This window comes from Actinoallomurus acanthiterrae (assembly GCF_054775715.1).
On record NZ_BAAHCO010000001.1, the window covers coordinates 7,253,973 to 7,367,338 of the forward strand.

104 protein-coding genes, 5 pseudogenes and 1 riboswitch (2 of these 110 cut by a window edge) are annotated in these 113,366 nt (G+C 71.2%); of the genes and pseudogenes, 49 read left to right on the plus strand and 60 right to left on the minus strand.

Going from position 1 to position 113,366, the window contains the following annotated elements; translation table 11 throughout:
• A protein-coding gene (locus tag ACYVF7_RS34200; RefSeq protein ID WP_460348855.1) for a hypothetical protein crosses the window boundary here: on the minus strand, positions 1-810 show its 5' end (the start). Its footprint begins 2,307 nt before the window's first position; the window shows 810 of its 3,117 coding nt (coding positions 1-810); it begins with the start codon at positions 808-810; its stop codon lies off the left edge, out of view.
• A 141-nt stretch (positions 811-951) separates the two neighbouring features.
• On the opposite strand from ACYVF7_RS34200, the gene ACYVF7_RS34205 reads away from it, so the two are divergent.
• Positions 952-1,239 carry a hypothetical protein gene (locus ACYVF7_RS34205; protein WP_460348857.1) on the plus strand — a complete coding sequence of 96 codons (288 nt, stop codon included), beginning with the start codon at positions 952-954 and terminating at the stop codon, positions 1,237-1,239.
• A 935-nt stretch (positions 1,240-2,174) separates the two neighbouring features.
• The gene (locus tag ACYVF7_RS34210; protein WP_460348859.1) at positions 2,175-3,428 is read left to right on the plus strand and encodes an MFS transporter; all 1,254 of its coding nucleotides are present in this window, start codon (positions 2,175-2,177) and stop codon (positions 3,426-3,428) included.
• Here the strand turns inward: ACYVF7_RS34210 and ACYVF7_RS34215 are convergent.
• The 5 genes from ACYVF7_RS34215 to ACYVF7_RS34235 form a co-directional block, all read right to left on the minus strand.
• Entirely contained in the window at positions 3,400-4,764 is a 1,365-nt protein-coding gene (locus tag ACYVF7_RS34215; RefSeq protein ID WP_460348861.1) for a TfuA-like protein, read from the minus strand. The two genes, ACYVF7_RS34210 and ACYVF7_RS34215, sit on opposite strands and share 29 nt — an antisense overlap.
• Positions 4,761-5,924, minus strand: a complete 1,164-nt coding sequence (locus tag ACYVF7_RS34220) for a YcaO-like family protein (RefSeq protein WP_460348863.1) — start codon at positions 5,922-5,924, stop codon at positions 4,761-4,763. The genes ACYVF7_RS34215 and ACYVF7_RS34220 overlap by 4 nt, the downstream gene beginning before the upstream one ends.
• A 120-nt stretch (positions 5,925-6,044) precedes the next feature.
• Positions 6,045-6,269, minus strand: coding sequence for a hypothetical protein (locus ACYVF7_RS34225; RefSeq protein ID WP_460348865.1), 225 nt, complete (start codon positions 6,267-6,269; stop codon positions 6,045-6,047).
• A gap of 40 nt (positions 6,270-6,309) precedes the next feature.
• A complete protein-coding gene (locus ACYVF7_RS34230; protein WP_460348867.1) occupies positions 6,310-6,915 on the minus strand; it encodes a hypothetical protein in 606 nt (201 codons plus the stop codon).
• 10 nt (positions 6,916-6,925) lie between these two features.
• Positions 6,926-7,639, minus strand: a complete 714-nt coding sequence (locus tag ACYVF7_RS34235) for a hypothetical protein (RefSeq protein WP_460348869.1) — start codon at positions 7,637-7,639, stop codon at positions 6,926-6,928.
• A 158-nt stretch (positions 7,640-7,797) separates the two neighbouring features.
• On the opposite strand from ACYVF7_RS34235, the gene ACYVF7_RS34240 reads away from it, so the two are divergent.
• Complete coding sequence (locus tag ACYVF7_RS34240) at positions 7,798-9,156, plus strand: hypothetical protein (RefSeq protein ID WP_460348871.1); 1,359 nt, start codon at positions 7,798-7,800, stop codon at positions 9,154-9,156.
• A 127-nt stretch (positions 9,157-9,283) separates the two neighbouring features.
• Here ACYVF7_RS34240 and ACYVF7_RS34245 read toward each other — a convergent pair.
• A pseudogene (locus ACYVF7_RS34245) lies at positions 9,284-9,355 on the minus strand (hypothetical protein); the annotation flags it as partial.
• A gap of 211 nt (positions 9,356-9,566) precedes the next feature.
• Between ACYVF7_RS34245 and ACYVF7_RS34250 the strand changes: the two are divergent.
• The 3 genes from ACYVF7_RS34250 (at position 9,567) to ACYVF7_RS34260 (ending at position 11,061) form a co-directional block, all read left to right on the plus strand.
• The gene (locus ACYVF7_RS34250; protein ID WP_460348873.1) at positions 9,567-9,695 is read left to right on the plus strand and encodes a hypothetical protein; all 129 of its coding nucleotides are present in this window, start codon (positions 9,567-9,569) and stop codon (positions 9,693-9,695) included.
• Positions 9,696-9,907: 212 nt separating this feature from the next.
• Positions 9,908-10,621 (plus strand): hypothetical protein, encoded by a 714-nt coding sequence (locus ACYVF7_RS34255; RefSeq protein WP_460348876.1) that lies wholly within the window; start codon positions 9,908-9,910, stop codon positions 10,619-10,621.
• A gap of 152 nt (positions 10,622-10,773) precedes the next feature.
• A complete protein-coding gene (locus ACYVF7_RS34260; RefSeq protein ID WP_460348878.1) occupies positions 10,774-11,061 on the plus strand; it encodes a hypothetical protein in 288 nt (95 codons plus the stop codon).
• Between the two features lie 9 nt (positions 11,062-11,070).
• Here ACYVF7_RS34260 and ACYVF7_RS34265 read toward each other — a convergent pair whose 3' ends face one another.
• The 3 genes from ACYVF7_RS34265 to ACYVF7_RS34275 form a co-directional block, all read right to left on the minus strand.
• Complete coding sequence (locus ACYVF7_RS34265; RefSeq protein ID WP_460348879.1) at positions 11,071-12,135, minus strand: hypothetical protein; 1,065 nt, start codon at positions 12,133-12,135, stop codon at positions 11,071-11,073.
• Between the two features lie 575 nt (positions 12,136-12,710).
• On the minus strand, positions 12,711-13,109 hold the full coding sequence (locus ACYVF7_RS34270) for a hypothetical protein (RefSeq protein WP_460348881.1): 399 nt from the start codon (positions 13,107-13,109) through the stop codon (positions 12,711-12,713).
• A gap of 39 nt (positions 13,110-13,148) precedes the next feature.
• Positions 13,149-13,367, minus strand: coding sequence for a helix-turn-helix domain-containing protein (locus ACYVF7_RS34275; protein ID WP_460348884.1), 219 nt, complete (start codon positions 13,365-13,367; stop codon positions 13,149-13,151).
• A gap of 1,064 nt (positions 13,368-14,431) precedes the next feature.
• Here ACYVF7_RS34275 and ACYVF7_RS34280 point away from each other — a divergent pair.
• Positions 14,432-14,776, plus strand: a complete 345-nt coding sequence (locus ACYVF7_RS34280; RefSeq protein ID WP_252783493.1) for an RNA polymerase-binding protein RbpA — start codon at positions 14,432-14,434, stop codon at positions 14,774-14,776.
• A gap of 63 nt (positions 14,777-14,839) precedes the next feature.
• On the opposite strand, the gene ACYVF7_RS34285 is transcribed toward ACYVF7_RS34280, so the two are convergent.
• On the minus strand, positions 14,840-15,355 hold the full coding sequence (locus ACYVF7_RS34285; protein ID WP_460348886.1) for an FxsA family protein: 516 nt from the start codon (positions 15,353-15,355) through the stop codon (positions 14,840-14,842).
• A 210-nt stretch (positions 15,356-15,565) separates the two neighbouring features.
• Here ACYVF7_RS34285 and ACYVF7_RS34290 point away from each other — a divergent pair, with 210 nt between their 5' ends.
• Positions 15,566-16,303, plus strand: a complete 738-nt coding sequence (locus tag ACYVF7_RS34290) for a GntR family transcriptional regulator (RefSeq protein ID WP_460348888.1) — start codon at positions 15,566-15,568, stop codon at positions 16,301-16,303.
• Positions 16,304-16,470: 167 nt separating this feature from the next.
• Here the strand turns inward: ACYVF7_RS34290 and ACYVF7_RS34295 are convergent, their stop codons facing one another.
• On the minus strand, positions 16,471-17,481 hold the full coding sequence (locus tag ACYVF7_RS34295; protein ID WP_460348890.1) for a hypothetical protein: 1,011 nt from the start codon (positions 17,479-17,481) through the stop codon (positions 16,471-16,473).
• Between ACYVF7_RS34295 and ACYVF7_RS34300 the strand changes: the two are divergent.
• The 7 genes and pseudogenes from ACYVF7_RS34300 to larA all read left to right on the plus strand — a co-directional run.
• Positions 17,480-17,788 (plus strand): annotated as a pseudogene (locus ACYVF7_RS34300) (L-lactate permease); the annotation flags it as partial. The gene ACYVF7_RS34295 and the pseudogene ACYVF7_RS34300 sit on opposite strands and share 2 nt — an antisense overlap.
• A gap of 200 nt (positions 17,789-17,988) precedes the next feature.
• A complete protein-coding gene (locus ACYVF7_RS34305; RefSeq protein ID WP_460348892.1) occupies positions 17,989-18,672 on the plus strand; it encodes an SDR family NAD(P)-dependent oxidoreductase in 684 nt (227 codons plus the stop codon).
• Between the two features lie 26 nt (positions 18,673-18,698).
• Positions 18,699-19,103 carry an SAM-dependent methyltransferase gene (locus tag ACYVF7_RS34310; RefSeq protein WP_460358259.1) on the plus strand — a complete coding sequence of 135 codons (405 nt, stop codon included), beginning with the start codon at positions 18,699-18,701 and terminating at the stop codon, positions 19,101-19,103.
• A 187-nt stretch (positions 19,104-19,290) separates the two neighbouring features.
• A complete protein-coding gene (locus ACYVF7_RS34315; RefSeq protein WP_460348894.1) occupies positions 19,291-19,563 on the plus strand; it encodes a hypothetical protein in 273 nt (90 codons plus the stop codon).
• 38 nt (positions 19,564-19,601) lie between these two features.
• Positions 19,602-20,564: a non-homologous end-joining DNA ligase gene (gene ligD / locus ACYVF7_RS34320; RefSeq protein ID WP_460348896.1), complete on the plus strand. Its 963-nt coding sequence runs from the start codon at positions 19,602-19,604 to the stop codon at positions 20,562-20,564.
• Positions 20,565-20,748: 184 nt separating this feature from the next.
• Complete coding sequence (locus tag ACYVF7_RS34325; RefSeq protein ID WP_460348898.1) at positions 20,749-21,189, plus strand: hypothetical protein; 441 nt, start codon at positions 20,749-20,751, stop codon at positions 21,187-21,189.
• A gap of 132 nt (positions 21,190-21,321) precedes the next feature.
• Positions 21,322-22,602, plus strand: coding sequence for a nickel-dependent lactate racemase (gene larA, locus ACYVF7_RS34330; protein WP_460348900.1), 1,281 nt, complete (start codon positions 21,322-21,324; stop codon positions 22,600-22,602).
• Between the two features lie 57 nt (positions 22,603-22,659).
• Here larA and ACYVF7_RS34335 read toward each other — a convergent pair whose 3' ends face one another.
• From ACYVF7_RS34335 to kdd, 6 genes are all read right to left on the minus strand, one after another.
• Positions 22,660-23,403 (minus strand): polyprenol monophosphomannose synthase, encoded by a 744-nt coding sequence (locus ACYVF7_RS34335; protein WP_460358262.1) that lies wholly within the window; start codon positions 23,401-23,403, stop codon positions 22,660-22,662.
• A 12-nt stretch (positions 23,404-23,415) separates the two neighbouring features.
• Positions 23,416-25,080 carry an apolipoprotein N-acyltransferase gene (gene lnt / locus ACYVF7_RS34340; protein WP_460348902.1) on the minus strand — a complete coding sequence of 555 codons (1,665 nt, stop codon included), beginning with the start codon at positions 25,078-25,080 and terminating at the stop codon, positions 23,416-23,418.
• 669 nt (positions 25,081-25,749) lie between these two features.
• Positions 25,750-26,151, minus strand: coding sequence for a 3-aminobutyryl-CoA ammonia lyase (kal, locus tag ACYVF7_RS34345; RefSeq protein ID WP_460348904.1), 402 nt, complete (start codon positions 26,149-26,151; stop codon positions 25,750-25,752).
• Positions 26,148-26,975, minus strand: a complete 828-nt coding sequence (kamE, locus tag ACYVF7_RS34350) for a lysine 5,6-aminomutase subunit beta (RefSeq protein WP_460348906.1) — start codon at positions 26,973-26,975, stop codon at positions 26,148-26,150. The genes kal and kamE overlap by 4 nt, the downstream gene beginning before the upstream one ends.
• The gene (gene kamD / locus ACYVF7_RS34355) at positions 26,972-28,567 is read right to left on the minus strand and encodes a lysine 5,6-aminomutase subunit alpha (protein WP_460348908.1); all 1,596 of its coding nucleotides are present in this window, start codon (positions 28,565-28,567) and stop codon (positions 26,972-26,974) included. The genes kamE and kamD overlap by 4 nt, the downstream gene beginning before the upstream one ends.
• Positions 28,564-29,589: an L-erythro-3,5-diaminohexanoate dehydrogenase gene (gene kdd / locus ACYVF7_RS34360; protein WP_460348910.1), complete on the minus strand. Its 1,026-nt coding sequence runs from the start codon at positions 29,587-29,589 to the stop codon at positions 28,564-28,566. The genes kamD and kdd overlap by 4 nt, the downstream gene beginning before the upstream one ends.
• Positions 29,590-29,689: 100 nt before the next feature.
• Between kdd and ACYVF7_RS34365 the strand changes: the two genes are divergently transcribed.
• Positions 29,690-31,126 (plus strand): KamA family radical SAM protein, encoded by a 1,437-nt coding sequence (locus ACYVF7_RS34365; RefSeq protein WP_460348912.1) that lies wholly within the window; start codon positions 29,690-29,692, stop codon positions 31,124-31,126.
• 25 nt (positions 31,127-31,151) lie between these two features.
• On the opposite strand, the gene ACYVF7_RS34370 is transcribed toward ACYVF7_RS34365, so the two are convergent.
• Positions 31,152-32,741, minus strand: a complete 1,590-nt coding sequence (locus ACYVF7_RS34370) for a serine/threonine-protein kinase (protein ID WP_460348914.1) — start codon at positions 32,739-32,741, stop codon at positions 31,152-31,154.
• 170 nt (positions 32,742-32,911) lie between these two features.
• On the opposite strand from ACYVF7_RS34370, the gene ACYVF7_RS34375 reads away from it, so the two are divergent.
• Positions 32,912-33,463 carry a hypothetical protein gene (locus ACYVF7_RS34375; RefSeq protein WP_460348917.1) on the plus strand — a complete coding sequence of 184 codons (552 nt, stop codon included), beginning with the start codon at positions 32,912-32,914 and terminating at the stop codon, positions 33,461-33,463.
• On the opposite strand, the gene ACYVF7_RS34380 is transcribed toward ACYVF7_RS34375, so the two are convergent.
• The gene (locus ACYVF7_RS34380; protein ID WP_460348919.1) at positions 33,445-34,269 is read right to left on the minus strand and encodes an alpha/beta hydrolase; all 825 of its coding nucleotides are present in this window, start codon (positions 34,267-34,269) and stop codon (positions 33,445-33,447) included. The genes ACYVF7_RS34375 and ACYVF7_RS34380 overlap by 19 nt on opposite strands.
• 24 nt (positions 34,270-34,293) lie before the next feature.
• Here ACYVF7_RS34380 and ACYVF7_RS34385 point away from each other — a divergent pair, with 24 nt between their 5' ends.
• Complete coding sequence (locus ACYVF7_RS34385) at positions 34,294-35,469, plus strand: cytochrome P450 (protein WP_460348921.1); 1,176 nt, start codon at positions 34,294-34,296, stop codon at positions 35,467-35,469.
• Between the two features lie 105 nt (positions 35,470-35,574).
• Positions 35,575-36,105: an FHA domain-containing protein gene (locus tag ACYVF7_RS34390; protein ID WP_460358264.1), complete on the plus strand. Its 531-nt coding sequence runs from the start codon at positions 35,575-35,577 to the stop codon at positions 36,103-36,105.
• A gap of 615 nt (positions 36,106-36,720) precedes the next feature.
• On the opposite strand, the pseudogene ACYVF7_RS34395 reads toward ACYVF7_RS34390, so the two are convergent.
• From ACYVF7_RS34395 to ACYVF7_RS34405, 3 genes and pseudogenes are all read right to left on the minus strand, one after another.
• Positions 36,721-37,980 (minus strand): annotated as a pseudogene (locus tag ACYVF7_RS34395) (DHA2 family efflux MFS transporter permease subunit); the annotation flags it as partial.
• A 2-nt stretch (positions 37,981-37,982) separates the two neighbouring features.
• Positions 37,983-38,327, minus strand: a complete 345-nt coding sequence (locus ACYVF7_RS34400) for a VOC family protein (protein WP_460348923.1) — start codon at positions 38,325-38,327, stop codon at positions 37,983-37,985.
• A gap of 1 nt (position 38,328) precedes the next feature.
• A complete protein-coding gene (locus ACYVF7_RS34405; RefSeq protein WP_460348925.1) occupies positions 38,329-38,508 on the minus strand; it encodes a ribbon-helix-helix domain-containing protein in 180 nt (59 codons plus the stop codon).
• A gap of 96 nt (positions 38,509-38,604) precedes the next feature.
• Here ACYVF7_RS34405 and ACYVF7_RS34410 point away from each other — a divergent pair, with 96 nt between their 5' ends.
• The 10 genes from ACYVF7_RS34410 (at position 38,605) to ACYVF7_RS34455 (ending at position 48,064) form a co-directional block, all read left to right on the plus strand.
• Entirely contained in the window at positions 38,605-39,231 is a 627-nt protein-coding gene (locus ACYVF7_RS34410) for a TetR/AcrR family transcriptional regulator (protein ID WP_460348927.1), read from the plus strand.
• Entirely contained in the window at positions 39,228-39,893 is a 666-nt protein-coding gene (locus ACYVF7_RS34415; protein WP_460348929.1) for an MFS transporter, read from the plus strand. Before ACYVF7_RS34410 ends, ACYVF7_RS34415 begins: the two co-directional genes overlap by 4 nt.
• On the plus strand, positions 39,893-40,699 hold the full coding sequence (locus ACYVF7_RS34420) for an MFS transporter (protein ID WP_460358267.1): 807 nt from the start codon (positions 39,893-39,895) through the stop codon (positions 40,697-40,699). The genes ACYVF7_RS34415 and ACYVF7_RS34420 overlap by 1 nt, the downstream gene beginning before the upstream one ends.
• A gap of 55 nt (positions 40,700-40,754) precedes the next feature.
• Positions 40,755-41,954 carry an ROK family transcriptional regulator gene (locus tag ACYVF7_RS34425; protein WP_460348931.1) on the plus strand — a complete coding sequence of 400 codons (1,200 nt, stop codon included), beginning with the start codon at positions 40,755-40,757 and terminating at the stop codon, positions 41,952-41,954.
• A gap of 42 nt (positions 41,955-41,996) precedes the next feature.
• Positions 41,997-43,319 (plus strand): ABC transporter substrate-binding protein, encoded by a 1,323-nt coding sequence (locus ACYVF7_RS34430; protein ID WP_460348933.1) that lies wholly within the window; start codon positions 41,997-41,999, stop codon positions 43,317-43,319.
• Positions 43,320-43,321: 2 nt separating this feature from the next.
• Entirely contained in the window at positions 43,322-44,272 is a 951-nt protein-coding gene (locus ACYVF7_RS34435; RefSeq protein ID WP_460348936.1) for a carbohydrate ABC transporter permease, read from the plus strand.
• Positions 44,273-44,285: 13 nt separating this feature from the next.
• Positions 44,286-45,182 carry a carbohydrate ABC transporter permease gene (locus ACYVF7_RS34440; protein ID WP_460348938.1) on the plus strand — a complete coding sequence of 299 codons (897 nt, stop codon included), beginning with the start codon at positions 44,286-44,288 and terminating at the stop codon, positions 45,180-45,182.
• Positions 45,179-46,441 (plus strand): 6-phospho-beta-glucosidase, encoded by a 1,263-nt coding sequence (locus tag ACYVF7_RS34445; protein ID WP_460348940.1) that lies wholly within the window; start codon positions 45,179-45,181, stop codon positions 46,439-46,441. Before ACYVF7_RS34440 ends, ACYVF7_RS34445 begins: the two co-directional genes overlap by 4 nt.
• Positions 46,438-47,394, plus strand: coding sequence for an N-acetylglucosamine kinase (locus tag ACYVF7_RS34450; RefSeq protein WP_460348942.1), 957 nt, complete (start codon positions 46,438-46,440; stop codon positions 47,392-47,394). Before ACYVF7_RS34445 ends, ACYVF7_RS34450 begins: the two co-directional genes overlap by 4 nt.
• A 349-nt stretch (positions 47,395-47,743) precedes the next feature.
• On the plus strand, positions 47,744-48,064 hold the full coding sequence (locus tag ACYVF7_RS34455; protein WP_460348944.1) for a hypothetical protein: 321 nt from the start codon (positions 47,744-47,746) through the stop codon (positions 48,062-48,064).
• A gap of 72 nt (positions 48,065-48,136) precedes the next feature.
• Here ACYVF7_RS34455 and ACYVF7_RS34460 read toward each other — a convergent pair whose 3' ends face one another.
• Together ACYVF7_RS34460 and ACYVF7_RS34465 are read right to left on the minus strand one after the other, a co-directional pair.
• Positions 48,137-48,691, minus strand: a complete 555-nt coding sequence (locus ACYVF7_RS34460; protein WP_460358270.1) for a M15 family metallopeptidase — start codon at positions 48,689-48,691, stop codon at positions 48,137-48,139.
• Between the two features lie 527 nt (positions 48,692-49,218).
• Complete coding sequence (locus ACYVF7_RS34465; protein ID WP_460348946.1) at positions 49,219-50,427, minus strand: RNA-guided endonuclease InsQ/TnpB family protein; 1,209 nt, start codon at positions 50,425-50,427, stop codon at positions 49,219-49,221.
• A 125-nt stretch (positions 50,428-50,552) separates the two neighbouring features.
• Between ACYVF7_RS34465 and ACYVF7_RS34470 the strand changes: the two are divergent.
• Positions 50,553-50,882, plus strand: a pseudogene (locus ACYVF7_RS34470) (PfkB family carbohydrate kinase); the annotation flags it as partial.
• A gap of 132 nt (positions 50,883-51,014) precedes the next feature.
• Here ACYVF7_RS34470 and ACYVF7_RS34475 read toward each other — a convergent pair.
• From ACYVF7_RS34475 to ACYVF7_RS34525, 11 genes and pseudogenes are all read right to left on the minus strand, one after another.
• Positions 51,015-52,583: a glycoside hydrolase family 18 protein gene (locus ACYVF7_RS34475; protein WP_460348948.1), complete on the minus strand. Its 1,569-nt coding sequence runs from the start codon at positions 52,581-52,583 to the stop codon at positions 51,015-51,017.
• Positions 52,584-52,775: 192 nt separating this feature from the next.
• Positions 52,776-54,215: an NAD-dependent succinate-semialdehyde dehydrogenase gene (locus ACYVF7_RS34480; protein WP_460348950.1), complete on the minus strand. Its 1,440-nt coding sequence runs from the start codon at positions 54,213-54,215 to the stop codon at positions 52,776-52,778.
• 6 nt (positions 54,216-54,221) lie between these two features.
• Complete coding sequence (locus ACYVF7_RS34485) at positions 54,222-55,373, minus strand: iron-containing alcohol dehydrogenase (RefSeq protein ID WP_460348952.1); 1,152 nt, start codon at positions 55,371-55,373, stop codon at positions 54,222-54,224.
• Positions 55,374-55,375: 2 nt separating this feature from the next.
• Positions 55,376-56,284, minus strand: a complete 909-nt coding sequence (locus ACYVF7_RS34490; protein ID WP_460348954.1) for an NAD(P)-dependent oxidoreductase — start codon at positions 56,282-56,284, stop codon at positions 55,376-55,378.
• Positions 56,281-57,776: pseudogene (locus ACYVF7_RS34495) on the minus strand (aldehyde dehydrogenase). Before ACYVF7_RS34495 ends, ACYVF7_RS34490 begins: the two are co-directional and overlap by 4 nt.
• A 1-nt stretch (position 57,777) precedes the next feature.
• Positions 57,778-58,887, minus strand: coding sequence for a mandelate racemase/muconate lactonizing enzyme family protein (locus tag ACYVF7_RS34500; RefSeq protein ID WP_460348956.1), 1,110 nt, complete (start codon positions 58,885-58,887; stop codon positions 57,778-57,780).
• Positions 58,884-59,417, minus strand: coding sequence for a formaldehyde-activating enzyme (gene fae / locus ACYVF7_RS34505; protein ID WP_460348958.1), 534 nt, complete (start codon positions 59,415-59,417; stop codon positions 58,884-58,886). Before fae ends, ACYVF7_RS34500 begins: the two co-directional genes overlap by 4 nt.
• The gene (locus ACYVF7_RS34510; protein ID WP_460348960.1) at positions 59,414-60,376 is read right to left on the minus strand and encodes a glycine betaine ABC transporter substrate-binding protein; all 963 of its coding nucleotides are present in this window, start codon (positions 60,374-60,376) and stop codon (positions 59,414-59,416) included. The genes fae and ACYVF7_RS34510 overlap by 4 nt, the downstream gene beginning before the upstream one ends.
• A 36-nt stretch (positions 60,377-60,412) precedes the next feature.
• Positions 60,413-61,189, minus strand: coding sequence for an ABC transporter permease (locus ACYVF7_RS34515; protein WP_460348962.1), 777 nt, complete (start codon positions 61,187-61,189; stop codon positions 60,413-60,415).
• On the minus strand, positions 61,179-62,168 hold the full coding sequence (locus ACYVF7_RS34520; RefSeq protein ID WP_460348964.1) for an ABC transporter ATP-binding protein: 990 nt from the start codon (positions 62,166-62,168) through the stop codon (positions 61,179-61,181). The genes ACYVF7_RS34515 and ACYVF7_RS34520 overlap by 11 nt, the downstream gene beginning before the upstream one ends.
• Positions 62,161-62,808: an ABC transporter permease gene (locus ACYVF7_RS34525; protein ID WP_460348967.1), complete on the minus strand. Its 648-nt coding sequence runs from the start codon at positions 62,806-62,808 to the stop codon at positions 62,161-62,163. The genes ACYVF7_RS34520 and ACYVF7_RS34525 overlap by 8 nt, the downstream gene beginning before the upstream one ends.
• Before the next feature lie 118 nt (positions 62,809-62,926).
• On the opposite strand from ACYVF7_RS34525, the gene ACYVF7_RS34530 reads away from it, so the two are divergent.
• Positions 62,927-63,760, plus strand: a complete 834-nt coding sequence (locus ACYVF7_RS34530) for an IclR family transcriptional regulator (RefSeq protein ID WP_460348969.1) — start codon at positions 62,927-62,929, stop codon at positions 63,758-63,760.
• A gap of 174 nt (positions 63,761-63,934) precedes the next feature.
• Complete coding sequence (locus tag ACYVF7_RS34535) at positions 63,935-66,028, plus strand: PQQ-dependent sugar dehydrogenase (protein ID WP_460348971.1); 2,094 nt, start codon at positions 63,935-63,937, stop codon at positions 66,026-66,028.
• A gap of 81 nt (positions 66,029-66,109) precedes the next feature.
• Here ACYVF7_RS34535 and ACYVF7_RS34540 read toward each other — a convergent pair whose 3' ends face one another.
• From ACYVF7_RS34540 to aroB, 3 genes are read right to left on the minus strand one after another with little or no spacing between them, the layout of a single operon-like run.
• Positions 66,110-67,219, minus strand: a complete 1,110-nt coding sequence (locus ACYVF7_RS34540) for a sugar phosphate nucleotidyltransferase (RefSeq protein ID WP_460348973.1) — start codon at positions 67,217-67,219, stop codon at positions 66,110-66,112.
• Between the two features lie 34 nt (positions 67,220-67,253).
• On the minus strand, positions 67,254-69,245 hold the full coding sequence (locus ACYVF7_RS34545; RefSeq protein ID WP_460348975.1) for a TIM barrel protein: 1,992 nt from the start codon (positions 69,243-69,245) through the stop codon (positions 67,254-67,256).
• Complete coding sequence (aroB, locus tag ACYVF7_RS34550) at positions 69,242-70,414, minus strand: 3-dehydroquinate synthase (RefSeq protein ID WP_460348977.1); 1,173 nt, start codon at positions 70,412-70,414, stop codon at positions 69,242-69,244. Before aroB ends, ACYVF7_RS34545 begins: the two co-directional genes overlap by 4 nt.
• Before the next feature lie 240 nt (positions 70,415-70,654).
• Here aroB and ACYVF7_RS34555 point away from each other — a divergent pair, with 240 nt between their 5' ends.
• Genes ACYVF7_RS34555 through ACYVF7_RS34570 form a run of 4 tightly spaced genes read left to right on the plus strand, consistent with a single transcriptional unit; the run spans position 70,655 to position 75,328 of the window.
• Complete coding sequence (locus tag ACYVF7_RS34555; protein WP_460348979.1) at positions 70,655-71,590, plus strand: SDR family oxidoreductase; 936 nt, start codon at positions 70,655-70,657, stop codon at positions 71,588-71,590.
• Between the two features lie 2 nt (positions 71,591-71,592).
• Complete coding sequence (locus ACYVF7_RS34560) at positions 71,593-73,017, plus strand: trehalose-6-phosphate synthase (RefSeq protein WP_460348981.1); 1,425 nt, start codon at positions 71,593-71,595, stop codon at positions 73,015-73,017.
• Positions 73,014-74,285 (plus strand): aspartate aminotransferase family protein, encoded by a 1,272-nt coding sequence (locus tag ACYVF7_RS34565; protein WP_460348983.1) that lies wholly within the window; start codon positions 73,014-73,016, stop codon positions 74,283-74,285. Before ACYVF7_RS34560 ends, ACYVF7_RS34565 begins: the two co-directional genes overlap by 4 nt.
• A complete protein-coding gene (locus ACYVF7_RS34570) occupies positions 74,282-75,328 on the plus strand; it encodes an alcohol dehydrogenase catalytic domain-containing protein (RefSeq protein ID WP_460348985.1) in 1,047 nt (348 codons plus the stop codon). The genes ACYVF7_RS34565 and ACYVF7_RS34570 overlap by 4 nt, the downstream gene beginning before the upstream one ends.
• A 22-nt stretch (positions 75,329-75,350) precedes the next feature.
• Here the strand turns inward: ACYVF7_RS34570 and ACYVF7_RS34575 are convergent, their stop codons facing one another.
• A complete protein-coding gene (locus ACYVF7_RS34575) occupies positions 75,351-76,040 on the minus strand; it encodes an HAD family hydrolase (RefSeq protein ID WP_460348987.1) in 690 nt (229 codons plus the stop codon).
• A 213-nt stretch (positions 76,041-76,253) separates the two neighbouring features.
• Between ACYVF7_RS34575 and ACYVF7_RS34580 the strand changes: the two genes are divergently transcribed.
• Complete coding sequence (locus ACYVF7_RS34580) at positions 76,254-76,451, plus strand: DUF5999 family protein (RefSeq protein ID WP_460348989.1); 198 nt, start codon at positions 76,254-76,256, stop codon at positions 76,449-76,451.
• Positions 76,452-76,670: 219 nt separating this feature from the next.
• Here the strand turns inward: ACYVF7_RS34580 and ACYVF7_RS34585 are convergent, their stop codons facing one another.
• Complete coding sequence (locus tag ACYVF7_RS34585; protein WP_460348991.1) at positions 76,671-77,909, minus strand: MFS transporter; 1,239 nt, start codon at positions 77,907-77,909, stop codon at positions 76,671-76,673.
• A gap of 127 nt (positions 77,910-78,036) precedes the next feature.
• Between ACYVF7_RS34585 and ACYVF7_RS34590 the strand changes: the two genes are divergently transcribed.
• Positions 78,037-78,372, plus strand: coding sequence for a hypothetical protein (locus ACYVF7_RS34590; RefSeq protein WP_460348993.1), 336 nt, complete (start codon positions 78,037-78,039; stop codon positions 78,370-78,372).
• Positions 78,373-78,411: 39 nt separating this feature from the next.
• Here the strand turns inward: ACYVF7_RS34590 and metH are convergent, their stop codons facing one another.
• The gene (gene metH / locus ACYVF7_RS34595; protein WP_460348995.1) at positions 78,412-82,053 is read right to left on the minus strand and encodes a methionine synthase; all 3,642 of its coding nucleotides are present in this window, start codon (positions 82,051-82,053) and stop codon (positions 78,412-78,414) included.
• A 14-nt stretch (positions 82,054-82,067) separates the two neighbouring features.
• A riboswitch (S-adenosyl-L-homocysteine riboswitch) is annotated at positions 82,068-82,145 on the minus strand.
• 197 nt (positions 82,146-82,342) lie between these two features.
• Between metH and ACYVF7_RS34600 the strand changes: the two genes are divergently transcribed.
• The gene (locus tag ACYVF7_RS34600) at positions 82,343-85,093 is read left to right on the plus strand and encodes a lectin (protein ID WP_460348997.1); all 2,751 of its coding nucleotides are present in this window, start codon (positions 82,343-82,345) and stop codon (positions 85,091-85,093) included.
• 97 nt (positions 85,094-85,190) lie between these two features.
• Here the strand turns inward: ACYVF7_RS34600 and ACYVF7_RS34605 are convergent, their stop codons facing one another.
• On the minus strand, positions 85,191-85,658 hold the full coding sequence (locus ACYVF7_RS34605; protein ID WP_460348999.1) for a MarR family winged helix-turn-helix transcriptional regulator: 468 nt from the start codon (positions 85,656-85,658) through the stop codon (positions 85,191-85,193).
• A gap of 120 nt (positions 85,659-85,778) precedes the next feature.
• On the opposite strand from ACYVF7_RS34605, the gene ACYVF7_RS34610 reads away from it, so the two are divergent.
• Both ACYVF7_RS34610 and ACYVF7_RS34615 read left to right on the plus strand, forming a co-directional pair.
• Complete coding sequence (locus ACYVF7_RS34610) at positions 85,779-87,194, plus strand: MFS transporter (RefSeq protein ID WP_460349001.1); 1,416 nt, start codon at positions 85,779-85,781, stop codon at positions 87,192-87,194.
• A gap of 15 nt (positions 87,195-87,209) precedes the next feature.
• Positions 87,210-88,031: an NAD(P)H-binding protein gene (locus tag ACYVF7_RS34615; RefSeq protein ID WP_460349003.1), complete on the plus strand. Its 822-nt coding sequence runs from the start codon at positions 87,210-87,212 to the stop codon at positions 88,029-88,031.
• A gap of 42 nt (positions 88,032-88,073) precedes the next feature.
• Here ACYVF7_RS34615 and ACYVF7_RS34620 read toward each other — a convergent pair whose 3' ends face one another.
• From ACYVF7_RS34620 to ACYVF7_RS34655, 8 genes are all read right to left on the minus strand, one after another.
• Positions 88,074-89,129: a ThiF family adenylyltransferase gene (locus ACYVF7_RS34620; protein WP_460349005.1), complete on the minus strand. Its 1,056-nt coding sequence runs from the start codon at positions 89,127-89,129 to the stop codon at positions 88,074-88,076.
• 128 nt (positions 89,130-89,257) lie between these two features.
• Positions 89,258-90,643 (minus strand): dihydrolipoyl dehydrogenase, encoded by a 1,386-nt coding sequence (gene lpdA / locus ACYVF7_RS34625; RefSeq protein WP_460349007.1) that lies wholly within the window; start codon positions 90,641-90,643, stop codon positions 89,258-89,260.
• A 67-nt stretch (positions 90,644-90,710) separates the two neighbouring features.
• Positions 90,711-91,385 carry a PAQR family membrane homeostasis protein TrhA gene (gene trhA, locus ACYVF7_RS34630; RefSeq protein ID WP_460349009.1) on the minus strand — a complete coding sequence of 225 codons (675 nt, stop codon included), beginning with the start codon at positions 91,383-91,385 and terminating at the stop codon, positions 90,711-90,713.
• 41 nt (positions 91,386-91,426) lie between these two features.
• Complete coding sequence (locus ACYVF7_RS34635) at positions 91,427-92,167, minus strand: hypothetical protein (protein ID WP_460349011.1); 741 nt, start codon at positions 92,165-92,167, stop codon at positions 91,427-91,429.
• Positions 92,167-92,373 carry a hypothetical protein gene (locus tag ACYVF7_RS34640; RefSeq protein WP_460349013.1) on the minus strand — a complete coding sequence of 69 codons (207 nt, stop codon included), beginning with the start codon at positions 92,371-92,373 and terminating at the stop codon, positions 92,167-92,169. The genes ACYVF7_RS34635 and ACYVF7_RS34640 overlap by 1 nt, the downstream gene beginning before the upstream one ends.
• Before the next feature lie 252 nt (positions 92,374-92,625).
• Positions 92,626-93,066, minus strand: a complete 441-nt coding sequence (locus ACYVF7_RS34645; protein ID WP_460349015.1) for an Lrp/AsnC family transcriptional regulator — start codon at positions 93,064-93,066, stop codon at positions 92,626-92,628.
• Between the two features lie 42 nt (positions 93,067-93,108).
• Positions 93,109-94,254 carry an acyl-CoA dehydrogenase family protein gene (locus tag ACYVF7_RS34650; protein WP_460358271.1) on the minus strand — a complete coding sequence of 382 codons (1,146 nt, stop codon included), beginning with the start codon at positions 94,252-94,254 and terminating at the stop codon, positions 93,109-93,111.
• 162 nt (positions 94,255-94,416) lie between these two features.
• Complete coding sequence (locus ACYVF7_RS34655; RefSeq protein WP_460349017.1) at positions 94,417-95,535, minus strand: M24 family metallopeptidase; 1,119 nt, start codon at positions 95,533-95,535, stop codon at positions 94,417-94,419.
• Between the two features lie 344 nt (positions 95,536-95,879).
• On the opposite strand from ACYVF7_RS34655, the gene ACYVF7_RS34660 reads away from it, so the two are divergent.
• The 6 genes from ACYVF7_RS34660 (at position 95,880) to ACYVF7_RS34685 (ending at position 103,400) form a co-directional block, all read left to right on the plus strand.
• Entirely contained in the window at positions 95,880-97,412 is a 1,533-nt protein-coding gene (locus ACYVF7_RS34660) for a PP2C family protein-serine/threonine phosphatase (RefSeq protein WP_460349019.1), read from the plus strand.
• A gap of 40 nt (positions 97,413-97,452) precedes the next feature.
• Positions 97,453-98,361, plus strand: a complete 909-nt coding sequence (locus tag ACYVF7_RS34665; RefSeq protein ID WP_460349021.1) for a 5'-3' exonuclease — start codon at positions 97,453-97,455, stop codon at positions 98,359-98,361.
• A gap of 206 nt (positions 98,362-98,567) precedes the next feature.
• Positions 98,568-99,068, plus strand: coding sequence for a hypothetical protein (locus ACYVF7_RS34670; protein ID WP_460349023.1), 501 nt, complete (start codon positions 98,568-98,570; stop codon positions 99,066-99,068).
• A gap of 158 nt (positions 99,069-99,226) precedes the next feature.
• Positions 99,227-99,922, plus strand: a complete 696-nt coding sequence (locus tag ACYVF7_RS34675; RefSeq protein WP_460349025.1) for a Crp/Fnr family transcriptional regulator — start codon at positions 99,227-99,229, stop codon at positions 99,920-99,922.
• A 158-nt stretch (positions 99,923-100,080) separates the two neighbouring features.
• Entirely contained in the window at positions 100,081-102,030 is a 1,950-nt protein-coding gene (locus ACYVF7_RS34680) for a vWA domain-containing protein (protein WP_460349027.1), read from the plus strand.
• A gap of 53 nt (positions 102,031-102,083) precedes the next feature.
• On the plus strand, positions 102,084-103,400 hold the full coding sequence (locus ACYVF7_RS34685; protein WP_460349029.1) for an extracellular solute-binding protein: 1,317 nt from the start codon (positions 102,084-102,086) through the stop codon (positions 103,398-103,400).
• Between the two features lie 39 nt (positions 103,401-103,439).
• On the opposite strand, the gene ACYVF7_RS34690 is transcribed toward ACYVF7_RS34685, so the two are convergent.
• From ACYVF7_RS34690 to ACYVF7_RS34715, 6 genes are all read right to left on the minus strand, one after another.
• Positions 103,440-106,163 (minus strand): DEAD/DEAH box helicase, encoded by a 2,724-nt coding sequence (locus tag ACYVF7_RS34690; protein ID WP_460349031.1) that lies wholly within the window; start codon positions 106,161-106,163, stop codon positions 103,440-103,442.
• A gap of 65 nt (positions 106,164-106,228) precedes the next feature.
• Positions 106,229-107,083 carry a twin-arginine translocase subunit TatC gene (tatC, locus tag ACYVF7_RS34695; protein WP_460349033.1) on the minus strand — a complete coding sequence of 285 codons (855 nt, stop codon included), beginning with the start codon at positions 107,081-107,083 and terminating at the stop codon, positions 106,229-106,231.
• Between the two features lie 22 nt (positions 107,084-107,105).
• Positions 107,106-107,438: a Sec-independent protein translocase subunit TatA gene (gene tatA, locus ACYVF7_RS34700; protein ID WP_460349035.1), complete on the minus strand. Its 333-nt coding sequence runs from the start codon at positions 107,436-107,438 to the stop codon at positions 107,106-107,108.
• A 60-nt stretch (positions 107,439-107,498) separates the two neighbouring features.
• Positions 107,499-107,678 carry a hypothetical protein gene (locus tag ACYVF7_RS34705; RefSeq protein WP_360879995.1) on the minus strand — a complete coding sequence of 60 codons (180 nt, stop codon included), beginning with the start codon at positions 107,676-107,678 and terminating at the stop codon, positions 107,499-107,501.
• 66 nt (positions 107,679-107,744) lie between these two features.
• Complete coding sequence (locus ACYVF7_RS34710) at positions 107,745-108,686, minus strand: helix-turn-helix transcriptional regulator (RefSeq protein ID WP_460349038.1); 942 nt, start codon at positions 108,684-108,686, stop codon at positions 107,745-107,747.
• Complete coding sequence (locus tag ACYVF7_RS34715; protein ID WP_460349040.1) at positions 108,683-109,627, minus strand: helix-turn-helix transcriptional regulator; 945 nt, start codon at positions 109,625-109,627, stop codon at positions 108,683-108,685. The genes ACYVF7_RS34710 and ACYVF7_RS34715 overlap by 4 nt, the downstream gene beginning before the upstream one ends.
• A 50-nt stretch (positions 109,628-109,677) precedes the next feature.
• On the opposite strand from ACYVF7_RS34715, the gene ACYVF7_RS34720 reads away from it, so the two are divergent.
• Both ACYVF7_RS34720 and ACYVF7_RS34725 read left to right on the plus strand, forming a co-directional pair.
• Positions 109,678-110,748 (plus strand): DUF3866 family protein, encoded by a 1,071-nt coding sequence (locus ACYVF7_RS34720; protein WP_460349042.1) that lies wholly within the window; start codon positions 109,678-109,680, stop codon positions 110,746-110,748.
• A gap of 182 nt (positions 110,749-110,930) precedes the next feature.
• On the plus strand, positions 110,931-111,413 hold the full coding sequence (locus ACYVF7_RS34725) for a hypothetical protein (RefSeq protein WP_460349044.1): 483 nt from the start codon (positions 110,931-110,933) through the stop codon (positions 111,411-111,413).
• Positions 111,414-111,484: 71 nt separating this feature from the next.
• Here the strand turns inward: ACYVF7_RS34725 and ACYVF7_RS34730 are convergent, their stop codons facing one another.
• The 3 genes from ACYVF7_RS34730 to ACYVF7_RS34740 form a co-directional block, all read right to left on the minus strand.
• Positions 111,485-111,949 carry a DUF3291 domain-containing protein gene (locus ACYVF7_RS34730; RefSeq protein ID WP_460349046.1) on the minus strand — a complete coding sequence of 155 codons (465 nt, stop codon included), beginning with the start codon at positions 111,947-111,949 and terminating at the stop codon, positions 111,485-111,487.
• Between the two features lie 33 nt (positions 111,950-111,982).
• Positions 111,983-112,780, minus strand: coding sequence for a helix-turn-helix transcriptional regulator (locus ACYVF7_RS34735; RefSeq protein WP_460349048.1), 798 nt, complete (start codon positions 112,778-112,780; stop codon positions 111,983-111,985).
• A 68-nt stretch (positions 112,781-112,848) separates the two neighbouring features.
• Positions 112,849-113,366, minus strand: the 3' portion of a protein-coding gene (locus tag ACYVF7_RS34740) for an FKBP-type peptidyl-prolyl cis-trans isomerase (RefSeq protein WP_460349050.1). The gene runs 391 nt beyond the window's last position; 518 of the gene's 909 nt are visible here — the last part of the coding sequence; the start codon falls outside the window, past its right edge; its stop codon occupies positions 112,849-112,851.

Sequence of the window (113,366 nt, forward strand, 5' to 3'; positions counted from 1 at the left end):
ATCCACGACATAGGCCGCCCAGTACTCCGGCCACACGCTCGTGATGACCACCAGGTGATCCCGGCCCATCAACACATCGGCCAGCCTCGCCAGTGTCCTCTGCCCGCCGGCGTCTTCGGCGTAATGCCGCAGCTCGTTCAACCACAGCACCGACCCGTTCAGCACACACCGATCCAGCAACGCCGCCAAGTCGGCGGCGGTCCGCGGGTACAGCACCGGCACGCGCGGCAGTCGCGCCCGCACCGCCTCATAGGCGGCACGAGACTTGCCCGTCGAGGACCCGCCACGCAGCACGACAAGGCGATTCGCGGCCACCTGCGGATTCAGCACCGCATACAGCAGGTGATCGTGTGCCCGCCGGACATACGCCGGTAGCAGGCCACCGCCGATTGCTCGATGCACGCCCAACCGCAGCGGCCCCCACCGCTCGACCGGCCACCCTTCGTCCACCACCTGGCCGGCTCCACCATCAGCGTCCGCTGTGGAAGCCGGCAGGCGACGAGGCATCCGGCGGCGTTCGACCTCGCTATCACGGGTCTGCTTGGCCTCGGCCAGCAACTCCAGCCACCCGTCCACGTCACCGCGCACACCACCGACGTCAAGGCCACGACCAGCCCGCTCAAGACACAGCTCCACCACATCCACCAACGGCTCGGTATCCGCCGGCAGATGGGCTCCTTTCATCCAGTCGTACAAGACGCTGCGCGACACCACCCCGGGCAGCGCACGGCGCACCCCGTCCGGGTTCAACCCGGCCGCGCGCAGCAGCGCCGTGAACGCCTTCCCGAAATCCCCCGGCCCCCGCGGCATCCAGCCCCTCTTCGTTGTCCGAACGGTTCGGATCCTCCCTCGCCCGGACACCGGCCGCCTCTGCCTGGCCGGAAACGGCATCAGTCCGACCGTGTCCTAACCGCCTACCGGACGCACCCGCGCCCGCAACAGCCTGCGGGCATGGCCGACACATCACACTCCCCCGCCTCCGGCACCGCGACCAAGACCGCCACCGCGATGGCCTGGACCACCGCAGGGCTTCTGCAAATCGGTCTGTGGCTGACCGCACCCGCCCTAGCAGCGCTCGTGACTGTGCTTGAAGCCGCTCTGACGATCACGGTCATCTTGACCGCGTTGTACGCACCCAAGCGGATCAGCGACCGTGCCTTCCGCATGCTCCCCTGGACCGCTTCGACCCCGACACGTCCGCGCTCCACCGGCCGGACCCCGCCGTCGAACCGGTCATGAACCGCCCATCGCTCGCGTTCGAAAGAGGGAACAGCCCGCAGCCTTTGTCGACCCAGCCATCCAGCCGCGATTCCCTTCCGCACGCTCTGGACGCGTCCACGGCGCAACGCAGCACGCAGCTGGATAGGCCGCGGCCGTCGAGATCGCGGACTTGCGGATCCGGCATGACCGTGTTCATCCCGCACTGGGCCGCATCGGCGCACCCCGCAACGCTCCTATGGCAGCCGATCGAGCGGAGATGGGGCGCACGCCTCAGACGGCTCACGAAGGACCGTGGATGGCACCTGCAGCTGATCTATCCGGTCTCACGGTCCTCATCGAACTGACCACAAGCTCGCCTTGTGGTCTCCCACAAGCCGAGCTTGTGGCTGCTCAAGCCGCCGACGCATACCCGACCCAAGCTGTCCGACCACCGCCGATCACCGTGTTCCGACGCTCTGAGGACCTCGAGCCGTTCAGGCCCCCGATGCCGACGACGGCTTCAAGAGGTCAGGGGCCAACTGTGGTGGGAATCCTTCGGGACAAGCGACGCACTCGCCCCTCAGCCAATAGTCGGGTAGGTGCCGTGACCGCCGCTTCCGACACACGCGAGGAGATAGCGGTCCCTCGCTCCGTCAGATCGGGGATGACAAATGGCACTGCTCCTCGCGCACGCGCGGAGCACGACGCGAGCGGGCGGGCACCCAGCGCGGCATCGTGGCGCTGGTCCGGCGTCGGCGCGCCGACGGGCGCAACGGGCGCAACGGGCGTGGCTGGGTCGGGCCGCGTCGCATCACCGACAAACCCGGATGCTCAATGACCGGGTGTGGTCAACCCCGAATCTGGCAATAGCGAGCGCTCCCCTGTGGCCGGTGGTGCAGGGTGGACCAGTGGTAGCTCAGAGTCCAGAACGAGACAACGGACTGGGGAAACGCCTCAGAGAAGCCCTCTTCCCTGTGACGGCCTGCCCCGCCTACCGCCGTTTCCTGGCCGCGCGGCTCGTGTCGCAGACCGGCTCGTCGATGGCGCCGATCGCGCTGGCGTGGGCTGTGCTGCAGATCGGCGGCGGAGCCGGCGCGCTGGGCAGTGTGCTCGCGATCAGCATGGTCCCGCAGATGCTGCTGATGCTGATCGGCGGCGCGGTCGCAGACCGGCATCCACGCGGCCGGATAATGATCATCGCGCACCTGGTCTCGGGAGCCACGCAAGCGATCGTCGCCGTGCTGCTGTTCACGGGGCACGCGGCGCTGTGGCAGCTGCTGACGGCGGGCGTCATCAGCGGCGCGGCCGGGGCATTCTTCGGCCCGGCCGCCCAGGGCACGGTACGGCAGTTGGTCCCCCGCGAGTCACTGCGGGAGGCGAACGCCCTCTTGCGGCTCGGCCAGAACGTCGTGAAGATCGCCGCTCCGGCGGTGGCCGGCGTGCTCATCGCGGCCGCCGGGGCTGAGACCGCGATCGGATACGACGCGGCCACGTTCGTCGCCGCGGCGTGGATGCTGTCGCGCCTTCGGGTACCGCTTACCCCTATGAAGGGCAAGCGAATGCTCGGCGCGTTGCGGGAAGGGTGGACCGACTTCTGGTCCCGTCGCTGGCTGTGGATCATGGTGGCTCAAGGCGCGGCATGCATCACGCCGTGGCTGATCGGCTATCAGGTCCTCGGTCCGCTGTACGCGCGCGACCACCTGGGTGGAGCGCCGGCGTGGGGCCTGATCGTTTCCGGGTTCGCCGCCGGGCTGATCACCGGGTCCGTGGTGGTGCTGCTGCTGCGCCCCCGCCGGGTCGGACTGGTGACCTGTACCGCGACCGCGTCGATGGCGTTGCCGCTGGTGGCGCTGGCCGCACATGCTCCGCTGCCGGTTTTGGTGGCGGCGACGTTCGTGACCGGTGTCGGCTTGGACGTCAGCATCAACACGTTCGGGACCTATCAGCAGGCCGAGGTGCCGGTGGAGATGCAGGCCCGGACGTCGTCCTACAGCCTGGTCGGCCAGCAGCTCCCGATCCCGCTGGGCTACCTGCTGGCCGGCCCGCTCGCTGCGGCTGCTGGTGTCGTCCCGGCGTTGGCGGGCTGCGCCGCGGTGATCGTGACGATCGCGTTCGTGCCGCTGCTCAGTCGTCAGGTCCGGGCGATGCGGCTGCCCGCCCGCGCGGCCGAGGAACTCCCGGCCGCTGGGGCGGTGCCGGTCACGGCTGGGACGTCGTCACGGTCCTGACCTGCCCGGTGCGGGCGGCGAGGTAGAACGGCCGCGCTGCCTCCACGGCGTCCGGCAGCGACAGGATGCCGCGATCGCGCGCAGCGGCGGTCAGCTCCGCCGCCTCGGACGGGTCGATTCCCCACTCGCCGGCCAGCTGCGCGCGGATGCGCTCGGGGTCGAGGTGGTCGGGCGTGCGGCCCGGCCCGGTCGCTGCCACCTGCTGGTTGGTGGTCCAGGCGGTCACGGCCGCCGCGGCGCTCGCGTCGACGTCCAAGAGTCCGGCGGCCTCGGCAGGGGTCTCCGGCCAAAGGCTCGCGGTCGGGTCCAGGCGCGCCGAGCGTACGAGGATCCGCAGCAGCAGTTCCCGTCGGCACAGGTCGGCGATCTCGGCCGGTGTCGCCCAGTAGCCGATCTGCGCGGGCGTGAGCGCGTTCGCGTCGAGTCCCCGAGCGTGGGCGGCGGCGAGCGCCTGGCCCTCGAGGTCGTCGGCGCCGGGCGGGTGGGAGGCGATCCAGGCGAGAACATGGCGGCGCCAGCGTTCGGCGAAGCCGGGGTCGTACAGCTGCGCGTGATTCAGGACCGCGATGAACGGCACGCTCGCCTGCTCGGTGAAGGCGGCTGGCCGGTGGATCGCGATCCAGCGCCGCAGATGGGAGGTCCGCCACTGCTCGGACCGCCACCCGCACACGGGGGCCGTAGGGAGCCGCCCGGCGGTGGCCTGTGTGACGGCGAGCTCGGCGTCGCGCGCCTTGACGTTGGTGACCGCCGGTCCCTGCGCATCGAGCCACGCCATCACCCGTGCATAGGACCCGGCAATGTCGCCGGTGGCGAGGTACTTCAGGGCCTTCCAGGTGCGCCGCTGGAACGGCATGCTCCGAGCCAGGTCGAAGAGCCGGTCGGCGTCCGGACGGGTGATGACGCCAGCGTCGGCAGCGACCGCCAAGGCGTGACGGATGCAGACCAGCGCGGTTGACAGCGGCCGGCCTTCGGGGGTGTGGGCGACGGCGACTTCGTCGTCGGCGTCGATCGCGCCGCTGGCGTACTGCTCGTAGACCCAGCCGATGCCGAGCATGCCGTAGGGGTTGAGCTCGGCGGCGCGCAGTGCGCCCATGCTGGCCGCGCCGACCATGGTGACGCCCTCGTCGAGGAGCAGCAGGATTTCCTTGTGCCGGACGGGTGGCACTTGGTGCCACAGGCCGTCGACGATCACCACGGTGTCGCCGGGCGAGAGGCGCAGGCGGAGCAGGTCGCCGTGCTGGATGGGCGGGTGGACGGTCGCGGCCGGGGCGAGCGACCGGACGCGTGCGGCCGTGATGGTGGGGCCGGCGAACACGTGCAGCGCGGGCGTGGTCATGCGGCGGCTCCGGCGGGTTCGGGGCGGGGGATGACGTGCCGGGCGGAGTAGATCAGGCCCGGTGCGGCGACCCGCACCACCGCGAACGGCCGGTTCGGGCCGGTGAGGTCGACGACGAGGGGTTCCCAGCCGGTGACCTGGGTGATGCGGGTGGCCAGCCACGCGGCGTCGGCGTCATCGGTCGCGTGCGCCGTGGTGTGCCGCGCGGCGATGTCCGGCCACGCCTGCGAAGCGGCGGGGGTGACCGGCGGGCGGTATTGGCCTGGCCGGTAGACGAGGGAGGTGATGTCGTCGCGGGCACCGGAGATGTGGGTCAGGCGGGATTGCACGGCTTCGGTGATCGCTCGGGACAGGGCCACGCCGGGGTCGCGGTGCGCTCCGGAGCCGGACACGATCGCGCTTCCGGCGTCCTCGTGCCACAGGTGGCACACCATCACGGGCACGCCGAACCGGTTGGGCAGGTGCACGAGCTCGACCCACGCCCCGGCGGCTTCGAGTAGTTCCAGGTGCCGGGCGCACCAGGTGTCCGTGACCGTGGCTGGGTCGATGTGCTCCTGGGCGTCGGTGGCCTGGCCGGTCAGGCGGCTGGTGGTGTCCCGCTCGATCACCTCGCACAGCCCGTGGATGATCGCCTCGGCGCGGGTGTTGCCGGAGGCGAGACCGTTGGTGGAGGCGGTGAGCATGTAGATCCGCCACTCGCTGCGGACGTGCCGGCCGATCCGCACCAGCGGGCGCGGCAGCAACACCGGTGCGCCGGTCACGGCCGAGACCGCGGTGATCCAGTCCATGCGGGTGCGGTCGGTGAGCAGGCTGCCCGCGTGCTGCTCCAGCTCCGTCACCGGGTACGGCAGGTCCAGGCCTGCGGCCGCGGCGTCGGTCACAGCTGGGGCCGGGATCGCGCGTTCGCCATGCCAGAACTCGATCGCCTCCATCGCCGCCGAGACGCGTGCCGCGTCCAGGGTCGCCCCCTTGCCTTGGGCGACCGCGAGCGTGGCCGCGAGGGGCCGTACAGCGATGACGACGGGGATGCCGATGTCGTCGAGGCCAGTGACGTCGGCCAAGCGGGTGATGCCGTAGGAGGCGAGCAGGGGGCTGATCGCGGCGAGCGTGTCAGCCGGGTGCCGGGTGCGGTGAGTGCCAGAGAAGAACGTCTTCTGCATAGTCGTCTCCGTGCCGTGTCTGCGGGGCGTCTTCCCAGAGGGCAGGGCAGGCCCGTTGCGGGGCCTGCCCTGTGTTTGCGTTCCTTCGGCCCGAATCAGTGTGTTGGGGCGCGGTCGGGACTAGTCGACGAAGTCAGGCAGACCGAGCTTTCGCTTGGCGTGGCCCATGTACTCGGCCGCCCAGCGGGCGGGGTCGCTGCCGAGGCTGTCGGGCACGGCCGGGTCACCGCCCGCCGTGATCGGGAACTGGCCCTCGTCGCGGAGCTCGGCGATGAAGTCGGCCGGGTCGAAGTCGACCGGCTCCGCCGCGGCGGACGGGGCCGCGGTCGTGGTGGAGGTGGACATGGGGGTGCTCCCTTCCTTGTGGGGGTGACGCGCGCAGGGTCTACACGCGTGAGGTGAAGCAGCAGGTGACCATGACGCCGAGCTGGTCCTCGTACGGCGGGCGCCAGTGCGGGACGCGCACACCGTCGAAGCCGGTCATGACCCGGTGCAGCACGGAGAAGTCGCCGTTGTCGTGGGGGAACTCGGTGCCGCAGAAGCGGTCGGCGATCTCAGGGCTGGGCAGCCACCGCAGGTTCGGCAGCCAGCCCATCGTGCCGAGGTCACCGATGAGGCCGGCGGAGAAGGTGATGGCGCATTTCCCCTCATCGCGGTGCACCTGCATGTGGTCGCCGGGCCGGTACCACTTGTAACCCCAGCGGATCGCGACCATGTCCGTGCTGCCGGTGGCCTCACACGCCAGCTCCATCAACGCCGAGTGCCGTACGAGAGTCTTGAGGGCTTCGCCGCCCGGGTGGACGTGGCAGCGCTGCGGCGAGGTGATACTGCCGTCCCGCAGCATCTGCAGGCCCGGCACGCCCCGCTCCCGCAGAATCGCCTCGCCTTCGAGTTTTTCGGCTTCGGTGGTCAGGTCGACCCACAACTGGTCGGGGATCGCGTCGGCCGGGAGCTGGACGCGACCTTCGGCCAGCCACTGTGCGCGCAGCATTCGCGCCCCCTCACAGGTCCAGGTAGGACAGCGTCGCCAGCACGGCGGAGCGGCTGTCGGTGTGCGGGGCCCGCCAATGGGGGATGTCGTATCCGGCCCAGCCCTGCAGCAGGCCGGGCCCGTGCGGGTGCTCCAGATGCTCGAAGCCCTCCCCCTCGGGGAAGATTCCATGCTCGGCGACGACCTTGCCGAGCACGTCCGGGTAGACGGCCCGCAGGCCCGGCGCCCAGCCCATCGGGGCGAGGTTGCCGGTGAGGGCGAGCCCGACCGTGAGCGTGGACTTCACATCATCGGTGTGCAGGCCCTGGAAGTCGCCCTCGTTGTAGGTGACGTAGACGCACCCGAACGGGACGAGCCGCCGCATGCCTGTCATCTCGCGCAGCACCAGCAGCAGCGCCTTGTCGGTCAGCAGGTCGTGAAGCACCGGGCCGCCGGCGGCCATGTGGCAGTGCGCCGGCGCCGCGAATGATCCGTCTCTGTGTCCGGAGGTCTCGGCCCGCTCGTACGGCTCGGACTGCCCAGCCTGCTGCGCGGCTTCGGCCTCAAGGGCCTCGAGCCGCTCGGCGGGCAGGAAGCCCGGCACGCGGACCAGGCCCTCCTCCTCCCATACGGCGCGTGGTGTCGTCGTCTCGGCCATCGCCACCGTCCCCTTTCCGTTGTCGTCGCGGAGTGGCTTCAGCAAGGAGCAGGGACCGAGCCGGGAGGAGACGCTGTTGATGTGCACGCACGCCTCACCCGAGATGTGCTGTCCGATGCCCTTACCGCGATGCTCAGCTGCGACGTTGGGGCGCTCAATTGGCAGTCACCCTCAACCCGCCGTTGTGGGAAGTCCGCAACCGCCGATCCGCCGAACGCAGTGCGGGCCCGTGTTAGGTTGCGCGCGTGGACTCCACGCGCCGGGAGGAAATCGCGGCCGAGCTCCGCGCCACGGCCGCCGCCCAGGGCTGGACGCCGTGGCAACTGGCGCAGGCCGTTCACGACAAGGCCCAGACGCCGACTCTGCTGATGGCCTGGCGACTGGCGATGGGCCAGGCCCAAGCGGGCGTGGTCGCCGGCCTGCGGGGCTTAGCCGCCGATGAAGAGATCAACTGCGGCCTGACGACGCAGCAGCTGTCCCGATGGGAGAACGGCCATGAGACCCCCGGCCCGACTTATCGGCCGCTGTTCGGCCTGTGGTACCGCACCACCTTGAATCGTCTGGGCCTGACGGATGACCATCCGATCGTTACTCTGATAAAGGACGCCGTCCCGGCCGAGGAGGTCCCAGTGAGACGCCGCGAATTCTTCCAAGCCGCGGCGGTCACGCCGATCCTGGCCCACCTCGAACGAATCCGCGCACAGATGGACTCCGGCCTGCGACACGTCCTGCCGACCGCCGACGTCGAACACTGGCACGAGGTCGCCACCGGCCACGTCGCCTCCTACGGGCAGTTCGCTCCCCGGGACCTGCTGAGCCGGCTCGTTCCCGACCTGGAGGAGGTCGCCGGCCTCGTCGAGCGCTACCCCCGCGAGAAGGAGCTGCTGCTCGTCGCGTCCCGGCTCGGTGGATTAACAGGCGCGCTGTGGACCGACCTGGAGGACGAGCGCCAGGCACGCGCGTGGCTGCACACCGCTGACAGATACGCCGCCCAGGCCGGCGACACCACCCAGCGGTACTGGATCGCGATGGCCCGCGCCATGACCGCCATGTACGGCCCACAACCCGCCGCTGTCCTTCCCATCGCCGCTCGCGCCCGCACCGAACTCGGCGACACGCCGTCCGCACCGGCCGCTCAGCTCGCTGGGCTCGCCGCCCGCGCGCATGCCAGTCTCGGCTCGCGTCACGCCGAGCAGGCCCGCACAGAGCTCGGCCGTGCCGAACACCTCGCCGGGCGACTCACACCAGCCCAGACCGGCGAGCAGTTCTTCGGCTTCCCCGAACGCGAACTCGCCGCCTACGCCTCCTGGGTGCTCACCGCGGTCGGAGACGCTGGCGCATGGGCAGCGCAGGAGCGCGCACTGGCCAGCTACCCCGCCGCCGACCCCATGGACCGGCCGCTCATCCTGCTCAGCCGCGCCCGCCTGCTAGTCGAACGTCGAGAAGCCGCCGAAGCCACCCGTGTTGCCGGTGACGCGATCACCACAATCCCCCCGCAACTGCGCGTACCACTGTTGATGACACAGGCAAACAGCATCGCCACCGACCTCGAAGCAGTCTCGCCCAGCCACGCACGACAGCTTCGCGAGCGCCTGACCGCATAGCCGCTGCCACCGACGTGATCGACGACAGGTCCGAGCCACGCGGGCCTGACCGCCTCGCTGGATCAGCAGGGACGGCGCCGGTGCCGCCCCGCGAATGACGCTGTGAACGTCACCTGTCTGCCACGGATCACTCCAGCGGTTGCCAGGCGATGCACCGGGGGCGGGCGCCAGCGGTATCCATGAACCCCTGTACCGCCCGCCGTCGATGTCGATCTCAGCGTTCGGCGGAAACGGGGAATCGTCGTACCAGAGCTTTCCTTCGTCCTCGACTGCGGGTGAGAAGCCGTTCCGGGAGGTGCTGTAGACGCCGTCGCTCCGTTCGCAGCCGCTGTAGCGCAGTACGCCGACATGACCCCCGGGATCTGGACGGATTCCCACGTCCAAGCCCTGGGACCAGGGTCGCCGGACAGGTGGACATCCACGATGATCCGTTTGCCCACTGGCAGGTCATTCCGGATGCGCTCGAACAGCGCATCCAGATCCTCAGCGCAGGTGGCCGTCACCGGCTCGTTCCCTCCGCCGTGCCACACGTCGAGTGAGGTCACCAGGTGGCTGCACCTCCCGCGTAGGAGCGTACGAAACCGTATGCACCATCGAGTTTTCCGAACCATCTCGATGTATGGGTCCTGAGGAACTGGGCTTTCCTCGTGGCGAACATGTTCGTGACATGAGCCGACAGCTTCGTGTGCGCCTGTGAAGCCCTGCGGTGAGATCCTCTTCCTCTGAGGCGATCATCAACATGGAGGTGTGCGTGGCAACGGCCGTGTTCGCACCGAGCTTGCAGGTCAGCGTCGACCGATTCGCTCGATCGTTGATCGTGCCGTCCCGGTTGCTAAAGCTGCATCCACGCAAGCGTGGAAACCCTGGAGATCACGGCGCCTTAGCGCCCGCGATCATGCTTGGAGTGGTGTCGGCGTTCGAGGGGTTCGCCGAGGACTTCCTGGCGACCGCCCTATATCTGCGGGGTCTCAGCTTCGCGCAAATCGTGAAGAAGGTGAACCTGACCAACCCCAGCTTGCTCGACCTCCAGAAGATCGTGGTCAACGAGTTCCCTGGCCTGGATGTCGCCACTGACTTCGAGGTAGAGGTCTGGAAACCGCCTTCGATCGGGCAGAAGGGGTGGTGGCAGCGCGAACTGATCGGCTGGGACGATGCCGTTCGCGATTCTCAGGGCTGGATCCAGGTCCGACACTGCTTGAGCCATGGGTTGACCAGCGGTTGGCGTAGCGAGGTGTGGCCTGGCCCGGCGACCAAGGGGAACAGCAACCATGTGCCGGCTGCGGCGGACGTGCTGCGAGCCATGCCCGCAGGGAAGCACTCACTAGTGGTCCATGGTGCGATCACGTGTACCCGGATTTATCGAGCCGGAGCCGAGCATGTCGCCAATCTGGTCGCGAAGAATCTTGGTGAGCGCTTGTCGTGGAGTCAGGTCCCCGAATTTCCGTTGGACGCCGCAATCGACTGAGTAGCTGGGCTGGCCATCCTCGCGGTGGCCCTCAGCTCCAGGATCTCGGCTTCGAGGCTAGCGATGCGGGTGTCGAGGAACCGACTGTTCTCGCAGGCGGCCTTGAGACGGCCGGTCAGCTGCTAATTGTCGGTAGTGAACCTCCGGGTCTCTTGCCGGAGCGTCCGATTCTCGGTAGTAATCCGCTCGATGGCGTCGGCGCGCAAGTCGAGTTCGAATTCGCGGATCTGCCCGAGAAGTTGGCCGATCTGGCTGCGCTGGTTGTTGATCCCTGCATAGGCGGCCTTGAGGGCGTGACGTCGTCCGGCATGGGCCGGGAACCCAACGTGATCCGCCGGGAGCCCGGATTCCGCTCTTCGGCCGCGTCGCGGGCGTACGGAGCGTTCGTCGCCGCGTCGGGCCGCCGAACGCCAGCCCGGTCCAGTCCGGCCCGGCTGTGACCGCCAGGTTCAATCATCCCACTCGATACGTTCGGCGGGTGGCTCGGTCTCGACGTAGGGATGCAGGGAGCGTGTCGCCGTCAGGTAGGGGAGGAACCAGGAGCCGACAGGGTCGTAGAACCATTCGAAGTCCAGATCCTCAAAGACGTGGTCTTGGAAGCCGACGTAGGCTTCTTCGACCGTCCGGCCGTCGAGCAGATCGAAGGTGTCGAGGGTTACCTTGGCCTCGTCGATGAGTAGACGCAGCGCGAGGGCCTCGGCCACGCATGACGGCTCGTGCCACTGTGGTTCGAGGAGGCGTCCAGTGATCGTGACGGCCGCGACCAGGAACTGCTTCGCGTGCAACGCCCTGAACTGGTGGGCGTACTTGGCCGGCAGACCGTCCATAACAACGAACCCGTCGCCTTCGGCGACGGTCGAGTGGTCTTTGCACAGAATTTCGATGTCTTGGAAGAGGTTTTCAACCATGATCCCGGCCGAATACAAGAGAGCTCCCGCGGCCAGGCGGGCATGGTCAGCACTGAGCCCGCGGTCGGGTTCGTCGGGAAAGTGGCCGAACGCCGTCAGATCGAACGCTCGAAGCTTCTCGGCGGCCTGAAGAATCTGTGCGCGGGCCTGCTCGCTCTCGTCCTGCAGATCTTGCACACCAGGCTCTGGTATATCGCTGTGCGGGGCAGTGAGGCGTTCGGCGGGGTCGTCGGGAGGTGCGTTGTCTCCTTCGGCGGCTCGGAGGCTTTCCAGCGCGAGCGCGTCGTTCAGGCTGACCTCGCACCTGGTCACCCGCCAGTCGGCGAGCAGCTCGGTGTGCTCCAGTACCCGTTCGATGATCTCGCGCATGGCCCGTTCAGCAAACTCCAACGCCGGGGCATCGGCCACGATCCCCACGGCAGCCCCTGCCGGATGGACACCGACCCGAAAGTCCTCCACCTCGACCCCGACACCATCGGGACCGGTGACCCCATCGACCCGAGCGAGCCCATCTACGAGGAGGTAAGCGACTCCCTCCCGCTGGAGAGGATCCAGCTTGGCCGCATCAGTTGATGTCTCGAGCTCAGCGCTGATCAGGTACTTCATTGCCTTCCCTCCGGAACATTCAAGAGACTCTCGGTGACCAGGCCTCCGTCCTGCGACGGCAGAATGCACGAGTCCCGAGGAGGCCGCCGTCGCCCCAACCTGACCCGCTGCGGCAGCTCCCGTATCTGGCGCACATCGCGGTAACGACGGCCGAGCGTGGATCACACGCGATTCTGTTCGGCGTCATGTCGTCCACGGTGTGGTTCGTGGTCGTGTGCTGGCCGGCATGCACGCCGTCACTCCTCGTCATAGATTTGGGCACGGAATGCTTTTAAACGCGAGCCCGCCTCCGGCTAGGGACCAGACCGCCCTGACCCACGGCGCGCCAGCCCCAAACGACCAATAATGCTAATTGCCGTGCCGCCGCACCAGGTGAGCAGGTAAATCGAGTTGCAGGGCGGAGACTGCACCAGCAAGCACGTCACTGCCTCCTGGGCCCCTCCTGTTTCGTAGCGATTTGGGTAAGGAACCGGTCGATCTCACGGTTGTACCGCGCGTCATGCAACGCGTGGTGCACCGGACCCGTCTGGTCGGGTAGGCACGGGTTACCCAACCGTACGGCCTCCGTCTTAAGGTCACCGGTCCACATCGGAATGCGGTCGGGCGTACGATTCACAGGTCCGTACAACCATGCCAGGTTGACATGATCGAAGGCGCTGAACCATGCCATAGCTCGGGGGGTCTGGCGTCGCGCAGACAAAGTCAAGAATCTCCGCAGCGATGACGCTCGGGTCCTTAACGAACGCGAAGTCGGGATGCTGGCGGTCCCGCCATGCGACGCCCGACGCCGGCATGTCCACCGGCAGGTGCGGCAAGACGTTGGCGCGCAGCCACGGATGCGCTGCAGCCGCGTCAATCGGACCGTTTCCGAAGATCGCATAGTATTCACGGTCATCAGCTGCGACCATGCCGACACTAATCGAGCGGATGCTGCGCCCGTCCTCGATGAACTCCCAGTCATGCCAGATCTTCACTTGCCCTCCCACTGTCGACATTAACGTTCACCGCGAAGGTCACTCAGCCACGTCATTAAGGAAGGCTGCCTCGATACGGTCCAGGTCCTTGATTCGATACACGATGCGGTTAGAGACACGCATGAAGGGAATCCGCTTTTGTCGGCGTAGCTCATACAACTGATCACGATTACAGCCGAAACGTTCAGCGAGACGAAGCTCGGTAATATAGACGGCAGGATCCGGCTCAGAAAGTCGCCGAGGATATTTCGAACTCAACAGAAATCACCCTCTCGCGACGATCAGAATATCTAGCCGCCCCAAAAGCAAGGAGACTGCACCGACGGAATCTCAACATCTACAGTAGGCCCGCATGATCAGCTGACGATAAGCGCTGCGTCAGCAAGGCGACACGTGCATGAATACGTGCTGTATCTGACACCGCCAAACGGAACCACAACCGAGGCTTGCGAGGCGCGACACGGCCCCCATATCAGATACAAGCCCACTCAATTGACTGGTTCACGGCCGAGGATCACACTGCCACCGACCCCGCCGGCTTTTGGACCCAACAAGCACACACCCGACCATGACAGCGACACGCGCATCCCATGGGCCACCGGCGCCTACGGCGTCAAAGACGCCGACGGCCAGGTGATCCCCCGCGCCAGCGATCCTGCGTCAGCATCGCCGTCATCACACCCGACCTGGCAATATGCCCCAGACGCCGGGATTGCCTTGATCATCTTTGTGTGCGGGCCATCGGTCACTTCACTTAGCCCGAACATGCTCCAGCTCCGCGGCCAAGAGAGAACCTGAGGGCCATGGGCGGCTCGCCTCTCCAGTCCGCACCTGCCCGCAGGGCGGCACGGTTGGGCGGGTTGGTGCCCACTCGGCCCGAGGGCAGATCGAGGGTCCCGACCTGGAGCGCCGAGAACCGAAGGGACAACCGCAGCGACAGCGCCGGTGTGAGAATGATCGACACGAGCGGCAGAGCGCCAGAGCCTGTTCGTAGCAGGCCGGACGTCTCCGACGGGCCCCAGGACGACAGCTCGGTGCTCGCCGCAGGTCGATACGGAGAGTGACATCTTTCAAGTAACCGTTACTTGTTTGACCCCGAACCGCCCCGAACCGGGCCGACTGATCTTGAACGATCCGTACCTGGCCATACCCGCCTACGGCGCCGCTGATAGACTGTTCGTGCAGCTCGGAGGGGGAAAGCAGGGTTGACCCGGGAAAACGGTCGGTCTTCCCAGGGTTGGATCAAGGCCAAGACGGGAATCTTGTCTCGGTATCCAGCGTTCACGCTAGGAGAACGCAAGCCGTCTGGGAGGCACGTCACGATGGCCGAGCGCGCACTTCGCGGCACCCGCCTCGGAGCCACGAGCTACGAGAATGATCGAAACACCGACCTGGCCCCTCGTCAGGAGGTCATGTACGACTGCCCGAAGGGCCACCGGTTCACCGTCATCCTGGCCGCTGAGGCCGAGGTGCCGATGACCTGGGAGTGCCGGAGCTGCGGCGCCACCGCCCTGATGGTCAACGGTGAGATGCCTCAGTCCAAGAAGGGTAAACCGCCCCGCACGCACTGGGACATGCTCATGGAGCGCCGCACGATCGAAGACCTTGAGGAGGTCCTGGCCGAGCGATTGGCCGTTCTGCGCGCCCAGCGCAGAAGGACCGCGTAACCGAACACCGAACGCACACGAGCCGTGCCGTACGCCCCTCGGCGGCACGGCTCGTGCGTGTTCTCAGCGCCGCTCGCCCTGACGGTCGTCCTCGATGACCTCGCCGCGCACGACCTGCGGCCCCGGACCCGGCTCCGACTCCGGCTCGGTCGTCCCGGGCCCGTACATGCCGCTCAGGTCCCCGAACCGCAGGCCGCCCCGGCGCCGCGCCGCCGACATCCGCCGCCCGACGTACGACGACAGCAGGCGGCGCACGAGCGGCCGGGTGAACGGCAGCACGAACAGGAATCCGAAGACGTCGGTCACGAAGCCGGGCGTGAGCAGCAGCACCCCGCCGACGAGCACGAGGCCGGCGTCGGCGAGCTCCCGGTCGGGCATGCCGCCGCCCTCGAAGGACTCCTTCAGTGCCCGCCACGCCCGCCGGCCCTCGTGCCGGATGATCCACGCTCCCAGAAGGCTCTCGGCCAGCAGCAGCGCGACCGTGGGCCAGCCGCCGATCAGCTCGCCCACCTGGATGATCACATAAATCTCCAGCACGGGCAGCAACAGGAATGCGAGGAACAGCACCACAGGGAGCATGTCTCCATTGTGGCGTGCCGAATGGACGGTTCACCGGCGCGGCCGGGGGACGAGTTGGCCGTGCGGAGAGTTCCCGCTTCGCTCCAGGCGGACACGCCGGCACTGAGCGCCAAAGAGCATCGCCGCTGACGGCCGGAGCCCGTCCGGACGGACCCCGTATCCTGACTTGTATACGAGGGCGCGGTTCGGCGGAGACGGAGCGGATGATCTATGGCCAAGCGACCGGCTGACGTGGGGACCGCGGAGCCCTCGGCCAAGCCGAAGCGTGGCCGGCGGCCGCGCACCGGCAGCGGAGAGGCACTGAGCGACCGCGCGTACGACCACGTGCGCGCCGCGATCCTGAACGGCGCCTACCGCCCCAACCAGCGGCTTCCCGAAGACGAGGTGGCGGCACAGCTCGACATCAGCCGGACCCCCGTACGTGTGGCCCTGATGCGGCTCGTGGACCAGGGCCTGGTCGTCCGCGAACGCCAGGGATGGGTCGTGCGGGAGCACACTCCCGAGGAGATCCGAGAGATCTACGAGGTGCGGTACGCCCTGGAGGGCATGGCCACCGGTCTCACGGCGATCCGGGCGACCGACGACGAGCTGGCGGTGATCGCGGCGATGTACGACGGACCGCTCGAAGCGTTCACGAACCGCCCACGCGCCGAGTTGGGGCGCTTGAACCGCGACTTCCACCACGCGATCGTGCGCGCCGCGGGCAACCGGCGGCTGCTGGAAGAGTGGCTCCGCAACCGGGACTTCAGCGTCACGTACAACATGGCCAACGTCTTCACCCCTGACGAGATGGTCGTCTGCATCCAGGGCCACTGGAAGATCATCGAGGCGCTGCGCGCGCGTGACAGGGACGAGGCCGAGCGGCTCGCGAGGGAGCACGTGGCGGAGGTCCAGGCGGCGGCGATGCGCCGCTTCGAGCTGCTGGGCTCCGTCACCGGTTCGCTGTGATCCCTTAAGGGACCCGGGGCCCGGGGACCGCGCCCACGGCCACGAGGCACCGCGACCCGCCAGCGGAAACACGTCCGTAGTCCAGGTCTTGCGGGCTTTGGATACAAAGTCGTACTCTGCGCCGTATGCAAGCTTCCCACGAGGTGGACGAGCCGCGAACCGCGAGGTCATCGCGGGAGTCCGTAACCGAGCCCGCAGCCCACAAGCACTCCGTTCAGGAGGAGATGGACGCCGATCGGGGCGCGGTCCTGCTGCCGACGCTGCCCTCCGCTCCGGACCTGCCACCCGAGGCCGCGGGTGTGCTCGGAGAGGTGCCCGCCCGCCTCGGCGTGCCGTTCGTCAGCCCGATCTTCAACGCGCTGGCCGCGTTCCCCGACTTCCTGGTGCCCGCCTGGGAGCACTCCCGGCGCCTCATCGGATCCCCGGCGTTCAGCGAGGCGGCCGCGCGGCTCACGGTGCCCGCCGAGCTGCTCCCCGGCCGCGACGACGCGCTCTCCGTCGCCGGGGTCGACGTCGACCTCGTCCGCCGCTACACCGCGACCTTCCACCGCCTGGTGCCCGAGCTGCTGCTGCTGGCGTCCTGCCTGTACCACGGCCTGACGTCGGACGCGCCGGTCGAGACTGGAATCCTCGCCGACACGCCGGTCAAGACCGGGCCCCTCGCCGACACGCCGCCGCGCGGCGTACGGCCGGACGCCGTCACCCTCGCACCGGCCGCCACGCCGCCCGACCCCGAGCTGCTGCGCCTGTACGAGGAGATCCGGATCGCCCACGGGCTCCCCCGTACGCCGAGCTACTACCGGGCCCTCGGCCGGTGGCCGAGCTTCCTGTCCGCCGTCTGGGAACGACTCGGGCCGATCGTGCGCGAGCCGGCCTACGCCGCCGCCCGTGAACGCCTCCTCGCCGAGGCCGCCACCGCCGCCGCAGAACTGCCGGCGCCGTACGTGGAGACGCCCTCGGCCGGCGACGTCCGCGCCGTCCTCGCCGTCTTCCGGCTCCGCCTGATCCCGCCGCTGCTGCTGGACACCGGCATCGTCCTCGCGCTGCTCGGCCGGCCCACCGATCCGGAGCCGCGGCTCCTGAACCCGATCGTGGCCGTCGGGGAGCCACGAGCACGACCTCACGCGGTCCCGTACCCGGAGCGTGAATCCGGGTCGCTCATCCCAGAGGGGTGCCATGTATCACCAGATCTTCGACCCCGTGTTCGGACGCCTCGGCTGGTCCGCGCTCGTCGCCGCCCTCCCCCTGTTGGTGCTCTTCCTCCTGCTCGGCGTCCTGCGCTGGAAGGCGCACTGGGCCGGGCTCATCTCCCTCGGGACGGCGGCGGTGATCGCGGCGGCCGTCTACGGCATGCCCGTCCTCCAGACGCTCGACGCCGCGTCGTACGGCGCGGCCTCCAGCTTCCTCACGGTCATCTGGATCGTCGTCAACGCGTTGTGGATCTTCAAGTTGACCGAGCACACGGGTCACTTCGAAGTCCTGCGCAGATCCTTCTGGAGCGTCAGCGACGATCAGCGCATCCAGGTCATCATCATCGCCTTCGCAGGGCCGGGAGGGCGACATCTTCCGCAAGGTGATCGTTTACAGCCTGTCCCTGCTGGCGCTGATCGCCCTGATCGTGCTGCTGCAGTCCACCCCCGTCCTGTCCTGGATGCTCCCCTGAAACCCGGAAACACCGAGGAGACATGATGACCAATCGGTACCAGGCCCTGTTCGACCTCACGGGCCGGACGGCCCTCGTGATGGGCGCCGCCTCCGGCATCGGCGAGGCGTCGGCGCGCACGCTCGCCGGGCTCGGCGCCGCGGTCGTGTGCGCGGACGTCGACGGCGCCGGGGCGAAGGAGACGGCCGAGCGGATCGTCGCGGAGGGCGGCTCGGCCACCGGCGTCACCGCCGACCTGACCGACCGGGAGCAGGTCGTCGCGGCCGTCGACGGCACCGTCGCCGCGCATGGCCGGCTCGACATCGGCGTGACCACTCCCGGCATCAACATCCGCAAGCGGGTCGCGGCCTTCTCGGACGAGGAGTTCGACCGCATCATCGATCTCAACCTCAAGGGCACCTTCTTCTTCCTCCAGCGGGCCTCGGCCGTGATGGCCGCGCAGGGGTCCGGCAGCCTCGTCGCGTGCTCGTCGATGCGCGCCCTGATGGTCGAGCCGGGCCTGGCCGTGTACGCCGCGACCAAGGCGGCCATCCTGCAGATGGCCTATGACGGGCACACCGTCTTCGGCCGGTGGGGCACGGCCGACGAGGTGGGCTCCGCCGTGGCGTTCCTGGCCTCCGATGCCGCGTCGTACGTCACCGGGACGAACCTCGTCGTCGACGCCGGCTGGACCGTCATCGACGGCCGCTTCGACCCGGGGCGGTGACGCTCTCCCCAGCGCGCGGGCGCACGGTGCCCGCCGCGCCCGGCGGCGGCCGGCCCCGGCCACGCGCGTCTCTTTACGGGGGGCCCGTCGGCCTCATGCTGATGGGCATCCTCGGCCTGGTCCCCGACCATACGGAGGCATGCTCGATCGTGCGGCGGCTGGTGGCGGCGCTGCCGGCCGGCAGCCACCTGGCGCTCTACGACGGGACCGACACCGATCCGGCGTACGTCGAGGCGATCCGCGCGTACAACGCGGGCAGCGGCGCGGTCCCGTACACGCCCCGGAGCCTGGAGCAGATCACCGCGTTCTTCGACGGTCTGGAGCTGCTGAGTCCCGGTGTCGTGTCCGTGACCCGGTGGCGCCCGGAGCCGAGCCCCTGGGGCGAGCCGCCGGAAGTGGCCTGCGCGGGCGGCGTCGCGCGCAAGCGCTGAGCCCTGGTGGACCGGTCGCGGCGCCCGTCGGTGACCGCTCCCGGAGGCGGGCTCGACGCCGCGCGCCCGGCGGACACCAGTTGGCGGTGTTTTGAACACCGCGGCGGCGTAGTGGCCCAGGCCCCGGGTACCGCTTCCTATCGGGAGAAAACAGCAGGTCAACGGGGGGCTAACGATGCTGAGGCTCATGCGCCGCGCCGGAATCACGTCCGACATGATGTACATCGCCGGCTTCGGATCGATCATCGCGTCGGTCGCCAGCTGGGCGATGTCGATGCGGGCCGAGAAGGCCGGTATGGACCGGGCGGACCGCTGGGGGATCTTCGTCGGCGAGTGGGCGCCGACCTTCTTCGCGCTCGGCGTCGCCATGCGGATGGAGGAGGAGTACGGCGAGGAGACGCCGAGTGAGCGGGCCGAGCGGATGAAGCACCGCGTCCGGGAGGCGATGCCGGTCGGCTGACCCTCGCACGTACCCGGAGAAGGTCACCGGAGTTCCGGTTGGCCGACCTTCCACGGCTCATCCGGCCCATGGCGGCCCTCCCGCGGCGGTCCCTGCCGCACGATCAGGACGCCTACGGCTGGGAGCTGAAGTGGGACGGCGTCCGGGCCGTCGCCTACGTCCAGGGGGGCGGCCTGCGGCTGATGTCCCGCAACGACAAGGACATCACGCGCTCCTACCCCGAACTGGCTGGCCTGGCCCGGATGCTGCCCCGCCCCGCGGTCCTCGACGGCGAGATCGTCGCCCTGCGCGACGGCCGCCCGAGCTTCGCGACGCTTCAGCTGCGGATTCACGTCCTGCGTCCCGGCGAGCGGCTCGTCCGGGCCGTGCCGGTCCAGTACTACCTGTTCGATCTTCTTCACCTCGACGGGGAGTCGCTGCTGCCGCTCCCCTACACCGAGCGGCGGGACCGCCTGGACGCGCTCGGCCTCGACGAGGAGCCCGTGCGCGTGCCGCCCTGGTGGCGCGGCGACGGCGAGGCCGTCTTCGCCGTGGGCCTGGCCCAGGGCCTGGAGGGCGTCGTCGGCAAGCCACTGCGGTCCCGCTACCACCCGGGGCGGCGCGGTCCCTGGATCAAGGTGAAGCACGTCCGTCACCAAGAGGTCGTGATCGCCGGGTGGATCCCCGGGGCGGGCCGCCGCGCCGACCTGATCGGATCCCTCGCGCTGGGCGTCTACGACGGGGAGCGGCTGCGGTACGCGGGGAACGTGGGCACCGGCTTCACCGAGGCGGGCCTGCGGGACATGGCCGCGCGGCTGGCGCCCCTGGCCCGGGGCGAGGACCCCTTCGACCCGCCGGCGCCCCGCGAGGTCGCCCGGCGCGCGCACTGGGTGCGGCCCGAGTTGGTGGGCGAGGTCGCGTTCGGCGAGTGGACCCCGGACGGCGTCCTGCGGCACCCCAGCTGGCGGGGGCTGCGCCCGGACAAGAAGCCCCGCGAGGTCCACCGCGAAGATCCCGGTTGACGCCCTTCTCCCGTACATGCGCGGCGAAGGCCCCGGTTCGTGGCTTCTCCCGGTGTTCTTCCGGCGTGTCCATTTGCGGGATCATGGTGTCGGAAGCAGAGTTACCCCGGCGTCCCGGCCGGTCCCGATCCGGCGTCCCGCGCGGCGGGTCGCCGTTCGTTCCCCTCACCTCTGGAGTGTCCTCGTGCGTAAGCATGTGCTCGTTCTCGTCGCCGTGGCCAGCCTGGGCCTGGCGGGCTGCGGCGGCGGATCCGCGCATCACGACAAGACCGCCGCGTCCGCCAAGACCGGCGGCGCGGCCGCGGGCGTTCCGCTGCCCACCGCCTCCCCCAAGGGCGACAGCGACGCCCCGACGTGCACGACCGTCTCCTACCGCGTCACCGGCACGGACGTCCAGGTCACCGCCCAGGTGGGCAAGACCCCCATCACCCTCAACTTCGAGGCCGACGACGCCGACGACAACCCCGTCACCGGCGACCCGAAGACCTCGGGCGTCACCTACGCCTTCAAGGGCGGCGACACCCGGCACACCCTGGTGATCAAGAATGTGCGCTCGTTGAACCACGTCACCGTCATCGGCCTGGGCACCGACCAGAACGACTCCTGCCGCGCCTACGCGGGGTAACGCACCCCGCGAGGCGACCCCGGGCCGCCGGCTCGATACGCTCCACCGGAGTCGGTAAGAAGCAGGACATAACGGCACCGCCGGCGACCAGGCGCCCCCTGACCGCCGGCGCCGGCTTCCGGAGGACGGATCATGCGAGTGCACCTGGCGTACGGCGAGTCGGGGTTGGACATCGACGTGGACCCCGAGGTGACCACGGTGGTCGAGCCCGTCCACCACGAGGCCGCCGCCGACCAGGTCGCCCTGGTGCGCGCGGCGCTGCGTCACCCGGTCGCCGGGCCGCCGCTGCGCGAGCGGGTACGGCCCGGTCAGACGGTGGCGATCTCGGTCTGTGACGGCACTCGGCCCCAGCCCCGCCGGCTGGTCGTCCCGGCGCTGCTGGCCGAACTCGACGGCGTCGTCCGGCTGGAGGACGTCGTGATCCTGATCGCCACCGGCACCCACCGCGGCAACACCGACGCCGAACTGCGCCAGATGTTCGGCGACCAGGTCGTCGACGCCGTACGGATCGTCAACCACGACGCGCGGCGCCCCGACGAGCTCACCTGGATGGGAAGGTTCGGCAAGGACGTGCCGGTGTGGCTCAACCGCGAGTGGGCCGCGGCCGACGTTCGGATCACCACCGGCTTCGTCGAGCCGCACTTCTTCGCGGGCTTCTCCGGCGGGCCGAAGCTCGTCGCCCCGGGGCTGGCCGCGCTGGAGACCGTTCTCGTGCTGCACGACGCCGCCCGCATCGGTGATCCCCGCGCGACCTGGGGCGTCACGCACGGCAACCCCGTCCACGACGACGTACGGGCGATCGCGGAGGCCACCGGGGTCACCTTCGCCATGGACGTGGTCCTCAACCGGGACAAGGACGTCGTGGCCGCCTTCGGAGGCGACCTGTCGCCGATGCACGCCGCCGCGACGGCGGCCGCGAAGCGCATGGCGATGCGGCCCGTCGAGGCGCCCTTCGACGTGGTGGTCACCACCAACTCCGGCTTCCCCCTGGACCAGAACCTGTACCAGGCGGTCAAGGGCATGTCCGCCGCCTACCAGGTGGTCCGCCCGGGCGGCACCATCGTCTGCGCCGCCGAGTGCCGCGACGGTTTCCCCGACCACGGCTCCTACCGGGAGGTCCTGGCCTCCGCGTCCTCGCCGCGGGCGCTGTTCGACGCCATCAGCGCCCGCACCGAGACGGTGCCCGACCAGTGGCAGGTGCAGATCCAGGCGCGCATCCAGTCCGGCAGCCGGGTCGTCATGCACACCGGCCACCTCAGCGACGCGGACCTCGCCACCGCCCACCTGGAGCAGACCAGCGACATCTCCGCCACGGTCGCCGACGCCCTGTCGGCGGCGGGCCCCGATGCCCGGTTGTGCGTGCTGCCCGAGGGTCCGCAGACGATCCCGTACCTGGCCGGGACGGCGCGATGACCCGGCCGCCGGCATCCGGCTGAGGAAGCTCCGGCGGCCCGAACCGCTGGGCGTGGTTCAGCGCCGGCCGCGGCCGGTGAGGCGGCCCAGCCAGTAGGCGAAGCCCCACTGGGCGATCCGCGTGAACGCCTCGATCATGATCGCACGGCTCATCTTGCTGGCGCCGTGGGTGCGTTCGACGAACCGGATCGGGACCTCGGTCACCCGCAGGCCGCCTCGCACCGTGCGCAGCGTCAGGTCGACCTGGAAGCAGTAGCCCTGCGACGTGACGTCGTCGATGCCGATCTTCTGCAGGGTGGTCGCGCGGTAGGCACGGTATCCGCCGGTCGAGTCGCGCACCGGGAAACCCAGCATGATCCGCGCGTAGAGGTTCGCGCCCCGCGACAGGATCTCGCGGTTGATCGGCCAGTTCTCCACCGTTCCGCCGCGGGTCCATCGCGAGCCGATGACCAGGTCGGCCTCGCCGAGCGCGCTGAGCAGCCGGGGCAGCTCCTCCGGCTGGTGGGAACCGTCGGCGTCCATCTCGACGAGCACGTCGAAGCCGTGCTCGATCCCCCAGTGGAAACCGGCGATGTACGCCGCGCCGAGGCCTTCCTTGCCCGCCCGGTGCAGGACGTGGACCCGCTCGTCGTCGTCGGCGAGCCCGTCGGCGATCTTTCCGGTGCCGTCGGGACTGTTGTCATCGGCGATCAGGATGTCGGCCTCGGACACGGCGGCGCGCACCCGGCCGACGATGCTCTCGATGTTCTCCCGCTCGTTGTACGTCGGGATGATCACGAGCACCCGCCCGATGTCCTCCATGATCTGCACCGGTCAGGCCTTCCTCGTCCGTGTTCTCCAGCCGGCGGCGACCGCGGCCGCGAATCCCAGAAGCGCCAGCACCCACTCCGGCGCGGCACCCAGATGATCAGTAAGGGTACGCGAGGTGCGCAGCGGCACGCTGCGCACCTGAAGATCCGGGGTGAATTCCTTTGACTGCGTCAGAACCTTGCCGTTCGGGGCGATGATGCCGCTGATTCCGCTCGTGGAGGCCACGAGCACGCTGCGCCCGTGCTCGATCGCGCGCATCCGCGACATCGCGAACTGCTGCGGCGGCAGACTCGTCTTCCCGAATGTGGCGTTGTTGGTCTGGACGACGAGCAGTGGGGCGTCGGCGACATCCCGCACGAGTCCGTCGTAGGCCACCTCGAAGCAGATGACGTCTCCGATTTTCACCGGACCGAGCTGAAGGGATCCGCGTGAACGGCCCTTGACGAATTCCCCAACCCGATCGAAACGGGTGATGAGCTTTTTCAGCAGGCCCCGGAAGATCGGGATGTACTCGCCGAACGGCAGCGGGTGGCGTTTGACGTAGTAGGCGCCGGGTCCGGTGGTGGGGCTCCAGACGATCCCGCGGTTCTCGACGTGCTCGCCGTCGCCCGCGTCGATGACGGCGCCGACCAGCACGGGCACGCCGATGTCGCGGACCGCGGCGTCGATCACCCCGCGGGCCTGGTCGTCGGCGTACGGGTCGAGGTCGCTGGAGTTCTCCGGCCAGATGACCAGGTCGGGCCGGGGCAGCTTCCCGGCGCGGACCTGCTCGGCCAGCCGGTGCGTCTCGCGGGCGTGGTTGTTCAGGACGGCCTCGCGCTGGCCGAGGAAGTCCAGGCCGGCGCGGGGCACGTTGCCCTGCACGACCGCGACCGTCACCTTGCGGCCACCGGTCGGGCGGGGGACGAACATGCCGACCAGCCCGAGCGCGAGCACGCCGGCCAGCGCCACCGCGACCCAGCGGAGCGGGCGACCCGGGGCCGTGCCCGGCGCGGGATCGCCGGTGGTGGGCTCGGCGGCGTCAGCGTCAGTGTCGGCGATCGCGTCCTCGTGGACGGCATCGGGATGCGCGGCGGCGGTCCGGCGGCGCCACAGGAGCAGGGCCGTCGCGGCCAGCAGCCCGCCGATGAGCGCGGTGACGAAGCTGACCAGCGGGGCGCCGCCCACCGAGGCGTAGCCGGTGAGGGGTGAAGCGCTCTGGCTGAACGCCAGCCGCGCCCAGGGGAACCCGCCGAACGGCACCCGGCCCCGGACGAGCTCCTCGGTGATCCACAATGCGGCCGTCCACACGGGCCAGCCGGGCAGCCGGGTGACGAGGGCGAGGCCGGCGCCCAGGAGCGCGAAGTACAGCGCCTCGAAGATGCTCAGCGCGATCCACGCGTCCAGGCCGACGGGCCGCAGGCCCTCGAAGGTCGGGAAGCAGAACGCCAGGCCGAACAGCATGCCGAGCGCGAGGCCGCGCCGCCAGGTGCGGCCTCGGAACAGCAGCGCGAGCATCGCCGTGGCGACGGGTGCCAGCGGCCACCACCCGATCGGCGGGAACGCCGCCGCCAGCAGCAGACCGGCCAGCACCACGCCCGCCGGGCGCGGCAGCCAGGCCGGAACTCGCGACGCCCGGCCGCGTTCGGCGGCGGCGGGCGTCTTCTCGGCGAGCATCTCTGACGCCACGGCACTCCTCATCAGGTCGGACCCTCGGCGGAACGCTACCCGGTATACGGGCAGGCCGCTTCCAAGGATGATCCCACTTCCGGGCAGAAGCCGCAGCGCCCGGGGATGCGGAAGATCGACGCCGGGTGGAAGGCGGCCGTACGAGAGGCCCCCGCCGGTCAACGCAGAGTACCCGGGCCGGCGGAACACAAGGGCGCGGAAGAGGACCGAGGCCGGCGGAACGTGAGGCGGAAACGGACCGAGGCCGGCGGAACACAAAGAGGCGAAAACGGAAGAGGACCCGGGCGCTCCCTTCGAACCGGACCCGTCTCGTCGGCGGCGAGCGCGTAGTCCGTTGTCTGATGGGTGCCCAGGCCCTTACCGAGTTCCACCCCCCGCCGGCCGGGGTGCTCCGGCCTTGGGCGGGCGCGTGATCCTGCGTCTGGCACGGACGGATGGGCGCCTGAGCCGGCGCGTGCTCGCAACCCCCGTCGCGGCGCAAGATTCGCGGCGCCCCGGTCGGCCGACCGGTCAGTCCTGCGGTGGACGTTCAGGCAACCTATCGAGATCCGTAGCGATGTCAAGGCGGCCCCGACCTGCGGATTGCCGCGTATCCGCAGGTCAGCGGTACCGTGACGGGACCTGGAAATCCCCCGGATCCGCGCCGTTCATCGCGTGTCGGTCCGCGGCTCACGTTCCGTCGTGCGGTAGGACGACCGTTCCGGTGGCGGTCACGACGACGATCGGCTCCGGGAGGACCTCGGCGGCGGACGGGCCCTTGTCCGGGCGCGCCCGGCACACGACCCGCGCCTCGAATGCGAGGGTGCGGCTGCGGCGCCCCGCCCGGACCACCGTCGCGGTCGCCTCCAGGACGTCCCCGGCGCGGACCGGCGCGCGGAACTGCACGTCGTCGTAAGAGGCGAACAGGCCCTCGTCGCCGCCGTCCCGGATGCACACCTCCGTGGCGACGTCGCCGAACATGCCCAGGACGTAAGCGCCGTCAACGAGGTCGCCGCCGTAGTGGACGTGGGCGTAGGGGACGTACCGGCGATGCGTGACGGTCAGGCCGACGCGCGGATCCGGTCTGGTCATGCGCCCTCCGCGGGGTTCTCAGGGGTCCAGCTGGGCAGCAGGGCGTGCACGAGGTAGCTCGCGACCTCGCCGGGGGTGGTGCCCTTGCCGAAGATGCGGTCGACGCCGAGCTCCTGCTCGGTGACGGTGTCGAAGCGCGGCCCGCCCGCGATGAGCAGCGGCCGTCCCATGCCGGGCCCGACCGCGGTCGGGTAGGCGGCGTGGAAGGCCGCGGCCATCTGCTTGGTGTTGTGGATGTGGGCGTTCTTCTGGGTGACGACCTGGGAGACCAGCACGGCGTCGGCGTCCTCGGCCTTGGCGCGCTCGACGAGCTCCTCGACGGTCACCTGGGCGCCCATGTTGATCACCTGGATCTCGCGGTGGTACTCCAGGCCCTTCTCCCCCGCGAACCCCTTGACGTTGAGGATCGCGTCGATGCCGACGGTGTGCGCGTCGGTGCCGATGCAGGCCCCCACGACGACCATGCGGCGGTTCAGAACGGTGCGGATCGCCAGGTCGATCTCCTTGCCCGACAGCAGCGGGTACTCCCGGCCCTCGGGCACCTCGATGCCGACGTAGTCGATGAGGTGGTTGACCTTGCCGTACACGATGAAGAACGTGAAGTTCGGCCCCATCGCCTTGGAATGCACGACGCTGGCCGGATCCAGGCCCATCTTCCCCGCCAGTTGCAGGGCGGCCAGTTCGGCGCGCTTCCCGGCGGGCACGGGCAGGGTGAACGACACCTGCACCATCGCGTCGCCGGTCGTGTCGCCGTACGGCCGGATGATCGAGGGCAGGTCCTGGACGTCGGGCCGGTCGGTCCTGGTGGCGTCCTGCGGTTTCACTCTGCGCTCCCTGCGGTCGTCGGGACGGCTGCGGCGTGCGGGTCCTCCGACTCCAGGATCTCCAGCACGGGGTTGAGGTAGCCGTCGGCGCGCTCGACGACGCCGTCCAGGCCCTTGCCGCCGTCGGCGGGCCGGCGGGTCACCCCGAAGGTCCCGTCGGCGATCGCGGCCAGCAGCGTGTCGTCGCAGATCCGCTCGAGCAGGTCGACGGACTCGAACAGCACCTGCCGGGCGCGCCGGACGATGAACCCGTCCGGGCGCGGGACGAAGTCCTCGGCGAGTGCGCCACAGGCGTCCCGGACGTACCGGACGTTCTCCAGAGCCAGGTCGCGGTCGGACAACCAGGGGGTGTGGATGCCCTCGGTCATCATCCCGATCAGGATGATCGACTGGCCGGTCATCACGCCGGCGAGGTTGAAGAAGGCGTCCAGCAGGTAGCCGGCGAAGATGTTGCCGGTCATGTGCTTGGTCGGCGGCATGTACTTCAGCGGCGCGTCCGGGAACAGCTCCCGTACAAGCTGGGCGTGGGCCAGCTCCAGGCGGAACGAGTCGGGGATCGCCGGATTGATCTCGAAGGCGTGGCCGAGGCCGAGCTGCCAGTCGGCCAGGCCCGCCTCCGTGCCGAACCGCTCGTTCAGCAGCTGGCTGACGACGACGGTGTGGGCGGCGTCGACGGCGTCGGCGGTGGTGAGGTAGTTGTCCTCGCCAGTGTTGATCACGATGCCGGCGCGGGCGTGGATCTGCCGGGAGAACCGCTGGTCGATGAAGGTCCGCCGCGGGTTGATGTCGCGGAAGATGATGCCGTACATGCAGTCGTTGAGCATCATGTCGAGGCGTTCGAGCCCGGCGAGCGTGGCGATCTCGGGCATGCACAGCCCCGAGGCGTAGTTGGTGAGCCGGACGTACCGGCCGAGCTCGCGGGAGACGTCGTCGAGCGCGGACCGCATGAGCCGGAAGTTCTCCTGCGTGGCGTACGTCCCGGCGTACCCCTCGCGGGTGGCGCCCTCGGGCACGTAGTCCAGCAGCGACTGGCCGGTGGAGCGGATCACGGCGACGACGTCGGCGCCCTCGCGGGCGGCGGCCTGCGCCTGCGGGATGTCCTCGTAGATGTCGCCGGTGGCCACGATCAGGTAGATCCAGGGCTGGCGGGGGTCGCCGGTCAGGCGCAGCATCGCGTCGCGTTCGGCGCGGCGCGCGTCGATCTGGCCGATGCCCCGCCGGGCCGAGCAGCGGGCGAGTTCGGCGGCCGCGTCGGCGTCGCCGCCGGCCGGCAGGCGGAAGGTCACCGCGCCCAGCGCGGCGGCCCGCGCCAGGTCGCCCAGGTCCTCGTACGACTCGCGCAGCAGGGCGTCGAAGACCGGCAGCGCGACGCCGTGCTCCAGGCCCACCTGGTCGCGTACGGCGTCGACGAGGTGGTTGACCCAGGGCAGACCGTCGGAGTCCGCGCCGGTCAGGCCGGCCAGCCGCAGCTGCGCCCGCTCCACGGACACGGTCGTGTGGGTGCGGGCCATCTCGATCACCGGCCGGGCGGCGCGCTCGGCCAGCGCCCGGGCCTTGCGCACCACCTGGGGGTCAAGATCCAGTTTCGTCATTCCGTCTCCACCCGGTCCTCGAAGATCTTGCGCAGGCTCGGCTCGGCGCGCAGCAGGTCCAAGGCCAACTCCGCGTGACCGGGGACGTACCCGTTTCCGATCAGCATGGTCACATCGGCCGCCAGTCCTTCGGCGCCGAGCGCCGCGGCCGAGAACGACGTGGCCATCGAAAAGAAGATCACGGTGCCGCCGGACGCCGTGGCCAGGATCGCGCCGTGCTCGCAGCCGGGAACGTCCACGCACACGACCGTGACGTCGGCCCCGGTGCCGCCGACGGCGTCGGCGAGCGCGATCGGGTCGCGGGCGTCGGCGAGCACGACCTCGTCGGCCAGGCCGGAGGCGCGCAGCCGCGCGGCCTCGGTCTCGTTCGGCACGACGCCGACGGTCCGCTTGGCGCCGGCGCGGCGTGCGGCCGCCAGCGACAGTGATCCGCTCTTGCCCGCCGCGCCCAGCACCGCCACGGTCGGCGATGCGTACGAGCCGACGACGCGGGAGGTCAGGGCGGGTGCGCCGCACACGTCGAGGACGGCCAGGGACAGCTCGGGCGGCAGGTCGGCGGGCAACTCTGCGGCGATCGAGCGGGCGAACAGGATCGCGTGCCCCTCGGCGGGCACCTGCTCGCTCCGCCCGTCCCAGCGGGCGAGGCCGTCGGTGATCTTCAGCGGAGTGAGCGTCAGGGAGACCAGGGTGGCCACGCGCATGCCGGGCCGCAGGCCGAGCGGGGAACGGGGGCCGACCTCGTCGACGACGCCGATCAGCATGCCGCCCGAACCGGTCACCGGGTTGTGCATCTTCCCGCGCGTCTCGATGATCTCGGCGACCTCGGCGCGGATCCGGCCGGGGTCGCCGCCGTGCTTGGTGTGCAACTGCCGGTACGAGGCGGCGTCCAGGTTGAGCCGCTCGACCCGCAGCCGTACCTCGTCGTCGTGGACACGGGGGTCGGTGTCGAGGCGGCCGGCCGCCTGCGGCAGCACGCCCGGCGGTTCGGCGACCCGGTGCAGACCGACCGGAGAACTTCTCATCCCTCACCTCGCTGACGGAAAATCTTCTGGGTACGCTTGGCTCTAGAAGAATATTTCTCGTATCGTCAGGCTAACGCAAGAGTTCATCCTGGAGGGCATTGTGACCGCTGTCGCCGCAGAGTCCGCGCACGCGCCCGGAGGGCACCCGCAGCCGTACGCCTACCGTCACCACGAGCTCGTCGAGCCCGACTGGCGGCGGTTCCCCGGCTGGCGTGAGGTCACCACCGCGGAGTGGGAGTCGGCACAGTGGCAGCGCTCGCACTGCGTGAAGAACCTCCGCCAGCTGCGCCAGCTGATGGGCGACCTGCTGAGCGAGGAGTTCTACGCCGACCTGGAACGTGACCAGCGCGAGCGGGCGACCATGTCGATGCTGGTGCCGCCGCAGATGCTGAACACGATGGACGTGAGCTCCACGGAGGCGTTCTACGCCGACCCGGTGCGCCGCTACATGCTCCCGGTGTTCAGCGACCGGCGCACCGACTGGCCCTCCCACCCGGTCGCCAGCCGCGACTCGCTGCACGAGGCGGAGATGTGGGCGGTCGAGGGCCTCACCCACCGCTACCCGACCAAGGTGCTCGCCGAGCTGCTCCCGACCTGCCCGCAGTACTGCGGGCACTGCACCCGCATGGACCTGGTCGGCAACTCCACCCCGCAGATCGACAAGCACAAGTTCACGCTGAAGCAGCCCGACCGGGTCGAGACGATGCTGGACTACATGCGCCGCACCCCGCAGGTCCGCGACGTCGTCGTCTCCGGCGGCGACGTGGCCAACATGCCGTGGGCGCGCCTGGAGTCCTTCGTCGACCAGCTGCTCGACATCGACAACATCCGCGACATCCGGCTGGCCACCAAGGCGCTGATGGGCCTGCCCCAGCACTGGCTGCAGGACGACGTACGCGCCGGGGTCGAGCGCCTCGCCGCCAAGGCGCGTTCCCGGGGCGCGCAGCTGGCGATCCACACGCACGTCAACGCCGCCCAGTCGATGACCCCGCTGGTCGCCAAGGCCGCGCGGGCGATGCTGGACGCCGGCGTCCGCGACGTGCGCAACCAGGGCGTGCTGCTGCGCGGCGTCAACACCACCGTCGAGGAGCTCCTCGACCTGTGCTTCGCGCTGCAGGACAACGGCGTGCTGCCGTACTACTTCTACCTGTGCGACATGATCCCGTTCAGCGAGCACTGGCGGCTGTCCCTCGGCGAGGCACAGCGCCTGCAGCACGGGATCATGGGCTACCTGCCCGGCTTCGCCACGCCCCGCATCGTCTGCGACGTGCCGTACGTCGGCAAGCGCTGGGTGCACCAGGTCGCCGAGTACGACACCGAGCGCGGCATCTCCTACTGGACCAAGAACTACCGGACCGCCCTGGAGAGCGACGACCCGGAAGCCCTCAACCGGCGCTACGAGTACTACGACCCCATCCACACCCTGCCCGAGGCCGGGCAGGCCTGGTGGCGCGCGCACGCCCGCGAGATCCCCGGCAAGGCCGCCGACCTGGCCGCCGCCAGCCGCACGGCCTCCGAGGCCCTGATCACGGACTGACTGAGGGCCCCGCGGGGGCGGGCCCTCAGGACACCGCGAACCCGTCGCAGCCGATGTAGTAGGCGTCCCCGTTCGGGTGGACGTGGTACCAGATCACCGTCCAGTCGCCGGTCTGCAGGTCGTACGCCCAGTCCTTCGGCTGGGTGAAGTCCCGCGGATAGTGCAGCGTCACCCAGTCCGATCCCTTCACCCGGACCGGCCGGGTCTTGACGACCCCGGTGACGTGGTTACCGCGCAGCGCGACCGGGGGACGCATCTCGGCTGCGACGTAGTAGCCGCCGGGCGCGCTGTTCTGCGCCCGGAGCGCGACGTCAGCGCTGGTCTTCGGCTTCGCCGGTTCGCGGGGGGCCGACCACTGGAGTCCCAGCGCACCCGACGAGCCCTCGGTGCGCACGGCGGGTGTGCACCGACCGCCGGACCAGGCGAGCGCGTCGAAGTCCGGGTCGGTCTCCTTGGAGAAGACGTCCGTGGGATTCCCGGCGGTCGTCGGCCGGGTCGGCGAGCCGGTGCCCGAGGAGCCGGCGCCGGTGCCCGGGGAGCGGCCGCCGGTCCCGGCCCGCCCCGAGTGGGTGCCGCCCTTGTCGCCGAGGCCCGGGGCGAACTGGAAGAGCAGCACGCCCGCGACCACGGCCGCCGCCGCACCGCCGCCGACCACTCCGAGCAGGGTCCGGCGGGAACGGACGGCCGGCACCGATCGGGTGGTCGTCGGGCCGTGACCGGACGGGACGAAACCGTGGGCGACCGCGGTCGGAAGGTCCGGCGGCGGGACCTCGGTCAGCTCGAGCAGCCGCCGGTATGCCGGGTCGTCGGCGATCGGTCCCTGGACGCCGCAGAGGGCCGGCACCTGCCCCGCGGCGGGCCGCGCCGCCGGATCCTTGTCCGCGCACCGCGCGATGAGCCCGGCCAGGCCCGGCTCGACCCCGGCGACGTCGACCGGCGCGTGAACGGTGCGGTACATCACCGCGTGCACGTCGCCGACGCCGAACGGCGGGCGTCCGGTCGCCGCGTACGCGATCGTGCCGGCCAGTGCGAAGACGTCGGCGGCCGGGCTCATCCGCTGCCACTGGATCACCTCCGGCGCGAGATACCCGGGCGTGCCCGCCGCCGCGCCGGTGTGCGTGATCGCCGTCTGGTCGTCGCCCCGGGCGATACCGAAGTCGATCAGACGCGGGCCGTCCGGGGCGAGGATGACGTTGTGCGGCTTGAGATCCCGATGCTGCACCCCGCGCGCGTGAACGTCCGCGAGCGCCTCGCCGAGCGCGGCCATCAGCCGCAGGCAGGTCGCGACGGGCAGCGGTCCGTACCGCGCCACGGCCTGCGAAAGGGTCGGTCCCTGCACGTACTCGGTGGCCAGCCAGTACGGGGGCGCGTCGAGGCCGGCGCCGACCAGCGCCGCCGTGAACGGGCTGCGCAACTCCCCTACGGTCGCCACCTCGCGGCGGAACCGCGCCAGCGCCTCGGGGCTGTCGAAGTCACTGCGGATCACCTTGATCGCGACGTGGCGGCCACCCGGGGACAGCCCGAGGTAGACCTGCCCCATCCCACCGGCGCCCAGCCGGGCCAGCAGCCGGTACCCTCCGGTCTCCGCCGGATCGCCGGCGCGTAGTGCCTCCATGGTCGGGCCACTCCGTGATGCTCTGCTCGTGCACGCCATCCGTGCGTCCGGGCGATCCTAGCGATCACGGGCCGCGTTCCGGCAACTCTCGATCACCACCGATGAGCGGTCCGTGACCGGTTCCGGCGCCCACCGGCCGGGGCCGGGAGACCGACCTGCGATCATGAGGTGTGCGCGTCGACGAGCGGTTCCGGGACCGAGGGTGGCGGCTGTTCGACTTCGCCCAGGAGATCCTCGTGGTCTGCCCGCGCTGCGCCGGCCGGGCGCACGTCACCATCCACCCCGACCACCGGGCGTGCCAGCGGTACGCCGTCGCACGCCTCACCGAGCCGCACCGCCTGACCTGCCCCGGCTGCGGCCACACCCGCGACTGGTCCCCGCGGCCCGCCCGGAAGGGCGACGCGGACCTGTACTTCGCCGGCGGTCCCCCGCTGGCCGTACCGCGCCTGACCGGCCCGGACGACCCGTTCTTCGGACTGCCGCTGTGGCTGTCCCGCCGATGCTGCGGGCGGACCCTGTGGGCCTACAACACCGCCCACCTGGACGTGCTGGAGGGCTACGTCACGGCACGGCTGCGCGAACGCCACCCGTACACGGGGTCCGGCAGCCTCGTCGAACGCCTCCCCGCCTGGATCAAGACCGCCGGCAACCGCGCGGAGGTCCTGGCCGCCATCCGCGACCTGCGCGCCCGCGCCTCGGAAGGTCACGCGCGCGAGAGGTGACGGGCGAGGAAGGCGACCTGGTCCGGCAGCATGCGGCGGCGGAACGCCGCGTCGTGGCAGCCGGCGTGGATGCCGCCGGTGACCTCGGCCCGGCCGGCGCGGCGAAGCCGGGCGAGCAGATCCCTGGTCGGCGCGGCGAACGGGTCGTCGCGCCCGCAGGTCAGGGACGCCGGGACGCCTGCGAGCGCGGGTGCCGGCGCGGCGTCGTCCGAGCGCGTCAGCGCGGGCGAGGCCGCCGCCACCGCGGCGACCCGGTCGGCCCCCAGGGAGGACGCGAGCAGCAGAGCGCCACGGCCGCCGATCGACCAGCCGAGAAGCCCGATCCGGCTCGTCGGCAGTCCGTGGTCGCGGAGGAAGGGCAGCAGGTCGCGCGTGATCACCGGTGCGGGCCGCCACTGCGCGTCGGCCCAGGCGTCGATCGCGGCCACGGCGAACGGGGCGGCGCCCCTGCGCACCGCGTCGGCGAGGAAGTACTGAATGCCGTACACGTCGAACGGCGTCCGGGCGTCCCCGTCCGAGCCGTGCAGCAGCACGACGACCGGAAGGTTCTTCGTCACGCCGGCGGGATATCCGATCACGACCCGCGCCGTGCCGCCGTTCGCCGAGAAGCGCACCTGCTGGACCGCGCCGGGGGCGACCTTCGGAAGCGGCGGCATCGTCCCGCACTTCCCCAGGTACGGCGCCAGCCGGTAGCGACCGGGCAGCACATCCTCCTCGACGAGGCCGTACGCGGTGCCGACACCCGCGAGCGCGGCGATTCCGCCGATGCCGGTGATGAGAACGCTGCGGCGGGTCAAGATCGACACAAGGCGCGAGCCTAGTCTGTACGCGTGGACTTTACTGTTGGTGCCGCCGTCACCCTCGAAGAATTGCAGGCCGACCCGCATCCCGCGCTGGCCCGGCTGCGCGCAGCCGAGCCTGTCTCGTGGATTCCGGACTTCGACGGCTGGCTCGTCACGCGGCACGATCTGGCGCTCCGGGTCATGCGCGACGCCCGGACGTTCACCGTGGACGATCCGCGCTTCTCGACGGCGCAGGTGGTCGGCACGAGCATGCTCTCCCTCGACGGAGCGGAGCACACGCGCCACCGTGACGCCTTCGCCCGGCGGTTCCGGCCCGCCGAGACCCGCGCCCGCTTCACGGCGTTCGTCGAGAGCGAGGTCGACCGGCTGATCTCGGCGGTCGCGGCGCGCGGGCACGCCGAGGTCCGCGCCGACCTCGCCGGGCCCCTGGCCGTCGCGGTCGTCACCGAGGCCCTCGGCCTGCGGGACGTCACGGCCGCCACCGTACGGTCGTGGTACGACGCGTTCGTCACGGCGGTCTCGGCGATCACCGCCGGCCGTCCGGCGAACGCCACGGACGCGTACACGCGGTTGCGGGCGAAGGTCGAAGCGGCGCTCGCCGACGGCGGAGTCACACCTGCGGACGGCGTTCCCCCGCTCCTGGCCACCGCCGCCCGCGACCTGACGACGGATGAGGTCGTGGCGAACGCGGCGGTGCTGATGTTCGGCGGCATCGACACGACCGAAGGCATGATCACGAACGCCGTCCTGCACGTGCTGAGCCGTCCGGACGTGGTGAGGATGCTGCGCGACGAGCCGGGTCTCCTCCCCGCCGCCGTCGAGGAGTCGGTACGGCTGGAGCCCGCCGCCTCGGTGGTGGACCGCTACGCCACCCAGGACGTCACTCTCGGAGGCGCCCGCATCGCCGCGGGCGACCTCGTCCGCGTCTCGATCGCCGCCGCCAACCGGGATCCGGCCGTCTTCGCCAATCCGGACCGGTACGACCTCCGGCGGGCCGACGTCGACCGGCATCTGGCGTTCGCGCATGGCCCGCACTTCTGCTTCGGCGCGCACCTGGCGCGCATGGAGACGACGACCCTCCTGGGCGCGCTGCTGCGCCTGCCGGGCCTTCGCCTGACCCGTGCCGCCGCACCGGAGGGACTGGTCTTCCGGAAGCCCTCCACCCTGGACGTCGCGTGGGACGGTCCTTTGAAGATTTCGTAAAGCCAACCGGCTTTACATTGTAGATCATCTACTTCCGCAGCGCCCTGACGGGCGGCGGCGGGGCGTTGCTGGACAAGGGACTTTTCGGACCCGATACTTCCTGTCATGGAGGGCCTGCCGGTACGCGCTTCGGACGAAGATCGCGACCGTGTCCTCCGGGTGCTCCGCGACCGCGCCGCCGAGGGCCGGCTGTCGCATGAGACGTTCGAGCGCCGCGTCGAGTCCGCGCTTCAGGCGCGCACCCAGGCGGAGCTGTCCCAGCTGGTCCACGACCTGCCGCCGGGCAACCGCATCGTGCGCGGCCTGACCGGCGTCGTCTCCTCGCTGTCGTCGATGACGGCCCGCGTCGAGGCGGCCTGGCGCGCCCCGCGGCTCCCCAGGTTCGTCCTGCCCCCGCGCGATCGAGTGCGCCTGGTCATCGGGCGGGCGCCGACGTGTGAGTTCGTGGTCGCGGACCTGACCGTCTCCCGGCTCCACGCGGAGCTGCGCCGGACCGGGAACACCTGGCTGCTGTCGGACCTGGGATCGATGAACGGCACCCAGGTCAACGGATACCGGATCTCCGGCCCGACCCGGGTCCGCCCCGGCGATGAGATCGCCTTCGGCCGGCAGCGGTTCATCCTGACCGCGGGCTGAATCCGGCCTCGCCGGGAGGTCGGTCGGGGTGGATCGGTCGGGTGTAAGCCCGACCGACCGCGGCTCGGCATGCAGGCCGTGTGGGTGGGCCTGGCGGCGTTCACCGTCGTTTCGGCGGCCCTGGCGGTCAAGCGCATCCTCCCCAAGCGCGAGCACTGACGCACGTCCCCTACGGGTGCTCCGCTGACACGGTGGGGCGAGAACGCCACCGTGGGCGGTCAGGCGCGGCCCGGTCCGACCAGGCCGCGCCACCTTCCGGGTGCTATGCCGAGGTGCCCACGTCGACGGTCTCCGGAGCGCCGGGCCTGGCGTCGGCCGGCGTCGTACCAGGGCGCACGAGACGGCGCCGACCATGATCACGGCGATGGGCAGCGCCAAGGTCGGCCGCATCGCGTGGATGAAGCCGTGCTCGAACGTGGACGCCGCCACCCGCCGAACGTGGTGCGCGACGGTCGCCGGCGTTCCCGGCGGCGGCGTGATCGCCGCGCCGGTCTGCCCGGTGCCGACCTCCAGGCCGCCCCCGGCGGTGTTCTTGAAGGCGGCCACGAACGGACCGCGGACGCTCTCCGGAAGGGCGGCGGCCCGTACGGCGGCCTCGTGCCGGAGCGAGAGGGCGAGACGGTTCTGCAGCACCGCGCCGACCGCGGCACTGCCGACGACCGTCCCGATCTGCCGGATCGTGTTCAGCACGCCGGAGGCGGCCCCGGCCATCCTGGGCTCCACGTTGTACATCGCCACGGTGATCATCGGGCCGAACACGCAGCCGATGCCGAACCCGGCCACGATCAGCGCCGGCTGGAACACGTACCACGCGCGACCCACGCCGGCGACCGCGGCGAGCCAGGCCATGCCGACGGCGAACAGGGCCAGGCCGGTCATCAGGATGTACTTGCCGCCGATCCGATCCGCCATCCCGCCCGCGAGCGGCGACACGAACGCCGACACCACCATCGCCGGCGCCATGACCAGGCCGGCCTTCAGCGCGCTGAAGCCCAGCACCGACTGCAGGTAGATCATCACCGGCAGGAACAGGCCGATCATTCCGACCTGGACGGTCGCGGACACCAGACTCATGACCGCGTAGTCACGATCGCGGAAGAGCGTGAAGGGCAGCAGCGGTTCGCCGCGCTGCCGGGCGCCCTGATGGATCAGGAAGACGACGAGGAGCAGCGCGGCGCCGCCCAGCAGCGCCCAGATCCCGGTGTTCCAGTCGTACCGCTGGCCCTCGGTGAGCCCGAAGGTGAGGCCGAACAGCGTCGCGGTGGCGAGCACGACGCCCGGCACGTCCAGCCTGCGCCGGACGCCGTGCCGAACGTCCGGCACGAGCGTGACCGCCATCGCGAGCACCACCATGCCGATCGGAACGTTCACGAAGAAGATCCAGCGCCAGCCGGCCGCGCTGACCAGGAACCCGCCGAGCGTGGGCCCGGCGATCGTCGCCACGCCCGCGACCGCTCCCCAGACGCCGAGCGCCGCGCCCCGGCGCTCGGGCGGGAAGGTCCCGATGATGATCGTCATCGTCTGCGGCATCAGCGTCGCCGCGCCCAGGCCCTGCGCGGCGCGGGCGGCGATGAGCTGGGCCGGATCCCGTGACACGGCGCACAGCACGGACGCCACCAGGAACAGCGCGACACCCCAGATGAACATCGTGCGCGGCCCGCGCACATCGCCCAGCCGGCCGGAAGTGATCAGCAGCGCGGCGAGGACGAGGATGTAGACATTGATCACCCACAGCACTTCGTCGAGCGACGCGTGCAGCTTGTCGATCATGCTGGGGATGGCGACGTTGACGGCCGTCAGGTCGAGCAGCGTCATGAAGAATCCCAGGCTGAGCGTGAGCAACACCACCCATGGATCGCCGCGCCATCTGCTCATGATCAGCTCTTGGCCGGAGCCTGGAGGCTCCAGAGCCGTCCGTCGGGGTCGCGGACGATCATTTCCCGGGTCCCGTAATGAGTGTCTTCGAACGGTGTGACCACGTCGACGGCCGGATCGGGACGGAAGGCGTCCGCGTCGGCCACTTTCAGCGCGAGCTGCACCTTGGGCTCGCGGTCCTCGGGGATCTCGGAGATGACGAGAAAAGGCCCCTCGCCGTTGCGGAACACGCCGGAACCGTCGCCGGTGGCGATTTCCAGCTCGAACCCCAGGGACTGGAAGAACTTCGCGGTCTTGCCCCAGTTGCGGGTCTCCAGGAAGACCGCTTCGAATCCTTCGGTCGCCATGTCATGACTCCTTTCCCGATGATCTCGGTCGCTGCCCGTGTGCGTCGTCGAGGTAGGCGCGCAGCGCGTCGGCGACCAGCGCCGACAGGGACATGCCCTCCTCGATGGCGTGATGCTTGACCTGCTTGATCAGCTCCACCGGCAGGTACACGTTGAACTGCTTGACCTCCGCATCACCCATGAGGCCGATGCTAGCACGCTAGCTTTCTAACTCTCTAGCGGCCTCTCTAGGTGAGGCCGATTGACGGAGTGAGTACTCACTCCGTATAGTGGAGGCATGACGGAGACCTCCCCCAAGCCCTCCCGGCGCCGCGCCCCGGCCATGGACGCCGACCAGCGCCGCGCGATGATCGTCGCCGCGGCCCTCCCCCTCGTCGTCGAGTACGGCGCCTCGGTGACGACGGCGAAGATCGCCAGAGCCGCGGGCATCGGCGAAGGCACGATCTTCCGGGTGTTCCCGGACAAGGACGCCCTGCTCAAGGCCTGCGTGGCCGAGGCCGTACGGCCCGACGACACCGTCCGCCACCTCGAGGCGATCCCACTGGACCAGCCGCTCGCGGACCGGCTCGTCGAGGCGGCCGAGGTGATCCGCGGTTACCTGGCCCGCATGGGCGCCGTGATCTCGGCTCTGGCCGCGACCGGGCGGCTCGAGCCTCCCAAGCCGGATGAGGAGGGCCGCCTCCCTGATCGCGAAGCGGGGCTGGCGGCACCTCGCGCGGCGCTGGCCGCCCTGTTCGAGCCCGACCAGGACCGGCTGCGACTGTCCGCCGAACGGCTGGCGGACGCCTTCCAGCTCACGGTGATGTCCGCGGGCCGTACCGGCGCGCCCGACCCGCTGACCGCCGAAGAACTGGTGGACCTGTTCCTGCACGGCGCGATCTCCGCAGGCCAGGGCGATCGGTGACCGCGGCCGACGCGTACGGAGAACTCACGCCCCGTCGCCGGACGCTGGTGACCTTCGCCCTGCTGGGCTGCGCCTTCCTGGCCATGCTCGACGGCACCGTCGTCGGCACCGCGCTGCCTCGCATCGTCGAGCAGGTCGGCGGCGGCTCCTGGTACGTCTGGCTCGTCACCGCCTACCTGCTGACCTCCTCGGTCAGCGTGCCGGTCTACGGGCGCTTCTCCGATTTGTACGGCCGCCGCACGCTGCTGCTCGGCGGGCTGTCGATCTTCCTGGCCGGCTCGCTCGCCTGCGGCCTCGCCGGCTCCATCGAGACGTTGATCGTCTCGCGCGCCATCCAGGGTGTGGGCGCCGGCGCCCTGCTCACCCTCGGCATGGCCCTCATCCGCGACCTGTACCCGCCCGGCCGCGCGCCGGGACTGATCCGCATGCAGACCGTGCTGGCCACGATGATGGTGCTCGGCATGGTGGGCGGCCCGATCGTCGGCGGCCTGCTGGCCGACCACGCCGGCTGGCGCTGGGCGTTCTGGCTCAACCTTCCCATCGGCCTGGCCGCCGGGACGGTCCTCGCCCTCGCGCTGCCCGGGCATCGGCCCGCCACGGCACCCGCCGGCTCGACGCGGCCGGGATCCTCCTGCTCACCGCCGGTCTCTCGCTGGTCCTGATCGGCCTCAGTCTCAAGGGCGACGCCACCGCCGCGGAGCCACGGTCCTGGACCGATCCGCCGATCGCGGGCTCTCTGCTCGGCGGCCTGGCCATGCTCGCCCTGCTCGTGCCCGTCGAGCGGCGGGCGGCCGTCCCCGTCCTGCCGCTGCGGCTGTTCCGCAACCGCACCTACACGGCGCTGCTGGGCGCCGGGTTCTTCTTCCAGGTCGCGGCGCTGCCGGTGGGCATCCTGCTGCCGCTGTACTTCCAGCGCGTCCGCGGCGAGTCGGCGACCGTCTCCGGTCTGCTGGTCCTCCCGCTGCTGATCGGGATGACGCTGGGCAACCGGCTCACCGCCGCCGCCGTGCTGCGCAGCGGCCGGGCCAAGCCCGCGCTGCTGACCGGCGCCGGGCTGCTCACCGCCGGCACCGCGGCCTTCTTCACCCTGGACGCGACGACGCCGCTCGCGCCGACCTGCGCGTTTCTGCTGCTCGTCGGGCTGGGCATCGGGCCGGCGATGGGGGGCATCACCATCGCCACCCAGAACTGCGTGCCGCACGCCGACATGGGCACGGCCACCGCCGGCTCCGCCCTCACCAAGCAGATCGGCGGCGCGTTCGGCCTGGCCTGCGTCCAGTCCCTGATGGGCGGTCACGCCGCGACCGCTTCGGCGACCGGCTCCACCGTCGCCTGGGGCGGAACCGTCGCCGGGCTCCTCGCCCTGACGGCGCTCCTGTTCATGCGCGACCTGTCCATCCCCACGGCCGACAACCACTCGATAACGAGTGCGTCGCACCGTCTTGACGCCGAGAGCCGACGGTCATAGGTTCCCGCACAGGGTTAGGAAAGTTTCCTAACCGCGTCTGAGCAGCGGAGACGCCGTGACCACCTCGACTCCTGGGACTCCCAGCCTGCTGCGGGCCATCAACGACCGCGCCGCGCTGGAGGCGCTGCTCGCTCGGGGCCCGCTGACCCGGCCCGAGATCGGGGCCCTCACCGGCCTGTCCAAGCCCACCGCCTCCCAGCTCCTCACCCGGCTGCGGGAGGCGGGGCTCGTCGTCCTCGACGGGATCCGCGAGGGCGGGCCGGGGCGCACGGCGGAGTTGTACCGCATCAACCCGGACGCCGGGTACGTCGCGGGGCTGGACGTCCGGCGCGCCCGCATCCGGGCCTCCGTCGCCGACCTCACCGGCGCCGTCACCGGAACGTTCGAGCTGCACACGCCGGGCACGTCCGGCGGCGACGCCGTGGCGCGGGCCCGCGCCGCCGTGGAGGGCGCCGCTGAGGCCGCCGGCCTGACCCTCGACCGGATCGACCGGGTCGTCATCGGCCTCCCCGGCGCCCTGGACCCGCGGACCGAGCGGCTCGGGTACGCCTCCCACCTCCCCGGCTGGCACGTTCCCGACCTGCTCAGCCGGCTACGAGACGGCATCGGCCGGCCCGTCGCCGTCGAGAACGACGTCAACCTCGTCGCCATGGCCGAGCTCACGCACGGCCAGGCCACGGGATCCCGCAATTTCGTGCTGCTGTGGGTCAGCGCGGGCATCGGCATGGCGATCGTGCTCGACGGCTCGCTGGTCCGCGGCGCGACCGGAGGCGCCGGCGAGGTCGGCTACATGCCGGTCGCCGCCGCTCCGATCATCCGCGAGCCGGGCCGCGCCAACACCGGTGGTCTGCAGGCCGTCGCGGGCGCGCCCGCCGTGCTCAAGCTGCTGCGCGCCCACGGCTTCCGCGGCAGCGACGCCGGACAGATCGTCGACCGGGCCCGTACGGCGCTGGAGGCCGGCGACGAACGGGCCGCGGCCGGGCTCGGCGAGCTCGGCGCCCGGCTCGCGACCGGCCTGGCCGCGATCGTCAGCGTCCTGGACCCCGAACTGATCGTGCTCGCCGGCGACATCCCCATCGCCGGCGGGGAAGCGTTGCGCGGCAAAGTCGCCCGCGAGCTCTACTCGATGACCATCCCTCGTCCTCCAGTGCTGCTCAGCTCGGTCGGCGGCGATCCCGTCCTGGCCGGCGCGCTCCACCTCGCCCTCGGCGAGACCCGAGAACAGATCTTCTCCAACACCGTTCGCCAACCCTGATCCGGCCCGTTTCCCCGGCCGGCCGCCTTAAGGAGAACAGGAGTGTTCCCACGCCACCGGCGGCTCGTAACCGCCCTCATCGTCACCCTCACCGCGACGGCCTGTACGGCGGGCAGCGGCGGGTCCGCCACCGAGTCCGGGCCCAAAGCGGAGGCCCCGCAGACCATCGAGGTCTGGCACGGCTGGAGCGCCCCGCACGAGGTCCAGGCGTTCGACGCCGCCGTCGCCGGGTTCCACAAGCTGCACCCGAACATCACCGTCAAGCTGGTGAAGGGCCAAGACGACACCAAGATCCTCAATGCCATCCGGAGCGGCAACCCGCCGGACGTGGTCTCCTCGTTCTCCACCAACAACGTCGGCCAGTTCTGCTCGAGCGGCGCGCTCCAGGACCTGACGCCCTTCCTGAAGAAGGACAAGGTCGACATGAGCGTCTTCCCGCAGACCGTGCAGACCTACACCCAGTACAAGGGCGTCCGCTGCACCCTCCCCCTGCTCGCCGACGACTACGCGCTGTACTCCAACAAGGCGCTGATGAAGGGCGAACAGCCGCCGAAGACGATCAGCGAGCTGACCGCCCTGGCCAAGAAGCTCACGGTCCGCAACCCGGACGGCACGATCAAGGTCGCCGGGTTCCTGCCCTCGGTGACGTACTACGAGCACGTCGGCGAGCACGTCGCGCCGAGCTTCGGCGTCAACTGGCTGAACGGCCAGGGGCGGGCCAACTTCGCCACCGACCCGGGCTTCACCAAGTACCTGCAGTGGGAGAAGAGCCTGCTCGACTGGTACGGCTATGACAACGTCAAGAAGTTCGTCCACTCGATGGGACAGGAGTTCGAGGCCTCCAACCCGTTCGAGAAGGGCAAGGTCGCCATGGCGATCGACGGCGAGTGGCGGGTGAAGTTCCTCCAAGACGAGGCGCCGAAGGTCCAGTACGACACCACGCCCGTACCGGTGAACGACGACCGGCAGAACGCCTACGGCGGCGGCTTCGTCACCGGCACCATCATCGGGATCCCGCGCGGCGCCAAGCACCCGCAGGCGTCGTGGGAGTTCGTGAAGTACCTGACGACGAACACCGACGCGCTGGTCACCTTCGCCAACGGCCTCGGCAACGTGCCGAGCACGATTCCGGCGCTGTCCTCGCCGAAGCTGACGCTGCCACCGCAGTTCCACACCTTCCTGGACGTGTTCAAGAACCCGAACAGCACGACGATCCCGTCGACGGTCAACGGCGGTGACTTCGTCGTCAAGTTCGACAGCTTCGTGCAGGACCAGTGGGAACCCGGCAAGGTACCCAACCTGCAACAAGGCCTTACGAGCCTGGACGACAAGGTCAACAGCGCCCTGAAGCTGGCGGGCGGCTGACGATGACGGCCGTGCTCTCGGCCGGCGCGGTGACGGCGGCGCGTGCCCGCCGCCGTCACCGGCTCCGCGTCCTGGCGTTCATGTCCCCGTGGCTGGTCGGGTTCTCGCTGTTCTTCGCCTACCCGCTCGCCGCGACCGTCTACTTCTCCTTCTTCCGCTACAACCTGTTCCAGCTCACGCCCGTCGGGCTGACGAACTACAAGTTCCTGTTCAAGGACCCGTACGCCTGGACGGCGATCAAGAACACCCTGTGGCTGGTCGTCGTCATGGTGCCGCTGCGGGTGCTGTTCGGGCTCGGCCTCGCGCAGCTGCTGTCGAAGATCAAACGAGGCGGGAACATCCTGCGCTCGATCTTCTACCTGCCGTTCCTGATCCCGCCGGTCGCCGCCACGGTCGCGTTCGTGTTCGTGGTCAACCCCGGCACCGGGCCGATCAACGGCCTCTTCGCCAAGGTCGGCATCCACCTTCCGGACTGGTTCAACGACCCGACGTGGACCAAGCCGGGCCTGACGCTCCTGGCCCTGTGGGGCATCGGCGACGTCATGATCATCTTGCTGGCGGCGCTGCTGGACGTGCCCAAGGCGCTGTACGAGGCGGCGGCCATCGACGGGGCGAACGCCTGGCAGCAGTTCCGCCAGATCACGCTGCCGACGATCTCACCGGTGCTGATGTTCTCCGCGGTGACGGGCGTCATCCAGACCCTGCAGTACTTCACGCAGGCGATGGTCGCGGCGCACGTCTCGCAGGGCAACGCCGACCAGGCGGGCACCACCACCGCCCCCGGCTATCCGGACGGGGCGTCCCTCACCTTCCCGCAGACGCTCTACAACGAGGGCTTCCAGCAGTTCAACATGGGCTACGCCTGCGTGCTGGCACTCGTTCTGTTCGTCGTCGCGATGTTCTTCACCCTGATCCTGCTCCGCCGGTTCCACGCGTTCGGCGACGACGACTGAGAGGAGGCGACACATGACCGGCACGACTCTCGCCGTACGCCCATCGGCCGTCGGCTCGCCACCACGGCCCGGCATACGGGGCCGGCGCGGGCGGCGCTTCCTGTACTGGACGGCGACCCACGCGATCGCCATCGCCCTCGCGCTCATGTTCCTGGCGCCGTTGATCTTCATGTTCCTCACCGCGGTGATGAGCTCCGACCAGACCCTCACCGGCGCGCTGTGGCCGAGCAGCTGGCACTGGGAGAACTTCTGGAAGGCGCTGACCACCGACAACGGCGTGATGCTGCACTGGCTCGCCAACACGCTGATCTACGCGGTCCTGGCCACCGTCTTCATGCTGATCTCGAGCGTTCCGGTGGCGTACGCCCTGGCGAGGTTCCGCTTCCGCGGCCGTAAGCTGGCATTCGTCCTGGTCATCACGACGATGATGCTGCCGCCGCAGGTGACGATCGTGCCCTTGTACATCCTCTGGGCGCGCTTCCAGCTGACCGGCACGCTGTGGCCGCTGATCCTCCCGCTGCTGTTCGGCGACGCCTTCTCGATTTTCCTGCTCCGGCAGTTCCTGCTGACGATCCCGAAGGAGTACACCGACGCGGCGCGGGTCGACGGCTGCGGGGAGTTCCGGGCGATGATCCGGGTGATTCTCCCGATGGCCCGGCCGGCGATCGCCGCCGTGGCGCTGTTCCAGTTCTTCTACGCCTGGAACGACTACTTCGGCCCGCTCATCTACACCAAACCGGAGACCTGGACCCTCGCCGTGGGCCTGTCGACCTTCCGCGCCGCCCACCACGTCGAGTGGAACCTGACCATGGCCGCGACGCTCCTGACCGTGCTGCCGGTGATCGTGGTGTTCTTCCTCGCACAACGCGTGTTCATCCAGGGCGTGACGCTGACGGGAGTGAAGGGATGAAGATCTGTGTGGTCGGCGGCGGGTCGACGTACACGCCGGAGCTGGTCGACGGGATCGCCCGCCTGCGCGCGACCCTGCCGGTCTCGGAGCTGGCGCTGGTCGACCCCGACAAGACCCGTCTTGATCTGGTCGGCGGGCTGTCCCGGCGCATCTTCGCCCGGCAGGGGCATCCCGGAACGATCCGGACGACGTCCAACATCGACGAGGGCGTCGACGGGGCCTCGGCCGTGCTCCTCCAGCTGCGCGTCGGCGGGCAGGCGGCCCGCCACATCGACGAGACCCTGCCGCTGGACTGCGGCTGCGTCGGGCAGGAGACGACCGGCGCGGGCGGGCTGGCCAAGGCGCTGCGCACCGTGCCCATCGTGCTGGACATCGCCGACCGGGTCGCCGCGCTGGCGCCGGACGCCTGGATCGTCGACTTCACCAACCCGGTCGGGATCGTCACCCGGGCCCTCCTGGACGCCGGGCACCGGGCGGTCGGCCTGTGCAACGTCGCGATCGGCTTCCAGCGCCGCTTCGCCGCCACGCTCGGCGTCCCGCCCGGCCGCGTACGCCTCGGGCACGTCGGCCTGAACCACCTGACCTGGGAACGCGCGGTGTACCTCGACGAGGAGGACGTCCTGCCGCGGCTGCTGGCCGACCACGCCGAGGAGATCGCCGCCGACCTCGAGCTGCCGGCCGGCCTCATCCGCCGCCTCGGTGTCGTCCCGTCGTACTACCTGCGCTACTTCTACGAGCACGACGCGGTCGTCGCCGAGCAGCTGCACGCGCCCTCGCGGGCCGAGCAGGTGGCGGTGATCGAGGAGGGGCTGCTGGAGATGTACGCCGACCCGGCGCTCGACGAGAAACCGGCCCTGCTGGAGGAACGCGGCGGGGCGTTCTACTCCGAGGCCGCCGTCGACCTGGTCGCCTCCCTGGCCGGCGACCGCGGCGACGTCCAGGTCGTCAACCTCCGCAACGGCGGCCGGCTGCCGTTCCTGCCGGACGAGGCGGTGATCGAGGTCCCGGCCCGGATCACCGCGTCCGGGCCCGAACCGCTCCCGGTCGACCCGGTCGAGCCGCTGTACGCCGGGCTGATCGCCCACGTCGCCGCGTACGAGGAGCTGGCCCTGGAGGCGGCGCTGAAGGGCGGCGTGGACCGGGTCGCCGACGCGCTGCTGGCCCACCCGCTGATCGGGCAGGCGAGCATCGCCGACGAGCTCGCCCCCCGTCTCGTCGCCGCGAACGCCGCCCACCTGCCCTGGGCGGTGAGCGCGTGATCCTGGCGATCGACGGCGGGAACAGCAAGACCGACGTCGCCGTGCTGACCGCCGGCGGCGAGGTCCTGGCCACCGCGCGCGGCGACGGGTTCCGCCCGGTCGCCGACGGCGTGACCGAGGCGGTGGACACCGTCGCCGAGGCGGTCACGCGCGCCCTCTCGGCGGCCGGGGCGGGCACGCCCGTCGACCACGTCTCGGCCTACCTGGCCAACGTCGACCTGCCCGTGGAGGAGGAGCGGTTCCACCGGTTGTTCACCGAACGCGGGTGGGGCCGCGGCGTACGGGTCGGCAACGACACCTTCGCGCTGCTGCGGGCCGGAGCCACCGAGCCGTGGGGCGTCGCGGTCGTGTGCGGGGCGGGCATCAACTGCGCCGGCGTCGCCCCCGACGGGCGGGTCGCGCGGTTCCCCTCGATCGGGCGGGTGACCGGCGACTGGGGCGGCGGTCACCATCTCGGCGAGGAGGCGCTGTGGCACGCCGTCCGCGCCGAGGACGGCCGCGGCCCGCACACCGCCCTGGCCGCCGCCGTCGCCGCGCACTTCGGTCGCGCCGGCGTCGAGGACGTCGCGCTCGCGATCCACTTCGGGGAGCTCTCCGAAGCGCGGCTGGGAGAGCTGTCCCCGGTCCTGTTCGCGGTCGCGGCGGCGGGCGACCCGGTCGCGCGGGGCCTGGTCGACCGGCAGGCGGAGGAGATCGTCGCGCTCGCCACCGTGGCGCTGCGCCGCCTGGACCTGCTCGACGCGCCGGTGGAGGTCGTCCTCGGCGGCGGTGTCCTCGCCGCCAGGCATCCCCTGCTGATGGCCGCGATCGAGGACCGGCTGGCCGACCTCGCCCCGCAGGCCAAGCCCGTCGTCGTCGAGGCTCCCCCGCTGCTGGGCGCCGCCCTGCTCGGTCTCGACGCCGCCGACGCCCCACCGGAGGCGTACGACCGCCTGCGCGCTCATTTCGGCTAGGGCGGTGTGGGGAGGACGGTCGGCTGTTAAAGGGCTCAGCGAACTTCAGTCGCGATGTCGGGATTTTTCCCGTCTTTCAGCACGGGCGCGGATTGGACAAAGCGCCGCCAAGCGCCGATATGGTCGGCCGAACGAAGGGTTCTGCCCGCTCTAGCGGCCAATGCGGCTTCTAGCCGTGGTACAGCACGATAGGTCCGATTTGTAGAACTGCGCCTTTGTTGCCATCTTACCTTGCAGTTGTCTTGTCGGGAATCTACCGGGGAATGCTACAAATTGCAGCGCAGTCCCGGAAAGCGGGAGAGCGCGGCTAGCGACGGCTATCGCTTGATTCCGACAAAAGGAGATTGACGTGCTGAAGAAGACGTGCATCGTCGGCGGCCTGTTCCTCACCACGGCCGCCGGGGCCCTGTTCACAAGCTCGGCCGCGTCTGCGTCGGTTCCCGCCTGGGGCGGCGGCGGCTGCTGTGGCGGCAGCTCCAGCCATTTCCGGTTCTTCTCGCACCACCGGAACTTCAACGCCAACGAGAACGAGTTGTTCAACCGCATCCGCGTCCGGGTCCACAACCGGAACAACAACATCGCCATCGCGCGGAACACGCAGGCGCAGGCGGAGCGGCAGAACCAGTTCGAGCGCCAGTTCGAGCGTCAGCGCCAGTTCGAGATCGACTAAGGATATTCGTCATCGGGTCGCGCTCCTTTCGCAGAGCGCGACCCGATCGCGTTTTCCAGCACGTCGGGAGGCTCAGATCGGCCCGTAGATCGCGCTCTTCCCACCGGTGGCCACAGCCCAGTAGCGGTCACCGAATGACCAGTGCCACCACTCGGTGGGATAGTTGACGAATCCCACGGCGGTCATCACATCGGCCAGCAGGTCACGGTTGGCTCGAGCAGCGCTGGAGACCGGGGCGTTCATCGGGCAGGTGTTCTCCTGGCCCGTACGGTGACCGTTCACCGGACCGCCCATATCAAGCTCAAGGCCGTCGGAGGCTGCGAGGGTCAGATCCACCGCGGCGCTGGCGCAATGCGGTGCGACGTCCACCGGCGAGACGAACGCGCTTGTCTGCTTCCGCAACTCAGCAGGGTCGCTGATGCCTTCGTTCCGAAGGCGTTCTTCATGGCGCGCGAACCGCCGAGCTTGTTCAGCGGTCGTGCGATGGCCTTCGATGACGAGCAACTCGACGCCATCGGGAAGCCTTGCGGTCGCTGCGCGAAGGCGGCCCAGGACACCCTCCCTCACACGACCGTAGCCTCCCCCGGCATCCCGTTCGCGCGAATCCAGGCGGAGTCCCGGGACCATACCGACGTCGGCAAGCGGCTCCCCGCAGTCGATCACAGGAACGCGCTGGACCCGAGGATCACTGAGCAAGAGCAAGAAGCATCCATTCACCAGGAGCCGACCTCCATCGTCTCCATGATCGCATCAAGGCCTGTGGGAGGACGCCGCTGCGTCGACGACGGTGCGACGCGCGGCGCCGCCGCGACGCCCACCCAGCGGCAACCAGGTGCGTGAACCGTCACCAAGGATGACCGAATGCCCGTTTTGGGGCTTGTTGGGCTGTGCGCCGCAGGGATGCCGGCGGGGTTCGCTGGACCTACTCGGCCCGTCGACGAAACGCGCCGTGGCGGCCGTCGCCGGTGGCATTCCGGTCGGGGAGGCCGACCGTCACGGCGATACCAACGACGCCGCCATGCGGATCACGCCCGTCGACATCGCCGTCGGCGGGCGCAGGCCCGAGTCCCTTCTCGACACGCGTCGGCTGGGAGGTGTTGACTTCCTCCCTCCCGAGGGAGGCGGATTCCCGTCGGCCGTGTGGCCGATCCGGCTTAGGCCGGGCGCCTCGCGGCGCGGGGTTCCTGTTTCAGCGCCGACTGCGGAAAGGAGGACCCTTGCCGTCTGACACCAGCTCCACAGGCATCACCAGGGTTGTCCCCGGTTACGGCTCGACCAGCCGCAAGGATGTTCTTGGCCGCGTTGATGTCCCGGTCGTGCCGGGTGCGGCAGGTAGGGCACGTCCAGCGCCGAGTGGACAGGCTCAGTCTGGTGAGCAGGGGCCCGCAGACCGAGCAGGTCTTGGAAGAGGGGAACCAGCGGTCGATCACCACGAGGGTGCGTCCGGCACGTTCGGCCTTGTACTCCAACTGCCGCCGGAACTCCCCCCACCCCGCATCGCTGATGACCCGCGCCAGCTTGTGGTTCTTGACCATGTTCTTGATCGCGAGGTCTTCGATCACGATGGTGTCGGCCCGACGGACCAGGTTGGTGCTGGTGCGGTGCAGGAAGTCGGCGCGGGCGTTGCGGACCTTACGGTGGGCGCGGGCGACTTTCGCCTTGGCCTTACGGCGGTTCATGCTCCCACGCTGGCAGCGGGCCATCCGCCGCTGGTAACGGGCGAGGTTGCGGGCCTTGCGCTCAAGGTGGCGGGGGTTGGCGATGCGTTCCCCGTCGGAGGTGACCGCGAAGTCCTTGACGCCCAGATCGACGCCGATGGCGTGCCCGGCGGTCTCCAGGGGGTCGGGGGCGTCGGTGTCGATGGCGAAGGTCACGTACCAGCGGCCGTCCGGATCGCGGGAGATGACGACCATGGTGGGGTTGAGCGTGGCCACCTCGACGTCGTCGAAGGACCACACGTACCTCAGCGGCGTGGTGGTCTTGGCCATGTGCAGCTCGCCGTCCTTCATGCGGAACGCCGAGCGGGTGTAGTGCGCGGTCTGCCGGGAGCCTCGGTTCTTGAACCGCGGGTATTTGGCGCGGCCGGCGAAGAAGTTCGCGAACGCCGCGTGCTGATGCCGCAGCGTCTGCTGCAACGGAACCGAGGACACCTCGGACAAGAACGCCAGGTCCTCGGTCTTCTTCCACGCCGTCAGCGCCGCGTCGGTCTGCCGGTAGGAGGTCCTCTCGCCCCGCTGATGGTACGCCGCGTGGCGGTCGGACAGGGTCTTGTTCCACACCAGACGCACACACCCGAACGTGCGGCTGAACACCGCCGCTTGCTCGGGGTCCGGGTAAGCCCGGCACTTGTACGCCGTCCGCATGCCCGGGACATTACACGTGCCACATCGGCGTGTAAGGCGATTGGTCGAATTCCGATGGACTCTATTCTTGGGTCCGTCCCGGCTTCGCCGGATCGCTCCTGGCGGAGTCCGAATTCCTCCCCAGCCTGAAGGCCGGGACATCCCTCGGAGGAGCAGGTGAATACGACCACCGCCGCGTACGCCCTGCTCGCCATCCTCCACACCGCCTTCGGCGTCGGCGCGGGTTCCCTACTAACCGTCGTGTCGTCGTCCGCATCGGCCCGGCGAGGTGCGTCCTCGCCATGCCCGGAACCGAGGTCCTGCGCATCCCCGCCTTCGACGTACGGGCGGTCGACAGCGACGGCGCCGGTGACGCGCACGTCGGCGTCTTCGTCGCCGGTCTCGCGGAAGGACTGTCACCGGCGCGGGCCGCGTTGCGCGCCAACACCGCCGCCGCGATCGCCGTCACGCGCCGCGGCCCGGCGACCGCGCCGACCCGTACGGACGTCGATCGTCTCCTCGACGGGGCATGGCGGAAACGACCTGGATGGAAGGCTCGCCGGTGCTCACACGGTTCCGCGTGTGAGCACCGGCGAGCGGCGGTGAGGTCAGCCGGTGTACGGGGCGAAGATCTTGGAGAACTCGTAGGGCTGCTGCGGGATGTTGGTGCACTGGTAGAGCGCGCCGGTGCAGGCGTTGCGGTCCCTGGTCTCCTCCCAGAACGCGAGCATCCCGAGGTGGTGCTGCTTGGCGAAGGTCACGAGCTGCCGGGCGTCGTCCTGGTTGTAGACGTTGTGGTCGTCGTTCTGGCCGAGCATCGGGGTGACGCCGACCATCGCCCAGAGCTGGGCGTCGGTCCTGCCCGGGTACAGCGTCTTGAGCTGGTCGTAGGTGGACTGTGCGGCCTGCACCGCCGCGTCGCCGTAGTCGACGGAACGGTAGTAGTCCATGGCCATGACGTTGACGAGGTCGAGGTCGACCCCGGCGTTCTCAGCGGACGTGACGACGTTCAGGCCGTCGGCGGTCAGGCCCTCCGGCAGCACCGGCAGCGTGAGGGAGATTCTCAGGCCGGGATGGCTCTGCTGCAGCCGGGCCAGGGCCTGCGACCGCCGGTCCACCGACGCCTTGTCGGCGACCGCGGCGCCCTCGATGTCGAAGTCGACGTACTTGGCGCCGTAGGCGTCCACGACCGCGGCGTACTCGGTGTACAGCGAGTTCACGTCGGTACATGCCTGAGCGAGCTCGATGCCGGACGCGCCGCCGAAGGAGATCTTCACGTCGCCGCCCGCGGCGCGCAGCTTGTCGATCTCGTCCTTCTGCCAGGCGGCCCTCGGATCGTAGGCGTTGAACCAGCTCGCCTTGCACCCGGCGCTCGTCACGAACGCGAGGGTGAAGCCCTTGAGCCCGCCCGCCTGCGCCATGTCGCTGAGGACGGGGGTCGGCCAGGAGCCCATGTCGACGTACGGCGCGACGTACGGCCGGTTGCCCGACGGTGGCGGAGAGCCGGCGTCGGTGGTCGCGCTCACCTGGGCGGAGAAGGCGGAGAGGTTTCCGGCGGCGTCCCTGGCCCGCACCTTGAACGTGTAGGTCGTCGCGGGCTGGAGCCCGGTGACCGTGGCGGTCGTGCCGGAGGCCGTGGTCGCCAGGGTCGTGCCCTGGAAGACGTCGTATCCCGTGACGCCGGTGTCGTCCGTGGCGGCGGTCCAGGACAGCGACACGCTCGACGAGGTGTGGCCGGTCACGTTGAGGCCCGACGGCGCGGACGGCGGTTGGGTGTCGCCACCGCCGCTGCCGCCGTCGCAGGAGGCGCCGTTCAGCCTGCAGCCGGACGGGGCGGCGGTTCCGGAGGCGACGAAGCCGAAGCTCGCCGTGGCGCCGGGGGCGATCTGCCCGTTGTACTCCCGGTTCTTGAACGTGTAGTGGTCACCGGATTTCGAGAGCAGCGCGTCCCAGTAGGTGCCGACCGTGGTCGACGCGGTGAGGTCGAACTCCACGGTCCAGCCGCTGATCGTCGTGGTTCCGGTGTTCTTGATCGTGTACTGGGCCTGGTAGCCGGTGTCCCAGCTCGAGGTCTTGGCGAACGTGGCGGTGGCGGCGGTGGCCGCGTGGGCGGGGCGGGCGACGACGAAGCCGGCGAGCAGGGCCGTCGCGGCGAGAGTGACGAATAGGCGTCTCAACGTCTCGCTCCTGGCGGGGAGAGGAGGAAGGATGGCCCCCGAGAAAGCTTTTAGTAAGCTTTCCTGTAAGTTCGTACTCCGCCGGGCGACCCGCGTCAAGGGCGTGCCCGGCCCGGCCGCTCACAGCGGAAGCCGGCCCGGTCACGCAGGATCGGGGGTCCGGGCCGGCTTCCGCCGGCCGCCGCGTCCGGACTATCCCTGGACCGCCAGGTACTTCACCTCCAGGTACTCCTCGATGCCCTCGAATCCGCCCTCACGCCCGAGACCGGACTGCTTGATTCCGCCGAAGGGCGCGGCGGCGTTCGAGACCAGACCGCGGTTGAGGCCGACCATGCCCGCCTCGAGGGCCTCGCCGACGCGCAGCGCGCGGTCGAGATCACGGGTGTAGGCGAAGGCGACGAGTCCGGCGGACGTGGCGTTGGCCGCCGTGACCATGCTCTGCTCGTCGGGACAGGCGGTGATCGGGGCGACCGGCCCGAAGATCTCCCGGGTGACGAGTGGCGCGTCCTCCGGAACGCCGGTCAGGACGGTGGGCGGGTAGAAGTGACCGGGACCGGGCAGCGGCCGGCCGCCGACCATCACCTTGGCGCCGCGTCGTTCGGCGTCGGCGACCAGCCCTTCGATCCGGTCCCGGGCGGCCGTGTCGATGAGCGGCCCGACCTGCGAGTCCGGGTCGGTGCCCGGGCCGGGGCGCAGCGCCGCCAGCCGGTCGGCCAGCCCCTGGGTGAAGGCGTCGGCGACCGCCTCGTGCACGAGGAAGCGGTTGGCGGCCACACACGACTGTCCGGCATTGCGCATCTTGGCGAGGACCGCGCCGTTCACCGCTTCGCCGACGTCCGCGTCGGCGAAGACGAGGAACGGCGCGTTGCCGCCCAGCTCCATGGACGTCCGCAGGACGCCGTCGGCGCTCTGAGCGAGCAGGTGCCGGCCGACCTCGGTCGAGCCGGTGAAGGACAGCTTGCGCAGGCGGCCGTCGCCCAGGAGCGCCGTCGTCACCTCCGCCGGCGACAGCGTCGGCACGACGTTGACCACGCCGTCCGGCACACCGGCCTCGGCGAGCAGCGCGGCCAGCGCGAGGGCGCACAGCGGCGTCTGCTCGGCGGGCTTGACGACCATCGTGCAGCCCGCCGCGAGGGCGGGCCCCACCTTGCGGGTGACCATGGCCAGCGGGAAGTTCCACGGCGTGACGAGATAGCACGGCCCTACCGGCTGCCGCGTCGTGAGGATGCGGTGATCTCCGGACGGCGCGGTCCGGAAGTCGCCGCCGATCCGGACGGCCTCCTCGGCGAACCAGCGCAGGAAGTCGGCGGCGTAGGCGACCTCGGCCCGCGACTCGTCGAGCGGGCGGCCGGTCTCCGCGGTGGCCAGCCGGGCCAGGGGCTCGGCACGCCGGTTCATCAGCTCGAACGCGCGCCGCAGGATGTCGGCGCGGGTCCGCGGCGCGGTCGCCGCCCAGGCCTTCTGGGCGCCGGCGGCCGCGTCCAGGGCCCGGGCCGCGTCCCGTTCGGTGGCGTCGGCCACCGAGGCGATGACCTCGCCGGTCGCGGGATCGGTCACCTCGAACGCGGCGTCCGCGGGAGTCCACGCGCCGCCGATGAACAGGTCGCGCGGCACCTCAACGTCGATGCTCATCACGCCTCAGCTCGCGGCGGCGAGGAGGCCGTGGATCTCCTCGGAGGTCGGGAATCGGGGCGTGTTGGCCATGACCTCGTCGTCGAGCGCGTCCTTGGCCAGCAGGTCGAAGTCCTCGTCCCGTACGCCGTGGTCGCCGAGCCGGCCGGTGAGCCCGACCCGGGCGCCGAGCGCGCGGACGGCGTCGATGGCCGCGCCGGCGTTCCACTCGGCCGACCGCGTGGTGTCCCCGACGCCGAGCGCGAACGCCGCCTGCGCGGTCCGCTCCAGCCGTACGGGCAGGTTGAACCGCAGGACGTGCGGCAGCAGCATGGTCAGCGCCACGCCGTGCACGATGTCGAACCGCCCGCCGAGCGGGTGGGCGATGCCGTGGCAGATGCCGAGCCCGGTCGCGGCCATGCCGATGCCGGCCATGTGCGCGGCTAGCAGCATCTGGGCGCGGGCCTCCAGGTCGGCGCCGTCGCCGTAGGCGGCGGGAAGATGGGCGGCGACCATCCGGATCACCTGCAGGGCGATGCCGTCCGACCAGGGGTTGGCCCGTACGGAGCTGAACGACTCGAGGGCGTGGGTGAGCGCGTCCATGCCGGTCGCGGCGGTGGGCCCGGGCGGCAGGCCGACGGTGAGCTCCGGGTCGAGGACGGCCGCATGTGGGAGCGCGGTGGCGTGCCCGACGTAGAACTTCCGATGGGTCTCGACGTCGGTGATGACGCCGAACGCGTTGGTCTCGGCGCCGGTGCCGGCGGTGGTCGGGACGGCGACGATCGGCAGCGCGGGCGCGGCGAACTCGCTGCTGTAGTCGAGGTCCCGGCCGCGTTGCGGATTGACGGCGGCGAGGGCGATGCCCTTGGCCGCGTCCATGGCGGAGCCGCCGCCGAGCGCCACGATCGACTCGGCCTCCGCCTCTTGGGCGACGTCGGCGCCGGCGCCGACGTCGTCGGTGGTCGGGTTGGCGTGCACGCCCGCGAAGACGGTCACCTCGGTGCCGGCGAGGGCGCCGCGCACGGCGTCGAGCACGGGGGTGGCCGCGATGCCGGGGTCGGTCACGACCAGCACGCGGCGGGATCCGGTGAGCTCGCCGAGCATGCGCACCGCGCCGGCGCCGAGGTGCGCGGCCGGCATCGGGGTGAGGGTGAGACCGGTCTCGGTCAGCGAAGGCATGATCACGCTCCCTGGGGGGTGAGCCGGAGCGGAGCACCCGTCAGGTCCTCCCAGAGCTTGACGGGCGCCATCTCGCCGGCGAGGTCGCCGTAGGCGCGCCGGGCGCGCCGGTAGACCTGTTCGACGAGGGCGGACAGCTCGGCGGGCACCTTGACCTCGCGGGCCAGGTCGACCGCCAGGCCGAGGTCCTTGCAGGCCAGCGCGAGCGCGAAGGACTCGTCGTAGTCGCCGTCGCGCAGCACCGACAGGACGTCCCGGTCGAGGAAGTTGCTGGCGGCGGGGCTGGCGAGCAGGGCGTCGCGCAGCACGCCGAGGTCGACGCCGGCGCCGGTCCCGATGGACAGCACCTCGGTGGTGGCGACGAGATGCGCGAACCACAGCAGGTTGATCATCAGCTTGACCGTGTAGCCGGCACCGTGGCCGCCGACGCGCATGACCCGCTCCGGGTCGCCGAGGACCTCGAGGACCGGCCGCACCCCCTCAACGACCTCCGGGTCGCCGCCGACGAAGATCTGCAGAGTGCCGGCGCGCGCTCCGGTGGCCATGCCCGACACCGGCGCGTCGAGGACGTGCACGCCACGGCCGTCCGCCAGGACCCGGACCCGGTCGGCGACCTCGGGGACGGAGGTGGACATGTCGATCCACACCGCGCCGGGGGCCAGGGCGTCCAGCAGGCCGCCCGGTCCGAGGAGCACCGCCTCGACGTGCCGGGGCGTCGGCAGCATGGTGATGACGGCGTCGCGGCCGGCGCCGGCCTCGGCGGGGCCGGCGGCGCAGGTCGCGCCGAGCCGCTCGTGCTCGGCGGCGGCGTCGCGGCGCACGTCGTACACGGCCACGTCGTATCCGGCCGCGAGGAGGTTGCGGCACATGGGCCCGCCCATGTGCCCCAGGCCGATGAATCCCAGTTTCACGAGTCCCCCAGGTGGATCCAGGTGGTCTTGAGGGCGGAGTAGGCGTCCAGCGCGTGCAGGGACTTGTCCCGTCCGCTGCCGGAGTCCTTGAATCCGCCGAACGGCGTGATGACGTCGCTGGCGTCGAAGGTGTTGACCCAGACGGTGCCGGCCCGCAGGGCGCGGGCGACCCGGTGCGCCGTGCCCAGGCGCCTGGTCCAGACGCTCGCGGCCAGCCCGTACCGGGTGGCGTTGGCCAGCCGCACGGCCTCCTCCTCGGAGGTGAAGGTGGTCGCGGTCAGGACCGGGCCGAAGATCTCCTCCTGGGCCACGCGCGCGTCGTTGCGAACGTCGCGCAGCACGGTGGGGGCGACAAAGTAGCCGCCGGAGCCGGCGCGGACCCGGTCGCCGCCCGTGATCACCTGGCCGCCCTCCTCCCGGCCGAGCGCGACGTAGCCGAGGACGCGGTCGAGCTGCGCCTGGTCGACGATGGCGCCCATCCGTGTGACGGGGTCGAGCGGATCCCCCGGCCGGATGCCCTCGGCGACCTTGACGACCTCGGCGAGCAGGTCGTCCATGACGCGCGCGTCGGCGAGGAGCCGGGAGCCGGCGTTGCAGGTCTGCCCGGCGTTGTAGAAGATCCCCCAGGCGACCGCCGACGCCGCGGCGCTGAGGTCCTCGGCGTCGGCGAGCACGACCTGCGGGGACTTGCCGCCGAGCTCGAGCGACACCTGCTTGCCGTTCGACCGCGCGGCGTACTCGAGGAACCTTCGTCCGGTCTCGGTGGACCCGGTGAAGGCGATCTTGTCGACGTCCGGGTGGAGGCCGAGGGCCGCCCCGGCGACGGGCCCGAGGCCGGGGACGACGTTGAGGACGCCGTCGGGCAGGCCGGCCTCACTGGCCAGCTCGGCCAGCCGGAGGGCGCTGAGGGAGGACTGCTCGGCGGGCTTGAGCACCACCGAGTTGCCCATCGCCAGCGCCGGGGCGATCTTCCATGAGGTGATGATCAGCGGGTAGTTCCAGGGGACGACCGCGCCGACGACGCCCAGCGGCTCCCGGGTGATGAGCGCGAGCGCGTCCGGGCCCGTCGGGGCGATCTCGTCGTAGGCTTTGTCGATCGCCTCGGCGTACCACTGGAGGCAGGAGGCCGCGCTCGGGACGTCCACCCGCAGGGACTCGCCGATCGGCTTGCCGACGTCCAGGGTCTCCAGGAGCGCCAGTTCCTCGAGGTTCTCCCGGATCAGCGCGCTCAGGCGCAGCAGCACCTCCTTGCGGTGGCGCGGGCTCGCGCGGCCCAGCGGCCGTCCTCGAACGCGGTACGGGCGGCCCGTACGGCGCGGTCCACATCCGTCTCGGTCGCCGCCGCGACCTGGGCGAGCTCCCGGCCGTCGCGCGGGCCGACGGTCGCGAACGTCCCGCCGTCCGCGGTGGGCGTGAACCGGCCGTCGATGAACAGCTCGCGGCGCGGGGCGATCCGGGCGGCGCGGTCGCGCCACTCTTCGTAGGTGGTCACGTCATTCCCCCTTCCAGCGGCGTATCGCTGCCGGGTCGATCTCGGCCCCCAGGCCGGGGGCGTCGGGCACGTGGATGTGGCCGTCGGCGTCGACGCCGACCGGCTCGGTGAGGAAGAAGTCCCGGCGCTGCGGCGTCCAGCCGGGCGGGTCGTAGGGGAACTCCACGTACGGGCCGCCGCCCACGCCGGCGGCGACGTGCAGGTTCGCCAGGACGCCGAGGCCGTTGCTCCACGTATGCGGAGTGAACCAGCGGTGCTTGGCGAAGGCCAGCTCGGCGAGGGTCCGGGCGCGCAGCATGCCGACCGACAGGACGACGTCCGGCTGGTACACGTCGAGGGCGTCCGCCTCCAGCAGGTGGAGCAGTTCGGCCATGGTCCGCACCATCTCGCCGCCGGCGACGCGGATCCCGGTCTGGGCCCGGACGGTCCGCACGCCGTCGATGTCGTACTGCGGCAGCGGCTCCTCCAGCCACAGCACGTCGAGCTCGGCCAGCTCCGTGGCCACGCGGCGCACCGACGCGAGGTCGAGGGCGGGTTCGATGTCGCCGGACATCCGCCAGGACTGGTTCAGGTCGACCATCAGGGCGATGTCGTCGCCGACCGCCTCCCGGGTCGCGCGGACGGTGGCGACGCCCTCGGCGAGCCGGTCCCGGGCGACCCGGATCTTCATGGCCCGGAAGCCCGCCTCCTTGGCGGCCAGGGCCGCCTCGGCGCGTTCGGGCGGCGGCTTGAGCTCGCCGAAGGAGGCGTACGCGGCCAGCCGGCCGGTCGCGCCGCCGAACAGGCCCGCCACCGGCAGGCCGGCGACCTTGCCGATGATGTCCCAGAGTGCCGCCTCCAGCGGCCAGTACCGCCCCGAGTGGAAGTTGATCGTCTCGAGGGTCTTGACGTGGTTCACGATGGCGAGCGGGTCGCGGCCGAGGAACAGGTGCTCATGGGCTTCGAACCCGTCCATCGTGTCGCCCGAGCCGTACCCGACGACGCCCTCGTCGGTCTCGACGGTGACCAGCGTGGCGTCGAAGGATCTGCGCGGGACCGGGTCCCACGCCGCGTTGAACGGCGGATCCAGCGGCAGCCGCATCCGGTCCAGGCGAATGGCGGTGATCTTCACGCGTCCCCCGGGGGTGTGTAGAACGGGTTGGCCGGCGCGTGCCGGGCGTCGAGCGCGTCGGCGACGGACGGCGTGCCGGCCGCGCCCGCGCGCAGCGCCGACCGGGTGGCCTCGCGGTTGTTGGCGTAGACGAGGTCCGCGTCGGCGGCGGCCGGGTTGACCCAGACCGCGGCGATGAGGACCAGGTCGTCGACCGCGTCCTCGGGGACGGTCCCGTCGGCGACCGCGTCCATGACCCCGGCCGCGACCCCGGCCTGGGCGGCTCCCCAGGTCAGGTCGGCGTGCTCCGGCGTCTCGACGGCGGCCTTGTTGACGAACAGGGTCATCGGCTTGGCCGGCAGCCCCGGCCGCAGCACGGCGACGAACGGCACGTGGCCCGTACGAGGGGTGGCCAGGGCGGTGGCCCAGGCGACTCCGGCCGGTCCGGCCCGGTGGCCGAGCACGGTGTTGATGTGGGCGGCCTCGGCGCCCTCGCCGATGAAGCTCTCGCCGATCCGCGGGTCGGCGGAGGTCGCTGCCGGGACGGTCACTTCACGAACCCCTGTTCCTTGAGCCAGTCGTGCGCGACGGTCTTCGGCTCGAAGCCCTGCGCGTCGACCTTGGCGTTGAGCTGCCGCATGGTCTCGTCGGTGAGCTTGGCCGCGACCGGGTCGAGGTACTTGCGGATCTGCGGGTACTTCGCGTCGGTGTCCTGGCGGAGGGTCGGCGCGGCGTTGTAGACCGGGAAGAAGCGCCGGTCGTCCTGCAGGACGGTCAGGCCCATGGAGGCGACGCGCCCGTCCGTGGCGAAGACCTCACCGAAGTTACAGGTCGTCCCCTTCTTCGTCTCGGTGTAGATCACGCCGGTGTCGAGCATCTTGACGTTCGACTTCGGGATGGTCATCCCGTACGCCCTGGTCATTCCCGGCCAGCCGTCGTCGCGGGTGGAGAACTCGCTCTCGATGCAGAAGGTCGCCTCGTTCGGCTTCGTCCGGGCGAGGTTCGCCAGGTCGGACAGTTTGGTGACGCCGAGCGCGGCCGCCTTGTCCTTGCGGATCGCGAAGGCGTACGTGTTGTTCAGCGGCGCCGGGGCACCCCAGACGATCTTGTTCTTCGCCAGGTCCTCTTTCGCGACGGCGTCGTACTGCTGCCGCGGGCCGGGGACGGGCTTGGTGTGCTTGAGGTAGGTCACCCACCCGGTGCCGGTGTAGTCCCAGTACACGTCGATGTTCTTCGACAGCAGGGCCGTACGGGTGTTCGTGGAGCCCTTGATGTTGGTCTTGTCGGTCACGGACGCGCCGTGGGCCTTCAGCAGGTCGATGGTGATCTCGCCGAGGATGATCGACTCGGAGAAGTCCTTGGACCCGACCGTCAGGGTCGTGCCCTTGAGCTCTTGGCCGAGACTGCCCTGCGCGACGGTCTGACTGGACGAGCCGCAGGCCGTGAGCGCGGCGGCGGCCACGACGATCGCCGTGCAGGGTAGGAGGGCCCGGCGGGAGAAAGTGGACATGGCGGTACTCCGGAATGAGGAAACGGGGGGTTCGGTTCAGACGCCCTTGGGGCGTAGCGCGTCCTCGGCGAGGCCGCCGAGCCAGTCGATGAACAGGGCGATGCAGGCGGTGAGCACGCTGCCGGTGAGCAGCACCGGTGTGCGGTTCAGCTTGATGCCGTTGACGATGATGTCGCCGAGCCCGCCGGCGTTGACGAACGTCGCCAGCGTGGCCACGCCGACCGCCATCACGAGCGACGTGCGCAGGCCGGCCAGGATCACCGGGATCGCCAGCTTCAGCTCCACCCGCGACAGCACCTGGATCCGGGTCATGCCCATCCCCCGTGCCGCCTCCACGAGCGCCCGGTCGACCTGCTGGACGCCCACCATGGTGTTGCGCAGGACCGGCAGGACGGCGTAGGCGACCAGCCCGATCAGCGCGATGCGGAAGCCGACCCCGAACTTGATCGTGAGCAGGACCAGCAGTCCGATCGCGGGGGTGGCCTGCCCCAGGTTGGCCACGCCGAGGACGACGGGGCTCAGCCAGCGCGCAGCGGGCCGGGACAGCAGGACGCCCAGCGGGATCGCGATGACGACGACCAGCAGCACGGCCAGCCCGGTGAGCCGCAGATGCTCCACGACCCGGGCGGTGATGTAGTCCGAGTTCAGCGTGCGCCGCTCGATCGAGTCCAGCCGCTGCCCCGACACCCACAGGTAGAGCGCGGCGAGCACGGCGGCCAGCGCCGCGGGGGCGAGGAGGTGACGCGGCGCGACCCGCCGGGGCCGCTCCCGCGCAGCGGGGACGGCGGTCGCGGCGGCCGGTTCAGTGAGCACCGGACACCGCCTCGCTCCCGGCCGGCCTGCGCACGGCCGCGCAGATCTGCGCGTAGGTCAGCGCCCGGCCGTCGCAGGTCACCTGCTGGGCGCCGTGCGCGACCATGACGTCCAGGACCTCGCGCAGCGTCGCCCCGGCGGCGACCGCGGGTCCGTCCGCGGCGGCCGTGCGCGCTTCGGCGACGAGCTCGCCCGCGGTGATCAACGCGAGCCGCTTGAGTGTGGCGTCCCCGCCGATGAAGCTCGCGACGTAGTCGTCGGCCGGGGCGGCGAGGATCCGGGCCGGCGTGTCGTACTGCGCGATCCGGGAGTGCTCCCGGAACACCGCGATCCGGTCGCCGAGCTTCAGCGCCTCCTCGAAGTCGTGCGTCACGAAGATGATCGTCTTGCGCAGCTCCCGTTGCAGCCGGAGGAACTCGTTCTGCAGGCGTTCCCGGGTGATCGGGTCCGTCGCGCCGAACGGCTCGTCCATGAGCATGACCGGCGGGTCGGCGGCGAGGGCGCGGGCCACGCCGACGCGCTGCTGCTGGCCGCCCGACAGCTGACGCGGCCGGCGGCGGGCGTACCGCGCCGGGTCCAGGCCGACCAGGTCCAGCAGTTCCTCGACCCGCGCGTTCGTCCTGGCCTTCGGCCAGCCCAGCAGCTTGGGCACGAGGGCCACGTTCTCGGCGATGGTCAGGTGCGGGAACAGCCCGATCTGCTGGATCACGTAGCCGATGCGGCGGCGCAGCTGGTCCGGCGGCATGCGCAGGACGTCCTGCCCGCCGATGCGGACGGACCCGGACGTCGGCTCGATCAGCCTGTTGATCATTTTCATCGTGGTCGTCTTGCCGCAGCCGGACGGCCCGACGAAGGCCACGAGCTCACCGTCCGGGACGACCATCGTCACGTTGTCGACGGCAGGCGTGTCCTGGCCGGGGTAACGCTTGGTGAGGCCGTCCAGTTCGATATGGGCGCCACCACTGGTGTTGTCAAGCACGGAGCCCCCTCGGGGTGGTGAGCAGGCGTACGACGAGGTAGAAGAGATCGAAGGCAAGGGCCAGGGCGACCACGCCGAGGGTTCCGGCGAGGGCGGCGTTCAGGGAGTTCACCGACCCCAGCCGGGCCAGCCCGTCGAAGATCTGGTTGCCGAGACCGGGCCCGGCGACGTAGGCCGCGATCGCCGCGATCCCGATGATCATCTGGGTGGACACCCGGATCCCGGTGAGGATGACGGGCCAGGCGAGCGGGAGCTGCACTCGCAGCAGCACCCGCGCGGCGCTCATCCCCATGCCGCGCCCGGCCTCGACCACCGCAGCGTCGACCGACCGCAACCCGACGACGGTGTTCCGGACGATCGGCAGGAGCGAGTACAGCACCAGCGCGACGAGCGTCGGCCCCCAGCCCAGGCCCAGGAACGGGATCAGCAGGCCGAGCAGCGCGAACGACGGGATCGTCAGGAAACCGCCGGTGGCGCCGATCGCCAGCGCCGCGAGCCGGGGCCTGCGGTAGGTGCAGACGCCGGCGCCGACGCCGATGACGGTCGCGATCACGATCGACAGGGCGACGACCAGGGCGTGCTGGCCCGCCGCCTGACTGAGCTGGTCCCACCGCGTGGACACGTACTCGCTGAAGGTCATGAGGCACTCCGGTGATTCGGCCGGTCTCATTCGGCCTGGTGTGAGTGAACCGTAAAGCGGTGTTCTTCTAGGTGCAATACTCGTTGCGATGGTCGCAACAACGATCTAGGAGCACCTCTTGGCCGACCCGACCCCTCCGGGCTCCCCTCGCAGTTCCGGCACGCCCTCGTCGGCGGGACTCCGGCGTGACCTGGAGATACTCGATGTTCTCGCACGTCCCGAGCACGCCGCGAACGGGCTCGGCGTCAGCCGGATCGCCGAGATCCTCGGGCGCGAGAAGAGTCAGATCTCCCGCGCACTGAAGGCCCTGGAGGCCGAAGGCATGGCCGAACGGGACGCCGACTCGCTCGAATACCGGCTCGGCTGGCGGCTGTACGCGTTCGCGGCGCGTACCACCGAGGCGCGCCTCACCCACCTCGCCGCCCCGTACCTCCGACGCCTGGTCGCCCGGCTGAACGAGACCACCCACCTGTGCGTGCTCCGCGGCTCCGCCGTGCTCACCCTCCTGTCGGTGTCGCCGTCCCACGCGTTCCGCGGCCTGGGGTGGGAGGGTGTCAGCGTCCCGGCCCCGATGACCTCGGCGGGCCGCGTGCTCGTCTCCGACTGGGCGCCCGACGCACTGCGCTCATGGGCGGACGCCTGGCTCGGCGAGGCCTCCGCCACGCCGGCCCCTCACATCCGGACCGCCGACGACCTGGTGCGCGAGGTCACCGCGATCCGTCGGCGCGGCTACGCGGCCGTCGACGAGGAGTTCGAGGTGGGACTCGTCGGCGTCTCCGCGCCGGTCCGCGACTTCCGGGGCATGATCGTGGCGGCCATCAACGTCTCCGCGCCCAAGGCCCGCCTGGGACCCCACCTCGGCGAGGCCGGCCTGCGCACGCTGGCGATCGCCCGCGAACTGTCCGCCGAACTGGGCCACCCGGCCGCGAACACAGAGCCGGAGATTCGTTGACTCATCGGATGTCTCCCGGATAATGCACTCGAAGGCCTGCAAAGGTTTTCCCGCGTGCCGGCCCCGCGGCCGGCACGCGGATCAGGACAAGCGAGCCGTTCCAACCCCTGGGTGACACGCGCCCTGCCCGTGTCGCTGAAGCGGCACGCCCCCGCCCAGCCATAGGAGGACTGGATGAAACGGCGGAGGCTTGGAACAACCCTGTCCGTGCTCGTGACGGCGATGTGCGCGACCACGGCGACCGCACACGCGGCCGCAGCCGATCAGCTGCTGTCGCTGAACCGACCCGTGACGGCGTCCTCGTCCGGCGGCTGCTGCGCAGCCGAGAACGCCGTGGACGGCGACGCGTCGACGCGGTGGGCCAGCGCCGCGGGCAAGGATCCCCAGTGGATCTACGTCGACCTCGGCGCGGTCGCCCACATCAGCCGGGTGCGCCTGCAGTGGGACGCCTCGTGCGCCACCGCGTACGAGATCGACACGTCGAACGACGACACGACCTGGACGCGGATCTACTCGACGACCAGCGGCAAGGGCGGCGTCGAGGACCTGACGTCGCTCGACGGCAGCGGGCGGTACGTACGGGTCTACGGCACGAAGCGGTGCCGCGGCGACTCCTCCCACGGGTACTCGCTGCAGGAGTACGGCGTCTACGGCGCCATCGGCGGTGACACGACGCCGCCGACCCCACCGGGCACCCCCACCCTCGTCGGCGACACGCCGAACAGCGCGACCATCCGGTGGACCGCGTCCACCGACGACACCGGCGTGACCGGCTACGACGTCTACCACGACGGCCAGCTGTGCACGAGCGTCGACGGTTCGACGCTGACCGGCACCTGCGGCGGCCTGAACCCCAACTCGGCGTACGGCTTCTACGTGAACGCCCGCGACGCGGCCGGCAACGTCTCCCAGCCGAGCGGCACGCTGCCGGTGACGACGCCTCCGTCCGGCGACCACACGCCTCCGACCGTGCCGGCGGATGTGCACACCACCGCCGTGACCGGCACGAGCATCGGGCTGGCCTGGACCGCCTCGACCGACGACGTGGGCGTCGCCGGCTACCGCGTCTACGACGTGACCGGAGGTACCCGCACGCGGATCGGCGCGTCGGACGCGGACACCCCGCGCGCGACCCTGGACGGCCTGACGCCGAACACCGCCTACCACCTGCAGGTGACGGCGTACGACGGCAACGGGAACGAGAGTGACGGCAGCACACCGGTCCTCGACGTCACCACCTCCGGGAGCTCGCAGTGCACCCCCGCTCAGGGCGTCTGCGCGGTGACCCAGGTCGGCACGGACGACGACGTCGTCTGGGGTCTGGTCACCCTGCCCGACGGCACGATCCTGTTCAACGAGCGCGACGCGCACTCCATCGTCCACCTGAACCCCAGCACCGGGGCGAAGAAGACGATCGGCACGGTCCCGAACGTGCAGAGCACCGACGGCGAGGGCGGCCTGACCGGGCTGGAGATCAACCCGGTGAGCTTCTCCTCCGACCACTGGCTCTACATCATGCACACCTCGCCGTCGGACAACCGGATCGTGCGGATCAAGTACGACCCGTCCGCCGACACGCTGCAGACCGGCACCGAGCAGGTCCTGGTCTCCGGCATCCAGCGCAACAAGTTCCACGACGGCGGGCGGCTGCGCTTCAGCCCCGACGGCAAGTACCTGTTCGCCGGCACCGGCGACGCGCAGAACGGCGACAACGCCCAGAACACCAGCAGCCTCAACGGCAAGGTGCTGCGGATCGACCCGGACGGCTCGATCCCGGCGGACAACCCGTTCCACAACGCCGTGTGGAGCTACGGCCACCGCAACGTGCAGGGCCTGGCGTTCGACGCGCAGGGGCGCCTGTGGGAGCAGGAGTTCGGCAACAGCGTGATGGACGAGACGAACCTCATCACGAAGGGCGGGAACTACGGCTGGCCGTCCTGCGAGGGCACGTCCGGCACCTGCGGAACGTCCGGGTTCATCGCGCCCAAACATACGTATCCGGTGGCCGACGGCTCCTGCAGCGGCATCACGATCGTCCGCGGCTTCCTGTACGTCGCGTGCGAGCGCGGCACGCGCCTCTACCGCGAGCAGATCAGCGGGAACTCCCTGACCGACGTCAAGGAGTACCTCAACGGCGCCCACGGGCGGCTGCGCACCGTCGAGCCGGCGCCGGACGGCGGCATCTGGCTGGCCACCTCCAACGGCGGTGACAAGGACAGCACCGCGCACAACAGCGACAACCAGATCTTCCACGTCTCGGTGTCCTGACGGCAGCGCGGCGGCCGGCGGGAAGCGCCTCGCCGGTCGCCGCGGCTCCGCCTGCTCCACCAGGCTGCGGCCGGCGGTCGGTCAGGCCGGTTCCAGGTCCGCCAGGCCGGTGCGCGTGCCCGTGACGTCCTCGCCGACCGCCGCCACCGCGCCGCTCAGGCGCGCCCCGGCCCGCACCCGTGCGCCGGGGAGGACCACCGACCGGTCCACCTCCGCCCCCGGCTCCAGGACACACCCGGGGTACAGCAGGCTGGACCGTACGACCGCGCCGGGCGGCACGTCGGCGCCCGCCCCGACGAGGCTACGCAGGTGGGGGTCGAAGCGAGCGGGCGCGTCGGCCAGCGTGCGCGGGAGAGTCTCCGGCGGCAGCGGGAACGGACGGTCGAGCAACCGCATCTGCTCCAGGTGGTAGCGCTCCACGGTGCCGATGTCGGCCCAGTATCCGGAGATCGGATGGGCCAGGACACGACGTCCCTCCCGGATCATCGCGGGGAGGACGTCGCGGCTGATGTCGTGCCGCCAGCCGTTCTCGCCGAGCGCGGCAAGCGAGGTGAGCACCTCCTCCAGCACGTCCGCCCGGAACAGGCAGAACGCGGTGAAGATCAGGTCCGACGTCGGCTCGGCGGGCTTCTCGACCAGGCGGCGCACGCGCAGGTCCGAGTCGACCTCCACCATGCCGAACAGGTGCACGAAGCGCCGTTCGATGCGCTGCACCCCGATGGTCGCGTCGGCGCCGGCCGCGCGGTGCGCCGCCACCATCGGCCCGTAGTCGAAGACGTAGACGTGATCGGCGTGCTGCACCAGCACGTCTCTCGCGCCGGGCGCGAACAGGTACTCGGCATTGTTCAGGAGGGCGTCGGCGGTGCCGGACTCGGCGGGCCGGGGCGGCAGCGGCGCGCCGGCCTCGAGACCGCCTGAGCGTACGAGCTCGTCGTGGGGGCCGAAGTTCACCCGGACTCCCCTGCCGTCCCAGTGCGACGTGAGATGGTCGATCAGGTCCCGCTCCCGGTGCAGGGACAGCAGCACCACCTCGGGCACTCCGGAGCGGGCCGCGTTCGCGACGCTGAAGTCGACCAGACGGCAGGACGCGGCGTACGGGACGAGCGGCTTGCACATGGCGTCGGTCAGCCGGCCCATCCGCTCGCCGAGACCACCGGCGAGCAGCGCCGCGCGCACGTCCTGCAGGGTCATCGGGTCCTCCTCCGGAAGGGAGACGGCCGGTCCGTCACCATGTGCGCCCCTGTGGGCGGGTCCGCGGCAGCAGCTCGCGCAGGAGCCGTGCCGAGACGCCCACGCTCTGCTCCCGGGGCAGCAGGGCGTCCTCGTGCTCGACGTACAGCACGCCGTGGAAGTCCTCGTCGAGCAGCGCCGACACGATCGCCGGCCAGGGCAGCCCGCCCGCGCCGAGGGCACGGAACCGGATCGGCGGCCCGGGGCCGTACCGGGACCAGCCCGCTCCGCGTGGCCCCTCGGCGCCCTTCCAGACCTGCAGGTCCTTCGCGTGAGCGGCGCCGAGGTCGGCGCCCCAGCCGCGGACCGCGTCCACCGGGTCGTGTCCCGTGGCGGCGAGGTTGGCCGGGTCGACGCAGAGCCGGACCGCGGCGCGCGGCTCCGTCCGCGCCGCCGCGTCGAGTAGTTGCCGGGCGCTGGCCCGGTCGTAGGCGACCTGCTTGGGATGCGGTTCGACCAGCAGTGTCACGCCGTACTCGGCGGCCAGCCTCAGGACCGGCCGCGCCGCCTCGCACCAGGCGGTGACGTTGTCGGCCCAGCTCACGGTGCTGTGCCACCAGGAGAGCCAGCGGGCGACGTCCGGCACGCCGAACATCAGCCGGGCGTGGGGCGCGCCCAGGTCGGCGGCGAGCCGGACCGTGTCGAGGGCGTGCCGCAGGGCGTGCTCGCGCTTGGCCTGCTCGGAGCCTTCGAGTACCGGATCGGTGTGCGGGCCGTGCGGGCCGAGCAGCAGCTGGGTGTCCCGGCTGTTGCTCACGCAGCCGACGCGCACGCCCGCCAGCGCGGCGCGCAGTTCCGCGCGACAGGCCTCGTCCCGGGACCAGCGCGTCAGATCCAGCAGGCCCGAGGTGGTGTCGGTGGGCAGGTCCACGGCGTCCGCCTCGACCAGCGCGACCTGCTCGAGCGCCGCGACGAGCCCGGAACCGCCCCAGGCCGCCAGGCACAGTCCGATGCGCACCCGCGGGTCGCCGGCCTCCGGGGGCGGCGGTACGGGGTTCGGCCGGGCGCGGCGCGGCTTCGGGTCCAGGTCGACGAGCCAGGTGGCGTCGGCGGCCGGCCCGTCCGGCGGGCGGACCCGGCCGTCCCGGACGTGGTTCCGGAGCGCGGCGTGCACGGACGCCACCGGTTCGGTGACCGGGACGACCTCGGCCGCCGACAGCTCGGAGCGCAGCCTCCGGGTGAGTTCGGTCAGCAGCGGGGGGCAGCCGCGCAGCACGCCGCCGCCGGCGGCGACGGACCAGTGGCCGGTGAGGCCGGCCCGGTCGCGGGCGGCGCGCACGCCCAGGACGAGTTCGTCGAGCGCGGCGGACACCAGCGCGGCCGCGGGACCGTCGCCGTCCAGCCAGGCGTCGCACACGGCCGGTGCGAGGGCGGCCACCGCGGCCTTGGGGAACGCCTCGGCGGCGAGCCGACGGGCCAGTTCGGCCGGGGCCGCCCCGTGCCGGTCGGCCAGCCGGGCGGCGATCGCGGTCGCCGGGCCCCGGCCGTCCTCGGCGCGGACGGCGACGCGGAGCCCGGCCAGCCCGAGGTCGAAGGCGCTGCCCTCGTCGCTGCCCAGGTACTCGCAGCCGCCCACCCGCGCCAGGCCGGCACCGTCACCGGCGGCGATGAACCCCGACCCGGTGCCGCACACCAGCGCGACACCCCGGCCGCCGAGCGGCGGGGCGACGAGCCAGGGCAGGGCGTCGTTGGACAGCAGCAGCCGTCCGCGCACACCCGCCTCGCGGGCGAGCGCGCGCAGCCGGTCCGGTTCCCCGCCCGGGTCGGCGAGGTCCACGGTCGCGGTGGCGATCCACCCGGTTCCCGGCCGGCCGTCCAGCGCGGCGGCGACGTCGCCGAACAGGGCGCGCAGGGCCCGGTCGGCGGCATCGGCGCCGACGGACGCGGGATTGACCGGCCCGTACGTCCGGACGACGCCGGGGCCGGGTGACGGGATGATCACCGAGGTGGTGCTGCCGCCGGCGTCGACCGCCCACAGCGCCGTCATCGGCGGCCCGCCGGGACGTCCTCCGCGACGTTGCGCAGGAGGGCGGCCCGCACCTCGTCCTCGGTGACGTCATCGACGATGAGCGTGGTGCCCAGCTCGACCGGGAGCACGAAACGCAGGCTGCCGTCCCGGATCTCACGGATCTTGTCCAGTGCGGCCAGCACGTCCTCGACGGGCGGCACGGACCGCAGCTGTTCCAGGCGGACGGGCAGGCCGAGGCCGGTCAGCAGGCGAGTGATCCGGTCGGCGAGGGCCGGGGCGAGGAGGCCGCGGGCCCGGGAGATGTCGACGGCGATGGTCATGCCGAAGGCCACCGCCTCACCGTGCAGCACCGGGCCGTACCCGGTGGTCGTCTCCACGGCGTGCCCGACGGTGTGCCCGAAGTTCAGCGGGCGGCGCAGGTCGACCTCGTAGGGGTCGCGCCCGACGAGTTCGCTCTTGATGGTGCTGGCCGCGCGGACCAGCGTCTCGGATGGCCCGGGACTGCATCGCACCAGTTCGTCGGCGTTCCGCTCGATGAACTGGAACAGTTCGGGGGAGGCGATGACCGCCTTCTTCACGACCTCGGCGAGACCCGCGCGCGCCTGCCGCGGGTCGAGCGTCTCGAGGAACTCCAGGCACGAGATGACGGCGCGTGGCTGGTAGAACGCGCCGACCAGGTTCTTGGCGGCGTTGTGGTCGACCGCGACCTTTCCGCCGAGCCCCGCGTCGACCTGGGCGAGGAGGGTGGTGGGGACGTTGATGTAGGGCACGCCGCGCATGTACGCGCTGGCCACCCAGCCGACCGTGTCCATGATCATTCCGCCGCCGAGCGCCACCACGACATCGCGCCGCGCCAGGCCGAGCTGGGCCAGCCAGTCGATGAGCAGGTAGGCGGTGTCGAGGCTCTTGCTGCGTTCCCCCGCCGGGATGGCGATGCTGCCGAGCAGGCGCCCGCGCTCGCCGAGGGCGCCGGTGATCCGGTACGCGGGAAGCGAGGCGACGGTCCGCTCGGTGATCACTGCGGCGCGGCGGCCGTCGAGTTCGGCGAGGAGCGCCTCGGTGGCCGCCGACGAATCCCGCACGACGTGGATGCGGTAGGTGTCCTCACGGTTGATTTTCAGCTCGATGGCCGACGGAGTCGTGGACAACGGGAAGCGATCGCGAACGACGTAGCCGCTTTCGGCCATCTTCCTCCTTACCGAGATCAACCAAATGAGTCGGGTTTACCCCCAGAAAAACTCTGTAACCCCAGAAGTCACCATGTTTGTCAAATGAGAGATTTGCCAATGATGTGGGTCGATGCGTAGATCTGAGGGCGTCGGCCGGGACGCCGAGCGGGTGGGATCTCCGGCGGACGTGGCATGCTCCGCTCGCAGCGGGCCGGCCGCCGCGCGGGTCGACGGCCCTGCCCGGCGCGAGGTTCGCCCATGCTGACGATGGTGGTCGGCAGCGGGTATCTCGGCGGGCGCATCGGCGCCCGGATCCGCGCGCTCGGCGGCAGGGCGGTCCTGTGCTCCAGACGACCGCCGACGGCGCGGTCCTCGACGGGCATGGAATGGCGGGAGCTGGACGTACGCGACCCCTGGGCCTGCCGGGACGCCCTCCGCGTCATCGCGCCGGACGCCGTCGTCGTCGTGCACGGCCCCTCCGACATCACCTGGTGCGAGCGGCATCCCGAGGAGGCGATGGCCGCGCACGGCACCGGCGCGGCCAACCTCGCGGCGGTCCTCGGGAGACGTCCCGTCCTGCTGATCTCGACGGACAACGTCTTCGCCGGCACCCGGCACAGTCACCACGAGTCCGACGAGGTCGCGCCCGCCAACGCGTACGGCCGCGCCAAGCTGGCCGCCGAACGGACCCTGCTGGACACCGGCTCCGCCCTGGTGCTGCGCGTCAGCCTCGTCTACGGCTGGGATCCCGACGGCCACCGGCCCAACTACTTCACCACCTGCGTCCGCAGGCTCCGGGCGGGACTTCCGGTGGAGGCCCCGGCCGACCACTGGAACACCCCCGTGCTCGTCGACGACGTCGCCGCCTGGTCGGCCGAGCTCGTGCGGACCCGGCGGACGGGTGTGCTGCACCTGGCCGGGCCCGACCGCCTCTCGCGGTACGCGTGGGCGGGCCGGATCGCCCGGGGCCTCGGGCTGGACGAGAGCCTGATCCGTCCGGTCCGCAAGGCCGGTACGGCCTACGCCTGCCGCCCGGCCAACGCCTGCCTGCACAGCGAGTACGCGGCCGACCTGCCGGAGCTGGCCGGCCTGTGGCCGGTGGACGTCGACGAGGGCACCCGCCGTCTGGCCGGGCGTGCGCTCGCCCCCGAAGCACCCTTCACCGTCCCCGCACCCCGATCCGTGGAGGAGTGAGAGTGAGCAAGCGGGTCTTCCTCGCCAGCAAACGCGCGGTGGTCAGCTACGCCCCCGAGCCGGAGACCGGCCGGCTGCGCGCGTGGCTGGCCCCGGGCGGCACCGGCAACGTGGTCGCCGAGCAGGCCGGATACCTGGACGTGGCGTGGATCGTGAGCGCGGACAGCGACGACGACCACCGGGCGGCGATCGAGAACCCGGACGGCATGAGCATCGAGCTGCCGTCGGGCCGCACGGTACGGCTCCACCAGCTGCGCCACGACCGCGACGCCTTCCGGACCGTGCAGAACTTCTTCACCGCCGAGCTGATGTGGGCCGGGAACAACTACGGCTGGGACCGCTGGACCCAGCCGTCCTTCGGCGAGGAGACCCGGCAGGCGTGGGAGCGGTTCGGGGAGTTCACCGAGGACTTCGCGGGTGAGCTGCTGCGGCGCTCCGCGGACGAGCCCGACCCGGTCTTCCTCGTCCACGACTACCAGCTCGTCCGTGTCCCCGAACGGCTCCGGGCCCGGCGCCCGGACGCGCCGATCCTGCTGTTCGTGCACATTCCCTGGCCGTCCGCGGACTACTGGCGGATCCTCCCCCGGACGATCCGGACCGGCGTGCTGGAGGGCATGCTCGCGGCCGACACCATCGGGTTCTTCGCCCACCGCTGGACGGCCAACTTCCTGGCCTGCGTGGCCGACCTCCTGCCCGACGCCGAGGTCGACACCGGCGCCTGCACCGTACGGCGCGCGGGCCACCTGACCAAGGTGCGCACCCAGCCTCTCGGGTACAGCCCGGAGACGCTGCACCGCCGGGACGCGCGGCTGCCCGCGGGCATCGCCGAATGGGCCGGCGACCGCCCGCTCGTCGTGCACTCCGGCCGCACCGACCCGATCAAGAACGGCGAGCGCGCCGTGCGGGCCTTCGTCCTGGCCGTCCAGGGGAACGAGCGCCTGCGCGGGGCCCGGATGCTCGTGCGGATGAACCCGAACCGCCTGTACGTCGCGGCGAACGCCGAGTACCAGGCGCGGGTGGAGCAGGCCGTCGCCGAGGCCAACGCCACGCTGGGAGCCGACACCGTACGAACCCACTGCGACAACGAGGTCGGCCACACCTTCGGCTGCTTCGAACGGGCCGACCTGCTGATCTTCAACTCCACGGTGGACGGCCAGAACCTCAGCGTCTTCGAGGCGCCCCTGGTGAACGAGCGGGACGCCGACGTCGTGCTGTCGGAGATGGCCGGCGCGGCCGAGGTCCTCGCCCCGGTGTGCCGCACGGTCAACCCCTACGACCTGACCGAGCAGGCCGAGGCGATCGCCGCCGGGCTGCTGGCCGGCCCGGAGGAACGAGCCGAGGCGGCGCGGCGGCGGCGCGAGACCGCCCGGCCGTGGACCCTGGAGTCCTGGGTCACCGCGCAGCTCGCCAGTCTGGACGTCGGATGATGGACGCCGGCGCCGACCCGCAGGCGTTCGCCTACTACGAGCTGGGCGACGTCCACCTGGTCCACGGCGAGGGCGTGCGCGTCTGGGACGCGGACGGCCGGGAGTACCTCGACTGCGTGTCCGGGACGTTCAACCTCGTGCTCGGGCACAACCACCCGGCCGTGCTGGCGGCGGTCCGGGACCAGCTCGGCGACCTGGTGTTCGCGAGCTCCTCGTTCCGTACGACGCCGACCGACCGGGTCATGGAGCTGCTCGTCGAGCTGAGCCCGCCGGCGCTGACCCGCGTGAACCTGCGCAGTTCCGGCGGCTCCACCGCCAACGAGGGCGCCATCAAGATCGCCCAGTGGGTCACCGGCAGGCGGGACGTCATCGTGCCGTTCCGCGGGCACGTCGGCCAGAGCGTCGCCGCCACCAGCTACAACGGGACCTCGAGGATGCGGGCGCCGTTCCCGTACCACCTGCCCGGGGCGGTGCACGTGCCCGAGCCGTACTGCTTCCGCTGCTTCTACCGGCAGACTCCGGACACCTGCGGCATGTGGTGCGTGGACCGGATCGAGGACTTCATCACCTACGCCAGCTCGGGCAGCGTCGCGGCGATGATCATCGAGCCGATCAGCGGGGTGGGCGGCAACGTCGTCCCGCCCCCGGGCTACCTCCAGCGGCTCAAGGAGTTCTGCGACGAACGCGACATCATCCTGATCTTCGACGAGAACCAGACGGGGCTGGGCCGGACCGGCCGGCTGTTCGCGGCCGAGCACTTCGGCGTGACCCCGCACATGATGACGCTGTCCAAGGGGCTGACCGGCAGCGGCTTCCCCCTCGCCGCGATCCTCACCGAGGAACGCCTGGTGGGCATGCCGCGCTCGATGCACGGGTTCACCTACGGCAGCCACACCCTGTCCGCGGCGGCCGCCGTCGCGACCCTGAACGAGGTGCGCCGCCCGGAGTTCCTCGCCGGCGTGCGCGCGACCGGGACCGTGCTGCTGGAGCGGCTGCGGGCGCTCCGCTCGGACTTCCCCTGCGTGGGCGACGTGCGCGGCGTCGGCCTCATGCTGGGAGTCGAGCTGGTCGAGCCCGACGGCGCCCGCTCCCCCCGGCTGGCCACCGCCCTCAACAAGGCGCTCACCGACCGGGCGGTGATCACCCGGGTGTCCGAGCACGGCCAGGGCAACGTGATAGAGCTGCGGCCGCCGCTGGTCCTGACGGCGGAGGACGCGTGCCTGGTCGCCGACCGCTTCGGCGAGGCGCTGGAGACGCTGCGGCCGTGAGCGGCGTATCGGACACGGCGGCGCGGGGAGCGGCGCCGCTGAGCGTGGAGCTGACGAGTTCCGGGCCGCGGCTGTCCCGCGCCCGGCCCCGCCGCCCGGACACCCCGGAGGCGGTGCTCGTCGAACCGGCACTGATCGGGATCTGCGACTCCGACCTGAAAGAGATCGCCGGCCGGCGGCCGGGGCCGAGCCAGTTCGGCCACGAGCTGGTCGGCGTGGTGGCGCGCAGCTCGACTCCCCGCCTGCCCGTCGGCGCCCGCGTCTGCCTCGATCCGAACGTTCCGGTGCTGCGGAGCACCGGCTTCGCGCGCTCGATGTGGGCCGGTGGGGACGGCGACGCGCTGGTACGGGCGCTGCCGCCGGCCCCGGCCGCGGTCGGGGAACGCCGCCTGGTCTTCGCCGAGCCGCTCGCGTGCGCCGCGCACTGCCTCACTATGATCAGCCGCCACCTCGGCGGCTCCGACCTTCGTGGCGCGACCGTGTGCGTGCTGGGCGCGGGAACGGCCGGGGTGCTCATCGCCCGGCTGGCCGAGGCCGCCGGCGCCCGCGTCCTGATCGTGAACGGTGCCGCCGACCGGCTGGCCTTCCTCGCCGCGCGGCGGATGCTCCCCAGGACCGGCGGCGCGCCCCTGGGCGAGACGTCCTCCGACGCCCACGACATCGTGGTGGTCGCCACCAGCTTCGTGCTGCCGGAACTCCTGGAGCACGCGCTGCGGCTGGCGCACCGCCACGGGCTCGTCATGCTCTACGGCGGCACCGCCGCGGGCGACCGGCTGCCGGGCCTGGACTGCGACCTGGACCGCCTCCGGCGGGGCGAGCGGGTTCAGGCGGTGGAGTGGCGCGGCAAGCCGGTCCGGGTCGGAGGAAGCTACGGAACGACGCCCGACGACTTCCGGCGCTCGCTGCGCGCACTGTCCGACTCCCCGGACGGGCTGGGCGTCGAGCGGCTGATCATCGCCGAGGTTTCCCTGTCCGAGCTGCCGGCCACCCTGCGCCGGCTCGCCGCGGAACGGCGATTCGGCAAGGTGCTGGCGCGCCCGTGATCCCTGTCCGCGGCCGGCGCCGTCAGCGGACCAGCCGGAGCACGGCGGTAAGCCCGCGCGGCGTGCGCACGGACCGCTCGCTGGGCAGCAGGTAGACGGGCAGCCCGGCGCGCACGGCCGCGCCGTCCTTCACCGGGTCGTCCCCGACGTACAGCACGCGGTCCGGGGAGGCGCCCAGCCGCTCGCAGGCCACGGCGAACAGCGCGGGATCCGGCTTGGCCATGCCGTGCTCGCAGGACAGCACCACGGTGTGCAGCGACTCCAGCGCGCCCACCCGCGCGAACGCCGGCCGGATGTCCCAGCCGATGTTGCTGAGCACCCCGGTGCGGACGCCGGAGTCCCGCAGGGCGCGCAACACCGGCACGGTGTCGGGGTACGGCAGCCACGCCTCCGGGTCGGTCAGGCACTCGTAGAGCGCCGCGACCAGTTCGGGCCCGAACGGCCCGGCATCGGCGATCAGCATGCTCCACACCGCCCGGTGCGCCTCCGGGGAAAGATCGGATCCCTCACGCGCCGCGAAGCCCTCGGGCGAGTCGACGTGGCGCAGAGTCCGCCGGATGACGTCGGCGGCCGTGGGCTGGTCGAGTTCGACGCCGTGGCGGGCGGCCGTCGCGACGAGGGCCGCCGGGTCCAGCACCCCGGTGTCGTCGAACAGCGTGCCGGAGAAGTCGAACAGAACAGCTTCCAGGGGGGCGTCCGCCAGTTCGTCCACGGCGACAGCATAGGGGGGCGGCACGCGGGCACCTGTGTCCCCTCCAGCCTCAGTGGCCACAGCCGAGACCGAGGATCGCGCCGGCATACGTATACCTAGGTGGTGGTTCGGGTACCCACGCAGGTATTTGTCCCACTTCGCCGCCGCCGGATCCGAGGCATTGTTGTAGCTGGAAGAGGTACACCACGACCAGCCGGAAGGGGGAGATCCGCAATGTGTCAGCACCGCCCGAGGTGCCCGTCCGCGGACGCTCCCGATCACGACGCCGCCCGCCTCGTCACGTACCACGCCGAGCAGGGGTGGGGCCTGCTCTGCAACGGCGTGATCGTCTTCGACGACACCGGCGAGCTGCTGCCCGACGGCCGCAGTGTCCCCATCCACGACGACATGTTCGAACCCGTGGCCGCGTAGCCCCCCACGCCGCCGCGAACGCGACGACCCAGCCCTCGGCAGGCCCCGAGCCGCCGAGCGAACGCCACCCGCACCCCCGTGGGTTCCCCCAAATGGGCGCCGGAGCCGACATGCCCCCATGTGTCGGCTCCGGCGCCCACTACGTGCGCCGAAGTCCTCCTCGCGCGGTCGCCCGGTCGGCGAAGCCTCCGGGCGCCCCCGCGACCGGCGCGGGCGTCGTCACGCGTCCACGCGGCCCGGTGATGTCCGCGCGGTCCTCGTGCCGGTGAAGCCGGCGAGGTGGAGCAGCGGTGGCGTCAGGACGAACAGGGCGGCGGCGAGGGCCGCGACCGCGATCATGGCCCCGCGCAGCCCGACGGCGTCGGCCCACAGGCCGACGTAGACCGGGCTGAGAAGGAAGCCCAGGTATGAGACCGTGCCGACGATCGACGTCGCACGGCCCCGGTACGCCTCGTCGACGTCACGCGACACGATGCCGAGGAGGGTCGGGAACAGCACGGCGGTCCCCGCTCCGCCCAGGACGAGCCCCAGCGCGGCCACCAGCAGGGTGGGGGCGGCGGCGATGACCAGCGCTCCGAGCGCGGCGGCGAGCGCGCCGGCCAGGACGACGGACCGCGCGTGGACGTCCTTGAGCCCGCCGATCGAGAAGCGCGTGATCGCAACGGTTCCGGCGAAGACGGCGGGGGCCACCGTGGTGAGCCACGCCCCGGCATGCAGTTCGTCCTGGGCGAAGACGGCGCTCCAGCTCTGATGGGCGTTCTCGCTGGCGAAGGCGAGCGTGCCCAGGACCCCCACGAGCAGCAGCGGAAGGTAACGGGATCGGACGGTGGGCGGCGCCTCCGCCGGGCCGGTGGCCGCGTCGGCGTCACCGTGGCCGACGGTGTTGGTCGGCAGCGTGCGGAGGAGGGCCGCGCCCGCGACGACGGCGAAGACGGCCATGGCGATGAACGGCACGGCGAGCGGCCAGGACGCGGCGGAGGCGGCCCCCGTACCGAGGCTGGCGAGGACGACGAGGGCGGAGAACGTGCCGTGGGCGTGGGTGATGACCGGCCGTCCGGCGATCTTCTCGGCCCGTCCGGCCACCGCGTTCATGGCCACGTCGGCCGCCCCGCTCGTCGCTCCGGCGACGGCCAGCCCGGCGCACAGGCTCGGCAGGTTCACCGCCGTCAGCGCCAACGCGGCGCCCACGATGCCGAGCAGCGCGATGACGCCGGCGGCGACCTTCAGCCCCCAGCGGTCGAGGGCCCTGCCCACCAGCAGCATGGCCGGAAGAGCGCCCGCTCCGACGAAGAGCAACGCGAACCCGAGCTCGCCGTCGTCGACCCCGGCCTGGTCCTGCACCCGGGGCACCGAGGCACCCCAAACACCCCAGAACGCACCGAAGGCGGCGAATGCGGTGAACGCCGAGAAGACGAGGCTGCGTGGCGAGGCGATGGGAACTCCTTGCGTGGTCGTCAAGATCGCGAGCGACCACGGTACCGAGAAACCGCGGCTCGGATTGGGGTCCCGAGTCCCTTCCAGGCGGTCGACCGGCGATGCCATAGTCGGTCGGCAAACGATCACGACACTCCAGCACAGGAGGATCATGAAGTTCGGACGTACCGCGCTGCTGCTCGCGGCGAGCGGGGCGATCCTGGCCGCGGTCCCGCCGGCCTCGGCGCAGGCCGCGGCGAAGCCGGTGCCGATCCACTGCGGCAAGGTCGGCCTGGGCAAGACCACCGCCTGGGTCAAGTGCCGTGGCCGCGGCTACGCCCGGCTCAAGTACCAGTGCAAGGGGATCTTCGGCCACTCGGAGGCCATCGTCGGCAGATGGCACAAGATGAACCCGCGCAAGGACACGAAGATCGTGACGGATGCCGACTGCATGACCAAGATCCTCTGGGCGAGGGTCCAGAAGGTGTCGAAGAAGCCGACCGCCTGACCGGGAGGACCTCAGGATCGCCTGAGGTCCTCCCCCCTCTCATTCGGGGTCGTAGGCGAGGTTGGGGCGGAGCCAGCGCTCGACCTCGGCGAGCGGGACGCCGCAGCGCTCGGCGTAGTCCTCGACCTGGTCGCGGCCGATGCGGCCCACGGTGAAGTACCGGGCCCCCGGATGGGCGAACAGCAGGCCGCTGACGCTCGCCGCCGGGGTCATCGCGAACGACTCGGTCAGGCCCATGCCGATCTCGTCCGAGCCGAGCAGGTCGAACAGCGTCCGCTTCTGGCTGTGGTCCGGGCTCGCCGGGTAGCCGAGGGCCGGGCGGATGCCGCGGAAGCGTTCGGCGTGCAGGTCCTCGATGGCCGGGTCGGCGTCCGGCTCGAACCACTCGCGGCGCGCCTTCAGGTGCAGGTACTCGGCGAACGCCTCGGCGAGGCGGTCGGCGAGCGCCTTGACCATGATGGCCCGGTAGTCGTCACCCGCGGCCTCGTACGTCGCCGCGAGGTCCTCGGCACCGTGGATCGCGACGGCGAAGCCGCCGAGGTGGTCGCCGGACGGGGCCAGGTAGTCGGCGAGGCTGCGGTTGGGGCGGCCGTCGGGCTTGGCGGTCTGCTGGCGCAGCATCGGGAACCGCGCGGCGTCGTCGAGGACGATGTCGTCGCCCTCGGAGTGGGCGGGCCAGAAGGCGTACCGGCCCTGGGCGCGCAGCGAGCCGTCCGCGATGATCTGGTCGAGCAGGACGTTGGCGTCGTCGAACAGCTCGCGCGCCACCGGCTGGTCCAGGATCGCCGGGTACTTGCCCTTCAGTTCCCACGCGAGGAACAGGAACTGCCAGTCGATCATCGCGCGGAGCTCGGTCAGCTCCGGTTCGACGGTCCGTACGCCGGTGAAGGCGGGAACGGGCAGGTCGTCGAACGGGACGCGCTCGGGGTTGGCGCGGGCCTTCTCGAAGGTGAGCATGGGGCTGCGCCGACGGGTCTCGTGCTCGGTGCGCAGGCGGTCCTGCTCGGCGCGGTTGCTCGTGTCCAGCGCCTCGGCCCGGTCGGGGTCGAGCAGGTCGGAGACGACGCCGACGACGCGGGAGGCGTCGAGCACGTGGACGGTCGTGCCGTCGTACGCCGGGGCGATCCGGACCGCGGTGTGCTGGCGCGAGGTGGTGGCGCCGCCGATCAGCAGCGGCATCTTCAGGCCGCGGCGGTCCATCTCGGCGGCGACGGCGACCATCTCGTCGAGGGACGGGGTGATCAGCCCGGACAGGCCCACCGCGTCGGCGTTCTCGGCGACGGCGGTGTCGAGGATGGTGGCGGCGGGGACCATGACGCCGAGGTCGATGACCTCGTAGTTGTTGCAGCCGAGGACGACGCCGACGATGTTCTTGCCGATGTCGTGCACGTCGCCCTTGACGGTGGCGAGCACGACCTTGCCGTTGCCTCGCTGGCCGTCGTCGCGGCCCTCCAGCCGGGCCTGTTCCTTCTCGGCCTCCATGTACGGCTCGAGGTAGGCGACGGCGCGCTTCATGACCCGGGCGCTCTTGACGACCTGCGGCAGGAACATCTTCCCGGCGCCGAACAGATCACCGACGATCTTCATACCGTCCATCAGCGAACCCTCGATCACGTCGAGGGGCCGGGCGGCCCGCTGCCGGGCCTCCTCGGTGTCCTCCTCGACGAAGTCGACGATGCCGTGGACGAGGGCGTGCGCCAGCCGCTTCTCGACCGGCGCGTCCCGCCAGGACAGGTCCACCGTACGTTGGGTGCCCTTGCCGTTCACCGTCTCGGCGAACGCGACGAGCCGGTCGGTGGCGTCGGAGCGCCGGTCGAACAGCACGTCCTCGACGAGTTCGAGCAGGTCGGCGGGGATGTCCTGGTAGACGGCGAGCTGGCCGGCGTTGACGATGCCCATGTCCAGCCCGGCGCGCACGGCGTGGAGCAGGAACGCCGAGTGCATCGCCTCCCGTACGACGTCGTTGCCGCGGAAGGAGAACGACAGGTTGGAGATGCCGCCGCTGGTGCGGACGCCGGGGCAGCGCTCCTTGATCAGCGGGAGCGCGTCGATGAACGCCTTGGCGTAGCCGTTGTGCTCGGCGATGCCGGTGGCGACGGCCAGGACGTTCGGGTCGAAGACGATGTCCTCGGGCGCGAACCCGGCCTCCCGCGTCAGCAGGTCGTACGCGCGAGCGCAGATCTCGACCTTGCGCTCGGTGGTGTCGGCCTGGCCCTGTTCGTCGAAGGCCATGACGACGACGCCGGCGCCGTAGTCGCGGATGCGCCGCGCCTGCGCCAGGAACGGCTCCTCGCCCTCCTTGAGGCTGATGGAGTTGACGACGGCCTTGCCCTGCACGCACTTGAGCCCGGCCTCCAGCACGCTCCACCGCGAGCTGTCGACCATGATCGGGATGCGGGCGACCTCGGGCTCGGTCGCGATCAGGTTGAGGAACGTCGTCATGGCCTGCTCGCTGTCGAGCAGGTCGGCGTCCATGTTGACGTCGAGGATGTTCGCGCCGCCGCGGACCTGCTCCAGGGCGACGTCGACGGCACCCTGGTAGTCGTCGGCCTCGATGAGCCGCCGGAACCGCGCCGAGCCGGTGACGTTGGTCCGCTCCCCGATCATGACGAAGCCGGTGTCGGGGGCGATCTCGAACGGCTCCAGGCCGCTGAAGCGGGTGCGCCGCTCCGGGGCCGGGACCGGTCGCGGCGCAAGCCCGGAGACGGCGGCGGCGATGCGCGCGATGTGCTCGGGGCTCGTCCCGCAGCAGCCGCCGACGACGTTGACGGCCCCCGCGTCGGCGAACTCGGCCAGCAGCCGACCGGTCTCCTCCGGCGTCTGGTCGTAGCCGCCGAACGCGTTGGGCAGGCCCGCGTTGGGATGGCAGGCGGTGTACGTGCCGGCGATCCGGGACAGCTCGGTGACGTGCGGGCGCATCTCCGCGGCGCCGAGCGAGCAGTTCACGCCGACGACGAGCGGCTCGGCGTGCTCGATGGAGTTCCAGAACGCCTCGACCGTCTGGCCGGACAGGGTCCGCCCGCTCAGGTCGACGATCGTCACCGAGATCCACAGCGGCAGGTCCGGGGCGACCTCGCGGGCGGCCGTGATCGCGGCCTTGGCGTTGAGCGTGTCGAAGATCGTCTCGATCAGCAGCAGGTCGACGCCGCCGTCGGCGAGCGCCTGGATCTGCTCGGCGTACGAGTCGCGGACCTGGTCGTAGGTCACGGCCCGGTAGGCGGGGTCCTCCACGCGCGGGGACAGCGACAGCGTGACGTTGAGCGGGCCGACCGAGCCGGCGACGAACCGACCGCCGGCCTCGTCGGCGGCCTGGCGCGCGAGCCGGGCGGCCTCCAGGTTCATCTCCCGCACGTGGGACTGCAGCCCGTAGTCGGCCTGGCCGATGCCGGTCGCGGTGAACGTGTTGGTGGTGGTGATGTCGGCGCCGGCGGCGAGGTACTGCCGGTGCACGTCCAGGATGAGGTCCGGGCGGGTGAGGTTGAGCAGGTCGGGGTCGCCGGTGACGTCACGGGGGTGGTCGCCGAACCGGTCACCCCGGTAGTCGGCGGGCGTCAGCCCGGCACCCTGCAGCATGGTGCCCCAGGCGCCGTCGAGGACCGCGATCCGCCGGTCCAGCAGGTCGCGCAGCGCCCGCGTTCGGTCCGCGTGCTCCTGGCCGTCGTGGTCCGCTGATGTGGTCACCTGACACCTCCCGTTACTGGGAGGCGCCCTTGCGAACATCGATGGCGGCCGAGCGTGGCGGGCCTGAGCCCGTTGCAGCGCCTCTCGGCCTATGAGATCGAGCGTATCAAGATCTGGTGCCGTGATGGATGGACACCGGGTTTCGAGGCGGTGCCCGGACGGTGACGCACCCTGGGTGGGCCCGGATGGCCGACTACTGACAAAGGTATTGACTCGCCGGAAATCGCGACATAAGAACCACTCGACAACGTTGTCATCCGCCCTGATCCCCCGCGAACGGCGGTCAGACATGAAACTCCTCCGCCCCCTGCGCGTCCTCCTGCCCTGTCTTCTGGTGGTCGGCGTGCTTCTCCCCGCCCCGGCGAGCGCCGCCACGCTCGTCTCCGACCCGGCCTCCCTCGTCAACCCGCTCCTCGGCACGAGCAACGGAGGCAACGACTTCCCCGGCGCCGACGTCCCGTTCGGCATGCTGCAGTGGAGTCCCGACACCGCCGGCCGAGCCCTGGGCGGCGGTTACTCCTACAACAGCTCCACGATCACCGGGTTCAGCCTGACCCACATGGCCGGACCGGGCTGCGGCGCGTACGGTGACGTGCCGATCATGCCGACGACCGGCGCGGTCACCTCCCCCGGATCGGCCAGTTCCTCGTACTCGCACGCGAACGAGTCGGCGTCCCCCGGGTACTACGGCGTGACGCTCGGCAACGGCGTCAAGACCGAGCTGACCACCACGACGCGAGGCGGCGTCGGCCGCTTCACCTTCCCGTCCACCACCCAGGCGAATCTGCTGTTCAAGCTGACCGGCAGCCAGAACGGCGACTCCGCGACGACCTGGCAGACCGTCGGGAACACCGAGGTCGTCGGTTCGGTGACCAGCGGCCGCTTCTGCGGCGCCGGCAACGCCTACACGCTGCACTTCTCGGTGGCCTTCGACCACCCGTTCAGCACCGGGACCTGGCTCGCGTCCGGCGTACGGGCCGGAGCCGGGCGGCTGGCCCAGAAGTCGACCGCGCACGCCACCCGTACGACCGTGTCGCCGCACGCGGCGGACCGGCCCAACCAGCCCCGCCTGCACGGCCCGGCGGGGACCACGGCGGCGCCGCTGGCCGCCCCGAACGGCGGATACCTGACCTTCGACACGACCGGGAACCACGTGGTGACCGCCCGGGTCGGCGTCTCGTACACCTCCGACGCCAACGCGAAGGCGAACCGGGACGCCGAGGTGCCGAACTTCGACTTCGACACGACCCGTACGGCGGCGCACAACGCCTGGAACACCATGCTCGGCAAGATCCAGACGGCCGGCGGCACCACCGCGCAGCAGCACGTGTTCTACACGTCGCTGTACCACGCGCTGCTGCACCCCAACGTGTTCAGCGACGCGAACGGCCAGTACATGGGGTTCGACAACGCCGTGCACACCGCCGCCTCCGGGCACGCGCAGTACGCCAACTACTCCGGCTGGGACATCTACCGCAGCCAGGCCCAGCTCATCGGGATGCTCGCGCCGGCGCAGGCGAGCGACGTGGCGCAGTCGGCGGTCAACGACTACGCGCAGGGCGGTCAGCTGCCGAAGTGGGCGCAGGCCAACGGCGAGTCGTACGTCATGGTCGGCGACCCGGCGGCCTCGATCATCGCCGACATCTACGCCTTCGGCGGCCGGGACTTCGACACGACGGCGGCGAAGAACGCGATGATCCATCAGGCCACCGTCACCAACAACGACCGGCCCGGCCTGAACTACCTGACCAGCATCGGCTACCTGCCCAGCGACGGGTCGTACGGCTGCTGCAACTACTACGGGTCCGTCTCGACGACCCTGGAGTACGACACCGCCGACTTCGCGCTCGGGGCGTTCGCCGGTGCGCTCGGTGACTCGGCGAACCAGAAGAAGTTCGTCGACCGCGCCCAGGACTGGAAGAATCTGCTGAACACCTCCAGCGGCTTCATGCAGCCGCGTACGGCCAGCGGGCCGTGGGCGGGCGGGTTCTCCCCGACGAGCGGCACCGAGATGGTCGAGGGCACGTCATGGCAGTACACCGGGATGGTGCCGTTCAACGTCCGCGGCCTGGCCGACGCGAAGGGCGGCAACGCCGGGATGGTGAGCTACCTCGACCACGTGCTGGCGGCCTACGACGGCAGTGGCGGCGACCACGCCGATCTCGGCAACGAGCCGAGCATCGAACTGCCGTGGGAGTACGACTACGTGGGCCGGCCGTGGCGCACGCAGGAGGTCATCCGGAACGTGCAGAACAAGCTGTGGCCGGACTCCCCGAGCGGGTGGGGCGTCGGCAACGACGACCTCGGCACGATGAGCGCCTGGTACGTCTGGTCGGCGATGGGGATGTTCCCCGAAACGCCGGGCACGGCCGACCTGGCGCTCGGCAGCCCGCTGTTCACCCAGGTCATCATCACCCTCAGCACCGGGAACAAGCTGACCGTCAACGCGCCGCAGGCCGCGACGGACGCGCCGTACGTGCAGAGCGCCACCTGGAACGGCGGCGACTGGAACAACGCCTACCTGCCCGCCTCGGCCGCGACCGCCGGCGGGACGCTGAACCTGACGCTCGGCACCACGGCGAACACCTCATGGGCGACCGCGTCCTCGTCGGCGCCCCCGTCCTACCCGGGCACCGGAGGCACGACCACCCGGACCGGCCCGATCACCTCCGGCATCCCCGGGAAGTGCGTCGACGTGGCGAACAGCTCCACGGCCAACGGCGCGCACGTCCAGCTCTACGGCTGCAACAGCTCCAACGCGCAGCAGTGGACGGTGCAGGGGGACGGCACGCTGACGGCCTTCGGCAAGTGCATGGACGTCGACCACAGCGGCACCGCCGACGGCACGAAGGTCCAGCTGTGGGACTGCAACACCTCCGGTGCGCAGCAGTGGACCTACGACACGGCGAACAAGGCACTGGTCAACCCGGAATCGGGCAAGTGCCTCGACGATCCGGGCAGCAGCACCACGGACGGCACCCAGCTGCAGATCTACGGCTGTAACAAGACCGCCGCCCAGCAGTGGACGCTGCCGGGCTGAGGCACCGAGTGGAGTGCGGGGTGCCCGCCCGCCCCGCACTCCGCGCACGGCGGGGCGCTGTCCGGTGACGGGACGGCCCCCGCCGGGCGCGGCGAGGCTACGGCGTCTCGGTGGTGAGGCGGCGGGCCTGGTCGCGGCCCACCTCGGCGGCCTGGTGGAGATAGTCGGCGATGATCTCCAGTTGCTCGTCGGAGTAGCGCTCGAGCACCGCGCCGAACGCCTTTCCCGGCGTCTCCCACGCCTCCGCGATGCGGGCGGCCGCGTCGGGGGCGAGGGCGACGAGGGCCCGCCTGCGGTCGTCCGGATCGGGCTGCCGCCGTACGAAGCCGGCCTTCTCCAGGCGGTCGACCAGCCGGGACGCGGATCCTGACGCCAGGCCGGTGAGCCGGGCGATCTCCCCGGTGGTCACCGGTCCGGGCTCCAGGTCGAGCAGCGCGATGCACTGCACGTCGGTGGGGTGCAGCCCGATCCGGTCGGCCATCGCCTGATTGAACAGCGTGTACGCGGCGTAGTGCCGCTGGCTCTCCCCCACGACACGCGCGAGCAACTCCGCCCGGTTTGACACCCGGTACCTCCATGCCTCAAATTTATCTTCGTCACGAAGATACTTCGTCACACAGAATCCGCGTGACGAAGTATGTGTGTCACGTTCGCATCCTATCCGGCTCTCCGAAAGGGGATACGCATGTCCACGCTCGCCCGTGCGGCGCCCGCGATCACGATCTCCGAGGGACGGCGCCGGGCCGTCCTCGCCGTCGTCGTCACGGCCGCCGTGCTCGACCTTCTCGACGGGACCATCACCAACGTGGCCGCCCCCACCATCGCGGCCGACCTGCACGGCGGTGAGCCGCTCATCCAGTGGCTCGGCGCCGGGTACGCCCTTGCGCTCGGTGTGCTCCTGGTCGTCGGCGGCCGTCTCGGCGACCGGTACGGACGGCGCCGTCTCTTCCTGCTCGGCATCACCGGCTTCACCGCGGCCTCCGCCGCCTGCGGCCTGGCGGCCGGACCGGCGTCCATCATCGTCGCCCGGCTGGTGCAGGGCGCGTTCGGCGCACTGCTGATCCCGCAGGGGTTCGGCATCCTCGGCGCGGTCTTCCCCCGTGAGCGGCTCGGCGCCGCCTTCAGCGTCTTCGCCCCCGCTCTCGGCCTGTCGGCCGTCGGCGGACCGATCCTGGCGGCCTTCCTCATCGAGGCCGACCTGTACGGCCTGGGCTGGCGCGCGATGTTCCTGATCAACATCGTGCTCGGCGGCGCGGTGCTCGCCGGAGCGATCACGCTGCTGCCCGACGACGAAGGGGACCGCGCCCAGCCCGTCGACGCGCTCGGCTCGGTCCTGCTCGCGGCGACCATGCTCGGCCTGCTGTACGGGCTGATCGACGGATCCGCCCACGGCTGGGGCGTCGCGCCGATCCTGTGCCTGGCCGCCGGCGTGGGGTTCTTCGTCCTGTTCGGCCGGCGTCAGGTCCGGGTGGACCGGCCCCTGATCGAGCCGACGCTGCTGCGCAACCGCGGCTTCACCTCAGGGCTCATCCTCGGCGTCTTCTTCTTCGCCGCCGTGTCCGGCCTGCTGTACGTGCTGTCCCTGTTCATGCAGCGGGAGCTGCACTTCACCGCGGTACGCGCGGCGCTCGGCCTGGCGCCGATCGCGGCGGGCATCGTCATCGCCTCGATCGCCTGTCACCGCCTGATCGCCCGGCTCGGCCGCACCCTGATCGTCGCGGGGCTGCTCATCACGCTGGCCGGCACCGGCTGGCTGCTGGCCCTGGTCCTCGCGTGGGGCACCGGCCTCGGCGGCTGGGAGCTCGCTCCGCCGGCCCTGGTCGTCGGCATGGGCATGGGCACCTGCTTCGGCACCGTCTACGACGTCACGATCGGCGACACCGACCCCCGTGAGGCCGGCAGCGCCAGCGGGTCGCTGTCCGCGGTCCAGCAGCTGGCCAACGCCATCGGCGCCGCCGCGGTGACCACCGTCTACTTCCACGCCTCGGCGACCGGGGCCACGGCGATGTCCGCCGGCCTCGCCGTCGTCGCCGCCGTCATCCTCGCCTGCTGCGGCCTCGTGTGGCTCATGCCGCGCAAGGCCCCGGTCCACCACCACTGAAAAGGAATCATCGCCATGACCGTCCTCGTCACCGGCAGCCGCGGCGCCGTCGCCCGGCACCTCATCGCCCTGCTGGACGAGCGGGGCCTCGCCGTCCGCGCGGCGTCCAGCCGCCCCCAGGGCCCGGACACCATCCGCTGCGACCTGACCGACCCGTCCACCTTCGCCGCCGCGCTGAAGGGCGTGACCTCGGTCTTCCTGTACGCCGAGCCGTCCCGCGTCGACGCGTTCGTCGAGGAGGCCACCGGCGCCGGAGTCGAGCACATCGTGCTGCTGTCCTCCTCGTCGGTCCTCTCCTCGAACGCCGACGACAGCCGTGTGGCCAGGTCCCACCTGGACGTGGAGCGGGCCCTGACCGCCTCCTCCATCCGCGCGACGCCGCTGCGCCCCGGCTCGTTCGCGAGCAACGCGCTGGCGTGGAGCTGGAGCCTGCGGTCGGGCCGGCCGATCAGCCTGCCCTTCCCCGGCTCCCACAACGACTCGATCCACGAGGCCGACGTCGCCGAGGCCGCCCTGGCCGTGCTCACCGACCCCGGCCTGGGCGGACGCCCGTACACCCTGACCGGTCCGGAGTCGATCACCTTCGCCGAGCAGATCGACATCCTGAGCCGGGAGACCGGCCGGGCGATCCCCTTCCGGAAGGTCACCCGGGAGGAGTGGAAGGAGGAGATGGCCGAGCACGTCCCGGCCGCCTTCGCCGACTCCCTCCTGGACTGGTGGGCGTCCAACGACGGCACCCCCCTCGAGCTCACCCAGGCCGTGCGGGAGCTGACCGGCCACCCCGCGCGTACCTTCGCCGCCTGGGCGCGCGACCACGCCGACGCCTTCCGGGCATAAGCCCCACGCGGGCCGCCATCCGGCGGCCCGCGTGTGCCCTTCCTATGGGAGGAACTCCCCGGGACCCAGGTGACCATGGAAGGGCGGCAGGCGCTCGCCGAGCAGCAACCGGCGCGCGACATGGGCGACCTGCCCGGCCGCGTACCTCGCCTCGCCGGCGAGTTGCGGATAGCCCGACAGCGAGGTTCCGACGAGCTCGACCGAACGCCGTGATCGCTCGGACAGCGCCTCCCGCCCGCCGAGCCAGGAGATGAGCCCGTCGAGGTAGGTCCCGGGACGGCCCGCCACCAGACCGTGGAACGGTTCCAGACCCGGATGGCCGCCGTACGGCTCGACGCTCAGGAAACCGCGTTCGTCGGCGGCGTAGACGACGTCGACTCCCCGATCCCTGGCGAGCCGCCGCACGAGGTGTTTGATCGCGAGCCCGTCGCACTCGTCCACGAGGAGGTCGAGGCCGTCCATGAACTCGGCCGCGTTGTCCTCCGTCACGCCTTCTTCGACGAGGGTGATCTCCAGATAGGGATCGATCACGGCGATCCGGCGGGCGACGATACGCGTCTTCGGCAGACCCAGATCGTGAAGGCCGGCGCCAAGACGGTTGAGATTCGACAGGTCGAGACGGTCATGGTCGGCCAGCACGATGTGGCCGCACAGATGCTCCTGGGCCAGCGCGACCGCCGCCTCACCGCCGACGGATAATCCGATCACCGCAACCCGCTTCTTCCTCAGCAGATCCTGCTCGACACGGGTGATCTTGAGCTGGTTGCGCGCGGTGACGACCTCGAAGTAGTCCGAAGGAGGCAACACGTGCGCGACCTGCGACATCCACGGCAGATGGACCCAGGCGCCGTACGCCGCCACGTCGTCGCCCGCCGTCTCCCGGGCGTACTGCTCCTGCTCGCCCGGCCGGCCGGGCAGCCGGACGGCGGCCAGTTCGGTGAGCTGGCGGTCGATCGTGTCGATGACCGCGATGCCCCGCCGTCGGCACAGCATCGTGAAACGGTCCATCTCCCCTGGGTGCAGGCGCAGGATCACCGGGCGCCAGCTGTGCTCGGATGAGGCGTCGAGCGTTCCCGCGAAAGCATCGAGATCGATCATTTCCTTGCCTCCGTCAACATTACGATTGACTTGGTCAAGTAAATATCGACTCCGCTGGCGGCACAACCCCCGATATGACCGCCGGCCCAACCGCGCGGGCCGCCGCCGGCGGCCCGCGTCACACGGGATCAGAAGTTGATCATGTGGCCGGCCAGGCCGTGGATCGCCTCCTTGACCGCCTCGCCCAGCGTCGGGTGGGCGTGGACGTTCCGTGCGACCTCGTGGACGGTCAGGTCCCACTGCTGGGCGAGGGTCAGCTCGGGCAGCAGCTCGGTGACGTCCGGGCCGATGAGGTGCGCGCCGAGCAGCTCGCCGTACTTCTTGTCGCTGAGGATCTTCACGAAGCCGGTCGGGTCGCCCAGGCCGTGCGACTTGCCGTTCGCGGTGAAGGGGAACTTGGCGACCTGGACGTCGAAACCCTTCTCCCGCGCCTGCGCCTCGGTCCAGCCGAAGCTGGCGATCTGCGGCTGGCAGTAGGTCGCCCGCGGGATCATCACGTAGTCGAGCTCCATCGTCTCGGCGCCCGCGATGGTCTCGGCGGCGACGATGCCCATCGACTCGGCCGCGTGCGCCAGCATCAGCTTGGCGGTCACGTCGCCGATCGCGAAGATGTGCGGCACGCTGGTGCGGCCCCGGCCGTCGATGTCGATCGCGCCGCGCTCGGTCAGCCGCACGCCGGTCTTCTCCAGGCCGTAGCCGTCGACGTTCGGCCGGAAGCCGATCGCCTGCAGGACCTTGTCGGCCTCCAGGACCTGCTGCTGCCCGTCCTTGGAGACGGTGACGCGGACCTTCTCGCCCGACTCGTCGATGCCCTCGACGCGGGTGGAGGTCAGCACGTCGATGCCGAGCTTGCGGTAGCGGCGCGCCAGCTCCTTGGAGACCTCTTCGTCCTCCAGCGGCACGAGCCGGTCGAGGAACTCCACGATCGTGACCTTGACGCCGTAGTTGCTCAGGACGTACGCGAACTCCACGCCGATGGCGCCCGCGCCGGCGATGACGATGCTGCCCGGCAGGTCCTCGCTGAGGATCTGCTCCTCGAACGTCACGACCCGGTCGCTCAGCGACGTGCCCGGCAGCAGCCGCGCGCTCGCGCCGGTCGCGAGGATGCAGTGGTCGAACGTGACAGTCTCGCCGTTCACCTGGATGGTGTTCGGGTCGGTGAAGGTGCCCCGGCCGTTGAACTCGGTGATGCCGTTCTTCTTCATCAGGTAGTGGACGCCCTTGACGCGGCCGTCCGCGACCGTCCGGCTGCGGCGGAACGCCTCGCCGTAGTCGAAGCGCACCTCTCCGTCGACCTGGATGCCGAACGTCTTCGCCTCACGGGTGAAGATGTGCGCCAGCTCGGCGTTGCGCAGCAGGGCCTTGGAGGGGATGCAGCCCACGTTGAGGCAGACGCCTCCCCAGTACTTCTCCTCGATGACCGCGGTCTTCAAGCCCAACTGGGCGGACCGGATCGCGGCAACGTACCCGCCCGGGCCCGCGCCGAGAACGACGACGTCGAAATGAGTGCTCATGAGCAGTAACGATATTGCCCGTGGGCGGGTCCGGCCGACACCCGCCCCGGCCTCGGCCGCGGGCTCGTCAGGCCGCCCGGTAGACGACGAACGAGACCGCGATGTACTGCGCCACGTACGCGGCGATCGTGAACGCGTGGAACACCTCGTGGAAGCCGAACCAGCGCGGTGAGGGGTCCGGACGGCGCAGCCCGTACACCAGGCCGCCCGCGCTGTAGAGCAGACCGCCCACGCAGACCAGGGTGAGCGCGGCCCAGCCCGCGCCGTCCAGCAGCTGGGGCATGACCGCCGCCGCGACCCAGCCGAGCCCGACGTACAGCGCGGTGTACAGCCAGCGCGGCGCGCCCACCCACACGATGCGGAACAGCACCCCGGCGGCGGCGCCCGACCAGATCACCGACAGCACCACCGTACGCGCCGTGCCGTGCAGCGCCAGCAGCGCGAACGGCGTGTAAGTGCCGGCGATGATCAGGTAGATGTTCGCGTGGTCGAACCGCCGCAGCACCGCCTCGGCCCGCTCCGACCAGTGCCCACGGTGGTAGAGCGCCGAGACGCCGAACAGCAGCGCCGACGTCACCGCGTACACCGCGGCCGCCAGCCGCGCCGACAGCGTGGGGCCGAGCGCCACCAGGACGATGCCGGCGACCAGCGCGGCCGGGAAGGTGCCGGCGTGCAGCCAGCCGCGCAGCCGTGGTTTGACCGCCTGGGCGAGCTCTCCCACGCGTGCCGCCGGTCCCGCCATGGGCCCCTCCTTCGTCCGTCAGCTGAGCAACGTACCGACACTCAGTATTCCGAACGACGGGCGAGCCGTCTGCCTCCCCCCAGGCGTGAGGTGAACTCGGAGTCCACCTCCTGGACGTCCTCGACCGTGACGGCCACGTCCTCCAGCGCCGGGCGGTCGCGGAGCCGTTCCGCGGCCTTGCGCAGCGCCCGCTCGCCGACGAGTCGGCTCAGCTCCAGGCCGAAGCAGTCCAGCTTGTCGGCGTCGGTCAGGTCGTCGCGGGCCCGCAGATCGGCGGCGAGCTCGCCGAGCCGCTGCGCCTCCGCCAGTTCGTACCGCCGCAGCGCGTGGCTGCACAGCTCCGCCAGCGCGGCGTGGTCGCGGGCGAAGGACAGGCCGTGCAGGTCGTTGCCCGCCAGCCGGCTGAGCGCCCGCTTGCGGTCCATCGCCGCGTCGACGATCTTCAGCAGCCCGGACAGCAGGAGGATCGGCCCGATGCTGACGCCCTTGTCCTGAGCGATCATGAAGGAGGAGCGGAAGACCGCCGCCGAGCCGACGGCGGCGGCCATGACCTGCGCGACGTCGGCGCCGATGGGCGGAGCGCCCTCCGGCAGTGCGAAGCGCCATCCCATCGACTCGGCCAGGATGAGCGCCAGCGTCGAGGCGGAGGCGTTGACGATGACGTAGAGCATCCCGGACGGCGAGAACACCGCCGACGCGGGTTTGTCCTGGTAGCGGCCGGCCAGCTCGGCACCGCCGATGACGGCGCCGAGCAGGGCCGCGAAGAGCATCCTCGTGACCACTAGGCCCCCCTCGCGCGAACCGGCTCGAGGCCGCCGAGGACCATCGCCCGGCCCGCCCGAGCGGCCTCCAGGAAGACGAGGAGCCACTCCCCCGGTCCGGTCGCCGCGCCGTGCCAGCGGCGCGGCGGCGCGTCCCTCGCCTGGAGGAACACCAGCAGCCAATCCCCTGTGCCCGAGGCCGTGCCCCGGCGCATTCGTGTCGCCATGGCGAGTACTTTCGCCAGCGGGCCAGGGGAAGGCGACGACCGCACGGCAATGCCTTCCGAACGCCCTGCCCACGGCATCCGCGCGGCAGAGTTGTGGCGAGTCCCCGCCATCCCGGCGGATTCTTCGCGGACCGGGGGCTCCGGCGGGTCTGCAAGCGGGCCAGGGGTTCCTGCGACGCCGGTACAGCCGACGCCCTTTACAAAGTAAGTCGACAGCTCGGGGCGTCACCGGTTGAACGTCGCCGCGGATGCTCAGAGCCGGGGCGGGCGGCCCTCGTAGGGGGTGCTCAGCACGACCGTGGTCCGCGTGGAGACGTTGGCCGCGGCCCGGATCTGCTGCAGGAGCTCCTCCAGCGCGAACGGCGAGGCGACCCGCACCTTCAAGATGTAGCTCTCCTCGCCGGCCACCGAGTGGCAGGCCTCGATCTCCTGCAGGTGGGCGAGCTTCTCCGGCGCGTCGTCCGGGGCCGCCGGGTCGATCGGCTTGATCGAGATGAACGCGGTGAGCGGCAGACCCACCGCCTCGTGGTCGAGCACCGCCGAGTAACCCCTGATCACGCCGCGCTTCTGCAGCCGCCGTACGCGCTGGTGCACGGCCGAGACGGACAGACCCGTCTCGCGCGCCAGGTCCGTGAAGCTCATGCGGCCGTCCTCGGCGAGCAGGGCCACGATCTGCCGGTCGGTGTCCTCCACGCCTCAGAACCTATCGCGATGGACGATTTCGCGGGGAACGCCCTATCGACCCGCGAGGTGGCGTCCGATCACCATGCGCTGGACCTGGTTGGTGCCCTCGACGATCTGCAGGACCTTCGCCTCCCGCAGGTACCGCTCGGCGGGGAAGTCGGTGACGTAGCCGTAGCCGCCGAGCACCTGGACGGCGTCGGTGGCCACCCGCATCGCGGTGTCGGTGGCGAACAGCTTGGCCATCGCCGCCTCCGGGCCGTACGGCTTCCCGGCGTCGCGGCGGCGGGCCGCGGTGAGGTACAGCGCCCGGGCCGCCGCCACCCCGGTGGCCATGTCGGCGAGCATGAACCGCAGGCCCTGGAAGTCGGCGATCCGCTGCCCGAACTGACGGCGTTCGCGGGCGTAGGAGACCGCGGTGTCCAGCGCCGCCTGGGCGACGCCGACGGCGCAGGCGGCGATGCCGAGCCGCCCGCCGTCCAGCGCCGACAGCGCGATCGGGAAGCCCTGCCCCTCCGCGCCGATCCGGTCGCCCTCGGGGACGAGCGCGTCGTCGAAGTGCATCTGGGCGGTCGGGGACGAGCGCAGGCCCATCTTCTTCTCCGGCGGTGCGGCGCGGACGCCGTCGGTGGCGGCGGGGACGTGGAAGCAGGAGATGCCGCGGCTCTTGTCGGCGCCGGTGCGCGCGAAGACGGTGTAGAAGTCGGCGTGTCCGCCGTGGGTGATCCACGCCTTGGTGCCGCTGATCGTGTACGCGCCGCCGTCGTGGTAGGCCTTGGTGGTCAGCGCGGCGGCGTCGGACCCGGAGTGGGGCTCCGACAGGCAGTAGGCGCCGAGCAGCTCGCCGCCGAGCAGGTCCGGCAGCAGCCGTTCCCGCTGCTCGGCCGAGCCGTACGCCGCGGTCGGGAAGCAGGCCAGGGTGTGCACGCTCACCCCGAGGCCGACCGCGAGCCAGCCCGCGGCCAGCTCCTCCACGACCTGCAGGTACACCTCGTACGGCTGTCCGCCGCCGCCGGACTCCTCCGGATAGGGCAGGCCCAGCAGCCCGGTCCGGCCGAGCGTGCGGAACACCTCGCGGGGGAACCGGCCGGCCTCCTCGTCGGCGGCCGCCCGCGGGGCGAGCTCGGCGGTGACCAGGTCACGGGTCAGCTCGAGCAGGTCGTACGCCTCCGGCGTCGGCAGTTCACGATCAACGCCCATCGTCCAGTCGCCTCCCTGCCATGGCCCCTCCACGCTGAGGGGACACATCGGGAAAATAGTAGGACGTCCAAGTAACTGATTGCCATCGGCCGCGGGGGCAGTCCTGCGTTCCCGGAACGTCTTTCCGCCGGACCGGCCCGCGAGGACCGGTCCGGCGGCAGGTCAGCCGCCTGCGACGATGAGGTCGCGGGTGACGTGGTTCACGCTCTCGTGACCATCGGCGGTGCACACGACGATGTCCTCGATACGCGCCCCGTGCGGTCCCGGATAGATGCCCGGCTCGATGGAGAAGGCCATCCCCGGCTCCAGCGGCTCGGTGTTGCCCGCCACGATGTAGGGCTCTTCGTGGGTCTCCAGGCCGATGCCGTGGCCGGTGCGGTGGATGAAGTACTCCCCGTACCCGGCGGCCGCGATGACGTCGCGCGCCGCCGCGTCGACCGCCTCGGGGGTGACGCCGGGGCGTACGGCCGCGCGGGCCGCCTCCTGCGCGTCCTTCAGCACCGCGTAGTAGGCGTGGAAGTCCGCCGGCGCCTCGCCGACGGCGTACACCCGGGTCGAGTCGGAGCAGTACCCGCTGGGCATGGTGCCGCCGATGTCGACGACGACGGGCTCGCCGGCCTGGATGACCCGGTCCGACAGCTCATGGTGGGGGCTCGCGCCGTTGGGCCCCGAGCCGACGATCACGAAGTCGACGGTCGTGTGCCCCTCGGCCACGATCGCCTCGGCGATGTCGCGGCCCACCTCCCGCTCGGTACGCCCCGGCTTCAGCAGGCCCGGGACGATGCCGTGCACCCGGTCGATCGCCGCGCCCGCCTCCCGCAGCGCCTCGACCTCCGCCGCGCTCTTGCGCTTGCGGAGCTCGCCGAGGACCCCGCCGGCCGCGACCTGCTCCGCGCCGGGCATCGCGGCGCGGAACCGCAGCGCCATGACCGCCCACATCCGGTCCGCGACGCCGACGCGGCCCAGGTCGCGCGGCAGCCGCGCGGCGACCAGCGCGTACGGGTCGTCGAGCTCGTCCCAGGGCACGAGCTCGACGCCGAGCGCGCCCGCGGTCGACGCCTGCGCCGCGGGCAGCTCCAGCCTCGGCACGACCAGGAACGGATCGTCGGCGGCGGGCACCACCAGGCACGTGAGCCGCTCCAGCGGGATGGCGTCGTAGCCCGTGACGTAGCGCAGGTCCGGCCCTGGCGTCAGCAGCAGCGCGCCGAGTCCGGACTCGGCGGTCGCCTCGCGCACCCGGGCGAGGCGGTCGGGCTCGAATAGGGCTTTCGGGCTAGTCACACCGTTCCCTCTCCTGTGAGACCTACATGACGGCGGCAATCTACTCCCCGCCTCCACCTCGAGTATCCGCCCGCGCTCCGTGGCCCGATCCGCCGGTCCCCGCCGCCACGGATCCGTGCACAAGACGCGCACAAGAGCGATGGACGATGCTCGCTGTGTGCGATAACCCCATCACGGACAGCGAAAATCGCTACCATGACGTACACGCTCAGGGCGTGCACAGGGCGAGCGACGGCCCCATCCGCCCCGTGCGTCACACCATTCCCGACCGACCGATCCGACGACCACATCAGCGAGCAGATCCACAATCGCCCCGCAGACGATCACCATCGAAAGTGGTCTCCATGGGATTCCCTCACACCACGGGCGACAAGCCCCAAGACCCGCAGGCGGGCACCTCGGAGGCGACGGTCGAGCAGCTCCGCGCCGAGAACGAGCAGCTGCGCGACAGACTCCGCACCACCGCCGCCATCGAACAGGCCAAGGGCGCTCTGGCCGAGCGCCTGCGCTGCGGCGTCGACGCCGCCTACACGCATCTCCTCCAGATCGCGCGGGACAGCGGCATCTCCGACCTGGACGCCGCGTCATTAATGTTCGCCCCGGAGCAGCGCGACGGCGAGGCCCCGCCGGCGCCCCGCTCTCCCGCCGACGACGCCGGTGACACCGCGCCGCCGGCCGTCGCCCCATGTGCGCCCGACACCGCCCCGCCGGGGCGCTCCGGGCCGTCCTCCCGGCCGGCCCCCGATGACCTCCTCGACCAGTTCGAGCACGCCCAGCGCCTCGGCAACCTCGGGTGCGGGGTGTGGGAGCCGGCGACCGGTACGAGCCATTGGTCCGACCAGGTCTACGTGATCTTCGGCCGTGACCCCGCCGACGGGCCGCTGCCGCTCGACCGGCTCGCCGCGGTCGTCGTGCCGGAGGACGTCCCGCTCACCGCCCACCTCGTCAGCACGCTGGTGGACGGCCGGGAGGCCGTCGACAGCGAGATCCACATCCGGCGCGGCCCCGAGACCCGCGAGCTGCGGCTGATCGGCGAGCCCGTCGTCGACGGGGCGGGCCGGCCCGTCGCCGTCCGCTGCGTCTACCAGGACGTCACGGGCTGGCGCCGCGGCGAGCGGGCGCTCACCGCCTCCCGGCGGCAGCTCGAGCAGCTCCGCGTCGACGAGGAGCGGCGCCAGGCCATCGACATGCAGCGGTCGATCCTGCCGCTGCCGCCGCGCGTCATCGACAAACCGGGCCTGCGGGCGGCGGTCCGCTACCTTCCCGCCGGCATCCTCTCCCGGGTCGGCGGTGACTGGTACGAGACGAGCGCGATCGACGGGGAAGGGGTGTTCCTGGCCATCGGCGACGTCTCCGGGCACGGGCGGAACGCCGCGGCCGCCATGGCCCGGCTGCGCAACGGCCTGAGCGGGCTGGCGTTCACGGGTGCATCGCCGGACCGCCTGCTGGCGTGGCTCAACCGCCTGACGCTGCACTGGCCGACGTCGCTGACCGCCACGGCGCTGGCCGGCCGGTTCGATCCGGAGACCCGCACGCTCACGTGGGCGCAGGGCGGGCACTTTCCGCCGCTGCTGATCCGCGACGGCAAGGCCACGACGCTCGACCCGCCGGAGGGGATGCTCCTCGGCGCGGTCGAGGACGCGGATTTCGGCGTCGCGACGACACCGCTTGAATCGGGCGACCTGCTGCTGCTCTACACCGACGGATTGATCGAGCGGCGCGACCGCGACCTGCAGGTCGGCCTGGATCTGCTGCTGCGCGTCGCGTCCACCGTCGGCAGCAACGACCCGGAGACCGTCCTGGACCGGGTGCTGTCGGCGTTCGGCGCGCCCAACCCCAACGACGACACCTGCGTCGTGGCCATCCAGATCGTCTGACCGGCGGCGGGCCACGGCGCGGAGCTGAGAGGATGGCGGCGTGGGTGGACTCATGCTGCTCGACACACCGTCGCTGTACTTCCGCGCGTTCTTCGGGGTCCCCGAGTCGGTGACCGCGTCCGACGGCACGCCGGTCAACGCCGTACGCGGGCTCATCGACATGATCGCGCGCCTGACCCGGGACCGCGCGCCGCACTCCCTCGTCGCGTGCATGGACGCGGACTGGCGGCCGGCGTTCCGGGTGGAGGCGCTGCCGTCCTACAAGGCGCACCGGGTGGGTCCGGACGGCGGTGACCAGACGCCGGACGCGCTCGCGACCCAGGTCCCGGTGATCGAGGAGGTCCTCGACGCCTTCGGGATCGCCCGGATCGGCGCTCCCGGTTACGAGGCCGACGACGTCATTGGCACGCTGGCCACCGTGCACGACGGCGAGGTGGACGTCGTCACGGGCGACCGCGACCTGTTCCAGCTCGTCCGCGACGACAAGCCCGTGCGGGTGCTCTACACGGCGCGCGGGATCAAGGCCCTGCAGATCGTCGACGAGGCCGAGGTCACCGCGAAGTACGGCATTCCCGGCCGCGCCTACGCCGACTACGCCACGCTGCGCGGCGACCCGAGCGACGGGCTGCCCGGCGTTCCGGGCGTGGGGGACAAGACCGCCGCGGCGCTGATCACCCGGTTCGGTGACCTGGAAGCGGTCGAGCGCGCCCTCGACGAGGGTGAGACGTCGGGTTTCCCCGCGGGGAGCCGGCTGAAGCTGGAGAAGGCGCGGGATTACCTCGCGGCGGCACGGACGGTGGTCAGGGTCGAGACGCGGATCCCCATTCCGGCGTTCGACGCGGCGGTGCCGCGCACGCCGCGCGATCCGGAGCGCCTCGTCGCGCTGAGCGAGCGCTGGAGCCTCGACAGCCCGGTCAACCGGCTCCTGGCCGCCTTCGCCGCCGACTGATCCTCCCGGCGGTTCTCAGCCTTCGGAACCGACCTTTCGCCGTTTCCCGGTGGGTCGGTTTGAAACCTCTTGGTCCCGTCATGTGACCAGCGGGTGACTGTTTGCAGCAAAAGCGTCATTTGGCGCACTACGGCGGCATCTGCAGCGTTCTCATTTCAGTGACAGGGTCAGTGAAAGTTGCAGTCCCGACGGGAGAAAGGCTGCCCATGACGCCCATCCTCAGCCGCAGGACGCCGGTCTCGCCTGGAGACGATGAGGCGGCGTTCGCGACCGTGACGGAGATGTTCGCCATGACGCAGCGCTCGAACCACGCCACGGCCTTCGCCGGGTGGACGGTCGCGACGAGCGCCATGGGCCTGGTGCTGCAGTGGCACACGATCGAGACACTCTACGGATCCTCCCTGGGCCGCGCGCTGCTGGCCGCGCTCCTCCCCGTCGTCGCCGGCCTGGCGTACGTCCTGCTGCTCCTGGCGCGCGCCCACGCGATCACCGCGGGGGCCCAGGAGGACTTCCACCACTTCATCGCGATCACTCCGCCGGACATGCCGGAGTTCGCCGCCCCGGCGTTCCGGCAGCTGCGGCTGCTGACGGCCGCCACCCGCCACCGTGCGATCCTCACCCGGAAGGCCCTGGCCTGGGCATACGTCTCAGGGGCCGCATTCCTCGCCTGGAGTGCCGCCGCGATGGCGGTGGCCTCCGGTCATTGAGGGCGACACGGACCGGCCGGCATCCGGGCGTGGAAACTCCGCTCCCCTTCCCCATGACCCGGGTGCCGACCACTAGACAGATTTCCCCTTTGTTGGGTCCACTGGAGGTAATGAGGTTCAATAGCGAACCTCTGCCGTCAAGGCCAGACGGAGACCGGGTGCAGGAGATCCTCGCGAACAGGAACGGTTTTTGGCAGGCGTTGCAGGAGTCCGAACGCGCCGCGTTGCGTACGGCCGGTCGGACTCGTGAGTATGCGCCGGGAACGCTGCTGTGCAGCCAGGGCGCCGACCCCGATCACGTCCTGATCATCTTGGACGGCTGGGTGAAGGTGACCGCCGGGCGGGCGGACGGTCAGGAGGTCATGCTCGCCATCCGCGGCCCGTCGGACACGATCGGCGAGAGCGGCTGGCTGAACGGCCGGCCGCGGTCGGCGAACGTGAAGGCGCTGGGCAAGGTCCGCGCGCTCGCGATCCCGGCCGAGCAGTTCGCCACCTTCCTCAACAGTCACGCGCACGCGGCGCAGGTCCTCGCGCGGGTGATGGTCGGGCGGATGGACGACGCCGACCGGCGGATGACCTCCCAGGTCGGTACGAGCGGCCCGAAGCTGCTCGCCCTGCTCCTGCTGGACCTGGCCGAACGCTACGGCGTGCCGGGCCCGGGCGGGTCCGTCACCCTGCCGCTGCCCCTCACCCAGCAGGAGCTCGCCACCATGATCGGCCGGGCCCGTGAGACGGTCGCGCGGGCGCTGACCGTCTGGCGCCGGGAGGGGACCGTGGTGACCCGCCGGATGCGCATCGTGATCCTGCATCCGGAGACGCTGCACGACATCGCCGAACGCGACGAGGACGGCTGACCCGGCGCGTACGGCCGGCGGGTACCGCCGCGCGTAGAGGCGGCGGTGTCGCTGTGCGCCGGGGTGTGTGCGTCATATGCCACATGGCCTGGGCACCAGGGCAATTACACTTCATCACCCCGAGTCACCCTCAGCGCTGAGGGGAGCATCACTCCCAGATGACGAGCGATCGATCGCCCGCCGGTGGGCCGGGGCGATCGAAGGTCCTCCGCGAGCTCCTGGACGTCGTCACCAACCTGTGGCAGCTCCTCGTCTTCCTGATCCCCGTCGCGGGCATCGGCGCGGCCCTCGTCCTGCGCCATCTGGACCAGATCTCGATCGCGCTGACGTGGGTGATCGCCGTCGCCAGTTCGCTGTCCGGCCTCGCGGTCCTGGCCCGTGAGAAGGACACGATCACCAGATGGCTCCGCGGGTGGGTCGATCACGCCGGAGGGCAGCTGTCCCGGCTCGGCCGCTCCCTCCTCGCGTTCGGCCTGACGGCCGCCGTGGTCGCCGCGCTCGGCTGGGCCGCCACCGGCACGGTGGCCGCGGTGTTCGGGGGATCGTGCGATCCGCCCATCGACCTGCGGGTGCTGACCGCGCCGGAGAACCTCACGGCCCTGCAACGGGCCGCCGCGGAGTACACCGCCGAGGCCCGGTGCCCGCCGGTGCGGATCACCGTGGCGGCCTCCGGCAGCGTCCTCAACGTCGCGTCCGGCTTCCAGAACGGCTGGTACTCCGTTCCGGGGGCGGGCGAGGGCGGCCGCGGCGCCCTCCAGCCGGACATCCTCATCCCGGCCTCCTCCGGTGAGGCCGACCGGCTCCTCGCGGCGCCCCACCCGGGCGTACGGCTGGCGAACGAAGGATCGATCGGCAGCTCACCGCTGGTCGTCGGGATCTCCGCCTCCGCCAGTGACGACCTGCGCAACGCGCTGGCCGGCCGCGACCGGCCGAGCCTCGGCGAGCTCCTCGCCGCGGCCCGCCGCAACGGCGTGCAGCGCGTCTACCGCGCGAGCCCGGACGTGTCGGAGATCGGCGCGCTGGCCGACGTCGACCTGTACACCAGTGGCGCGCTCGGTGATCCGCGGGCCACCGAGCGCGCGCTCGGCAGCGCCGACCTGCCCCTCAGCGACTCCGCCGCGCTGCTGTGCGGGCTGCGACGCGGCCCGGCCACGTCCGAGCGGATCGCCGTGATCGCACCCGAGCAGGTGATCGAGGACTATGGCCACGGCCGGGCGCTGGGCAGCACCTGCCCGGCCCCGGGCGGGGGCGGTCCGCCGCTCGCCGTCCACTGGGTGTCGGACGCGCGCGTGTTCGACTACCCCTTCATCCGCGTCACCTGGGACGGTCAGTCGTCGGCGCGCCGGGCGCACGAGATCGACGGCTTCCGGCGCTGGCTCGGCCACGGCCGGCTGCGGAGCGAGGCGTTCCGCGACACCGCCGGCCGCGCGGGCACCGCCGACTCCACCGCCGGCCGTCTCTACCTCGGCCCGCGGCCGCGCGTCGCCGTCCGGCCCTACCGCCGGGCCGAGATCGACGACGCGCTGACCCGGTTCGCCCAGGTCCGGCCTCCTCTGCACATCGTCATGGCCCTCGACGTGTCGGGCTCGATGAGCGGCGGCCGCTCACAGGGCGGCTCCCGGTTCACGTACGCCGTCCAGGTCGCCCGGACCGCGGCACAGACCGCCGTCCACGACACCGACACGGTCGAACTCGACGTCTTCTCCCGAATTCAGGGGCAGCCCCCGATCCGCCTGGCGGCTCCCCCGGGTCGCCGGGCCGCGATCGGCACCGCGCTCGACGGACTGACGCCCCAGGGCAGCGACATTCCGCTCTACGACGCGATCGGCGGCGCGGCCGCCCGGGTCGCCGCCTACCCGCAGGCGGCCGTCGTGGTCTTCACCGACGGCGGATCCGAGGCGGCCGACCCCCGGGCCCGCGCCGCGACGCTGAAACGCGCGCTGAGGACCCGCCCGGTCGTCGTTCTGACGGGCACCGACACCTGTGCCGGATCGGCGGCCGTCAAGGCCCTGGGAGCGTCCGTACGGTGCGTGGACGCCGGCGATCGGGAGCCGAGCGACGTGGTGACGTCGGTCTTCGATCTCACGACGCGATCCGGCGGGGGATGAGACGGATGCCGGGACGCCATCTCAGGAATCACCGGACCGCGACGCTCGCCGGCGTGGTGTTCGGCTTACTGGCCGTCCTGGTGCCGCTGGCGCCGTGGAGCGACTCGGCGGGCCGGACCCCCTGCCCGGGGCACACCGGGCTCGTGGTGGCCGGCGGCACGGACGTCAGCGCCTCGAGCGAACGCCAGGCGCTCATCCGGGAGTGGAACGCGCAGCACCAGGACGACCCCGACCTGCAGGCGCGGCTCGTGGAGATCTCCGGCCTCGCCGACGTCCAGCGCGCGCAGCTCGCGGCGACCTCGGAGGCGCACGGCTGCGACTACGACGTGCTCGAGCTCGACGCGCCCTGGACGGCCGAGTTCGCCGAGCGGAAGGCGATCGTCCCGTTCCCGCTGCCGCACGGCTGGGATCCGGACTTCCTGCCGGAGCTGCGGCAGTCGGTGACCTGGCACGGCACGGTGTACGCGCTGCCGGTCAACGCCGACGTCGGCCTGCTGTACTACTGGAACGACGCCCGGCGGCAGTCGCCTGCGGGCCTGCCCGACCTGCTCGGCCAGGCCGCCGAAACGGCCACCGCGCGCGGCTTCGAGGCCGGCTACTCCCTTCAGCTCGCGGACTACGAGGGCGGCACCGTGAACGCCCTGGAACTCATCTGGGGGTTCGGCGGTGACGTCGTCGACGACCACCGGGTGGTCGTCGACGCGTACGCGACGCCGATCAGGTCCGCGCTGGCGGCCCTCCACGCCGAGCTGCCTCCCCAGGGGCGGGGCGTCGACCGCACCGCGGCCGACGCGACCGAGGCCTCGAGCATCCAGGAGTTCGAGGACCGCAGGGTCGCCTTCATGCGCAACTGGCCGTACGCCTTCCGGGTGCTGGCCGCCGACCCGCGGATGCGCGCCGGAGCCCGGCTGAGATTCGGGGTGTCACCGCTGCCCGGCTCCAGCGTGCTCGGCGGCCAGAACCTCGCCATCTCGGCGTACGCCAAGAAACAGGACCAGGCCCGCCGTCTCGTCGAGTTCCTCACCGACCGGAACGCGCAGGCCGAGCTGTTCGCCTGCGGAGGGTTCGCGCCGACCCGGGAGTCGGCGTACCAGGCGCCCCGGCCCTGCCCCCGGTCGTCCCCGAGCGAGCAGCAGATCGGCCAGGCCGACCTCGCCCAGCTCGCCGCCCAGATCCGGCAGGCGATCGCGAAGGCGCGTCCCCGCCCGGTTACCCCGGCCTACCAGGTGTTCAGCGAGGTCTTCCGGCGCTGCTTCCGCGCCGCCGCGTTCCAGTCCGAAGACGTGGACTACGCCGCCTTCGCCCGGCTGCTCCGCGCGGCGTACTCCGGACGGCCGGTCCGCTCCGACCCGCGCCGGCCGTGCGGCTGAGCCGAGCGGACCGTACGGACCCCGGCCGCCCCCGTGGACTCAGCCGACGGAGGAGTAGGCCACGACGCCGCGCCGGATCGCGTCCATGGCCCGGCCTGCGACGCGGCGCACCGGGCTGCCGGGCGGGGCGGCGTCCGCGACCTGCCCGAGCATGTCCAGGAGCTGCTTCATCCAGCGGACGAAGTCGCCGGCCGTCAGGTCGGCGTCGGCCAGCACGGCGTCCAGCTGATCGCCGCTCGCCCACCGGTGCGCCGCCCAGGCGAAGCCCAGGTCCGGCTCGCGCAGGAACGCGACCCGATGGTCCTTCTCGATCTCCTGCAGCTCACCCCACAGCCGGAGCATCTCGGTGAGCGCCTCCCGCACCGGTCCGCCCGGCACGCGGGGCGCCCGCCCGTCCTCGGGCTGCCGGGACTCGTACACCAGCGCCGACACGACGGCGGCGAGCTGCGCGGGCCCCAGGTCGTCGAAGAGGCCGGCGCGCAGGGACTCGGCCGTGAGCAGGTCCAGCTCGGTGTAGATGCGCCCGAGGCGGCGGCCCTCGTCGGTGACCCGCTCGCCGTCGAGGTAGCCGAGTTGCTCGAGCACGGCGCAGACCCGGTCGAAGGTCCGGGAGATCACCTGCGAGCGGCCCTCGACGCGGCGCCGCAGCGCCGCCGTCTCCTTCTCCAGCCGGAAGTAGCGCTCGGCCCAGCGTGCGTGGTCCTCGCGGTCGGCACAGCCGTGGCAGGCGTGCTCGCGCAGCCGCCGCCGCAGATCGGTGATCTCCGCGTCCTCGCGCGTGGAGTCCGGGTGCTTCTGCGGACGGGGCTTGTCGAAGTGCGCCGTCTTGTTGCGCAGCGTCGAGGCCAGGTCGCGGCGGTGCTGCGCCGACCTGCGGTTGAACCACTGCGGGATCTTGAGGCGCTCCACCGGCTCCACCGGCCCCCGGAAGTCGGCCAGGGCCAGCTGCTTGACCTGCCGGTTGATGGTGAGGACCAGCGGGGACGGGTCGTCGGAGCGCTTCCCTGCCCCCGGCTCCAGGACCACCGCCGCGCCCGCGAACCGGCCGTGCGGGACCATGATGACGTCCCCGAAACGCAGGCGCTCCAGGGAGCGCGCGGCCTCCGCCCGCCGCGCGCCCGACCGCTCCCGGGAAAGCTCCCGCTCGCGCTCGGTCAGGCGCTGCCGCAGCCGGGCGTACGCCATGAAGTCGCCCTTGTCGCACGTCGCCGCCTCCAGATAGCCCTCCAGGGCCTCCTCGTTGCGGTGCAGCTGCTTGGCGAGCCCGACGACGGCACGGTCGGCCTGGAACTGCGCGAAGGACTCCTCCAGGAGCGTACGGGCGCGTTCGCGGCCGACCTGGCCGACGAGGTTCACGGCCATGTTGTACGACGGGCGGAAGCTGGAGTTCAGCGGGTAGGTGCGCGTGCCGGCCAGCCCGGCCACCGACGCCGGATCGACGCCGGGCGCCCACAGGACGACGGCGTGGCCCTCCACGTCGATGCCGCGCCGCCCGGCCCGCCCGGTCAGCTGGGTGTACTCGCCGGGGGTCAGATCGGCGTGCATCTCGCCGTTCCACTTGACAAGGCGCTCGATCACGACGGTCCGGGCGGGCATGTTGATGCCCAGCGCCAGGGTCTCGGTCGCGAAGACCGCCTTGATCAGCCCTTCGGTGAACAGCTCCTCGACGATCTCCTTGAACGTCGGCAGCATGCCCGCGTGGTGGGCGGCCAGGCCCCGCTCCAGCCCGGCCAGCCACGTGCCGTAGCCGAGGACGTCCAGGTCGGCCCGCGGGATGTCGGCGGTGCGCGCCTCGACGTGCGCTCGGATCTGCTCGGCCTCCTCCTTCGAGGTGAGCCGCAGCCCGGAGTACATGCACTGCTCGACCGCCGCGTCGCAGCCGGCGCGGCTGAAGATGAAGGTGATCGCGGGCAGCAGCCCGGCGCGGTCCAGCCGCTCGACGACGTCGGCGCGCGACGGCGGCCGGTAGCGCTCGGGACGGCGTTCGCGCCGGCGGCCGCTGCGGCGGCCCTGGTTGATCCTCGTGCGCCGCAGGTCGTCGAGCGCGAACCGGCGCAGGTCCGGGTTGACCTTCGTGTGGTCGTCGTCGACGAACAGGTCGTACAGCCGGTTGCCGGCCAGCATGTGCTGCCACAGCGGCACCGGCCGCTCCTCGTCCACGATGACGGTGGTCTCACCGCGGACCTCCTGCAGCCACTCGCCGAACTCCTCGGCGTTGCTGACCGTCGCCGACAGCGCCACGAGCCGCACCGACTCGGGAAGGTGAATGATCACCTCTTCCCAGACCGCGCCCCGGAACCGGTCGGCGAGATAGTGCACCTCGTCCATGACGACGTACGCCAGCCCCGACAGCGTCGGCGACCCGGCGTACAGCATGTTGCGCAGGACCTCGGTCGTCATGACGACGATCGGCGCCTCGCCGTTGATGGCGTTGTCGCCGGTGAGCAGGCCGACCTTCCCGGTGCCGTACCGGCGTACGAGGTCGGCGTACTTCTGGTTCGACAGCGCCTTGATCGGGGTGGTGTAGAAGCACTTCTGGCCGCCCGCCAGCGCCAGGTGCACCGCGAACTCGCCGACGACGGTCTTGCCCGACCCGGTGGGTGCCGCGACCAGCACGCCGTGGCCGTCCTCCAGCGCACGGCAGGCGTCGACCTGGAAGAAGTCCAGGTCGAAGTCGTACAGGCTTTGGAAGTCGGTCAGTGCGGGCGTGAAGACCGCCATGCGCTGGCGGTGCGCGGCGTAGCGTTCCGCGGGGGTGGTCATGGGTCAAGCCTACGGACCACCGGTGACCGAAACTGCTGCGCTCCCCGCGATCGACCGGACACGCCCTAGACGCGCTCGCCGTCCTCGATCTCGCCGTCCGGCAGGTCGAGCGGCGAGGCCTCGTCGTCGGACAGGTCCGCGTACGGGTCGGGCCGGGCGGCCTTACGCCGGTCGTGGATGTAGGCGATGATCTCGGCGACCTCGAACAGCACGACGGTCGGCAGCGCCAGCGCCAGCATCGTGAACGGGTCCTGGCTCGGCGTGGCGACCGCGGCGAACACGAAGAGGCCGAAAATGATCAGTCGGCGCGACTTCCTGATGCGCGCGTGCGTGAGCACGCCCGCCAGGTTCAGGATGACGACGAACAGCGGCAGCTCGAACGTCACCCCGAAGATCAGGAGCATCGCCACCGCGTAGCCGAGGTAGCTCGTCACGGTGACCAGCGACGTGGTGCCGTGCGGGACGAACGAGAGCAGGATGCCCAGTCCCTTGTCGAGCGTCACGTAGGCCAGCACCGCGCCGCCGGCGAACAGCGGCACCGAGGCGACCACGAAGATGTAGGTCCAGCGACGCTCGCGCTGGTACAGCCCCGGAGCGACGAACGCCCAGATCTGGTAGAGCCAGACCGGCGAGGCGAGCACCACCCCGACGATCAGCGAGATCTTCAGGTTGAGGAAGAAGCCCTCGGTCAGGCCGTTGACGACCAAGCCACAGCCCTTGCCCAGGCGATTCTCCTGGGGAATCTGGCAGTACGGCTGCTGGAGGAAGCTCCACACACGGTCGAATTGCCACAGCCCGATGCCGGTGCCCACGAGAATGGCCAACAGGGCCTTGAGCAGGCGGCTGCGGAGTTCGCGGATGTGCTCGATGAGGGGCATGCGCCCATCAGGGTTCGCAGTCCGCGACGGCTTGGTCGTCATGGTCCCTAATTGTGGCGGTCGGTCAGGACTTCTTGCCGTGCTCCGTCTGGGACAGCGGCATGCCGCTGATCGTGGTGCCGTCCTCAGCCGGACGGTTCAGCTGCGGCTGCTGGCCGGCCTGCTGCTCCAGCAGCGCCGCCTGCTCCCGGAGCCGTGCCGCCTGGGCACGCGCGTCCTGCGGCTGCGACTGCGGGCGCGGCTCGTCGTCGTCGTCGCTGATCAGGCCCTTGGTCTCGGACTTGAAGATGCGCATCGACCGGCCGAGCGAACGGGCGGCCTGGGGCAGCTTGGCAGAACCGAACAGCACCAGGATGACGACCGCGATGATCGCGATTTCCCACGGGCCAAGATCCATGTCAGTCCTCTTCAGCAGTGGTTCTTTCTCACCCGATCGTACGCTGTCGGGCCGGATGTCTCACTCCCCCGCCCCTTCAAGACGTCGCATCTCACGGGCGAGTTTCGCGTGTTCCGGCTCCAGACGCTCCCTGGTCCGCCGTAGTTCACGGCCGAGACCGCGCACCGCGAGCGAAACTTTGATCGCGCAGCCGCCGAGAACGACCAGCCCGGCGAAGGCCAGCGCGACGTAAAGCATCATCCACGGCACAGGCCGACACTAGCGAATCTCCACGGTCGGCAGAAGACGTGTGTTCGAGTCGTGTGTTCAGGTGTCGTAGAGCTTGAGGGCGCGGGCGGCGTCCTCACGGACCTGGGCGGCCAGGTCGGCGGGCTCGGCGATCCGGCCGGTGCCCGCCAGCCGCAGCGCCAGGCGCCGCACCCAGCGGACGTCCCGGGTGCGCAGGACGACGCGGACCCGGCCCTCCCCGAGCTCGGTGACGCTCTCGCACGGGTAGTGGTCGGCGACCCAGCGCCCGGCCGAGGACAGCTCGAAGGTCACCCGCACGTCCTCGGGCGAGGGGCGGAACAGCCCGTCGTCCAGGTCGAGCGGCTCGGCCTCGTCCGGGATGCTCCCGGGAACGTCGAGGACCTGCAGATCCACGATGCGGTCCAGGCGGAACAGGCGCACCGCCTCGGCGCGGCGGCACCAGCCCTCCAGGTAGGACCAGCCGTCGACGATGAGCAGCCGCATCGGGTCCACGTCGCGCACGGTGTTCTCGTCCCGGCCCGGCACGTAGTAGGTCATCCGCAGGCGACGCCCCTGGTCCAGCCCCGACCGCACCTGGACCAGGATGTCCGGGTTGACGTCCAGCTGAACGGCGACCTGGCTGCTCGGCCGGGCGGCGGCGCCCGCCGCCTCCTCCAGCTTGGCGATCACCCGGCTCACGGCGTCGCCGTGCTCGGGGATCTCGGCGATCGTGCGCAGCGCGACCAGCAGGGCGGCGGCCTCGTCGACGTCGAGCCGCAGCGGCCGGCTGATCGACTCCGCCTCGCACACCACGATCTCGCCGCCCTCGTAGGACAGGTCGATCGGGCAGTACGGGTCGGGCGCGCGCAGCTCGACGCACCACAGCAGGTTGAGGTCGTCGATGATCTGCTTCTCGGTCACGCCGAAGGCCGCGGCGGCCTCCTCGACACTGACCGAGCTGCGGTTGATGACGTACGGGACCAGCGCCAGCAGCCGCCGCAGTCGTTCCGAGGAGCTCACTGGCACACCGCCTTCAGGTGCTGGATCATCGCGTCACGTACGTCGGGCGGGTCGACGACCACGACGTCGTCGGCGAACCCGGCGAGGTAGTCGGCGAGCCGCTCGACCTCGGCGAACGTCAGCTCGGCCAGATCCCATTCGTCGTCGTCGCGGCGGATGTTCGCCGCCCAGCGCCGGATGCCGTCCGCCGCGCCGCGCCGCAGCCGTACGGTGGCCGTGCGCCGCCCCGGCACCGGGCCGCCCATCGAGGTGACGACCTCCCGCAGGTCGATGCCCTCCGGGACCGTCACCTCACCGGCGGGGCCGTCGGCGACGACCTCGCCCCTGATGCGGCTGAGCCGGAACACCCGGGTCTCCCCGCGGTCCCGGTCATGGCCGGCGACGTACCAGCGGCCGCGCCTGCTGACCACGCCCCACGGCTCCAGGTGCCGCCGCTGCGGGCCGCTGCGCCCGACGCCCTGGTACTCGAACGTGACGGGCAGGCGGTCGCGGACGGCCCGCCACAGCGCCGGGAAGGCGGGCTCGTCGGCGCCGACCCTGGGCTCGACGCCGAGGGAGGCGGCCTCGTCGGTGTCGATGCCGGCCGCGCGCAGCTTCAGCAGGGCCCCGGAGGCCGCCTCGGCGAGGCTGGCCCGCTGCCAGACCCGGGCGGCCAGCCCGAGCACGGCGGCCTCGTCGCGGGCGAACTGGAGCTCCGGCAGTTCGTACGCCTGGCGCTGGATGCGGTAGCCGGCCTCCTCGTCGCCGTCGCTGCCCATCTCCAAGGGGATGCCGAGCTCGCGCAGCTCCTCCTTGTCGCGCTCGAACATGCGCTTGAACGCCTCGTCCCCGCCGGGATAGCCCGGCACGGCCTGGCGGATCTGCTCCGCGGTGAGGTACCGCCGGGTGGCCAGCAGGCACACCACGAGATTGAGCAGCCGCTCGGTCTTGCGGCGCGACATCGTCACTCCTTCTGGCCCGTCCCCGTGGCCTCCGACGCTACCGTTGGCGGGTGATCCGATGGCGCAAAGGCACGGTTGTCAAGATACGCCGCGAATGGCCCGGAGCGGTCGAACTCGACGTAACCATCGACGACGACGGCGAAGCACGCGCCCTGGCCTATCCGGCGCTGGTGGGACGGCCCCGTCCAGGCGACGTCGTGCTGCTGAACACGACGGCGCTCGCGATGGGGCTTGGCACCGGAGGGTACGCGATGGTGGTGGCGGTACCCGACCGTTTCCCGCCCGATCCGTCCGGTCCAGGCCATCTGGTCAAGGCACGTTACACCCCTCTGCAGGCCACGGTGCTCGGCGCGGACGAGCAGGACTCCGCGCACCACGAGGTTCTGCGCGACGCCGAGTCGGTCGGCGGCATGCCGGTCGTCGTCGCCGACCTGCACTCGGCGCTGCCGGCGATCATCGCGGGACTACACCTGGACCGCCCCGGCACCCGCGTCGTCTACGTCATGCCGGACGGCGGCGCGCTGCCCGCCTGGTTCTCCCGGACGATCGCGGCGCTGCGCGAGGCCGGGGCGCTGGCCGCGACGGTGACCGTCGGCCAGGCGTTCGGCGGGGACCTGGAGGCCGTGACGCTGCACACCGGCCTGCTCGCCGCGCGGCTGGTCCTGGACGCCGAGGTGGCGATCGTCGCGCAGGGTCCCGGCAACCTCGGCACGGGCACGCGGTGGGGCTTCTCGGGCGTGTCGGCGGGCGAGGCGGTGAACGCCGCCTCCGTCCTGGCGGGCCGCCCCGTGGCGTCCCTGCGGGTCAGCGAGGCGGACGCCCGTGAGCGCCACCGAGGGATCTCCCACCACAGCCTGACCGCCTACGGCCGCGTCGCGCTGGCGCGGGCTCAGGTGGTCGTGCCGGATCTGCCGGGCGCGTTCGGAGAGCGGGTACGGGCCGAGGCGAAGCCGCTCGGCGAGCGGCACGAGCTCGTCACCGTGCCCGTGGACGGCCTCGACGAGGCGGTGCGCGACTCGCCGGTGCGGGTGTCGACCATGGGCCGGGGCCTGGACGAGGACCGCGCGGGGTTCCTGGCCGTGGCCGCCGCCGGCCGCCATGTCGCAAATCTCCTAAGGTGACGCCTTTATGGCATAGATCCTAAGTCGAGAATCGCCCAAGCCGCACGGAAATGTCCTCCTCATTACCGTTTGATTGTTTTACCGGTACAACGCCGGAGGATGCTGGAAGTCGAAGGCCATGTCGCAGGAAAGGAGCATATCCGTACCGGCCTTCCCGCTTTTCCGGCAGCGAGGAGAACACCGTGCCCAGCAGGACCAGCGCCTCTGTCGGCCTGGCGGCGATCGCCACGACGGCCGGCACGCTCTTCATGACCTCGCCCGCGTCCGCCCAGAGCATCGCGGCTCCGACGCACGTCAGCACCGTCGCGGCCCAGGTGAGCGCGAGCGCACCGTACGGCGACGGCTGGTGGTGGCGGCACCGCCACTTCCGGCACCATCACCACTTCCGTCACCACCACTTCCGTCACCATCACTTCCGGCATCATCACCGCTTCTTCCCGTTCTTCCCGCATCATCGCTTCCGGCACTTCGGAGGCGAATTCGGCTTCCACAACGGAGGCTTCCATCGTGCGGGCTTCCACGACTTCGGGTTCGGCGGCTTCAGGTCCGGTGGCTTCGGGGGCGGCGGCTTCGGAGGGAATGTGAACCGGAACGTCAATGTGGTGTCGAGCGATTTCGGGTTCAGTCATACCAGCACCAACGTTGGCATTTCCCATGGATGGTGAAACGGCAACGGAGCACAAAGGCGCCGGAGCGGACGCTCCGGCGCCTTTGGTGACGGCCTTTACCCCGTAGATCAAGCTTTGACGAGGTCGCCGACCGGGTCGTACATCTGCCGGAACGTGAACGCCTCCGGCCCGGGACCGTCACGGCGCACCCGCTCGAGCCGCTCCCGCGCCTCCTCCACCGACGGGATCCGGCCCGCCGGGACCCACCACAGCACGATGTACGGCTCCGCCATGCGCAGGAACCACTCGCGGCGCCGCCGCAGCAGGTCGAGGTGGGCCGACCGGTAGGTGAAGTCCCACAAAGCCTCACGCGACTCCCACACCGAGAAGTTGATGATCACATCGTCCCCGTAGGGCCGGATGCTCGTCGCGTCGTCGGCCTCGCCGCCGGTCAGCCGCCAGACGAACCCGGGCACCGAGTCGGCCAGGGCGTTGATGGGCTCGAAGAGGGCCAGGAACTCGGCCATCGCCGGAGCGTCGAGGGGCGTGTGGAGGTGGCCGACGTTGAACTCGGCCAGATGGTGGTCGGTCATGGTCGCCAGCAGACCATCGCTCGCGGCTCTATGTCAACTGTCATTGTTTTTAGAATCCAGCACCACACAGCACTCCCCCGGCCGCGGATCCATACGTGCCACCGTCCCGGTCGGTCCCAGGCCCTCCAGGAGGCCCTCCAGCAGCGCCAGGTTCATCCCGCAGACGAGAGGCGGGAACTCCACCGCCAGCGCGTGGAACGGGCAGTTGCGCAGGCGCACCTGCCCGCCCTCGCGGTACGGCTCATAGCCCCGGGCCGCCAGCGCGGCCTCCACCCGGTCGCCCACCTCGTTCCCGGCCCCGCACGGAGCCACGCCCGCGCCGTTCTCGGCCGCCCCGCCGGCGTGCGCGGTCCCGGCGGCCGCTTCGGCTCGTACGATCCCGGGCGGCTCCTCGGCACGGGCCGTCGCGGGCGGCTCCACGGCTCGTACGGCATCGGGCCGCGCGGCTCCGGCGGACCGGCCGTGGGCCCGCGCCAGCCGTTCCAGGACCTCCTCGCCGCCGACCGTCTCCACGACTTCGGCGAGCAACTCGGCCGCGGCACGGTAGTCGCGCGGCGGCACGCTCACCACCCGCTCCGCCGCCGAACGCCGGTACAGCTTCGCGGGACGCCCGGCCCCCGGGCCGGTGCGCCCGGCGGGCCGCCGGTACACCGCCTCCAGCAGCCCCACGTCGGTCAGCCGGTCGAGGTGGAAGGCGGCCAGGGTGCGCTGGATGCCGGCGGCGTCCGCGGCCTCCGCCCGGCCCACCTCGTGATCCTGCCCGGCCACGTACTCGTAGAGCCTCCGGCGTACCGGGTCCTGCAGGGCCGCGATGGCCTCGACGTCGTCCACACGCCGAGTCTAGGGACGGCGCGGAACGCTCCCGCCCATCGGACGGCGGCCGCCTCGCGCCCGGAAGGTCAGTACGCCGCGAGGACGTCGATGACGAAGGCCAGGGTGTCGTTCTTCGTGATCCCGGAGGCGGCGTGTCCCTTCGCGCCGTAGCCGTCCTTCGAGGGGATGACGACGAGCACGCGGCTGCCGACCCGCTGCCCGACCACGGCACGGTCCCAGCCACTGATCATCTGACCGGCTCCGGCCACCACCGAGTCCGGGCGTCCCCGGCCCCGCGAGTCCTCGAACACCTTGCCCGTCCGCCAGACCTGCCCGAGATCGTGGAAGACGACGAGCTGGTGCGCCTGGACCGGCGGACCGCTCCCCTGGATGATCGTCCGGATCCGCAGCCGCCCCGGCGGCGCCGTCGACGGGATCTTCATCTTCGGCGTCGTCCCCGGCGTCACCTGCGGCATCGCCGGGTCGTTCTGCAACTGCGCCTGCCCCTGCGCGCTCGCGCCGTTGTGATACGTCGCGATCACGTCGAGCACGAAGACCATGGAGTCGTTCGCACCGATCTGCCACGGCGAGTACCCGCCCGCGC

What these genes read in the sequence shown, in the direction of transcription:
- ACYVF7_RS34690 (WP_460349031.1), bottom strand. Translation starts at nt 106,163, where the DNA reads ATGACCACCCCCGCGGAACGCTACGCCGCGCACCGCCAGCGCATGGCG.
- ACYVF7_RS34730 (WP_460349046.1), bottom strand. Translation starts at nt 111,949, where the DNA reads ATGACCGACCACCATCTGGCCGAGTTCAACGTCGGCCACCTCCACACG.
- ACYVF7_RS34580 (WP_460348989.1), top strand. Translation starts at nt 76,254, where the DNA reads ATGTGTCAGCACCGCCCGAGGTGCCCGTCCGCGGACGCTCCCGATCAC.
- ACYVF7_RS34295 (WP_460348890.1), bottom strand. Translation starts at nt 17,481, where the DNA reads ATGGCACCCCTCTGGGATGAGCGACCCGGATTCACGCTCCGGGTACGG.
- ACYVF7_RS34220 (WP_460348863.1), bottom strand. Translation starts at nt 5,924, where the DNA reads ATGCAGAAGACGTTCTTCTCTGGCACTCACCGCACCCGGCACCCGGCT.
- ACYVF7_RS34610 (WP_460349001.1), top strand. Translation starts at nt 85,779, where the DNA reads ATGTCCACGCTCGCCCGTGCGGCGCCCGCGATCACGATCTCCGAGGGA.
- ACYVF7_RS34545 (WP_460348975.1), bottom strand. Translation starts at nt 69,245, where the DNA reads ATGACGGCGCTGTGGGCGGTCGACGCCGGCGGCAGCACCACCTCGGTG.
- kal (WP_460348904.1), bottom strand. Translation starts at nt 26,151, where the DNA reads ATGACCAGACCGGATCCGCGCGTCGGCCTGACCGTCACGCATCGCCGG.
- ACYVF7_RS34265 (WP_460348879.1), bottom strand. Translation starts at nt 12,135, where the DNA reads ATGAAGTACCTGATCAGCGCTGAGCTCGAGACATCAACTGATGCGGCC.
- ACYVF7_RS34485 (WP_460348952.1), bottom strand. Translation starts at nt 55,373, where the DNA reads ATGCCTTCGCTGACCGAGACCGGTCTCACCCTCACCCCGATGCCGGCC.
- ACYVF7_RS34440 (WP_460348938.1), top strand. Translation starts at nt 44,286, where the DNA reads ATGACCGGCACGACTCTCGCCGTACGCCCATCGGCCGTCGGCTCGCCA.
- ACYVF7_RS34540 (WP_460348973.1), bottom strand. Translation starts at nt 67,219, where the DNA reads ATGACCCTGCAGGACGTGCGCGCGGCGCTGCTCGCCGGTGGTCTCGGC.
- ACYVF7_RS34465 (WP_460348946.1), bottom strand. Translation starts at nt 50,427, where the DNA reads ATGCGGACGGCGTACAAGTGCCGGGCTTACCCGGACCCCGAGCAAGCG.
- larA (WP_460348900.1), top strand. Translation starts at nt 21,322, where the DNA reads ATGCGAGTGCACCTGGCGTACGGCGAGTCGGGGTTGGACATCGACGTG.
- ACYVF7_RS34315 (WP_460348894.1), top strand. Translation starts at nt 19,291, where the DNA reads ATGCGCCGCGCCGGAATCACGTCCGACATGATGTACATCGCCGGCTTC.
- ACYVF7_RS34400 (WP_460348923.1), bottom strand. Translation starts at nt 38,327, where the DNA reads ATGGCGACCGAAGGATTCGAAGCGGTCTTCCTGGAGACCCGCAACTGG.
- ACYVF7_RS34410 (WP_460348927.1), top strand. Translation starts at nt 38,605, where the DNA reads ATGACGGAGACCTCCCCCAAGCCCTCCCGGCGCCGCGCCCCGGCCATG.
- ACYVF7_RS34460 (WP_460358270.1), bottom strand. Translation starts at nt 48,691, where the DNA reads ATGGTCCCGGGACTCCGCCTGGATTCGCGCGAACGGGATGCCGGGGGA.
- ACYVF7_RS34370 (WP_460348914.1), bottom strand. Translation starts at nt 32,741, where the DNA reads ATGGAGGCACTACGCGCCGGCGATCCGGCGGAGACCGGAGGGTACCGG.
- ACYVF7_RS34215 (WP_460348861.1), bottom strand. Translation starts at nt 4,764, where the DNA reads ATGACCACGCCCGCGCTGCACGTGTTCGCCGGCCCCACCATCACGGCC.
- ACYVF7_RS34225 (WP_460348865.1), bottom strand. Translation starts at nt 6,269, where the DNA reads ATGTCCACCTCCACCACGACCGCGGCCCCGTCCGCCGCGGCGGAGCCG.
- ACYVF7_RS34305 (WP_460348892.1), top strand. Translation starts at nt 17,989, where the DNA reads ATGATGACCAATCGGTACCAGGCCCTGTTCGACCTCACGGGCCGGACG.
- ACYVF7_RS34590 (WP_460348993.1), top strand. Translation starts at nt 78,037, where the DNA reads ATGAAGTTCGGACGTACCGCGCTGCTGCTCGCGGCGAGCGGGGCGATC.
- kdd (WP_460348910.1), bottom strand. Translation starts at nt 29,589, where the DNA reads ATGAGAAGTTCTCCGGTCGGTCTGCACCGGGTCGCCGAACCGCCGGGC.
- ACYVF7_RS34715 (WP_460349040.1), bottom strand. Translation starts at nt 109,627, where the DNA reads ATGTCGCGCCGCAAGACCGAGCGGCTGCTCAATCTCGTGGTGTGCCTG.
- ACYVF7_RS34405 (WP_460348925.1), bottom strand. Translation starts at nt 38,508, where the DNA reads ATGGGTGATGCGGAGGTCAAGCAGTTCAACGTGTACCTGCCGGTGGAG.
- ACYVF7_RS34565 (WP_460348983.1), top strand. Translation starts at nt 73,014, where the DNA reads ATGATGGACGCCGGCGCCGACCCGCAGGCGTTCGCCTACTACGAGCTG.
- ACYVF7_RS34670 (WP_460349023.1), top strand. Translation starts at nt 98,568, where the DNA reads ATGACGCCCATCCTCAGCCGCAGGACGCCGGTCTCGCCTGGAGACGAT.
- tatC (WP_460349033.1), bottom strand. Translation starts at nt 107,083, where the DNA reads ATGACGACCAAGCCGTCGCGGACTGCGAACCCTGATGGGCGCATGCCC.
- ACYVF7_RS34680 (WP_460349027.1), top strand. Translation starts at nt 100,081, where the DNA reads ATGACGAGCGATCGATCGCCCGCCGGTGGGCCGGGGCGATCGAAGGTC.
- trhA (WP_460349009.1), bottom strand. Translation starts at nt 91,385, where the DNA reads ATGGCGGGACCGGCGGCACGCGTGGGAGAGCTCGCCCAGGCGGTCAAA.
- ACYVF7_RS34650 (WP_460358271.1), bottom strand. Translation starts at nt 94,254, where the DNA reads ATGGGCGTTGATCGTGAACTGCCGACGCCGGAGGCGTACGACCTGCTC.
- ACYVF7_RS34555 (WP_460348979.1), top strand. Translation starts at nt 70,655, where the DNA reads ATGCTGACGATGGTGGTCGGCAGCGGGTATCTCGGCGGGCGCATCGGC.
- ACYVF7_RS34290 (WP_460348888.1), top strand. Translation starts at nt 15,566, where the DNA reads ATGGCCAAGCGACCGGCTGACGTGGGGACCGCGGAGCCCTCGGCCAAG.
- ACYVF7_RS34705 (WP_360879995.1), bottom strand. Translation starts at nt 107,678, where the DNA reads ATGATGCTTTACGTCGCGCTGGCCTTCGCCGGGCTGGTCGTTCTCGGC.
- tatA (WP_460349035.1), bottom strand. Translation starts at nt 107,438, where the DNA reads ATGGATCTTGGCCCGTGGGAAATCGCGATCATCGCGGTCGTCATCCTG.
- kamD (WP_460348908.1), bottom strand. Translation starts at nt 28,567, where the DNA reads ATGACGAAACTGGATCTTGACCCCCAGGTGGTGCGCAAGGCCCGGGCG.
- ACYVF7_RS34285 (WP_460348886.1), bottom strand. Translation starts at nt 15,355, where the DNA reads ATGCTCCCTGTGGTGCTGTTCCTCGCATTCCTGTTGCTGCCCGTGCTG.
- ACYVF7_RS34535 (WP_460348971.1), top strand. Translation starts at nt 63,935, where the DNA reads ATGAAACGGCGGAGGCTTGGAACAACCCTGTCCGTGCTCGTGACGGCG.
- ACYVF7_RS34230 (WP_460348867.1), bottom strand. Translation starts at nt 6,915, where the DNA reads ATGCTGCGCGCACAGTGGCTGGCCGAAGGTCGCGTCCAGCTCCCGGCC.
- ACYVF7_RS34615 (WP_460349003.1), top strand. Translation starts at nt 87,210, where the DNA reads ATGACCGTCCTCGTCACCGGCAGCCGCGGCGCCGTCGCCCGGCACCTC.
- ACYVF7_RS34510 (WP_460348960.1), bottom strand. Translation starts at nt 60,376, where the DNA reads ATGTCCACTTTCTCCCGCCGGGCCCTCCTACCCTGCACGGCGATCGTC.
- ACYVF7_RS34335 (WP_460358262.1), bottom strand. Translation starts at nt 23,403, where the DNA reads ATGGAGGACATCGGGCGGGTGCTCGTGATCATCCCGACGTACAACGAG.
- ACYVF7_RS34390 (WP_460358264.1), top strand. Translation starts at nt 35,575, where the DNA reads ATGGAGGGCCTGCCGGTACGCGCTTCGGACGAAGATCGCGACCGTGTC.
- ACYVF7_RS34280 (WP_252783493.1), top strand. Translation starts at nt 14,432, where the DNA reads ATGGCCGAGCGCGCACTTCGCGGCACCCGCCTCGGAGCCACGAGCTAC.
- ACYVF7_RS34640 (WP_460349013.1), bottom strand. Translation starts at nt 92,373, where the DNA reads ATGGCGACACGAATGCGCCGGGGCACGGCCTCGGGCACAGGGGATTGG.
- ACYVF7_RS34600 (WP_460348997.1), top strand. Translation starts at nt 82,343, where the DNA reads ATGAAACTCCTCCGCCCCCTGCGCGTCCTCCTGCCCTGTCTTCTGGTG.
- lpdA (WP_460349007.1), bottom strand. Translation starts at nt 90,643, where the DNA reads ATGAGCACTCATTTCGACGTCGTCGTTCTCGGCGCGGGCCCGGGCGGG.
- ACYVF7_RS34620 (WP_460349005.1), bottom strand. Translation starts at nt 89,129, where the DNA reads ATGATCGATCTCGATGCTTTCGCGGGAACGCTCGACGCCTCATCCGAG.
- ACYVF7_RS34480 (WP_460348950.1), bottom strand. Translation starts at nt 54,215, where the DNA reads ATGAGCATCGACGTTGAGGTGCCGCGCGACCTGTTCATCGGCGGCGCG.
- ACYVF7_RS34660 (WP_460349019.1), top strand. Translation starts at nt 95,880, where the DNA reads ATGGGATTCCCTCACACCACGGGCGACAAGCCCCAAGACCCGCAGGCG.
- ACYVF7_RS34445 (WP_460348940.1), top strand. Translation starts at nt 45,179, where the DNA reads ATGAAGATCTGTGTGGTCGGCGGCGGGTCGACGTACACGCCGGAGCTG.
- ACYVF7_RS34205 (WP_460348857.1), top strand. Translation starts at nt 952, where the DNA reads ATGGCCGACACATCACACTCCCCCGCCTCCGGCACCGCGACCAAGACC.
- ACYVF7_RS34435 (WP_460348936.1), top strand. Translation starts at nt 43,322, where the DNA reads ATGACGGCCGTGCTCTCGGCCGGCGCGGTGACGGCGGCGCGTGCCCGC.
- aroB (WP_460348977.1), bottom strand. Translation starts at nt 70,414, where the DNA reads ATGGCCGAAAGCGGCTACGTCGTTCGCGATCGCTTCCCGTTGTCCACG.
- ACYVF7_RS34525 (WP_460348967.1), bottom strand. Translation starts at nt 62,808, where the DNA reads ATGACCTTCAGCGAGTACGTGTCCACGCGGTGGGACCAGCTCAGTCAG.